Annotated in this window: 117 protein-coding genes, 1 other RNA gene, 1 pseudogene and 2 other annotated features (1 of these 121 running past the window's edge); of the genes and pseudogenes, 19 read left to right on the forward strand and 100 right to left on the reverse strand. The window is 39.5% G+C overall.

Annotated elements, in window-relative coordinates:
- Nucleotides 1-448: 448 nt before the first annotated feature.
- Entirely contained in the window at nucleotides 449-1,666 is a 1,218-nt protein-coding gene (locus ACI3K6_RS14450; protein ID WP_435555384.1) for an MFS transporter, read from the reverse strand.
- A 422-nt stretch (nucleotides 1,667-2,088) separates the two neighbouring features.
- Entirely contained in the window at nucleotides 2,089-2,697 is a 609-nt protein-coding gene (locus tag ACI3K6_RS14455) for a superoxide dismutase (protein ID WP_335481172.1), read from the reverse strand.
- 369 nt (nucleotides 2,698-3,066) lie between these two features.
- On the opposite strand from ACI3K6_RS14455, the gene ACI3K6_RS14460 reads away from it, so the two are divergent.
- From ACI3K6_RS14460 to ispG, 4 genes are all read left to right on the forward strand, one after another.
- Nucleotides 3,067-3,762: a Crp/Fnr family transcriptional regulator gene (locus ACI3K6_RS14460; RefSeq protein ID WP_335481170.1), complete on the forward strand. Its 696-nt coding sequence runs from the start codon at nucleotides 3,067-3,069 to the stop codon at nucleotides 3,760-3,762.
- A 97-nt stretch (nucleotides 3,763-3,859) separates the two neighbouring features.
- A complete protein-coding gene (locus tag ACI3K6_RS14465) occupies nucleotides 3,860-4,633 on the forward strand; it encodes a DUF1189 domain-containing protein (protein WP_435555386.1) in 774 nt (257 codons plus the stop codon).
- Between the two features lie 94 nt (nucleotides 4,634-4,727).
- On the forward strand, nucleotides 4,728-5,063 hold the full coding sequence (locus tag ACI3K6_RS14470; protein ID WP_335481166.1) for a hypothetical protein: 336 nt from the start codon (nucleotides 4,728-4,730) through the stop codon (nucleotides 5,061-5,063).
- 99 nt (nucleotides 5,064-5,162) lie between these two features.
- Nucleotides 5,163-6,275, forward strand: a complete 1,113-nt coding sequence (ispG, locus tag ACI3K6_RS14475; protein ID WP_335481164.1) for a flavodoxin-dependent (E)-4-hydroxy-3-methylbut-2-enyl-diphosphate synthase — start codon at nucleotides 5,163-5,165, stop codon at nucleotides 6,273-6,275.
- 52 nt (nucleotides 6,276-6,327) lie between these two features.
- On the opposite strand, the gene ACI3K6_RS14480 is transcribed toward ispG, so the two are convergent.
- On the reverse strand, nucleotides 6,328-6,657 hold the full coding sequence (locus ACI3K6_RS14480) for a hypothetical protein (protein WP_435555515.1): 330 nt from the start codon (nucleotides 6,655-6,657) through the stop codon (nucleotides 6,328-6,330).
- A 329-nt stretch (nucleotides 6,658-6,986) separates the two neighbouring features.
- Between ACI3K6_RS14480 and ACI3K6_RS14485 the strand changes: the two genes are divergently transcribed.
- On the forward strand, nucleotides 6,987-7,589 hold the full coding sequence (locus ACI3K6_RS14485; RefSeq protein ID WP_335481162.1) for a hypothetical protein: 603 nt from the start codon (nucleotides 6,987-6,989) through the stop codon (nucleotides 7,587-7,589).
- Nucleotides 7,590-7,872: 283 nt separating this feature from the next.
- Here ACI3K6_RS14485 and ACI3K6_RS14490 read toward each other — a convergent pair whose 3' ends face one another.
- The 3 genes from ACI3K6_RS14490 to ACI3K6_RS14500 are packed head-to-tail and all read right to left on the reverse strand — an operon-like array spanning nucleotide 7,873 to nucleotide 9,914.
- The gene (locus ACI3K6_RS14490; RefSeq protein WP_435555387.1) at nucleotides 7,873-8,286 is read right to left on the reverse strand and encodes a Fur family transcriptional regulator; all 414 of its coding nucleotides are present in this window, start codon (nucleotides 8,284-8,286) and stop codon (nucleotides 7,873-7,875) included.
- A gap of 12 nt (nucleotides 8,287-8,298) precedes the next feature.
- Entirely contained in the window at nucleotides 8,299-9,138 is an 840-nt protein-coding gene (locus tag ACI3K6_RS14495; RefSeq protein WP_435555388.1) for a metal ABC transporter permease, read from the reverse strand.
- Entirely contained in the window at nucleotides 9,135-9,914 is a 780-nt protein-coding gene (locus tag ACI3K6_RS14500) for a metal ABC transporter ATP-binding protein (RefSeq protein ID WP_335482537.1), read from the reverse strand. The genes ACI3K6_RS14495 and ACI3K6_RS14500 overlap by 4 nt, the downstream gene beginning before the upstream one ends.
- A gap of 159 nt (nucleotides 9,915-10,073) precedes the next feature.
- Here ACI3K6_RS14500 and ACI3K6_RS14505 point away from each other — a divergent pair, with 159 nt between their 5' ends.
- A complete protein-coding gene (locus tag ACI3K6_RS14505; protein ID WP_435555389.1) occupies nucleotides 10,074-10,331 on the forward strand; it encodes a DUF2624 domain-containing protein in 258 nt (85 codons plus the stop codon).
- Between the two features lie 35 nt (nucleotides 10,332-10,366).
- Here ACI3K6_RS14505 and ACI3K6_RS14510 read toward each other — a convergent pair whose 3' ends face one another.
- Both ACI3K6_RS14510 and ACI3K6_RS14515 read right to left on the reverse strand, forming a co-directional pair.
- Nucleotides 10,367-11,263 carry a deoxyribonuclease IV gene (locus ACI3K6_RS14510; protein ID WP_435555390.1) on the reverse strand — a complete coding sequence of 299 codons (897 nt, stop codon included), beginning with the start codon at nucleotides 11,261-11,263 and terminating at the stop codon, nucleotides 10,367-10,369.
- 22 nt (nucleotides 11,264-11,285) lie between these two features.
- Nucleotides 11,286-12,593 (reverse strand): DEAD/DEAH box helicase, encoded by a 1,308-nt coding sequence (locus ACI3K6_RS14515; RefSeq protein ID WP_435555391.1) that lies wholly within the window; start codon nucleotides 12,591-12,593, stop codon nucleotides 11,286-11,288.
- A 261-nt stretch (nucleotides 12,594-12,854) separates the two neighbouring features.
- On the opposite strand from ACI3K6_RS14515, the gene vrrA reads away from it, so the two are divergent.
- Nucleotides 12,855-13,574 (forward strand): VrrA/YqfQ family protein, encoded by a 720-nt coding sequence (gene vrrA, locus ACI3K6_RS14520; RefSeq protein ID WP_435555392.1) that lies wholly within the window; start codon nucleotides 12,855-12,857, stop codon nucleotides 13,572-13,574.
- 150 nt (nucleotides 13,575-13,724) lie between these two features.
- The gene (locus ACI3K6_RS14525; protein ID WP_435555393.1) at nucleotides 13,725-14,669 is read left to right on the forward strand and encodes a 4-hydroxy-3-methylbut-2-enyl diphosphate reductase; all 945 of its coding nucleotides are present in this window, start codon (nucleotides 13,725-13,727) and stop codon (nucleotides 14,667-14,669) included.
- A 25-nt stretch (nucleotides 14,670-14,694) separates the two neighbouring features.
- Here the strand turns inward: ACI3K6_RS14525 and ACI3K6_RS14530 are convergent, their stop codons facing one another.
- The 25 genes from ACI3K6_RS14530 to rpsU all read right to left on the reverse strand — a co-directional run bounded on the left by ACI3K6_RS14530 (nucleotide 14,695) and on the right by rpsU (nucleotide 37,155).
- Nucleotides 14,695-15,810: a Nif3-like dinuclear metal center hexameric protein gene (locus tag ACI3K6_RS14530; protein WP_435555394.1), complete on the reverse strand. Its 1,116-nt coding sequence runs from the start codon at nucleotides 15,808-15,810 to the stop codon at nucleotides 14,695-14,697.
- Entirely contained in the window at nucleotides 15,797-16,516 is a 720-nt protein-coding gene (locus ACI3K6_RS14535; RefSeq protein WP_435555395.1) for a tRNA (adenine(22)-N(1))-methyltransferase, read from the reverse strand. The genes ACI3K6_RS14530 and ACI3K6_RS14535 overlap by 14 nt, the downstream gene beginning before the upstream one ends.
- Nucleotides 16,517-16,597: 81 nt before the next feature.
- On the reverse strand, nucleotides 16,598-16,963 hold the full coding sequence (gene cccA, locus ACI3K6_RS14540) for a cytochrome c550 (protein WP_335478309.1): 366 nt from the start codon (nucleotides 16,961-16,963) through the stop codon (nucleotides 16,598-16,600).
- Between the two features lie 190 nt (nucleotides 16,964-17,153).
- On the reverse strand, nucleotides 17,154-18,293 hold the full coding sequence (locus ACI3K6_RS14545; RefSeq protein WP_435555396.1) for an acyl-CoA dehydrogenase family protein: 1,140 nt from the start codon (nucleotides 18,291-18,293) through the stop codon (nucleotides 17,154-17,156).
- Nucleotides 18,294-18,602: 309 nt separating this feature from the next.
- Nucleotides 18,603-19,745, reverse strand: coding sequence for an RNA polymerase sigma factor RpoD (gene rpoD / locus ACI3K6_RS14550; RefSeq protein ID WP_335478305.1), 1,143 nt, complete (start codon nucleotides 19,743-19,745; stop codon nucleotides 18,603-18,605).
- Nucleotides 19,746-19,786: 41 nt separating this feature from the next.
- On the reverse strand, nucleotides 19,787-21,595 hold the full coding sequence (dnaG, locus tag ACI3K6_RS14555) for a DNA primase (protein ID WP_435555397.1): 1,809 nt from the start codon (nucleotides 21,593-21,595) through the stop codon (nucleotides 19,787-19,789).
- A 44-nt stretch (nucleotides 21,596-21,639) separates the two neighbouring features.
- On the reverse strand, nucleotides 21,640-22,095 hold the full coding sequence (locus ACI3K6_RS14560; RefSeq protein WP_435555516.1) for a YaiI/YqxD family protein: 456 nt from the start codon (nucleotides 22,093-22,095) through the stop codon (nucleotides 21,640-21,642).
- 367 nt (nucleotides 22,096-22,462) lie between these two features.
- Nucleotides 22,463-23,272 carry a pyruvate, water dikinase regulatory protein gene (locus ACI3K6_RS14565; protein ID WP_335478301.1) on the reverse strand — a complete coding sequence of 270 codons (810 nt, stop codon included), beginning with the start codon at nucleotides 23,270-23,272 and terminating at the stop codon, nucleotides 22,463-22,465.
- Between the two features lie 28 nt (nucleotides 23,273-23,300).
- Nucleotides 23,301-23,933: a helix-turn-helix transcriptional regulator gene (locus tag ACI3K6_RS14570; protein ID WP_335478299.1), complete on the reverse strand. Its 633-nt coding sequence runs from the start codon at nucleotides 23,931-23,933 to the stop codon at nucleotides 23,301-23,303.
- Between the two features lie 156 nt (nucleotides 23,934-24,089).
- Complete coding sequence (locus tag ACI3K6_RS14575; RefSeq protein ID WP_335478297.1) at nucleotides 24,090-25,472, reverse strand: glycine--tRNA ligase; 1,383 nt, start codon at nucleotides 25,470-25,472, stop codon at nucleotides 24,090-24,092.
- Between the two features lie 78 nt (nucleotides 25,473-25,550).
- Nucleotides 25,551-25,724: a binding site (T-box leader), on the reverse strand.
- A 39-nt stretch (nucleotides 25,725-25,763) separates the two neighbouring features.
- Nucleotides 25,764-26,516, reverse strand: coding sequence for a DNA repair protein RecO (recO, locus tag ACI3K6_RS14580; RefSeq protein WP_335478295.1), 753 nt, complete (start codon nucleotides 26,514-26,516; stop codon nucleotides 25,764-25,766).
- 33 nt (nucleotides 26,517-26,549) lie between these two features.
- Nucleotides 26,550-26,693 (reverse strand): YqzL family protein, encoded by a 144-nt coding sequence (locus ACI3K6_RS14585; RefSeq protein WP_335478293.1) that lies wholly within the window; start codon nucleotides 26,691-26,693, stop codon nucleotides 26,550-26,552.
- A 154-nt stretch (nucleotides 26,694-26,847) separates the two neighbouring features.
- Nucleotides 26,848-27,771, reverse strand: coding sequence for a GTPase Era (era, locus tag ACI3K6_RS14590; protein WP_435555398.1), 924 nt, complete (start codon nucleotides 27,769-27,771; stop codon nucleotides 26,848-26,850).
- Entirely contained in the window at nucleotides 27,761-28,189 is a 429-nt protein-coding gene (locus ACI3K6_RS14595) for a cytidine deaminase (RefSeq protein WP_435555399.1), read from the reverse strand. Before ACI3K6_RS14595 ends, era begins: the two co-directional genes overlap by 11 nt.
- A gap of 436 nt (nucleotides 28,190-28,625) precedes the next feature.
- The gene (locus ACI3K6_RS14600) at nucleotides 28,626-29,003 is read right to left on the reverse strand and encodes a diacylglycerol kinase family protein (RefSeq protein ID WP_335478288.1); all 378 of its coding nucleotides are present in this window, start codon (nucleotides 29,001-29,003) and stop codon (nucleotides 28,626-28,628) included.
- Entirely contained in the window at nucleotides 28,981-29,448 is a 468-nt protein-coding gene (gene ybeY / locus ACI3K6_RS14605; protein WP_335478286.1) for an rRNA maturation RNase YbeY, read from the reverse strand. The genes ACI3K6_RS14600 and ybeY overlap by 23 nt, the downstream gene beginning before the upstream one ends.
- A complete protein-coding gene (locus tag ACI3K6_RS14610) occupies nucleotides 29,445-31,610 on the reverse strand; it encodes an HD family phosphohydrolase (protein ID WP_435555400.1) in 2,166 nt (721 codons plus the stop codon). The genes ybeY and ACI3K6_RS14610 overlap by 4 nt, the downstream gene beginning before the upstream one ends.
- A 150-nt stretch (nucleotides 31,611-31,760) precedes the next feature.
- Nucleotides 31,761-32,729 carry a PhoH family protein gene (locus tag ACI3K6_RS14615; RefSeq protein WP_435555401.1) on the reverse strand — a complete coding sequence of 323 codons (969 nt, stop codon included), beginning with the start codon at nucleotides 32,727-32,729 and terminating at the stop codon, nucleotides 31,761-31,763.
- Nucleotides 32,726-33,922, reverse strand: a complete 1,197-nt coding sequence (gene yqfD, locus ACI3K6_RS14620) for a sporulation protein YqfD (protein ID WP_335478282.1) — start codon at nucleotides 33,920-33,922, stop codon at nucleotides 32,726-32,728. The genes ACI3K6_RS14615 and yqfD overlap by 4 nt, the downstream gene beginning before the upstream one ends.
- Nucleotides 33,919-34,221 (reverse strand): sporulation protein YqfC, encoded by a 303-nt coding sequence (gene yqfC / locus ACI3K6_RS14625; RefSeq protein WP_435555402.1) that lies wholly within the window; start codon nucleotides 34,219-34,221, stop codon nucleotides 33,919-33,921. The genes yqfD and yqfC overlap by 4 nt, the downstream gene beginning before the upstream one ends.
- An 86-nt stretch (nucleotides 34,222-34,307) precedes the next feature.
- A complete protein-coding gene (locus tag ACI3K6_RS14630) occupies nucleotides 34,308-34,724 on the reverse strand; it encodes a hypothetical protein (RefSeq protein ID WP_335478278.1) in 417 nt (138 codons plus the stop codon).
- Nucleotides 34,725-34,744: 20 nt separating this feature from the next.
- The gene (gene floA, locus ACI3K6_RS14635) at nucleotides 34,745-35,740 is read right to left on the reverse strand and encodes a flotillin-like protein FloA (RefSeq protein ID WP_335478276.1); all 996 of its coding nucleotides are present in this window, start codon (nucleotides 35,738-35,740) and stop codon (nucleotides 34,745-34,747) included.
- A gap of 18 nt (nucleotides 35,741-35,758) precedes the next feature.
- Nucleotides 35,759-36,394, reverse strand: coding sequence for an NfeD family protein (locus ACI3K6_RS14640; RefSeq protein ID WP_335478274.1), 636 nt, complete (start codon nucleotides 36,392-36,394; stop codon nucleotides 35,759-35,761).
- 127 nt (nucleotides 36,395-36,521) lie between these two features.
- Nucleotides 36,522-36,968 (reverse strand): GatB/YqeY domain-containing protein, encoded by a 447-nt coding sequence (locus tag ACI3K6_RS14645; RefSeq protein WP_335478272.1) that lies wholly within the window; start codon nucleotides 36,966-36,968, stop codon nucleotides 36,522-36,524.
- 13 nt (nucleotides 36,969-36,981) lie between these two features.
- Nucleotides 36,982-37,155, reverse strand: coding sequence for a 30S ribosomal protein S21 (rpsU, locus tag ACI3K6_RS14650; RefSeq protein WP_003152957.1), 174 nt, complete (start codon nucleotides 37,153-37,155; stop codon nucleotides 36,982-36,984).
- A gap of 192 nt (nucleotides 37,156-37,347) precedes the next feature.
- On the opposite strand from rpsU, the gene ACI3K6_RS14655 reads away from it, so the two are divergent.
- Entirely contained in the window at nucleotides 37,348-38,292 is a 945-nt protein-coding gene (locus ACI3K6_RS14655; protein ID WP_335478270.1) for a Na/Pi symporter, read from the forward strand.
- A gap of 850 nt (nucleotides 38,293-39,142) precedes the next feature.
- On the opposite strand, the gene mtaB is transcribed toward ACI3K6_RS14655, so the two are convergent.
- The 12 genes from mtaB to gpr form a co-directional block, all read right to left on the reverse strand.
- Complete coding sequence (gene mtaB, locus ACI3K6_RS14660) at nucleotides 39,143-40,516, reverse strand: tRNA (N(6)-L-threonylcarbamoyladenosine(37)-C(2))-methylthiotransferase MtaB (protein WP_335480345.1); 1,374 nt, start codon at nucleotides 40,514-40,516, stop codon at nucleotides 39,143-39,145.
- Nucleotides 40,517-40,524: 8 nt separating this feature from the next.
- Complete coding sequence (locus ACI3K6_RS14665) at nucleotides 40,525-41,274, reverse strand: 16S rRNA (uracil(1498)-N(3))-methyltransferase (protein WP_435555403.1); 750 nt, start codon at nucleotides 41,272-41,274, stop codon at nucleotides 40,525-40,527.
- Between the two features lie 109 nt (nucleotides 41,275-41,383).
- Nucleotides 41,384-42,325, reverse strand: coding sequence for a 50S ribosomal protein L11 methyltransferase (prmA, locus tag ACI3K6_RS14670; protein ID WP_335480341.1), 942 nt, complete (start codon nucleotides 42,323-42,325; stop codon nucleotides 41,384-41,386).
- Between the two features lie 18 nt (nucleotides 42,326-42,343).
- Nucleotides 42,344-43,477, reverse strand: a complete 1,134-nt coding sequence (gene dnaJ, locus ACI3K6_RS14675) for a molecular chaperone DnaJ (protein ID WP_435555404.1) — start codon at nucleotides 43,475-43,477, stop codon at nucleotides 42,344-42,346.
- A gap of 125 nt (nucleotides 43,478-43,602) precedes the next feature.
- Nucleotides 43,603-45,441, reverse strand: coding sequence for a molecular chaperone DnaK (dnaK, locus tag ACI3K6_RS14680; RefSeq protein WP_435555405.1), 1,839 nt, complete (start codon nucleotides 45,439-45,441; stop codon nucleotides 43,603-43,605).
- 31 nt (nucleotides 45,442-45,472) lie between these two features.
- The gene (gene grpE / locus ACI3K6_RS14685) at nucleotides 45,473-46,063 is read right to left on the reverse strand and encodes a nucleotide exchange factor GrpE (protein WP_435555406.1); all 591 of its coding nucleotides are present in this window, start codon (nucleotides 46,061-46,063) and stop codon (nucleotides 45,473-45,475) included.
- A gap of 108 nt (nucleotides 46,064-46,171) precedes the next feature.
- Nucleotides 46,172-47,200, reverse strand: coding sequence for a heat-inducible transcriptional repressor HrcA (gene hrcA, locus ACI3K6_RS14690; RefSeq protein WP_435555407.1), 1,029 nt, complete (start codon nucleotides 47,198-47,200; stop codon nucleotides 46,172-46,174).
- 106 nt (nucleotides 47,201-47,306) lie between these two features.
- Nucleotides 47,307-48,452 carry a radical SAM family heme chaperone HemW gene (gene hemW / locus ACI3K6_RS14695; protein ID WP_435555408.1) on the reverse strand — a complete coding sequence of 382 codons (1,146 nt, stop codon included), beginning with the start codon at nucleotides 48,450-48,452 and terminating at the stop codon, nucleotides 47,307-47,309.
- A gap of 78 nt (nucleotides 48,453-48,530) precedes the next feature.
- Nucleotides 48,531-50,366, reverse strand: a complete 1,836-nt coding sequence (lepA, locus tag ACI3K6_RS14700) for a translation elongation factor 4 (RefSeq protein WP_435555409.1) — start codon at nucleotides 50,364-50,366, stop codon at nucleotides 48,531-48,533.
- Between the two features lie 116 nt (nucleotides 50,367-50,482).
- A complete protein-coding gene (locus ACI3K6_RS14705) occupies nucleotides 50,483-50,809 on the reverse strand; it encodes a DUF3679 domain-containing protein (protein ID WP_335480326.1) in 327 nt (108 codons plus the stop codon).
- Nucleotides 50,810-50,830: 21 nt separating this feature from the next.
- Nucleotides 50,831-52,030, reverse strand: a complete 1,200-nt coding sequence (gene spoIIP, locus ACI3K6_RS14710; RefSeq protein ID WP_435555410.1) for a stage II sporulation protein P — start codon at nucleotides 52,028-52,030, stop codon at nucleotides 50,831-50,833.
- 117 nt (nucleotides 52,031-52,147) lie between these two features.
- Complete coding sequence (gene gpr, locus ACI3K6_RS14715) at nucleotides 52,148-53,266, reverse strand: GPR endopeptidase (protein WP_435555411.1); 1,119 nt, start codon at nucleotides 53,264-53,266, stop codon at nucleotides 52,148-52,150.
- A gap of 208 nt (nucleotides 53,267-53,474) precedes the next feature.
- Here gpr and rpsT point away from each other — a divergent pair, with 208 nt between their 5' ends.
- Nucleotides 53,475-53,735, forward strand: a complete 261-nt coding sequence (rpsT, locus tag ACI3K6_RS14720; protein WP_335480320.1) for a 30S ribosomal protein S20 — start codon at nucleotides 53,475-53,477, stop codon at nucleotides 53,733-53,735.
- An 80-nt stretch (nucleotides 53,736-53,815) separates the two neighbouring features.
- On the opposite strand, the gene holA is transcribed toward rpsT, so the two are convergent.
- Nucleotides 53,816-54,832 (reverse strand): DNA polymerase III subunit delta, encoded by a 1,017-nt coding sequence (gene holA, locus ACI3K6_RS14725; protein ID WP_435555412.1) that lies wholly within the window; start codon nucleotides 54,830-54,832, stop codon nucleotides 53,816-53,818.
- A gap of 321 nt (nucleotides 54,833-55,153) precedes the next feature.
- Between holA and ACI3K6_RS14730 the strand changes: the two genes are divergently transcribed.
- The gene (locus tag ACI3K6_RS14730; RefSeq protein WP_335480316.1) at nucleotides 55,154-55,285 is read left to right on the forward strand and encodes a YqzM family protein; all 132 of its coding nucleotides are present in this window, start codon (nucleotides 55,154-55,156) and stop codon (nucleotides 55,283-55,285) included.
- 74 nt (nucleotides 55,286-55,359) lie between these two features.
- Here the strand turns inward: ACI3K6_RS14730 and ACI3K6_RS14735 are convergent, their stop codons facing one another.
- The 4 genes and pseudogenes from ACI3K6_RS14735 to ACI3K6_RS14750 form a co-directional block, all read right to left on the reverse strand.
- The gene (locus ACI3K6_RS14735) at nucleotides 55,360-55,590 is read right to left on the reverse strand and encodes a ComEC/Rec2 family competence protein (RefSeq protein WP_435555413.1); all 231 of its coding nucleotides are present in this window, start codon (nucleotides 55,588-55,590) and stop codon (nucleotides 55,360-55,362) included.
- Nucleotides 55,591-55,607: 17 nt separating this feature from the next.
- A complete protein-coding gene (locus tag ACI3K6_RS14740) occupies nucleotides 55,608-57,686 on the reverse strand; it encodes a DNA internalization-related competence protein ComEC/Rec2 (protein ID WP_435555414.1) in 2,079 nt (692 codons plus the stop codon).
- Between the two features lie 72 nt (nucleotides 57,687-57,758).
- Nucleotides 57,759-58,205, reverse strand: a pseudogene (locus ACI3K6_RS14745) (ComE operon protein 2); the annotation flags it as partial.
- A 72-nt stretch (nucleotides 58,206-58,277) separates the two neighbouring features.
- The gene (locus tag ACI3K6_RS14750; RefSeq protein WP_435555415.1) at nucleotides 58,278-58,919 is read right to left on the reverse strand and encodes a helix-hairpin-helix domain-containing protein; all 642 of its coding nucleotides are present in this window, start codon (nucleotides 58,917-58,919) and stop codon (nucleotides 58,278-58,280) included.
- Nucleotides 58,920-59,006: 87 nt separating this feature from the next.
- Here ACI3K6_RS14750 and comER point away from each other — a divergent pair, with 87 nt between their 5' ends.
- The gene (gene comER, locus ACI3K6_RS14755; protein ID WP_435555416.1) at nucleotides 59,007-59,831 is read left to right on the forward strand and encodes a late competence protein ComER; all 825 of its coding nucleotides are present in this window, start codon (nucleotides 59,007-59,009) and stop codon (nucleotides 59,829-59,831) included.
- Nucleotides 59,832-59,900: 69 nt separating this feature from the next.
- Here comER and ACI3K6_RS14760 read toward each other — a convergent pair whose 3' ends face one another.
- The 8 genes from ACI3K6_RS14760 to ACI3K6_RS14795 form a co-directional block, all read right to left on the reverse strand.
- The gene (locus ACI3K6_RS14760; RefSeq protein WP_435555417.1) at nucleotides 59,901-60,647 is read right to left on the reverse strand and encodes a class I SAM-dependent DNA methyltransferase; all 747 of its coding nucleotides are present in this window, start codon (nucleotides 60,645-60,647) and stop codon (nucleotides 59,901-59,903) included.
- Entirely contained in the window at nucleotides 60,644-61,000 is a 357-nt protein-coding gene (gene rsfS, locus ACI3K6_RS14765) for a ribosome silencing factor (RefSeq protein ID WP_335480304.1), read from the reverse strand. The genes ACI3K6_RS14760 and rsfS overlap by 4 nt, the downstream gene beginning before the upstream one ends.
- Nucleotides 61,001-61,089: 89 nt before the next feature.
- Nucleotides 61,090-61,656 (reverse strand): bis(5'-nucleosyl)-tetraphosphatase (symmetrical) YqeK, encoded by a 567-nt coding sequence (gene yqeK, locus ACI3K6_RS14770; RefSeq protein ID WP_435555418.1) that lies wholly within the window; start codon nucleotides 61,654-61,656, stop codon nucleotides 61,090-61,092.
- Nucleotides 61,646-62,215, reverse strand: a complete 570-nt coding sequence (locus ACI3K6_RS14775; protein ID WP_335480300.1) for a nicotinate-nucleotide adenylyltransferase — start codon at nucleotides 62,213-62,215, stop codon at nucleotides 61,646-61,648. Before ACI3K6_RS14775 ends, yqeK begins: the two co-directional genes overlap by 11 nt.
- A 17-nt stretch (nucleotides 62,216-62,232) precedes the next feature.
- Nucleotides 62,233-62,523 carry a ribosome assembly RNA-binding protein YhbY gene (gene yhbY, locus ACI3K6_RS14780; RefSeq protein ID WP_435555419.1) on the reverse strand — a complete coding sequence of 97 codons (291 nt, stop codon included), beginning with the start codon at nucleotides 62,521-62,523 and terminating at the stop codon, nucleotides 62,233-62,235.
- Nucleotides 62,517-63,356, reverse strand: a complete 840-nt coding sequence (gene aroE, locus ACI3K6_RS14785; RefSeq protein WP_435555420.1) for a shikimate dehydrogenase — start codon at nucleotides 63,354-63,356, stop codon at nucleotides 62,517-62,519. Before aroE ends, yhbY begins: the two co-directional genes overlap by 7 nt.
- A gap of 20 nt (nucleotides 63,357-63,376) precedes the next feature.
- Nucleotides 63,377-64,459 (reverse strand): ribosome biogenesis GTPase YqeH, encoded by a 1,083-nt coding sequence (gene yqeH, locus ACI3K6_RS14790; RefSeq protein ID WP_435555517.1) that lies wholly within the window; start codon nucleotides 64,457-64,459, stop codon nucleotides 63,377-63,379.
- A 27-nt stretch (nucleotides 64,460-64,486) separates the two neighbouring features.
- Nucleotides 64,487-65,002: a YqeG family HAD IIIA-type phosphatase gene (locus ACI3K6_RS14795; protein ID WP_435555421.1), complete on the reverse strand. Its 516-nt coding sequence runs from the start codon at nucleotides 65,000-65,002 to the stop codon at nucleotides 64,487-64,489.
- A 365-nt stretch (nucleotides 65,003-65,367) separates the two neighbouring features.
- On the opposite strand from ACI3K6_RS14795, the gene sda reads away from it, so the two are divergent.
- Complete coding sequence (sda, locus tag ACI3K6_RS14800; RefSeq protein ID WP_335480290.1) at nucleotides 65,368-65,508, forward strand: sporulation histidine kinase inhibitor Sda; 141 nt, start codon at nucleotides 65,368-65,370, stop codon at nucleotides 65,506-65,508.
- A 66-nt stretch (nucleotides 65,509-65,574) separates the two neighbouring features.
- Here sda and ACI3K6_RS14805 read toward each other — a convergent pair whose 3' ends face one another.
- Entirely contained in the window at nucleotides 65,575-66,360 is a 786-nt protein-coding gene (locus ACI3K6_RS14805) for a phosphatidylserine decarboxylase (protein WP_435555422.1), read from the reverse strand.
- A gap of 117 nt (nucleotides 66,361-66,477) precedes the next feature.
- Between ACI3K6_RS14805 and pssA the strand changes: the two genes are divergently transcribed.
- A complete protein-coding gene (gene pssA / locus ACI3K6_RS14810; protein ID WP_335480286.1) occupies nucleotides 66,478-67,017 on the forward strand; it encodes a CDP-diacylglycerol--serine O-phosphatidyltransferase in 540 nt (179 codons plus the stop codon).
- Between the two features lie 403 nt (nucleotides 67,018-67,420).
- Entirely contained in the window at nucleotides 67,421-68,137 is a 717-nt protein-coding gene (gene sigK, locus ACI3K6_RS14815; protein ID WP_335480284.1) for an RNA polymerase sporulation sigma factor SigK, read from the forward strand.
- Nucleotides 68,138-68,142: 5 nt separating this feature from the next.
- Here sigK and ACI3K6_RS14820 read toward each other — a convergent pair whose 3' ends face one another.
- Complete coding sequence (locus tag ACI3K6_RS14820) at nucleotides 68,143-69,120, reverse strand: F510_1955 family glycosylhydrolase (protein WP_435555423.1); 978 nt, start codon at nucleotides 69,118-69,120, stop codon at nucleotides 68,143-68,145.
- Nucleotides 69,121-69,304: 184 nt separating this feature from the next.
- Here ACI3K6_RS14820 and ACI3K6_RS14825 point away from each other — a divergent pair, with 184 nt between their 5' ends.
- Together ACI3K6_RS14825 and ACI3K6_RS14830 are read left to right on the forward strand one after the other, a co-directional pair.
- Complete coding sequence (locus ACI3K6_RS14825) at nucleotides 69,305-69,451, forward strand: hypothetical protein (protein WP_435555424.1); 147 nt, start codon at nucleotides 69,305-69,307, stop codon at nucleotides 69,449-69,451.
- A gap of 110 nt (nucleotides 69,452-69,561) precedes the next feature.
- Nucleotides 69,562-71,361: a M3 family oligoendopeptidase gene (locus ACI3K6_RS14830; protein ID WP_435555425.1), complete on the forward strand. Its 1,800-nt coding sequence runs from the start codon at nucleotides 69,562-69,564 to the stop codon at nucleotides 71,359-71,361.
- A gap of 452 nt (nucleotides 71,362-71,813) precedes the next feature.
- On the opposite strand, the gene ACI3K6_RS14835 is transcribed toward ACI3K6_RS14830, so the two are convergent.
- The 28 genes from ACI3K6_RS14835 to cymR form a co-directional block, all read right to left on the reverse strand.
- Complete coding sequence (locus tag ACI3K6_RS14835; RefSeq protein WP_335480274.1) at nucleotides 71,814-71,957, reverse strand: YrzI family small protein; 144 nt, start codon at nucleotides 71,955-71,957, stop codon at nucleotides 71,814-71,816.
- Nucleotides 71,958-71,989: 32 nt separating this feature from the next.
- The gene (locus tag ACI3K6_RS14840) at nucleotides 71,990-72,130 is read right to left on the reverse strand and encodes a YrzI family small protein (protein ID WP_435555426.1); all 141 of its coding nucleotides are present in this window, start codon (nucleotides 72,128-72,130) and stop codon (nucleotides 71,990-71,992) included.
- Nucleotides 72,131-72,165: 35 nt separating this feature from the next.
- Complete coding sequence (locus ACI3K6_RS14845; RefSeq protein ID WP_335480269.1) at nucleotides 72,166-72,306, reverse strand: YrzI family small protein; 141 nt, start codon at nucleotides 72,304-72,306, stop codon at nucleotides 72,166-72,168.
- A 433-nt stretch (nucleotides 72,307-72,739) separates the two neighbouring features.
- On the reverse strand, nucleotides 72,740-73,000 hold the full coding sequence (locus ACI3K6_RS14850; protein ID WP_435555427.1) for a YrhC family protein: 261 nt from the start codon (nucleotides 72,998-73,000) through the stop codon (nucleotides 72,740-72,742).
- A 132-nt stretch (nucleotides 73,001-73,132) separates the two neighbouring features.
- The gene (locus ACI3K6_RS14855; protein WP_435555428.1) at nucleotides 73,133-74,269 is read right to left on the reverse strand and encodes a bifunctional cystathionine gamma-lyase/homocysteine desulfhydrase; all 1,137 of its coding nucleotides are present in this window, start codon (nucleotides 74,267-74,269) and stop codon (nucleotides 73,133-73,135) included.
- Between the two features lie 2 nt (nucleotides 74,270-74,271).
- A complete protein-coding gene (locus ACI3K6_RS14860) occupies nucleotides 74,272-75,195 on the reverse strand; it encodes a PLP-dependent cysteine synthase family protein (protein ID WP_435555429.1) in 924 nt (307 codons plus the stop codon).
- A gap of 4 nt (nucleotides 75,196-75,199) precedes the next feature.
- Entirely contained in the window at nucleotides 75,200-75,907 is a 708-nt protein-coding gene (gene mtnN / locus ACI3K6_RS14865) for a 5'-methylthioadenosine/S-adenosylhomocysteine nucleosidase (protein WP_435555430.1), read from the reverse strand.
- Between the two features lie 224 nt (nucleotides 75,908-76,131).
- The gene (locus tag ACI3K6_RS14870; RefSeq protein ID WP_435555431.1) at nucleotides 76,132-76,800 is read right to left on the reverse strand and encodes a YrrS family protein; all 669 of its coding nucleotides are present in this window, start codon (nucleotides 76,798-76,800) and stop codon (nucleotides 76,132-76,134) included.
- A gap of 76 nt (nucleotides 76,801-76,876) precedes the next feature.
- Entirely contained in the window at nucleotides 76,877-78,637 is a 1,761-nt protein-coding gene (locus ACI3K6_RS14875; RefSeq protein WP_435555432.1) for a peptidoglycan D,D-transpeptidase FtsI family protein, read from the reverse strand.
- Between the two features lie 50 nt (nucleotides 78,638-78,687).
- On the reverse strand, nucleotides 78,688-79,164 hold the full coding sequence (gene greA, locus ACI3K6_RS14880) for a transcription elongation factor GreA (protein ID WP_335480249.1): 477 nt from the start codon (nucleotides 79,162-79,164) through the stop codon (nucleotides 78,688-78,690).
- 168 nt (nucleotides 79,165-79,332) lie between these two features.
- Complete coding sequence (gene udk, locus ACI3K6_RS14885) at nucleotides 79,333-79,968, reverse strand: uridine kinase (RefSeq protein WP_335480246.1); 636 nt, start codon at nucleotides 79,966-79,968, stop codon at nucleotides 79,333-79,335.
- 1 nt (nucleotide 79,969) lies between these two features.
- A complete protein-coding gene (locus tag ACI3K6_RS14890; protein ID WP_335480244.1) occupies nucleotides 79,970-81,244 on the reverse strand; it encodes a peptidase U32 family protein in 1,275 nt (424 codons plus the stop codon).
- A gap of 19 nt (nucleotides 81,245-81,263) precedes the next feature.
- Nucleotides 81,264-82,193: a peptidase U32 family protein gene (locus ACI3K6_RS14895; RefSeq protein ID WP_335480241.1), complete on the reverse strand. Its 930-nt coding sequence runs from the start codon at nucleotides 82,191-82,193 to the stop codon at nucleotides 81,264-81,266.
- On the reverse strand, nucleotides 82,190-82,843 hold the full coding sequence (locus ACI3K6_RS14900) for an O-methyltransferase (protein WP_435555518.1): 654 nt from the start codon (nucleotides 82,841-82,843) through the stop codon (nucleotides 82,190-82,192). The genes ACI3K6_RS14895 and ACI3K6_RS14900 overlap by 4 nt, the downstream gene beginning before the upstream one ends.
- 218 nt (nucleotides 82,844-83,061) lie before the next feature.
- Nucleotides 83,062-84,186, reverse strand: a complete 1,125-nt coding sequence (gene mltG / locus ACI3K6_RS14905; RefSeq protein WP_435555433.1) for an endolytic transglycosylase MltG — start codon at nucleotides 84,184-84,186, stop codon at nucleotides 83,062-83,064.
- Between the two features lie 186 nt (nucleotides 84,187-84,372).
- Entirely contained in the window at nucleotides 84,373-84,684 is a 312-nt protein-coding gene (locus ACI3K6_RS14910) for a DUF1292 domain-containing protein (RefSeq protein ID WP_335480236.1), read from the reverse strand.
- A 12-nt stretch (nucleotides 84,685-84,696) separates the two neighbouring features.
- Complete coding sequence (gene ruvX, locus ACI3K6_RS14915; protein WP_335480233.1) at nucleotides 84,697-85,113, reverse strand: Holliday junction resolvase RuvX; 417 nt, start codon at nucleotides 85,111-85,113, stop codon at nucleotides 84,697-84,699.
- Nucleotides 85,114-85,116: 3 nt separating this feature from the next.
- Entirely contained in the window at nucleotides 85,117-85,383 is a 267-nt protein-coding gene (locus ACI3K6_RS14920; RefSeq protein ID WP_335480230.1) for an IreB family regulatory phosphoprotein, read from the reverse strand.
- Nucleotides 85,384-85,440: 57 nt separating this feature from the next.
- On the reverse strand, nucleotides 85,441-88,074 hold the full coding sequence (alaS, locus tag ACI3K6_RS14925) for an alanine--tRNA ligase (RefSeq protein WP_435555434.1): 2,634 nt from the start codon (nucleotides 88,072-88,074) through the stop codon (nucleotides 85,441-85,443).
- Nucleotides 88,075-88,596: 522 nt separating this feature from the next.
- The gene (locus ACI3K6_RS14930) at nucleotides 88,597-89,673 is read right to left on the reverse strand and encodes an AI-2E family transporter (protein ID WP_335480224.1); all 1,077 of its coding nucleotides are present in this window, start codon (nucleotides 89,671-89,673) and stop codon (nucleotides 88,597-88,599) included.
- 81 nt (nucleotides 89,674-89,754) lie between these two features.
- Nucleotides 89,755-89,889, reverse strand: a complete 135-nt coding sequence (locus ACI3K6_RS14935; RefSeq protein ID WP_335480221.1) for a YrzQ family protein — start codon at nucleotides 89,887-89,889, stop codon at nucleotides 89,755-89,757.
- Between the two features lie 22 nt (nucleotides 89,890-89,911).
- Entirely contained in the window at nucleotides 89,912-90,103 is a 192-nt protein-coding gene (locus ACI3K6_RS14940) for a hypothetical protein (protein ID WP_335480218.1), read from the reverse strand.
- An 11-nt stretch (nucleotides 90,104-90,114) separates the two neighbouring features.
- Nucleotides 90,115-90,591, reverse strand: a complete 477-nt coding sequence (locus ACI3K6_RS14945; protein ID WP_435555435.1) for a PRC-barrel domain-containing protein — start codon at nucleotides 90,589-90,591, stop codon at nucleotides 90,115-90,117.
- Nucleotides 90,592-90,623: 32 nt separating this feature from the next.
- The gene (recD2, locus tag ACI3K6_RS14950) at nucleotides 90,624-93,038 is read right to left on the reverse strand and encodes an SF1B family DNA helicase RecD2 (protein ID WP_435555436.1); all 2,415 of its coding nucleotides are present in this window, start codon (nucleotides 93,036-93,038) and stop codon (nucleotides 90,624-90,626) included.
- Nucleotides 93,039-93,075: 37 nt separating this feature from the next.
- On the reverse strand, nucleotides 93,076-93,732 hold the full coding sequence (locus ACI3K6_RS14955) for a tetratricopeptide repeat protein (protein WP_335480210.1): 657 nt from the start codon (nucleotides 93,730-93,732) through the stop codon (nucleotides 93,076-93,078).
- Nucleotides 93,733-93,965: 233 nt separating this feature from the next.
- Complete coding sequence (gene mnmA, locus ACI3K6_RS14960; protein ID WP_435555437.1) at nucleotides 93,966-95,087, reverse strand: tRNA 2-thiouridine(34) synthase MnmA; 1,122 nt, start codon at nucleotides 95,085-95,087, stop codon at nucleotides 93,966-93,968.
- Between the two features lie 39 nt (nucleotides 95,088-95,126).
- The gene (locus tag ACI3K6_RS14965) at nucleotides 95,127-96,266 is read right to left on the reverse strand and encodes a cysteine desulfurase family protein (RefSeq protein WP_435555438.1); all 1,140 of its coding nucleotides are present in this window, start codon (nucleotides 96,264-96,266) and stop codon (nucleotides 95,127-95,129) included.
- A gap of 39 nt (nucleotides 96,267-96,305) precedes the next feature.
- Complete coding sequence (gene cymR, locus ACI3K6_RS14970) at nucleotides 96,306-96,728, reverse strand: cysteine metabolism transcriptional regulator CymR (RefSeq protein ID WP_335480198.1); 423 nt, start codon at nucleotides 96,726-96,728, stop codon at nucleotides 96,306-96,308.
- 144 nt (nucleotides 96,729-96,872) lie between these two features.
- On the opposite strand from cymR, the gene ACI3K6_RS14975 reads away from it, so the two are divergent.
- Nucleotides 96,873-98,141, forward strand: coding sequence for a replication-associated recombination protein A (locus ACI3K6_RS14975; RefSeq protein ID WP_335480195.1), 1,269 nt, complete (start codon nucleotides 96,873-96,875; stop codon nucleotides 98,139-98,141).
- Nucleotides 98,142-98,178: 37 nt separating this feature from the next.
- Here ACI3K6_RS14975 and ACI3K6_RS14980 read toward each other — a convergent pair whose 3' ends face one another.
- The 7 genes from ACI3K6_RS14980 to ACI3K6_RS15010 all read right to left on the reverse strand — a co-directional run bounded on the left by ACI3K6_RS14980 (nucleotide 98,179) and on the right by ACI3K6_RS15010 (nucleotide 106,049).
- On the reverse strand, nucleotides 98,179-99,129 hold the full coding sequence (locus tag ACI3K6_RS14980) for an ABC transporter permease (protein WP_335480192.1): 951 nt from the start codon (nucleotides 99,127-99,129) through the stop codon (nucleotides 98,179-98,181).
- Nucleotides 99,122-100,048 carry an ABC transporter ATP-binding protein gene (locus ACI3K6_RS14985; RefSeq protein WP_435555439.1) on the reverse strand — a complete coding sequence of 309 codons (927 nt, stop codon included), beginning with the start codon at nucleotides 100,046-100,048 and terminating at the stop codon, nucleotides 99,122-99,124. The genes ACI3K6_RS14980 and ACI3K6_RS14985 overlap by 8 nt, the downstream gene beginning before the upstream one ends.
- Before the next feature lie 543 nt (nucleotides 100,049-100,591).
- Nucleotides 100,592-101,359, reverse strand: coding sequence for a tRNA threonylcarbamoyladenosine dehydratase (locus ACI3K6_RS14990; protein ID WP_435555440.1), 768 nt, complete (start codon nucleotides 101,357-101,359; stop codon nucleotides 100,592-100,594).
- Between the two features lie 793 nt (nucleotides 101,360-102,152).
- Nucleotides 102,153-102,348: non-coding RNA, 6S RNA (gene ssrS, locus ACI3K6_RS14995), on the reverse strand.
- A 66-nt stretch (nucleotides 102,349-102,414) separates the two neighbouring features.
- Nucleotides 102,415-104,184, reverse strand: a complete 1,770-nt coding sequence (aspS, locus tag ACI3K6_RS15000; RefSeq protein WP_435555441.1) for an aspartate--tRNA ligase — start codon at nucleotides 104,182-104,184, stop codon at nucleotides 102,415-102,417.
- A gap of 14 nt (nucleotides 104,185-104,198) precedes the next feature.
- Nucleotides 104,199-105,470 (reverse strand): histidine--tRNA ligase, encoded by a 1,272-nt coding sequence (gene hisS / locus ACI3K6_RS15005; RefSeq protein ID WP_435555442.1) that lies wholly within the window; start codon nucleotides 105,468-105,470, stop codon nucleotides 104,199-104,201.
- Nucleotides 105,471-105,570: 100 nt separating this feature from the next.
- Nucleotides 105,571-105,814, reverse strand: a binding site (T-box leader).
- Between the two features lie 58 nt (nucleotides 105,815-105,872).
- The gene (locus ACI3K6_RS15010) at nucleotides 105,873-106,049 is read right to left on the reverse strand and encodes a hypothetical protein (protein ID WP_335474060.1); all 177 of its coding nucleotides are present in this window, start codon (nucleotides 106,047-106,049) and stop codon (nucleotides 105,873-105,875) included.
- A gap of 155 nt (nucleotides 106,050-106,204) precedes the next feature.
- Between ACI3K6_RS15010 and ACI3K6_RS15015 the strand changes: the two genes are divergently transcribed.
- Nucleotides 106,205-107,977, forward strand: coding sequence for an SH3 domain-containing protein (locus ACI3K6_RS15015; protein ID WP_435555443.1), 1,773 nt, complete (start codon nucleotides 106,205-106,207; stop codon nucleotides 107,975-107,977).
- A gap of 45 nt (nucleotides 107,978-108,022) precedes the next feature.
- Here ACI3K6_RS15015 and dtd read toward each other — a convergent pair whose 3' ends face one another.
- The 5 genes from dtd to secDF all read right to left on the reverse strand — a co-directional run.
- Entirely contained in the window at nucleotides 108,023-108,463 is a 441-nt protein-coding gene (dtd, locus tag ACI3K6_RS15020) for a D-aminoacyl-tRNA deacylase (protein ID WP_435555444.1), read from the reverse strand.
- 12 nt (nucleotides 108,464-108,475) lie between these two features.
- Nucleotides 108,476-110,671 carry a RelA/SpoT family protein gene (locus ACI3K6_RS15025; RefSeq protein WP_335474065.1) on the reverse strand — a complete coding sequence of 732 codons (2,196 nt, stop codon included), beginning with the start codon at nucleotides 110,669-110,671 and terminating at the stop codon, nucleotides 108,476-108,478.
- Nucleotides 110,672-110,900: 229 nt separating this feature from the next.
- Entirely contained in the window at nucleotides 110,901-111,413 is a 513-nt protein-coding gene (locus ACI3K6_RS15030) for an adenine phosphoribosyltransferase (protein WP_435555445.1), read from the reverse strand.
- Nucleotides 111,404-113,767 (reverse strand): single-stranded-DNA-specific exonuclease RecJ, encoded by a 2,364-nt coding sequence (gene recJ, locus ACI3K6_RS15035; RefSeq protein ID WP_435555446.1) that lies wholly within the window; start codon nucleotides 113,765-113,767, stop codon nucleotides 111,404-111,406. The genes ACI3K6_RS15030 and recJ overlap by 10 nt, the downstream gene beginning before the upstream one ends.
- Before the next feature lie 127 nt (nucleotides 113,768-113,894).
- Nucleotides 113,895-115,343, reverse strand: the 3' portion of a protein-coding gene (gene secDF, locus ACI3K6_RS15040) for a protein translocase subunit SecDF (RefSeq protein ID WP_435555447.1). 819 nt of this gene lie beyond the right edge of the window; only the last 1,449 of its 2,268 coding nucleotides appear in the window; the start codon falls outside the window, past its right edge; it ends in the stop codon at nucleotides 113,895-113,897.

Genomic DNA, 115,343 nt, shown 5'->3' on the forward strand with positions numbered 1-115,343 from the left:
TGCTTTTTTGACTCCTCCTTGTCCAAAGTTACTTTGACTTCGGACACCATCTTGCTTTTTTGACTCCTCCTTGTCCAAAGTTACTTTGACTTCGGACACAATCTTGCTTTTTTGACTCCTCCTTGTCCAAAGTTACCTCGACTTCGGACACCATCTTGCTTTTTTGACTCCTCCTTGTCCAAAGTTACTTCGACTTCGGACACAATCTTGCTTTTTTGACTCCTCCTTGTCCAAAGTTACTTCGGCTTCGGACACCATCTTGCTTTTTTGACTCCTCCTTGTCCAAAGTTACTTTGACTTCGGACACAATCTTGCTTTTCTTGCTCTTCCTTGTCCGAGGTTGAGACCCGTTCAATCAAACGTCACTACCGTATACTTTGTCTTAAGGGACTCTATTTACAATACTTGCAAAAATAATAAAAGGCGACGAGTTTTAATACTCATCACCTCAAGTAACAGGAAGTTGTACCCTTCTTATAAATAAATAGATTAACGTATGACCTGCTCCCAACAGTAGCAGTAAGATTGGAATGCTCTTTTCTTCATTAAATAAGGTTATGGCAGTAAGAAAGGCTAAAATTGAAACAATTCGACCAATATTTAAAAAGATTTCTCTCACCACAATATATTCAATACGCATTTCTGCTGCTTTCCAGCCCACTCCAATTACATCATAGGTTGTTGACATATAGGGGACCAGCAATAACGGGTAGGCAATCGCAATGATTCCTGCATAAATCAGCAATTTTGTATAGGTCACTTCCCACACGATCAAGATGACTGCGGCATACAGAAGTATTCCCCCGATAAGAATGGCTTTTTTTCGAAAACTTTTTTTAATCATTCTTGATGCAAAATAATAAGCAACAAATGAAATACCCGAATTCAACAGTCCAAACGTTCCTAATGCCATCTCGCTCCCTGTTGAAATATAGACGAATACGGAAATGACAAATAGGAAAGTCCCTTCTCTTAAGCCTTGAAAAAAGTGGGCATTCGTCACAAGACGCCAATTTTCATTTTGCTTTCGTTCTTCAAGAATTCGTCTGAAACAGTATTTTCCCTGTGCTGGCCTTGGTTTTAAAGAAAAACTCAAGAATACTGCCAACGCGAAAAGTCCAAGGGAGATACCAAACACAATCGTATAGCCGGCAAATTTTTCAAACCGGGTAATGATAATTCCCGCAGCAATTGGACCAATCATCCCTCCAAGAGAAGATAAAATACCCAAAAACCCATTAAAAAAATCTCGTGTTTCAGGTTCTGTAATTTCAAAGGTTAAAACATTATAGGCCAGCCAATAGAATCCGTAACCGATCCCTAAAAGTCCTCCTAGCAACAATAAATAGGTTGCTGCCTTGGATCCAGTCATTAACACCGTTAAATAAAACAAAGCCAAAAAAATGACACCGATTCGTAGGACAATAACCCGATCAATTTTCTTTGCCCATCTGCCGGCTAAAATAAAGGTTAACGGTTGAAGAATAACAATGGCGAGGTTATATAAAGCCAAATCTGAGTATTTCCCTGTCTGCTTCCACAAATAAATGTTAACAAACGTATTGGAAAGAGCGACACTCAGTGAATATAATCCTCCAATCATCAAAAGCAGTGTTAAATCCCTTGTAAGTTCTACATCCCCTAAAAGCTTAAATTTCTTTGGCATAAAAAAACTCCCCTTTTTCTTAAGAGGTAGTTTTTGTAAAACACACTGTTCTTATTCAAATACTTTTCAGAAAACGAAAAGGTGTGTCCTAAAAACACTCTTTAGGTCACACCCATTTTTTTGAAAGGGTCTTTATATTAGTCTGTTGCTTTCCGCTCCAGGCACTTCGCTTTCCGTGGGCGTTCCGGGGAGCCTCCTCGTCGCTGAAGCGACTGCGGGGTCTCCCCTGCCCCGTAATCCCATAGGACATTGATTTTCTCCCTAGAATTCGCCATCGCACGAAGGAAATGCGTTAGCATTTTCGAGGAGTCTACGTGCCTTCCGCTCCAATCAACTGAATGAAAAAAAGCAGTAACACTCGATTCAAAAAAAACTGACTAAAAAAGAGTCAACAAACACCCTTTTTAGTCAGTACTGATTAATTATTTTGCTTCGTTATAACGACGTGCTACTTCGTCCCAGTTTACTACGTTCCAGAATGCTCCGATGTAGTCAGGACGCTTGTTTTGATATTTTAGGTAGTAAGCATGCTCCCAAACATCAAGTCCAAGGATCGGTGTTTTGCCTTCCATTAAAGGAGAGTCTTGATTTGGAGTGCTAGTTACTTCTAATTCACCATTGTTCACGGATAACCATGCCCAGCCAGAACCAAAGCGTGTAGTAGCCGCTTTTGCAAACTCTTCTTTGAAGCTTTCGAAGCTGCCGAATTTATTGTTAATGGCATCAGCAAGCTCACCAGTTGGTGCACCGCCGCCATTTGGAGAAAGAATAGTCCAGAATAAAGAGTGGTTTGCATGTCCGCCACCATTGTTACGAACGGCAGTACGTGCAGATTCAGGAACAGCATCTAAGTTAGCGATTACTTCCTCTACAGATTTAGAAAGCAATTCTTCGTTTCCTGCTAACGCTGCGTTTAGGTTTGTAACATATGTGTTATGGTGTCTAGTATGGTGAATATTCATGGTTTGTTGGTCAATATGAGGTTCTAGTGCGTTTTCTGCATAAGGTAATTTCGGTAATTCGAATGCCATGATAAATTCCTCCTATGTAACAATTATTTTTTTACTTTAGTCTATACATAAATTCTAACAATTTTATGTACAAATAGCTAAAGTACTGCAATTAAAAGATACCAAAGATAGTAAGCTGTTTCAAATAAATTGCTCAAGCCACCTTACATAAAATACCCGATTTTATTACCTTTAAACCACTTGTTTTCATTTTGTTTCGGCGTCTTTTTTATTTTTCGAAAAATTGTCATGAATAACAAAAGAGCGTTCTGTCAACGATTTATGTCATACTCACTATCAAAACCTTCCATTTATTGTAAAACCTATATTGACATGGGGTATGTAATCTTTTTTAATCGAATTAGAAGGGTAATAAGGAGTGGCATATATATGCAGAAAAGCGGCTTTTCAATCTATCATTTAATACATCACTTTTTTCAAAAAACAGAACCTATACAAAAAATAAAAGCCGGTTCCGTTCTATTTCAAGAAAAAGACCCTGCGGAGTATATTTATTTATTACTTAAGGGCAGTATCGCATTAGGCCGTGTTCATTTGCGAGGGAAGGATTTTATTTTAAAAATCGTTCATAATCGTGAATTGATTGTGGAATACCAATTATTTAAAGCAAACCCTCGATATCAGTTTTACGCAAAAACCCTATCGGATTGCGAGATTATTCAAATTAAGCGGGAGGAATTTGAAAACTTTATCTCGACTGATCCCGAAGCCATGAGTGCCCTAGCTTCTTGGTTATCGACCGGATACCTAAAGGCACAAATGAAGTGTCAGGACCTAATAATGAATGGCAAAAAGGGTGGCCTATACTCAATCCTTATTCGATTGTGTAATTCTTATGGAATTATCACTGAGGAAGGAATTTTGATTGATTTGCCATTAACCCATCAGGAATTAGCTAATCTTACCTACGGGACGAGAGAGGTCATCCAACGAGCGCTAAAAGAATTACGGGAAAAAGACATTATTTCCTACGATAATCAAAAATTTACGATTAAAAATATTAATTATCTAAAGCATTCAGTCGATTGCCAAAATTGTTCATCTGAAATATGTGGATTAAATTAAGAGGTCTCCGTTTAGGAGGCTTTTTTCATAGTCTTTCTTGTAAAATACCTATTACAAAGGCTACAATAGAGGGTGAATCTATATGAAGGTGGTCATTATGAATATTTTTAAGCAACTTATTAAAAGTATCTATTCTCCTAAGGATATTGCCCTATTCCGTTTCCAGGGAATAGGAAAAACAATTTTATATGTATTCTTTTTAACCTTTATTTCTGTTTTACCCTCCATTGTTTACTTTAGTACAGCCTTATCATCGGGATTGGATTCTGCCAGATCGTTTGTTAACGATGAAACGCCGAATTTTTCGATTAAAAACGGCGTGCTTTCCGCAAAAACAAATGTGCCTATAACCATAAGGAAAGAGGATTTCACGTTTTTTCTTGATCCTACTGGCGCTGTAGATGAATCTGATGTAGCAGGTGAAGGAAACTCTTTCGCTCTATTAAAAGATCAATTTGTTGTATCCGCGGGCGGACAAAGCGAAACCTATCCATATTCGATGATGGAAGGTCTAGATATCACAAAAAAGGATTTGATTGATCTCATTGACTCCGTTGATGGGGTTAAAGGGATTATTATCCCAGTCATCTCTATTTTCATTTATTTATTCTCAAGTGCTGCCAGTTTCATTGAAGTTTCAGTACTGGCATTGGTCGGCTTACTAGTAAAGAATTTACTTGGAAGGAACCTGACATATCGTCACTTATGGAGAATTGCTGCTTATAGTGAAACCTTACCGACCATATTTTTCACTATTATGGCTGCTCTAAAAACCACAGTTCCAAACAGCTTTATGATCAATTGGTTGGTCATCATCATCGTTTTACTTTTAGCCATTAAAGAAGTTCCCGCACCTAAGAGAATTGATTAAGCATCCATTGGATGCTTTTTTTTTTGATTTTAGTTCTATTTAAAAATGGACAAGCATACGAATGTACAAACATTCCATTTTGGGGGCTTGTCCAATGAAGAAATTACTTGGTGTATTGTTAGCCATTTTAGTCATATATGTGATTTATTTTGATTTAACTGTTGGAACGCTCCCTTCTGCCACAACTACCCAAAAGACTGTGAATATCGAGACAAGTTCAGTTACAAAACCACAAACGAAAATTCCTTTCTTTGAGGAAAAAGTCAAACCTGGTGAAACCGTTATGTCCATTGTAGAGCACCAATTAGGAAAACCTCTCCCGGTATCCATCAATGACTTAATCGTGGATTTTCAAGCCTTAAACCCAGGTGAATCACCCGAAAAAATTAAAATCGGTGCTACCTATCATTTCCCTGATTACTCAGAATAAGGAAGAAACCTTATTCTTGTCAAAAACAGCAACGGACTGATACAATTATGTCGAATTGTTAATATTAGGTTGGAATCCACCTAAAGGAGCGAATCACACGTGAGTGAAATTATACATCGTACCAAAACCCGTCCAATTAAAGTTGGAAACTTAACCATTGGCGGCAATAATGAAATCATCATTCAAAGTATGACCACAACCAAAACACATGATGTTGAAGCAACCGTGGCAGAAATTAAACGGCTAGAAGAAGCAGGCTGCCAAATTGTCCGCGTCGCTTGTCCAGATGAGCGGGCTGCTAATGCCATCTCTGAAATAAAAAAAAGAATCAACATTCCGCTGGTTGTTGATATTCACTTTGATTATAAATTAGCTCTTAAAGCAATTGAAGGTGGAGCTGATAAAATTAGAATCAATCCAGGGAATATTGGAAAACGCGAAAAAGTGGAAGCTGTTGTAAAAGCAGCTAAAGAACGCGGGATCCCTATCCGAATTGGTGTCAACGCTGGCTCGCTTGAAAAGCGAATTCTTGATAAGTACGGCTACCCAACAGCGGATGGAATGGTTGAGAGTGCACTGCATCATATTAAAATTCTAGAGGATCTTGATTTTCACAACATTATCGTTTCCATGAAAGCCTCAGATGTAAATTTAGCCATTGAAGCATACGAAAAAGCGGCACAGGCCTTTGACTATCCGTTGCATTTGGGCATTACTGAATCTGGAACATTGTTCTCCGGCACTGTCAAAAGCGCCGCAGGATTAGGTGCTATTATTAGTAAAGGAATTGGAAACACGGTGCGTGTGTCATTGAGTGCCGATCCTGTTGAAGAAGTAAAAGTAGCACGTGAATTGTTAAAAGTGTTTGGACTCTCTTCGAATGCAGCCACCCTTATCTCATGCCCAACATGTGGCCGAATCGAGATTGATCTTATCAGTATTGCCAACGAAGTGGAAGAGTATATTCAAAATATAAAAGCGCCAATAAAAGTATCTGTATTAGGCTGTGCTGTTAATGGACCCGGTGAGGCACGTGAAGCCGATATTGGGATCGCAGGAGCACGCGGAGAAGGCTTGTTATTCAGGAAAGGTCAAATCGTCCGTAAAGTTCCTGAAGACCAAATGGTAGAAGAATTGAAAAAAGAAATCGACCAGGTTGCGGAAGAATATTTTAGAAAAAAAGCAGAAGAAGAACAGCTTGCCAATAAATAATAAACAGGAAGAAACCCGGTTATAATAACCGGGTTTTCCTTTTGCCCCTATATTAAAAGAACGGAAGAATGAATATACCGATGATAATCGATACAGCACCAATTCCAATTGCCCAGGCACCAAGTCCCTCTGCCCCTCTTCTTTTGACCACAAATCCTAAGATAATGCCGGCCGCACCAAAGAGGATCGGTAATACAAATAAAGAAAGAATGGAAAGAACTAAGGCAACGGTCCCAAGACCCGTCCCACCTGCAGCTTTTTCTGTTCTGTTTCCTTTTGCGTTCTGGTTGTTTTTGTCACGGATAATCGGAACGGGCGCAGCTATTTCGGCAGCTGTTTCTTCGCGATGAGCTGCTGAATTTATCGGAACAGACGCACCAATTTGCGCATCTGGATTCCTATTAACTGCTGCTCTTGTTGGAACTGCAACGCCAAGTTCAGCAGCCGTTTCTTCCTTATAGTTCGAGGATTGAGTCAGAGCTTCATTCACCTTCGTGTTTCGTTCATCTGCCATCAGAATCCCTCACTTTCTATTCTAGGAGCATTAATATTGTTTGCTGTCAGACGTTTTTTACTATGTCAATGTTTGTCTCTACTAGGTAATCATTTCAATTTCCGAAAAGATTTTCTTTAAAATAAATACTTTAATGCTGTTCTTTCTTTGGTAAAATAAATAAGAATGTAATCGGATGTTGAAAGTGAGCTAAAAACATGAAAAAAAGATTTGGCCTTGATATTGACGGTACAGTGACATGTCCAAAATCCATTTTACCGTTTATTAATAAAGCATTTAATATGAATATTGCTTATGAAGATGTGGATCAATACGATTTAATGCCCTTTGTTAAAGTCCCTGAACAAGTATTTTCTAAATGGTTCACTGATAATGAACCCACTATCTATCGGGAATCCCCCCCAGCTGAGGGAGTCTTGCCTATTTTAAATAAATGGAAAGATGATCATGAACTGTATTTTATCAGTGCACGGTCTCCCCATTTACTTCATGTAACCCGAAATTGGCTTGTCCAACATGGGATTACGTTTAACGGAATCGAGCTTATTGGTTCACACGATAAAATTGAAACAGTAAAAAAACAGAAAATTGATATCTTTTTTGAGGATAAACACGACAATGCTGTAATGATTCATGAAGAATGTCATATTCCCGTTATCTTATTTGATACACCATATAATCAAGATCCCATACCTAATGGAGTCATTCGGGTAAACAATTGGAACGAAGCTCAGAAATGGGTAAACAAATGGCTAACAGAAACATCTAATAAGGATGAGATCGTTTTCTCAGCCTATTAAAAAAAACAGCTTGCGCAAGCTGTTTTTTTTATTAAGGCTGTGTTAAAGAACAGTGTTAATTTTTTACACTCTGTTGATTGGAGCGGAAGGTGCGAAGACTCCTCGAAAATGCTAACACATTTCCTTCGTGCGTGGGCAAATTCTAGGAAGAAAATCAATGTCCTGTGGGAGTACGGTTCTGGAGAGACCCCGCAGGCGCAAGCGCCGAGGAGGCTTGCCGAAACGCCCACGGAAAGCGAAGCACCTGGAGCGGAAATCAACAGACAGGTTTAACGAGCCTTTATTAAAGAACACATTCAGGACAGCGCCCGTAGATTTCAAATTTATGTCCTGAGATATCATACCCCTTTAAATTTTCGGATAAGCCATCCATGGGACAAGTTTCAATTTCTTTTGTTTTTCCGCAGACCATGCAAATAAAATGATGATGGTGATGATGCCTCGAACAGGTAAAGCGGAAATGTTTTTCCCCCGAGAGTTCAGTCATTTCTAGAATCCCCATGTTGACAAACAATGCCAAATTTCGATAAATGGTGTCAAAGCTTAAACCAGGATAATCATCCTTTAGCTGATCCAACACGTCTTTTGCCGTTAAATATTTATCACTATCGGCAAACAAATGCAGCATATCCTCTCGTTTTCCGGTAAGTTTAAAACCACTTTCTTTCAAATATTGCAGGGCTTCTGCTACGTTCACTTGTCTCACCGCCTAGATTTCTTTTTTCATCATCATTTTTTTAGATAAAATCGTTAATATTAAAATAAGAACAGACAGCATTACAATCGTACCGCCGGGAGCCAAATCCAAATAGTAGGCTGTTGTTAACCCTCCCAGAACAGAAACTTCACCGAAAATCACTGAAAATAGAATTGTTTGCTTAAACCCTTTGGCAATCCTGATACTCGCCGCCACTGGCAGAGTCATTAGCGAAGAAACCAATAAAATTCCGACAATGCGCATGGAAGCGGCAATGACAAGTGCAACCATGATGATAAAAATAAAATGTACACTCTTGGCAGGAATGCCTGACGCTTTTGCGTATTCTTCATCAAACGATAAAATAAATAATTCCTTATATAATAAAACAATTAAGGTAACCACCAAAATGCCGATGATGAACACTACTAATAGGTCAGTACGACTAACAGCAGATACACTTCCAAATAAATAGCTGAATAAATCAACATTAAATCCTTTGGCCAAGGAAATAAAAATGACGCCTAACCCTATCCCGCTTGAGAGAATAATCGGAATAGCCAATTCCTGATAATGTTTATAAACACTTCTTAATTTTTCAATAAACAAGGAGCCCCCTACTGAAAACACCATCCCCATATAAAGTGGATTCAGCCAAGGAAGGCCGAAATTACGCTGCAGCAGTAAACTGGCGGCAATACCAGCGAGCGTAACATGGCTCAATGCATCAGCTATTAAAGAAAGTCTTCTTACTACAATAAACACACCTAATAATGGGGCAAGGAAACCAATCAGGATTCCGGTCAGGAATGCATTTTGCAGAAACTCATAATGTAGTATTCCCTGAATCATTTTAGTACGCCCCCATGCTCATGTTCATGGTGATGGGTAAGGAATTGCACATCATACCCATACGCCTTTGACATGTCCTCCATCCTCATTTGCTCAAATTCATGTGTGTCCCCATGAAAATACAAATGTTTATTCAAGCAGGCAACATGCGTTACCTTTTCTGTTACAGCTCCAATATCGTGTGTAACCAATAATAAGGTAATCCCTCTAAGTTTATTTAAATCGTTGAGCATCTCATAAAAAGCATTTACATTTTCAGCATCCACCCCTACTGTCGGCTCATCAAGAATGAGCAGTTTTGGATCACTGACTAAAGCTCTGGCGATAAATACCCTTTGTTGCTGTCCCCCTGACAGCTCTCCGATGTTTCGATTGCGAAAACCCTTCATTCCCACTGCTTCTAGAGCGGACAGGACTATTGGTGTATATTCCTTTTTGAAAGAGTGGAACATACCCAGTTTTTTCGTTAATCCACTGGCAACCACTTCAAAAACAGAAGCAGGAAACCCAGTATTAAAAGAATTAGCCTTTTGGGAAACATAACCAATATGCTCCCAATCCTTGAATTTACTGATTTCCTTACCAAAGAGATTAATTTCCCCTTTTTGTGCTTTTAACAAGCCTAAAATCAGTTTAAGTAGAGTGGACTTTCCGGATCCATTTGGCCCCACAATTGCCAGAAAAGATCCCTCCGGTACATTTAAGTTGATATTTTCAAGTACAGTTTCTTTCTCATACCGATAAGATAACTGTTTTATTTCGATAGCAGATGACATACGGCATTCTCACCTTTAATTTTAAGAATCATTCCGATTTAACTTTTAGTAGTATACAATACCCCTATTTGAATGTAAAGCACTAGGATTCAATTATATCTTTGTCCTTTGTAACACTCCCTTATGAAATTCATACATTAGCAATGGGGAGGGATTCTGGTGAAGATTTTCGAAAATATTATTAATCACAAAATTAATACCATCACTGCTGAGGAATTGATAAAATACGCCAACCAATTTAACATTACTGTAAATCGCCAGCAAGCCAAAAAAATCGCAGAATACTTAAGAGGTAAAAATATTAATATTTTTGATGATGGACAACGGGCAACACTCATTCGAGAAATTGCCAAAGCTGCCGGCCCGCAAATCGCCAGAGATGTAAATAAACTGTTTACTGAGCTGGTAAAGCAATAAAAACAAAAGCTGTGCACGGAGCACAGCTTTTGTTTTTATAATGACTGGGTAATTTTCTCCAGCAAGTTATCATCAAATTCTTGATTACGCAGCATCGCAATTTCGTGTTTATATGGTGCCTTTTTATTATTTTTGTCTTCACCCACAAATGGCGTTTCTAATATTTTAGGAACGTCCATCAATTGCGGATGGTGAACAACATAATTTAATGCTTTAAAACCGATATGTCCAAAACCTATATTTTCGTGACGGTCTTTTCTCGCTCCAGCCTCATTCTTACTGTCATTGATGTGCAGAACTTTTAAACGATCTAAACCGACAATTTTGTCAAACTCATTTAAAACTCCGTCAAAATCCCCAACAATATCATATCCCGCATCATGGGTATGACATGTATCAAAACAAACAGAAAGCTTTTCATTATGAGTGACACCTTCGATAATCATCGCGATTTCTTCAAATGATCGCCCGCACTCCGAACCCTTTCCTGCCATAGTTTCTAAGGCAATTTGAACTTTCTCATCACCTGTTAATACTTCATTTAAGCCTTCAATGATCTTTTTAATTCCAGCCTCTGCACCTGCACCAACATGAGCACCGGGATGCAAAACTATTTGTTTGGCACCGATTGCTTCTGTCCGTTCAATTTCAGAGGTAAGGAAGCGGACACCTAATTCAAATGTAGCCGGATTCTCCGTGTTTCCGATATTAATAATATATGGAGCATGAACCACAATCTCAGTGATTCCGTTTTCCTCCATATGCAGTCTCCCTGCCTCAATATTAAGATCTTCGATTTTCTTCCTTCTCGTATTTTGCGGAGCGCCAGTATAAATCATAAAGGTATTCGCACCGTATGAAACTGCCTCTTGGCTTGCTGCTAACAGCATACCTTTTCCGCTCATAGACACGTGTGATCCTATCTTTAACATTTGTTCCTCTCCTGCCTGTTGATTATTTCTTTTTTTGATTTAATCGTCGCTGACGCTTCTTGACCTTATCAATTTCTGTTTGCATTTTCTTTTTATAACCAGGCTTTACCTTTTTAGGTTTTTGTATAATGGATTTTACCATTTTATCTGTTTCATCTTCTTGTCTAACCCGGGTCTTTCTGCGATTGCGATCATCCAATTCTATAAATTCACCATTTTTTAAATCAACATTTTTAAATTGGATTCCCATTTTTTCAAGACGATTGAGTAGCACTTCATCTGACAAATCATAAATCGTCAGCGCCATTCCGTCATAACCGGCCCGTGCCGTTCTCCCAACCCTGTGAATATAAAAATCCAAATCTGATGGAAGCTCGTAGTTAATCACATGACTGACTCCTTCAATATCAATGCCCCGAGAAGCTAAATCGGTCGCCACAATATATTGAAACTCTAATTCCTGAATTTGTTTCATCATTTTTTTTCGTTCTCTAGGCGGTAAATCCCCATGAACGCGGCCAACCTTTAGCCCTTTTTCATTTAAAAAGTTGGCCACTTCTTCAGCCATTTTTTTCGTATTTGTAAAAACAATGGCCAAATAAGGATTGTAGGCGATTAAAGCATCGTGGACAAGCTCTTTCTTATTACGATGTCTGGAAGGCAACAGATAATGGACGAGGTTCTCTGCCGATTTCCGTTTTGGCTCAATCTCAATTACTTTCGGGTTTTCCATATATTTTTTTAAAAAAGGTCTTAGCTTCTCTGGAATCGTTGCAGAAAACACCAGCATTTGCAGGTTCTCAGGCATTCTGGAAGCCATTCGGTCAACATCTTCTATAAAGCCCATATCGAGCATCATATCGGCCTCATCCACGACAAGAATACTACCTGTATGAATAAATAGTGCCTGATCGTTGATTAAGTCATAAATTCTCCCAGGAGTTCCAACAACAATATGCGGCTGTATCTTTAATTTATCAATTGTTCTCTGCTTGTCGGTCCCTCCAACATACAATTTAGCCATTATAGATGGATTTTGTTCAGTAAACTTTACAATTTGCTGATAAATTTGCGTAGCCAACTCCCTGGTCGGAGCTGCAATGACAGCTTGGACTTCCTGACGTTCAGGACGAATTTTTTCAAGTATAGGCAAAACATAGGCTAACGTCTTCCCAGTTCCTGTCTGAGACTGACCAATGGCACTTTCTCCTTTTAAAACAAGCGGAATCATCTTTTCTTGGATTTCTGTTGGTTGGTGAAATCCTAATTTCTCAATTGTTTCATTTATAAAATCCTGAAATTCAAAACGATTAAAATGATTTTCTTTCATGTATTTACTCCTCATATTAAACAATAATAATTTTATTTTCTTACACTTTCTATTCCATCATGTAATTATAGTAGAGTTCCTGGCAAAGTTCCAGCATTACTCTTTATTATCATATTTTACTTAATATGAATTTTTAAACCATGTTTAAACAGTTTATGTGCAGAATACCTAAAACCAAATGGGGGTAAATGCATATTGTAAACCAAGAGGGTAACAGTGAAATGTTTGAAAAAAATTCTTAAAGGAGAGGAGGTCATAAACATGCAACCTAGACCAATGTTCCCGATACAGGGAGGAATGCCATTTGGCGGTGGAAGCCCAATGATGGGTGCTGGACAGAGCATGTTTGGAGGTGGAATGCCCACAATGGGACCAGGTGCCGGGGGATTATTTGGTGGCGGAAGATCCATGATGGGGTCAGCCCCCGGCATGTTTGGAGGAAGAGCTCCGATGATGGGCGGTCAAGGGAACCCATTCGGTGGAATGATGGGAGGTCAGCAACTAGGCAGAGGCGGTGGAGGACTACTCTCAAGACTACTTGGGAGAGGTAATCCAATGGGAGCGCCTGGCAGCGGTTTAATGGGCATGCAAGGAGCCGGCAGAGCAGCAGGTGGCGGATTACTTCAATCCTTATCTAATCCAAGCGGACTGTCTGGTATCCTTAATAACACCCAACAAGTATTAAAAACAGCACAAACCATCGGCCCTATGATTCAGCAATATGGACCAATTGTTAAAAACCTACCCGGTTTATGGAAGCTCTACCGAGGGCTGAAAAATGCACCAGATGACTCTGCAACTAATAGCAAGGAGTCAGCGGTGGAATCGTCAAGTACGAAAAAAACAACAACAAGAAAACGAACTGCACGAAAAAGCGGTAACAGAACTACTCAATCTGCTTTGACAACCTCAACTTCCCACACTTCAAAACCAAGACAGCAACCCCCAAAAGGATCGTCTGTACCAAAATTATATATTTAAGGGATGAATGCTGAAAATCAGCATTCTTTTTTATTTTCCTACCAATACCACACAATATCACAGGAAAAATGTATCTTTGTAATCTATCTAATAGTCTTATATAATAAATAAAGAATCTAGTAAACCATGCCGTATAGGAGGATCGTTTAAATGGAAATAATCAAAATTTCACCACGCGGCTATTGCTATGGTGTAGTCGACGCCATGGTAATCGCAAGAAATGCGGCTTTAGATAAAACATTACCACGTCCCATCTATATTTTAGGGATGATCGTTCACAATAAACATGTTACTGATGCATTTGAGGAAGAAGGAATCATTACTCTAGACGGAAAAAACCGTTTGGATATCTTAGAAAAGGTTGAAAAAGGTACGGTTATATTTACTGCGCACGGCATTTCTCCCGAAGTTAGAGAGATTGCCAAAAAGAAGGGACTTGTGGCCATTGATGCAACCTGCCCTGATGTAACGAGAACGCATGATTTAATTCATGAAAAAGCGGCAGAGGGATATCAAACCATCTATATTGGTAAAAAAGGACACCCTGAGCCAGAAGGAGCACTTGGTGTCGCACCAGGGATGGTTCATCTGGTGGAAACGCCTGCTGATGTTGAGGCGCTGAATCTTGATTATGACAAACTAATTGTGACCAACCAAACCACGATGAGTCAATGGGATGTAGCCGATACAATGGAAAAGGTTCAAGAAAAATATCCTCATGTCGAGGTTTATAATGAAATTTGCCATGCTACCCAAATACGCCAGGAAGCTGTAGCGGAACAGGCGAAACAAGCAGACGTTACGATTGTTGTCGGTGATCCAAAGAGTAACAACTCCAATCGATTAGCACAGGTATCCGAGGAAATTGCCGGAACAAAGGCCTATCGGATTGCTGATATTAGCGAGCTGGAAATTAACTGGATTAAAAATGCTAAAACAGTTGCTGTTACAGCTGGTGCTTCTACACCCACACCGATTACAAAGGAAGTTATTACATTCCTAGAAAAGTTCGATCCCAACAATGAAGCAACTTGGGAACGCCGAAAACATGTACCATTAAATAAAATTCTTCCGAAAGTAAAGAAAGAAGCATAAAACCGGTCCGAAGACCGGTTTTCTTTTATATATATTGAAACGGGTTGGTATTTTCTTCTGAAGGGAATATCTCAACGGCAAAACCAGCATCTGCACATAAATGCTGCAAAGTGCTTGTTAACCCTTTTTTCATAACTTTTTCCACATTATGTCCTGGGTCAATCATATTTAGGCCCTGCATCATTGCATCGTGAGCTGTGTGATAATAAATATCCCCTGTTATATACACATCAGCCCCCTTAAATTTGGCATGAGAGAAGTATTTATTTCCATCTCCACCTAATACAGCTACCTTTTTAACCTTATCATTCAAGTCTCCAACCACTCGAACCCGATCCACTTCAAGAGCCGTTTTTACAAATTCCGCAAATTCACCTAAAGTTGTTTCAGGTACAGTTCCTATTCTTCCCAATCCAAGTGATTCCCCTTTGTTGTCGAGGGAATAAATATCGTAGGCAACTTCTTCATACGGGTGGGCCTTGATCATGGCTGTGACTGTTTTCTTTACTAATGGTTCCGGCACGATTGTTTCAATGCGGATCTCATCGACTTCTTCAAAACTCCCTGCTTTTCCGATGTAAGGGTCGGTGTCTTCCCCTGGCACAAACCTGCCTGTTCCGTTGGCAGAAAAAGAACAATGACTGTAATTACCTATAAATCCTGCCCCTGCATCCCCAAGAGCCCTTCTAACGTCCTCCGCATGGCTCGTTGGTACAAAAACAACTAGCTTTTTTAGTTTAGTATCAAATGTTGGTACCAGCACCTCTGTATCTTTAAGTCCCAGTGCCTCCGCTAGCCAATCATTAACGCCCCCTTTTGCCACGTCAAGATTGGTATGGGCAGCATAAACCGCGATATCATGCTTTAATAATTTTTCAATCATTCTTCCTTGTGTCGTATCCGTAACAATATTTTTAAGCGGACGAAAAATGGGTGGATGATGAGCAATTATTAGCTGTACATTTTTTTCAATAGCCTCATCGATTACATTTTCCAAAACATCTAGAGTAATCATGACGCGATCTATTTTTTTATTTAAACGACCAATTTGCAGACCAATTTTATCGCCTTCCATAGCTAATTCCTTAGGAGAAAACCTTTCAAATAACTGAATGATTTCATGACCATTAGGAGTTTTCATATTTTAATGCCTCCTCAACCAAATTCATTTTCGCTAATATTTCATTCTTTTTGTCTTGAGTTTCTGGAGTTTGCGCGGCCTGATTCAACTGCTTGATAACCCGCTGCCAATTGCTTAATTCTGCCGACCATTTTTTTTGAAACGCATCGTTTTGATTTTCAAGTAAAATGGGGCCCATTAGGAGTTGTTGTTCAACATTATCACCATACGGCCTTTTTACATCGCCTTTTTCTCCGACGATGATTTCATATATTTTTCCATCTTCCTCGATAATTTCTTCTGCTTTAAGCTCCCACCCGTTTTCAATAAACCAGCTTCGAATAGAATGGGCACCTATATTTGGTTGTAAGATCAGTCTTTTTATAGAAGCAAGCTTATCTTTTCCATTTTCCAAAATGGATGTAATTAACGCTCCGCCCATACCTGCAATCGTAATACAATCCACATCCCCGGGTTGGATCACCTCTAGGCCGTCCCCCATCCTAACTGATATCTTTTCTGAGAGTCCTTCTGAAATAACGTTACGTTCAGCGGACTGAAAAGGACCTAGAGCTACTTCTCCAGCAACGGCAAAGGGGATTCCAACATTCTTCACCAGGTAACAAGGTAAATAAGCGTGATCTGAGCCGATATCTGCAACTCTATACTCCTGTGGCACATATTTTGCCACCACTGATAGACGGGCTGATAATTGATTTGTATTCAAAACCTACACCACTCTTTAATCAATTTGTATGTACTAATAATATAAAAGGTCCTTTACAGATGCAAAGGACCCATTAAAAAATTACTTAATTTTTGATACCCAATCTGCCATTTTATCGGCATTTTCTGCAGAAACCATGTTTGGCGGCATATTACCTCTACCTTTGGTAATGACTTCCTTAATTTGGTCTTTTGACAATTTAGAGCCAATGCCTTTAAGTGACGGACCAACTCCCCCTTGATACTGGTCGCCATGACAGCCAATACATGTAGATTTATAAATATCCTCCGGATTAGAAGCAGCAACCTCTGTCTTTTCGCCACCGTCTTTTCCATTATCCTTTGCAATTTCTTTCGAATCGCCAAGGCCTTTGAACGAAAGAACAAACATTAAAACGATTCCAAAAACCATGATCAAAACGAAAGGAATAACCGGATTTCGCTTCATACCATTACCTCCCTTATGTACGTATATCATTAAAACCTAAATAAAATACAAACACCTATTATTTTACTTGAAAAAACACAGAAGGAAAAGCCCTAATCATCCTTTTATCACTATAATCTTTTTATTAAAGGGAAGAGTCTACATGAAAGAAGAGGCAAAATGATAGCCTCTCCTTATTATTTCCCAATATTTAATTAACAATCAGCCGGGAGATCACCATCCGCTGGACTTCCGATGTTCCTTCTCCGATTTCCAATAGTTTAGCGTCTCGCATCATTCTTTCAACATGATACTCCTTCATATAGCCATACCCACCATGGATCTGTACAGCCTGGGAGGTTACTTCCATGCACATTTCTGAAGCATACAGTTTGCACATGGCTGCTTCTTTTGAAAACGGTCTACCTTGGTCCTTCAGCCATGCTGCTTTATAGACCATATTTCGGGCCAATTCAATCTTTAATGCCATATCCGCTAGTTTAAATTGAATAGCTTGAAAGGAAGAGAGGCTTTTGCCAAACTGTTTGCGTTCCTTTGAATAGGAGAGTGCCTTCTCAAAAGCACCTTGAGCAATCCCAACCGCCATAGCACCTATGCCGATTCTTCCCCCATCAAGTGTTACTAAAAATTGCTTAAATCCATTACCACGTACTCCCAAAAGATTTGCGGCCGGAACTGAAACACTTTCTAAGACAAGTTCAGTCGTATTCGAGGAATTCAATCCCATTTTTTCATAATTATCTATAATCGTAAAGCCAGGGGAACCGGTAGGGACAATGATAGCACTAATCTCTTTCTTTCCATCCACTTTTCCCGTAATAGCAGTTAGGGCTAAATGCTTGGCAAAACTAGCGTTGGTAATAAAACACTTATTTCCGTTAATCACGAATACCCCATTTTTTTCAGTTGCCGTCGTCATCGTTCCCCCTGCATCTGAACCAGCATTCGGCTCAGTGAGTCCAAATGCTCCCAAAGACTCACCTGTACATATGGGCGTAAGATATTTCTGCTTTTGTTCTTCTGTACCAAACAAATGTAGTGGAGCTCCACCTAATGAGATATGGGCAGAATATGTAATACCAGTGGACCCGCATACTCTGCTTAATTCCTCTACAACTATGGCAAAACTGACTGAATCTGCTCCACCTCCGCCATACTCTTCAGGAAATGGGAGCCCCATCATTCCCAAATCAGCTAACTTCTTAAAAATCTCTATTGGGAAATGTTTGGATTTGTCACGATCGACCGCACCCGGTGCAACTTCCTCCTCAGCGAACTCGTGAATGGTTCTCTTAATCATTAGTTGTTCAGTGGTTAAATCAAAATTCATTTGCATCTCCCCTTACGTAATCTTGAAGGCGCTTACACTTACCATTATAAGAGGATTTATATAAAATTCTCAACATTTTAAAAATTATAAATAATATTTCGTTTTGTAATATAGTAAACACATGATAAAAAATAGATTCTATTCGCTTTAAAGGAGTATTTGCCCTTTATTGAAAAAGTAATTTTATCCAAATCATTATAAAGTGCGTTTGCAAAGTGAGAGATAATTCAGTAAAATAAAAAGCAAGGTAGAAAGCCTTTTCAAATATCATAAAAAAAACTCGCCGAATTGGCGAGTTATATCAGTGTTCTATTCAAGAAAATCTTTTAATCGTTTACTACGGCTAGGATGGCGTAATTTGCGTAATGCTTTGGCTTCAATTTGGCGAATCCGTTCCCGGGTAACACCAAAAACTTTCCCAACCTCTTCTAAAGTCCGAGTACGTCCATCATCAAGTCCAAAGCGTAAACGAAGCACGTTTTCTTCTCGGTCAGTTAATGTATCAAGCACATCTTCAAGCTGCTCTTTCAATAACTCATAAGCGGCATGCTCTGAAGGGGATGTTGCATCCTGATCTTCAATAAAGTCACCAAGATGTGAATCATCTTCCTCACCAATTGGGGTTTCAAGAGAAACTGGTTCTTGAGCAATTTTCAAAATTTCTCTAACCTTATCAGGTGTTAGATCCATATCTTCAGCAATTTCTTCCGGTGTTGGTTCGCGCCCTAAATCCTGCAGCAATTGTCGCTGGACACGAATCAGTTTATTTATTGTTTCTACCATGTGAACCGGAATCCGTATTGTTCTTGCTTGGTCGGCAATGGCGCGGGTAATCGCCTGACGAATCCACCATGTCGCATAAGTACTAAATTTAAAACCTTTTCGGTAATCAAATTTTTCAACTGCCTTTATTAATCCCATATTTCCTTCTTGGATTAAGTCAAGAAACAGCATTCCGCGTCCAACATAACGCTTCGCAATACTTACCACGAGACGAAGATTGGCTTCTGCCAAACGTCGCTTTGCTTCCTCATCACCTTGCTCAATTCGGTGTGCTAATTCTATCTCATCTTCAGCGGATAGAAGGTCTACACGGCCGATTTCCTTTAGATACATACGCACTGGGTCATTAATCTTCACCCCAGGAGGAACACTTAGATCATTTAAATCAAATTCTTCCTCATCTTCTTTAGAAAGGGCTTTGATGCTTGGATCATCATCATCATCATCGTCATCATTATCTCCAACTAGTTCGATCCCCTGATCCCCGAGGAATTCATAAAATTCATCCATTTGATCAGATTCTAAATCAAAATTCGCCATTTTTTCGGCAATATCATCATAGGCAAGGACGCCGACTTTTTTACCCATTTCTGTTAATTGGTCTTTTACTTGTTCAAGAGTCAATTCATTCTCGACCTCGTTTGAACGGGCTGATTTTTCTGCAGCCATATGTCCCCCTCCTTCCAAAAATCAAAGACTCATCCACAAAATTAAAGCGATTTACGCAATTGATAAATTTCAATTCCAATAGCGGCAGCTTTACTGAAATCACTTTGTCGTTCTGCTTCCTTAAGCTCTGCTTCTTTTTCCTTTATTTTTAACAACTTTTTGTGATTCAACACCTGTTTGAGATAATCAGATAATTCCTGATCACTTAGTTCATCATTAATGGACATCATTTCAATGTTTGCAACCATTCTTCTAAGATTATCATCTTGGATATAGGATAAAAATGCACTTGAATCAGGTTGTAAATGTTCTTCATAAAATCCTAATAAATATGTCATAATAGCTTGATGTTCATCAACATTGAAAGTGCTGCCCTGTAATGAATCTTGAACCTTGTACGCAACATCCCTACTCTTAAGCATGTGGGCAATTAAACATCTTTCCGCCGTATGAAAAGCGGGCTTTAGATCAACGCTTTGCTTAGGAATGATAATAGGTTTGTTGTTGGAATGGACATTCCGATTATCTTTTCTTTTTTCAGCAAAATAAATTTGTTTTTGCTGATCCCGTAAAGCATCTAACGAGAGTGAAAACTCACCTGCAAGCTGCCTAAGATAATGATCCCTTTCCACAGCTTTTGTTAGCTTGCTTATTTCTTTAATTATTTGTTCGATATAGGACAGCCTATCTCCTTCATTTTGAAGATTTTTTCCTCTTCTAAAATAGAGAAACTTAAATGCCATCCAAGTTAAGCTGGCACCAATTACTTCATTACGAAATCGTTCTGAGCCATGTTGTTTAATATATTCGTCAGGATCCAAACCATCTGGCATGACGGCTACTTTTATTTGAAAGCCTGCTTCTAATAAATGGTTCCCTGCACGAAAGGCAGCCTCAATCCCTGCGTTATCGGAATCATAACAAATGGTTACGGACCCGGCACTCTGGCGTAAAAGAGCAATATGCTCATCTGTCAGAGCTGTTCCCATTGTAGCAATGCCATTTTCAACACCAGCGCGATCTGCTGCGATTACATCAGCAAATCCTTCGAATAACACAGCAGTTTGCAATTTCTTAATAGTTGGTTTAGCCTGATGGTAATTATATAGGATTTTGCTTTTATTAAAGATTGCAGTTTCAGGGCTATTTAAATATTTAGGTGTATCATCACCCATTGTCCTTCCTGAAAAGGCAATCGTATTCCCTTGTCTGTCAAAAATAGGAAACATAATTCGATCTCTAAAACGGTCAAAATAAGTTCCATCTTTTTCTCGTTTAATGATCAGCCCGGCCTTTTCCATCCACTCCGGAGAGAAGTCCCTTTTCGTTAAGAATTTATAAACAAAATCCCAGGAATTTAAGGAATAACCGATTTGAAATTTTTGAATCGATTCCTTTGTAAAACCTCTTCCTAACAAATACTCCAACGCATGTTGACCTTCATTTGTGTTTACCAATAAATGATGGTAAAATTTACGCAACAGCTCATGAGCATCATGGAAAGCTTGCAGCTCTTTGGAAATCTTTTTCTCATTTGGCATGGAAGCAAATTGAATGTCAAGGTCAATATTTACTTTTGAAGCAAGTTTGATTGCTGCTTCTTGAAATGAAATACCTTCAAGTTCCATTAAGAATGTAAAAACATTTCCGCCTGCCCCACAACCAAAGCAATGGAAAATTTGTTTATCAGGTGATACTGAAAATGATGGGCTATTTTCTCCATGGAAGGGGCAAAGTCCGAAGTAATTACGTCCTTGTTTTTTTAATTGAACAAAATCACCTATGACTTCTACAATATCTACAGTCTGACGAATTTGTTCAATTTTTTCTTCGGCAATCCGATTTGCCATGAAAAATACAACTCCATTTAGATTACATATTCGATATACAATAACTAAATTCCTGCAAATTTCGACAAAATTTTTGTTAACTCTGTCTGAAATCGTATACGGTCCTTAGTTTGAAAGGGTTTTGGACCTTTCCCATACATGCCCTTTTTCCTTGCTTTCGCATGCAAAAATCGTAAATCAAGGGCGGTTTGTATATCTTTTTCCTCAAAGAGAGACCCTCTTGGTGATATCACAGTTACACCTCGAGGTAACAATGTTGATGCAAGACCAATATCCTGAGTAATGACGATATCTCCACTCCCAGCCTGATTCATGATGTACAAATCAGCAGCTTCCTTTCCCGTGTCAACGTATTTCCAGCATCCGTATGTAGTGCTATTATCATTTATATGATGATCGTAGGAAGCGATGAAAAATACTTGAATAGAATGGGATGAAGCGATTTCGACAATCTCCTCTTTAACCGGGCAAGAATCTGCATCGACAAAAATTGTCGGAATGTCTTTTACATTTGTAATAATTCTACATCACTCCGCATATTCCTTCTTTGTCAATTAAATTTATTCAAAAACTCACAGACAAAAAAAGCACGCTACTGCATTAAGTTTAAAACCTTCCATATCAATTGAATTCTCAACTATATGTTTATACAGGCAAAATAGGTTTATGTCGAATATTTTTTCGAGGGTACCCTTGACATCTCACAATAAATAGTTTATTCGTTCACATCAAAGTCTAAACCTAAAAAGCTATATTTTTATCACAATTTTTTATTATAGTATATTCATTACCATTTTGCCATAACTTTTTTATATTTATTTTTCAGGCAAGGTCGAGAAAAAACACATAATCTCAACTGATTATGTGCTACAGTCTTCCTTTTTGAATATAATGTAGGATCACATTTGCTGTTTCTTCAACCGCTTTGTTAGTTACATCAATAATAGGACAATTGATTTTCTGAACAATTTTATCAAAGAAATCCAGTTCATCTTTAATGCGATTAATGTTGGCGTAGCTTGCCTTATCATTTAATCCTAAGGAAATGAGTCTTTCACGTCGGATATTATTCAATTTTTCCGGACTGATTTTTAAACCAAAACATTTTTCTCTCGGCACTTTATAGAGTTCCTCAGGCGGATCTACTTCCGGTACAAGTGGGACATTTGCCACTTTCAATCGTTTATGTGCCAAATATTGTGATAAAGGTGTTTTGGAAGTTCTAGAAACCCCGATTAATACGATATCAGCCTTTAATAAACCTCTTGGATCACGACCATCATCATACTTTACAGCAAACTCTATAGCTTCAACCTTCTTAAAATAATCTTCATCCAGCTTTCGAACGAGTCCTGGTTCGCAAAGGGGTTTCTTCCCGCTGAATACCTCAATCTGATCCATAATTGGCCCAATCAGATCTACAGCTCGAATGCCTTCCTGCTCTGCTCTTTCCATCATATATTTACGCATTTCTGGCTTTACAAGAGTAAAAGCAACCATTCCTTTATCCAGAGACACTAATGAAAGGACTTCATCTATATGCTCTTTATCCTCTGCGTATGGGAAGGTTTTTAATGTCATTCCTGAACCATTAAACTGGCTGATAGCTGCTTTGGTAACTAATTCAGCTGTTTCGCCTACTGAATCAGAAACAACATAAATAATTGGCGAACTCATTCTCAGTAATCACTCCTATTAGCTTTTGTCATTCATCACCTAGTGCAACAAAGGCTTTCGCAATATTGGTTTTGGTAATCCTTCCGATTACCTCATATCCATCATCGGTTTTTCGAACAATAGGCAAAGCATCAATTTGTTTTTCAATCAATTTTTTAGCAACATCTATTAATAAATCGTCCCGTTCACACATCGTGATATTGGGCATTCTTGTCATAATAATATTCACAGGAATTGTAGACAGTTCTTGCTTTCCAATGCTGGCCCTTAGTAGGTCTTTACGGGATAAGACTCCGGATAATCGTGAATTGTGGTCCACGACAAATAAAGTTCCGACATCTTCAAGAAACATCGTACAGATTGCATCGTAGGCGGAAACATTATCATTAACGACAACTGGAATTGACTGGTAGTCTTTGACGTAAATTTTCTGCAAATTTTCGGTTAGTAATTGCGCTCCTGATTTTCCAGTATAAAAATAACCGACCCTTGGTCTAGCATCTAAATAGCCAGCCATGGTCAGGATCGCCAAATCAGGTCTAAGGGTAGCTCTAGTTAAATTGAGCCTGTCCGCAATATGTTCACCTGTAATAGGTCCATTGTCCTTTACTATCTGTAAAATATGCTCCTGTCGCTTTGTAAGTTCTATTGTATTCACCACCCTTATGTTACGCCCTTTGAAGACTGATCCCTCTACAAGGCCATACTTTTATTAAAATATTATATACTAATTGTTTTTTTATTTGAAATGAAATTGCTGTGACGTCCTTCCTTTACTATATACCAAAAGGTGCGGAGGTCCGCACCCTAATAGTTTTTAGAAAGCCATCTTATCTTGTATAAATTTCTTTAGTTCAGCAATTGGAAGTCGGGTTTGTTCCATTGTATCGCGGTCACGAACGGTTACCATATGATCTTCTTGAGAGTCAAAATCATAGGTGATACAGAATGGTGTCCCAATTTCATCATGGCGGCGGTAACGTTTTCCGATTGAGCCTGCCTCATCATAATCCACATTGAAATGCTGAGCCAAATCAGCAAACACTTCTCTCGCACCATCTGAAAGTTTCTTAGACAACGGAAGTACTGCCGCTTTAAATGGTGCTAACGCAGGATGGAGATGCATAACAGTCCTGGAAGTTCCGTCTTCAAGCTGCTCCTCATCATATGCATCTATTAAAAAGGCTAACGTTACCCGGTCTGCACCCAATGACGGTTCGATACAATATGGGATATAGCGTTCATTTGTCTCCGGATCAATATAGTTAAAATCCTCACCAGAGAATTCCATATGTTGTTTTAAGTCGTAGTCGGTCCTAGAAGCTACGCCCCAAAGTTCTCCCCAACCAAATGGGAATTTGTACTCGAAGTCTGTTGTAGCGTTACTATAATGGGACAACTCATCATCGGAGTGATCACGCAGTCTTAAATTCTCTTTTTTCAATCCTAATGAATGAAGCCACTCTTCCGCATATTCCTTCCAAAAATCGAACCATTTCAGTTCTTCACCTGGCTTACAGAAAAACTCAAGCTCCATTTGTTCAAATTCTCTTGTACGGAAGGTAAAGTTACCCGGGGTAATTTCATTACGGAAACTTTTACCGATTTGCGCAATACCAAACGGAAGTTTTTTCCGCATCGTGCGCTGAACATTTTTAAAGTTTACGAATATGCCTTGTGCAGTTTCGGGACGTAAAAAGATTTCATTTGCACTAGTTTCTGTAACACCTTGAAATGTTTTAAACATTAGGTTAAATTGACGGATTCCCGTAAAATCATGACTGCCGCAATCCGGACAAGCAATATTGTGTTCTTTGATTAGTTCTTCCATTCTTGAAAATGGGAGACCATCTACGACCATTTCGATTCCTTTTTCGTCTAGAGCATTCTCAATTAATTTATCGGCGCGATGACGTGCCTTACAATTTTTACAATCAATCATTGGGTCATTAAAATTGCCGATATGGCCAGATGCTTCCCATGTTCTAGGGTTCATGAGGATGGCGGCATCCAAGCCTACGTTGTAAGGGGATTGCTGGACGAATTTCTTCCACCAAGCCTGTTTAATGTTGTTTTTAAATTCGACCCCTAATGGACCGTAATCCCATGTATTAGCGAGACCGCCGTATATTTCAGATCCTGGGAAAATAAAACCTCTGTGCTTAGCATGAGACACAATTTGTTCCATTGATACACTCATTTTCATAACTCCTTTATTGGTTTCTGTGGGTTGATTTGCGGAAAAATAAAAAACTCCCATCCCTATGCAAAAATTTTGCATAGGGACGAGAGTTACCCGCGGTTCCACCCTATTTGCTACCAATGGCAGCCTCTTTTACCTGTTCACTATTGCTCAGGAACGCCTTCCTTAGGACTCTATACCCCGGCTTCCACCATCCCGGGTTCGCTTTTATAGAATGGTCTAAGTACTACTTTCCATCACTGCAATTATTAATTTTAATGAAAATATTAACCAAAACCGGAATATTTGTCAACTCAGATTTTTAAATTGGGCCATCGAATCTAAAAATTTCTTGGTTTTAAGATGTAATCCAGAGTATTCCTCATAGTACGTGCTAATAACTTTTTTAAGTTCTTCCTTGGTCTCTTCCTTTACAGAAATATTACCCAACCTTGAAAGATCAAAATAATAAAATAGCCGTAATAATTTAACTGTTGAAGGTAGAAGTTTCATATGATAAGGATCCTTTTCCAAACAACGATGGCAAATAAATCCGCCTTCCCTGATGGAAAAAGAGAAATGTCCGTCAGTACTTCCACAAACGGCGCATTGGTTTAAAACAGGATATAACCCTAACAAATTCATCATTTTCATTTCATAAATATTCATCAGGATATCAGGATCATAGCCTTCATTCATGTAATTGAGTGTTTGATAAAGTAGTTCGAAATGGAAAGGATTGGCCTTTTTCTCCTCAGTACATTTATCCGTTAACTCAATCACATAGCTTGCATAGGCCGTTAAAAAGATATCCTCTCCGATATGGCGGAAGGAAGAAATAATTTCACCCTGTTGTAATCCGCCCAGGCCCGTTCCTCGTTGAATGAGGAAGTATCCATAGGTAAACATTTGAGAGATAGAGGAAAGTCGGCTATTTGGCTTCTTGGCCCCTCTGGCCATAACCCCAATCTTTCCCCACTCTCGCGTAAATAAAGTAACGATTTTATTGGTTTCACCATAATCAGTCGTTCTAATGACAATGCCTTCACATTTTTGAAGCATAAATGCCACCTTCCTGCGAGGCAAGAGACTTGCTTATGAAATAGGAAAATCGATTTGTGCTAGTTCATCATTCAGATTACCGGGTATTTCCTGATTTTCCTTCTCTAACTCTTTAAAGAGAAGATATGTGTCAATATTACCTGTTTGGGTAAATACTTTCCACGTAAAATCCAACATGAAAACCCCACCTTTCACTATTTAGACTAGCGTTTACAATCTCGAACCTTATATTTATCATAGCCTGCCTACGCAAAAATCATAATACGTAAATTTTGTTAATAAAGTTTACGCATATTCTAAAATATTAGTTAATACTTTATTAAAGTGACTTTTAGTATTCGTCCTCATTAAAACCATATTCTCTTAGTTGAGACATTTTATTACGCCAATCCTTTTGGACCTTAACCCATAATTCAAGGAACACTTTTGAACCTAAAAGGTTCTCTATGTCCACACGGGCACGCATCCCGATTTCCTTAAGCATACTGCCCTTTTTACCGATTATGATTCCTTTTTGGGAGTCACGTTCAACAATAATCGTTGCCATGATATGAATAACATCCTTACCTTCTTGCCGCTCTAATTTATCCATGACAACGGCTAAGGAATGTGGAATCTCTTCTCTAGTTAAATGTAGGGCTTTTTCCCGAATTAACTCCGTAATAATAAATCGTTCCGGATGGTCTGTAACTTGATCTGCCGGATAATATTGCGGTCCTTCAGGCAATATGATTTTAATTTGTTCAAGAAGACGGTCTACATTATTTCCTTGTAAAGCTGAAATCGGGATTACTTCTTGAAAATTATACTTTTCCCTATAAGCATCAATGATTGGCAATAATTCATCGGGATGAATTTGGTCAATTTTATTAATGACAAGAAAGACCGGGGTGTTAATGGATTGGAATTTTTCCAGAATGAATTCCTCTCCACGACCAAATCCTTCCTCGGCATTGACCATAAATAGAACGAGATCTACTTCTTTTAGTGTATTTTGAGCAACCTTCATCATAAAGTCGCCTAATTTATGTTTTGGTTTATGAATTCCCGGTGTATCGATAAAAACCATTTGGGCATCCGAGAGTGATAAGACGCCTTGTATTTTGTTGCGGGTTGTTTGCGGTTTATCACTCATGATGGCAACCTTTTGACCAATTACCCGATTTAAAAATGTTGATTTGCCAACATTCGGACGGCCAATAATGGAGATAAATCCTGACTTGTAACCCTTGTTATCGTTTACATTACTTAACATTTAGATCCTCCGGAGAAAAAGCACCAGGCAATAAATCTTCTACCGTTATTTCCTGAATATCACCTTTTAAATTTGTTAAAATCACTTTCATGTCTCTAGGACATAACTCAGAAATCACTTGTCGACATGCACCGCATGGTGAGCAAGGTCTTTCTGTATCGGCAACAACTGCCATCATTTTAAAATTACGGTCACCCCTAGAATATGCACTAAACAAGGCTGTTCGTTCTGCGCAGTTGCACATACTATAGGCCGCATTCTCAATATTGCAGCCATGGTACAATGTTCCGTCTGTTGTTAGAAGAGCTGCTCCTACCCCAAATTTTGAATAAGGAACATAGGCTTTTTCTCTAGCTTTTTTTGCTTCTTCAATTAGTTGCTCAATCGTCACTAGTCTTCTTCCTTTCCAGCAAAACATTTGCTGTTCCTTTATTTTACATCATTATTCGCTGAAAATCATTACCATTCAGATTAAAATATTAAAAAATTTTAAATTGTTGAAATATTCGTAAAAATACTTTAAAGGGACAGCTGTTCTGTGAAATTATTTTAACGAATTATTAACAGCTTTACAAACCCTTTATGACCATTTCACAATAAGTTTGCTTTTAAAAAAAGGCTATTAAACTTGTCAGTTAATTTCCGCTCTAGGTGCAAGCGGTTCTTGGGCGTTTTGGCGAGCCTCCTCGGCGCTTGAGCCTGCGGGGTCTCTCCAGAACCGTACTCCCACAGGACATTGATTTTCTTCCTAGAATTTCACCCACGCACGAAGGAAATGCGTTAGCATTTTCGAGGATCGCACCTTCCGCTCCAATCAACAGAGTGGAAAAAAATCAAACTGTTCTTAACACAGCCTAAAAAATATACGGTAAAAAAATAAATAATCCTACTACGATGGACAGGATTGCGAATAAGAATACCGCTCCGGCCGCCATATCCTTTGCCTGTTTGGCAAGGGGGTGAATCTCAGTTGTGGAGAGATCTACGACGCGTTCGATGGCGCTGTTTAACATTTCTAAAACCAGCATACCACCAATTGCAAACAGGACAAAAAGCCACTCCATCTTTGTAATGGAAAAATATATAGAAAGAAATAGGACTATAATCGCACTAACTAAGTGGAAACGCATATTTCTTTCTTGTTTAACAGCCGTTATGATCCCAGTAATCGCGTAGGAAAAAGAATGAACAATTGATTTTGATTTATGCTTACCGTTTAAGTCCATACTCATCTAAAATTTCCTTTTGCAGGGTAAACATTTCTTTTTCATCCTCTTCTGTCATGTGGTCATACCCTAAAAGGTGTAAAAACCCATGAATAGCCAAAAAACCGAGCTCCCTGGTAAATGAATGTCCGTATTCTTCTGCCTGTTCCCTGGCTCTAGGAATCGATATGATAATATCTCCCAAGATACGGGGTATGTCTGAACCTACCAACTCTACTTCCCCTTCTCCCAATTCTTCCATCGCAAAAGAAATGACATCCGTAGGAGCATTCTTATCACGATAATCACGGTTTATTTCCTGGATGGTTTCATTTGTTACAAAGGTAACGGAAACCTCACTATCTTCAACATTTTGCTTTTTTGCTGCAAAATGAATCAGCCTTTCGATATCAAGTATTTGTTCACTAGTTAATTCATTGGTTTCATCGGTTGAATCGATGATTAACGTCATGCTTGCTTCACAACCTTTTTCGTAAATTCAGGATATTCAATCCTAGAATGAAAAATACCCTTTAACGTCTCACACAATGTATGTGATACGGTTTCAATCTCTTTAAGTGTCAAATCACATTCATTTAATTGGCCATCCTGCAGTCGATCAGAGACAATTTTTCTAACAAGATCTTCAATTAATTCAGGAGTCGGGTTGTTTAACGAGCGGACAGCTGCCTCTACACTGTCTGCAATCCCCACAACAGCTGACTCTTTTGACTGAGCTTTGGGTCCTGGATATCGAAAATCTTCCTCCCTCACTTCAGCATTGTTTTGCATGGCTTTATGATAGAAGAACTTCAAAAGACTTGTCCCGTGATGCTGTTCGGCGATTTCAATGATTTCTTTCGGCATATGATCTTTTTTTAAGATAGCCGCACCATCCAGCACGTGTGCAATGATGATATTGGCACTTTTCTCAGGGGTCAGTCGGTCATGTGGATTTTCCCTGTGCAATTGATTTTCGATAAAGAAATTCGGGCGTCTCGTTTTCCCAATATCATGATAGTAACTACCCACCCTAGCAAGAAGTCCATTGGCACCGATCGCCTCACAGGCAGATTCTGCCAGATTTGCAACCATAACACTATGATGGTAAGTGCCGGGTGCCTCCATTAAGATTTTCCGCAACAGCGGATGATTAGGATTTGAAAGTTCAATCAATCTCATGGTAGAAAGAATACTAAAGCTTGCTTCAAAAAATGGCAGGAATCCAATAGTTAAAACAGCTGAACCAATTCCTGAAACAAGTGCCGCTATAAAAAAGTATCCGTATTCCACACTGGAGAATTGTCCATTTGGCAAAAACAATAAGGCCAAGATGGTCATTAGATTAATAAATGCCGCAAAAAGACCTGCCTGCAAAATTTTGGAACGGTGATTTTGGTTACTCAAAAAAAGAATACCGGCTAACGCACTGAACAGTATATAGATCCCTTCCGAAAAATTCAAGGTTCCAGTCACACCTTCGTTGAAAAGGATACTGCCACAAATCGAAAAAATGATCGACGAAAGAATCGCTAATTTTTCATCAATTAATATTTTTAGTAATAAACCCGCCATGGTTGCAGGGAACAGATAACCAATCCACGAATAGTTATAGACCTGAAGTAAACTCATAATCTTCATTAAGGCAATAGTCATGATAAAAATAATCCCAAATAACAGTAAGAAGGTTTGACGCTTTTCTGGCAACAATTTCATTTGATAGAAGTAGTAGTATAAGGCTGTTATGAAAATAACGATCAAAACTGCTAAACCAATAAATGGTTTATAAGCCTTTTCATTGTTTAACAAACCGACTAATTTTAATTGGCGAAATATTTCTTGGTTTATTAATTCGCCTTCTTCAACTATAATTTGCCCCTGAAGAATCTTTACAGGCTCGACACTCTCGGAAGCTTGCTGACGAAGCTCTTCAGTCGCTGCAGGATCATAAAATTCATTTTGGATGACGGCATATCTACCCAGTTCTATGGAAGCCGACCTTAAATTATCATTTAAAGTGGAGTAGCGCAATTCTTCCTCTACTCTCTTTTTGGCATTCTCGACCTCGTCAGAAGGGATTCTTTTTGTCATCACATTATTAATAGCAGTGACAGTCAAATCCTTTGCAATGGACAACTCATCTTTCCCTGACTGTACTAAGGCTGTAAAAACGAGATTAGATAGATCTTTGGTTACAGTTGATGTTAACTTGCCCTTCAGCATCGATACTTTGTCTTCTATACTGACCTCTGTGAGATGATCCGCTGAAGAGGCATCCTGCTTTTTGCCAGATTCTTTTACTTCATCATTAACTTCACTTGCTGCATTAAAAATCGAGGTAATTAAATCCACGCGATTTTGTGTGTATTCTTTTTTTAAGGTATAAACATCTTGTACCTGGTCAGCCGCTTCTTCCCGTTTCTTCTCGGTACTTTTCTTATCTTCTACTGTTCCTGGAGAACGTATGGTTTTTTCTGCAACAGAAAATAGGCTAATATCCATTTTTTCTGGCTTAACATTACTGAACAACCCTCCATACAGGGCAATTCCAAGTAATACAAAAAATAAAATACGAAAAAAGGTAATGTCAAGCAACTTTCTGACCCGAATGAAATTTTGCTGTAGTTTATCCACGATATCCCTCCAGCCACAGCACTATTAAGTATTTATAAAGAATGTTTTTGCTTATGTAAAATAATAACAGTTTTTCCACTAAGTTTCATCTTTATAAAAAGAGATTAAGCACAAAAAAGGGATCGACCACTTGGCGTCCCTTTACCCGAGCTAAGTTAGTTTCGGAGTTTTTTCGTAGGCATTAATAATTTTTGCAACTAATGGATGACGTACTACATCACTTTGCTCTAAATAAACAATAGATATACCGTTAACACCCTGCAGTATTTTTTCTGCTTCTACCAATCCGGACTTAGCACCCTTTGGCAAATCGATCTGCGTCTGGTCACCTGTAATGACCATTTTGGAACCAAAGCCTAGCCTAGTTAAAAACATTTTCATTTGTGCATGAGTAGTATTTTGAGCTTCATCCAAGATAACAAAGGCATCATCTAATGTTCGACCTCGCATATAGGCAAGAGGAGCAATTTCAATCGTACCTCTCTCCATTAGCCGTTGTGTATGCTCTGCCCCAAACACATCATGCAATGCATCATATAAAGGTCTAAGATAAGGGTCCACTTTCTCTTTTAAATCGCCAGGTAAGAATCCTAGACTTTCTCCCGCCTCAACCGCCGGACGAGTTAAAATAATTTTATTAACCTGACCATTTTTTAACGCATTTACTGCCATTACTACCGCAAGATAGGTTTTGCCTGTTCCAGCTGGACCAATTCCAAACACAAGGTCATTCTTTTTTATTGCAGTCACATAATGTCTTTGACCTAATGTTTTGATTCGAATGGTTTTTCCTTTAATATTCTTTCCAATCTCTTCTTCGTATAAATTGACAAAATAATCAAGCGTTCCACTTTTTGCCATTTGAATAGCATAGAGTACATCCCTTTGACTTATGGTAACACCCTTGCGAATAACGACCATCAATTTATCAAGAACCTGACCTGCTAGCGCTACATGGTCCGCATTCCCCGAAAGACTGACGGATTCGCCTCTAGTTATGATCGATACAGAAAGTTCCTGATCAAATATTTTTAAATTTTGGTCTGAATTTCCCAGTAAAACAATGGCTTCTGCCGGATTTTCAAGTTGTACACTAATAGTAGTTAATTTTTCTGTCATTCATGAGTCTCCTTGGAAATCGGTTGCCCGACCGCAATGTTTTCAATGATTTTAAAATGAATGTCCAGTATAACTTTACCATTTTTTTCTGATTCATGTAAAATTTTTTCATCTTTAATCTTAGCTTCTTCATCTAAGTGGCTTTTTATTTCTTTTTTCGCTAATTTTATGGCCATGGCTTGTGCTTCACTTCTCGTATACGAACGTACATATTCTTCCCGTTCCCTAATAGTTTTGTCCATAAACGAAATGGGAAGTTCCCATTTAAGAAAGTGAAGCCGATGAACATTTTTTTCCGTTACATAGTTGGAATACTCGGGTTTTCCAAATCCCCAAACCGGCACTTCCAAATTCCAAAATACCAGTGAATATTTCTGTTTTTCTTTTCCGCTATACACATTAAATTTCGTTTTATAAGGCAATTCCACGTGACTCTTATACCAAGTTTCCCCCCAAACTTCACCTTTTGCTGCAACTAATTCTGGCTGTAAACCTTCCTTTCCAATTTCACCAGACACTAACAATTGTCCTTGTTCGACGTGATCATTTATATCTACCATCTTTTGCCCCTGTTCAATATAGGTTCCAACGATTACAGCTTTCTTTTTTGCGATCAAATTCTGAGGAGACAGCGTTTCCGGACTTTTTGGCTGGTTTTTTTCAACTACCTGAAGATGATAGGTTGTCCCTTTTAACTCCACACCAACCCATGTTAGTGCACCAATATTATTGGTTAAATTTCTTTGAATGGCTTCTACATTATCGACAGAAAATTGAAATTTACCGATTTTCACACCCATCTTGTCCAATTCTTTTCGAATTTGATATTCAGTGGCAGGCTTTGCTCCTTTAATCTCGATCCCCCAAATGACATTGGACAGTAAAAAAATCATAAATAGAAAAAGACCAATTCCAATTAAAAACCCGCTATTTTTCAACATTCTTTTTAATAAAAATGGAGATCCGCTCCTTCTTAAAAAAGAAATTTTGCAGCCGCTTTTGCGGGCATAGTGGCGGATGCTTTTGGCTTCAGTAAGCCTTATTTTAAAAGTAATAGTTTCAGTCCCATGCCTCCTAACATGCCAAATATAAAGCCCATTCCTTGTTAGCACATTTAAAAAGCGTTCTAATCCCTTGCCTGTAACCTTAACTGTAACGATGCCAAATAAAAATTCAATCCACTGGTTCTTCATTCTGCTCCTCCTGGATTTTCACTTATATAAATGACTTGATCAATTTTCCCCTCAAGTAGAATTTCTTCAGGTAATATCGTTTTGATCACAAAAGAACTGCCTTTTATTAACAGCTGCCCTTGTTTTAACAGCAGCCGCAATTCTTTATCCGTAAATGCCAACAGCCCACGGTGATTTTCGATATATATATGGATTTGTCCAATCATGGTAATTCGGGGTAAATCCATCATGACATCTTGAGGTAGATCCATTTTTTTAGCCATCCAGCTGCGAACTTTACTGCCCCAGTTTTTTGCCATAAAAAAAGAACCCCCTTTCATCTCATATTTATGAAATGAAAAGAAGTTCTAGCACCATTTTTTCGATTTAAGACTTTGGTTATGTTTTACCTTCTCCCAGAAAAGTGCGGTTTTTTCGAGCGGGGTTCTCCGAGAATTTCTGACCAAATGATTCCGTTTAGTACAGTTTGAGAATCTGGTGAATCAATAGGAACAGGCTGTTCCTTCTTCTGTTCAGCCTTTTGAGTCATCCTCATTCGACCAATTGGCTTTTCAGGAGTTTTGATAGGAATCTTTGCATCTTCTAATTCTGCCTTTGTCTGAAAGTACTGTTCCTCTAATCTGGTTACAGGAGCATTATCCTGTTCAACTTGAGCGGTTTTAGGTGGTACTGATTCAAACAAAGTTCGGACATCCTCCATCCGTTTCGGAACAAAAGGCTTGCTTTTCTGAACCTGTTTGCTGTTTTTCCCAAAAATGGCGGAGAGAATCCCAATTACAATGAAAAGGATTAGTGTCTCCAACTTTCACCACTCCTTTTGTTTTACTGGTTATCCTTTTTATCGCCAGTCATTTTGCCTATCGATCCTCTCATATCTGTATCTGCTGAGATATTTTTAAGGTTTAAGTAATCCATTACGCCGATATTACCTGACTTTAAAGCTTCAGCCATTGCCAGAGGTACTGTCGCTTCTGCTTCCACAACCTTCGCTCTCATTTCCTGTACCCTGGCTTTCATTTCTTGTTCAGAAGCTACAGCCATAGCTCTTCGTTCTTCTGCCTTTGCCTGGGCAATTCTCTTATCAGCCTCTGCTTGTTCAGTTTGCAATTCTGCCCCAATGTTCTTACCGATATCCACATCGGCAATATCAATCGATAGGATCTCAAAAGCTGTCCCAGCATCTAGCCCTTTTGATAATACCGTTTGAGAAATAAGGTCAGGGTTTTCTAAAACAGTACTATGACTTTCCGATGAACCAATTGTTGAAACAACCCCTTCACCAACACGGGCTACAACGGTTTCTTCACCGGCCCCCCCTACGAGACGGTCTATATTAGCCCGCACGGTAATCCTTGCTTTTGCCTTTACCTCGATACCATTTTTAGCAACACCGGCTATAAACGGCGTTTCAATAACTTTAGGATTAACACTCATTTGCACAGCCTGTAATACATCACGGCCAGCTAGGTCAATTGCGGCACAACGTTCAAATGTTAATTCGATATTGGCACGATGCGCAGCAATAAGAGCATTAACCACACGATCTACGTTACCACCAGCAAGATAGTGACTTTCAAGCTGATTAGTGGTTACATTTAACCCGGCCTTATGAGCCTTGATCAGCGGATTGACAACACGTCCCGGAATAACTCTTCGCAGTCTCATTCCAACCAGAGTAAAAATACTGATTTTAACACCTGCTGCAAGGGCTGAAATCCATAGCATAACGGGTACAAACGATAATAAAATTCCTAAGAAGATTAATGCAATGACAACAATGGCAATGACAAAAATAGAACCTCCTGAAACTACATCCATGGTCTAAATGACCTCCTTTTATCTAACTTCCCTGACGACAATACGCGCGCCTTCAACTTTTATTACCTTTACTTTCATGTCCTTTTCAATAAAATCTCCTTCGGTAACGACATCAATTCGTTCATTACCCATAATAACCGTCCCAGATGGCCGCAAAATTGTTAGGGTAATCCCTTCCTTTCCTAGCAAGTCAGTACGGTTAATATTAGTGACATACCCGTCTTCCTTTCGGGCTGAATCTTCCAAGACCATTTTATTTAATAGAACAAGTTTTTTCCCAAGGACTCTAATCATTATAAAGAAAACCGCAATGGACACTGCTATTGCAATAATAATTGAAATCCCCATTTGTATGGTATTATCCCCTGCCAGAAACAGACTTAAAATTAACGCAATGACGCCAAGTGTCCCGGCAACTGCCCCCGGAAGGAAAAATTCCAAAAAGATTAGGACCATCCCCATGATAAATAATAAGAATGTACCGTATCCAGTCAAACCTGCCTGATAATGACCATAAAAGAATAGAACGAGCGCCAAAATCCCAATGATACCGGTAATTCCAAACTTTGGCGAAAACAACTGTAGGACCATACTGATTCCTGCCACAGATAAGAGCAAGGTTATTACGAGTGGGTTCGTTAATAATTCAGTCATCCGTACCCCCCCTTCTGTTTTATTTAACATAATGATTTACGTTAATATCTCTAAAAGGTTTCAATATATTCCTTAAAAAAATAAAAGATCACAGGCTTAAAAAACCTGTGATCTTAACGTCAGAATACTATGAAAGGTGTTGTTGTACAAATTTATTTACAAGTGCTCCATCTGCTTTACCCTTAACTTTAGGCATAATAGCAGACATCACTTTTCCCATTTCCGCTTTTGATTTTGCACCGACTTCAGCAATAGTTTCTTTTACTATTTCTGATAGTTCCTCTTCGGAAAGCTGTTTCGGCATATACAGTTCGACAATTGTCAATTCTGTACGCAATTTTTCAACCAAGTCTGGACGACCGGCTTTATCAAACTCATGGAGGGAGTCTTTGCGTTGTTTTAATTCGCGAGAAAGGATCGTTAACTCATCAGATTCGGATAGCTCTTTTACACCAAGCTTAATCGCCTCGTTTTGCATGGAAGCTTTAATCATCCGAATAACTGACAGTTTGTCTTTTTCCTTACTTTTCATCGCTTGTTTCATATCATTATTTAAACGCTCGAGAAGACTCATTTAATACACCCTCTTAAAACTTACGTTTTCTTGCTGCTTCAGACTTTTTCTTACGTTTTACACTTGGCTTTTCGTAGAATTCGCGCTTTCTTGCCTCTTGCAAAGTACCAGTTTTTGATACAGAACGTTTGAAGCGACGAAGAGCATCTTCAAGCGATTCGTTTTTACGAACGACGGTTTTAGACATCCTCTTTCCCTCCCTCCGAAACACAACACACTTACATCAATCCATGTACCATGCAATTATAATATAACCTTTAAACAAGGTCAACTGAAATTCGCAGTCTCTCGATTTTTTATACAAAATTGTTTGCCCGGGCTTAATTATGGCATGTCCCTATCCCTTAGACCATAGAATGAATGGAAAGGAGGTCTAGACATGCTATACATACTATTATTTATTCTTTGCATTTTATTATTTATTTTTGGAATGATGATTATTCGGTTTGGTTTATTTAATTTATCAGCCAAGAACCTTAAAACATGGCTGATCAAATTAACGAAAACACCATTTAAGGGTATGTTAACAGGTACCTTTATAACGGCGTTGTTACAAAGTAGCTCGGCGGTTATGGTTATTACCATAGGGTTAATTTCAGCCAAAATTATGACATTTCCTCAATCAATCGGCATTATTTTAGGAACCAATATTGGAACAACCTTTAAAACGGAGTTAATTACGTTTAATTTGGATACCATTCTGATGCCACTCGCTATCACAGGCGCATTTTTAATTTTGTTTCCCAATAAAAAGTCCAGAAGTATCGGTATGCTACTGTTGGGAATTGCCTCTGTTTTTACCGCAATGAAAGGGTTCGAAATGCTGGCTCAACCTTTAACCTCAATGGGATTTATTCATTCATTTATCCTATCGATTAATGACAATATATTATTAAGCTTAATAACCGGGGCAATTATTACGGCTATCATTCAATCGAGTACAGCCATGACTGGGATAACCATGGGCTTTTTGACCGCTGGACTGCTTCAGCTTGATGCAGGCATTGCTATTGTGTTAGGGGCAAATATCGGTACTTGTATTACAGCTGTGATTGCTTCGGTTGGAGGTGGTGCAGAATCTAGACTAGCAGCCTTTGCCCACGTCTGGCTAAATGTTTTTGGGGTTTTGGTATTTATTCCACTTATTCCTTTTTTAACGATGTATGCACCTCTTCTGGCAAGCAGAGTGGAAGTTCAATTAGCACATATCAGTGTCATCTTTAATGTAGTGTCTTCCTTGATGGTTTTGCCGTTTGCCAATAAGTTCGGCGAGATGATTTTATTCTTGCATGATCGTCGGCCGAGGAATCCAGTTGTGAAGTGAACCAGGGGTAAAATGGGTTGTAAGATAATAGAACGGGGACTCTTATTGTTTTTGTCTTTCATCTCTAGCATGAAGGACATTTAGATGCCGGGGGCCTACTAGGTTTGGTTTTCATCACCTGTATGAAGGACAGTTGGAACCTGGTGCCTACTCGTTTTGGTTTTCATCACCTACATGAAGGACAATTAGGTACCTGGTGCCTTCTCGTTTTGGTTTTCACTATCAGCATGAAGGACACTTGGGTGCCTGATGCCTACTCGTTTTGGTTTCATCACCTGCATGAAGGACACTTGGGGGCCGGGGGCCTTCTCGTTTTGGTTTTCATCACCTGCATGAAGGACACTTAGGTGCCGGGGGCCTTCTCGTTTTGGTTTTCATCACCTGCATGAAGGACAGTCGGAACCTGGTGCCTACTCGTTTTTGCTTTCACCATCAGCATGAAGAACACTTGTGGCCGGGGGCCTTCTCGTTTTGGTTTTCATCACCTGCATGAAGGACACTTAGGTGCCGGGGGCCTTCTCGTTTTGGTTTTCATCACCTGCATGAAGGACAATTGGGTGCCGGGAGCCTTCTCGTTTTGATTTTCATCACCTGCTTGAAGGACAGTTGGAACCTGGTGCCTACTCGTTTTTGCTTTCACCATCAGCATGAAGAACACTTGTGGCCGGGGGCCTTCTCGTTTTGGTTTTCATCACCTGCTTGAAGGACACTTGGGTGCCGGGGGCCTTCTCGTTTTGGTTTTCATCACCTGCATGAAGGACACTTGGAGCAGGGTATTTAACTCAATTGTCTTTCATCATATTGAATCCCCTTTACCCTAATCAAAAAAAGGACCAAACTGGTCCTTTTTTTACATAGCTGCTTCTTCTTTTGTAAATACTTCATCTTTTAGGAGTGCCGTATCCTCCACAACTCGGACAAATTGTCCTTCGTTGTATGGATAGCCGGCTTTTGTAATTTTCACTTTAACTATTTTTCCGATCATATCTTCGGTAGCTGGGACAACGACTCGTAGGTAATTGTCGGTATACCCCATATAAAGGCCAGAAGTCTCTCCTTCTTTATATTCCTCTTCCGGGATGACATCTAGGACTTCACCTTCGAATTGGGAAGCGTATTCCTTCGCTAATTGATCAGAAAGAGTAATTAAGCGGTGGACTCTATCGTTTTTAATTTCTTCATCGATCTGGTCTTCCATCCTTGCTGCAGGAGTACCTGTCCGCTTAGAATATGGGAACACATGCAACTCAGAGAATTTATGATCTTTTATAAAATTATAAGTCTCCATGAATTCCTCTTCTGTCTCACCAGGGAAGCCAACAATGACGTCAGACGTTACCGCTAGACCTGGAAGCACTTCTTTCAAGCGGTCCAATCTCTCTGCAAAAAATTCCATCGTGTATTTGCGGCGCATCCGCTTTAATACCGTATTTGAACCAGATTGGATGGGAATATGCAAATGACGGACAACAATATTGGATTGCTTGATTACTTCGATGACTTCATCGGTAATTTGGCTTGCTTCGATCGAAGAAATCCGCAGTCGTTCTAATCCTTTTACCTCTGCTTCCAAATCACGAAGCAACATGGCTAGATTATAGTCTTTCATATCCTCGCCATAGCCACCTGTATGAATTCCCGTTAATACAATTTCCTTATAACCGGCTTCTACAAGTTGTTGTGCCTGACGAATAACTTCCTGTGGATCACGTGATCTCATTAAGCCACGAGCCCAAGGAATGATACAGAAAGTACAGAAATTGTTGCATCCCTCTTGGATTTTAAGAGATGCACGCGTTCTATCTGTAAACGCTGGTACATCAAGTTCTTCATAAACACGGTTTTTCATAATATTGCCTACACCATTAATTGGCTGACGTTCTGCTTTGTATTGGTTAATATAATCAAGCATCTTAACCCGATCCTGTGTACCTACAACAATATCAACGCCAGGAATGGCCATAATTTCAGCCGGTGAAGTCTGGGCATAACATCCTGTTACACAGATCACTGCATCAGGATTTTTTCTTACAGCCCGTCTAATGACTTGGCGACTTTTTTTATCACCTGTATTTGTAACGGTACAGGTATTTACGACATATACATCTGAAATTGATTCAAAATCAACCCGGTCATAACCTTCTTGTTTAAACAATTGCCAAATGGCTTCTGTTTCATAATGGTTAACTTTGCATCCAAGTGTATGAAATGCAACTGTTGGCATTTGTGTTTTCACCTCAGTAATTCAAAATGATAGGAAACCGCCGCTAAAGCATATAAAGGCGCCGTTTCCGTTCTTAAAATACGCGGCCCTAAGCCGCACGGATGGAAATCATGATCTTTTAAAAGCTGTACCTCTTCACTTGCTAACCCGCCTTCAGGGCCAAATACAATCAGAAGGGATTCCCCTTTTTGCATTTTCCTTAGGATGCTTGAGAAGACTGAAACCTCACCATTTCGGCTTTCATCTTCGAAGGCAACTAATCTATAATCATAATTCTTGCTATGAATAAGCAATTCCTTAAAACTCATTTGATCAGAAACTTCTGGAATCCTATTACGATGAGACTGTTCAGCAGCTTCTTTGGCAATCTTTTGCCATCTTTCTATTTTCTTTGCTGCTTTTTTTTCATCCCATTTCACAACTGATCGTGCAGCCGAAAATGGAATAAACTTATGTGCCCCAAGCTCCGTTCCTTTTTGAATAATCCATTCAAGCTTGTCTCCTTTTGGCAGACCGCTTGCGATAGTGATCTTTATTGGGGGCTCAGAATTCTCTTCCTTCCATTGTACAACGTCTGCAACGACTCTTTCATCGGTAATTTCTGCAAGCCTGCATACAGCCTGCTTGCCGTCCGGATCAACACAAATAATCTGATCACCCATTTGCATGCGCATTACCTTGACAATATGATGCCTGTCATCCCCGCTTATCAAAAATTGATCCTCATTTGTTCGTTGATTAACAAAGTAGCGTTGCACACGACGCACCCTCTCTAAAAACATTTTACTCTTTATTTTACTAAATCAGCTAACAATTTAAAAGTTAATTAACGTAAAAAAAGGGGATTAAACACCCCTTTTCAGCAATTTATTTCTTCTTTGCAATCATTGCAACCCAATCTTCCATTAAGATCGTTTCAATGATTTCAAAACCGGCATCGATTAATGCTTCTTTTACCTGATCTTTCTTTGGCTGAATGATTCCTGAGGTAATAAATAAACCACCAGGCTTTAAGACACTTGCAGCTGAATCAGTAAATCTCAAAATGACCTCAGCTAAAATATTCGCAACAATCACATCTGAAGAGTTTTCTTCCACTCCATCAAGCAGGTTGTTTTGCGATACAGTGACAAGATTGTTGACTTTATTTAGCTTTATGTTTAGCTTTGCCTGCGTAACAGCTACTTCATCAAGATCATAAGCCCTCACATCTTCAGCTTCAAGCATTGCTGCAGCGATACTCAAAACCCCGGAACCAGTTCCGACATCAATCACGCGGTCACCTGGTTTTACCGACCGTTCCAATGCCTGAATACACATTACCGTTGTCGGATGTGTTCCAGTTCCAAAGGCCATGCCGGGATCCAATTCAATAATTAATTCATCCGTACTGACTGGATGATAAATTTCCCAAGTCGGGACAATCGTGAATCGCTCAGATATCTTAACCGGGTTATAATACTTTTTCCAGGCGGTTGCCCATTCTTCTTCATTCACTTCACTAATGGTAACTTTATTCAAACCCAAATCAATATCAAAAATAATCAGGTTATTGATAGATTCTTTAATCGCCTCAACCGTTTCGCCTAAAAAACTATTCACCGGCAAATAGGCTTTTACGATGACACCCTCTTCCGGATAATCATCTGGATTGAGTTGGTAGATTTCTCCGAATTGATCTTGTCTTTCCTTTGTTAACTCAAATGGGTCTTCAATGACTACGCCGCTCGCACCAGCCTCGTGCAAAATATTAGAAATCGGTTCGATCGCTTCATTGGTTGTGTGAATACTTATTTCAGACCATTTCATATCTGCCAACTCCAATCCTTATTCGCCTTTAAATGCTCGTTTTACTTTAGAGAAAAAGCTTTCTTCATGATCTCCGAGCGGAGCTGAACCACTAGCTTCAGCAAATTCACGGAGCAACTGTTTCTGTTTATCATTCAATTTTGTAGGAGTAATAATACGCACCAAAATATGTTGATCCCCCACTCCATAACCACGGACGTTTGGTACACCCTTGCCACGGAGGCGGAATTTAGTACCTGTTTGAGTTCCTGCAGGGACTTTAAGTTTAACCTTACCATGAATCGTTGGAACTTCAATTTCATCCCCCAATGTTGCTTGAACAAAGGTAATCGGCATTTCACAGTAAATGTCATCACCATCTCGTTCGAAGAATTCATGCTGACGAACATGGAAGACTACATAAAGATCTCCAGCAGGACCGCCATTAACACCTGCTTCACCCTGACCAGATAGGCGAAGCTGTTGACCATCATCAATACCTGCAGGAATTTTGACATGTATTTTTCTGCGTTTTTTTACTTTACCCATACCGCCACAGGTTGAACATTTTTGCTTAATTTCTTTCCCTGTTCCGTTACAGTGTTGGCAGGTTCTTCGATTCACAATACGGCCAAATGGAGTATTCTGTTCTACACTTACTTGACCTGATCCATTACAATGCTTACATGTTTCTGGATTTGTTCCTGGTTTTGCACCTGATCCATGACACGTTTCGCACGTTTCTTCACGCGGAATTTCAATATCCGTTTCTTTTCCAAAAGCAGCCTCTTCAAATGAAATAGTCATTGTATATTGAAGATCTGCCCCTTGTCTCGGGGCATTAGGGTCTCTTCTCCGTGAACCCCCGCCACCAAAAAACGTATTGAAAATGTCTTCAAAGCCGCCGAAGCCGCCACCAAAATCACCGCCACCGAAGCCACCAAAGCCCTGGTTCGGATCGGTATGCCCAAATTGATCGTATTGCGCCCTTTTTTGATCATCACTTAAAATTTCATAGGCTTCAGCAATTTCTTTAAACTTCTCAGCTGCATCCGCCTCTTTATTTATATCAGGATGATATTGTTTCGATAACTTTCGATAAGCTTTCTTTATTTCATCTTTTGAGGCGCCCTTGCTTACCCCCAGCACCTCATAGTAATCTCGTTTACTCATGATTACCACTCCCGAATTCATTCACATAAAGGTTATTGTAACACCTTAATTAAGGCAATTGCAATAAAAAAGCCAAAGCCCCGTGACTGACTTTGACTTTTTCATGACAAATAGGGTGACGCTTTTTATTTCTCGTCTTTAACCTCTTCAAAATCAGCATCAACGACATTGTCATTTTTGCCTGCTGAGGTTGCTCCGTCTTGTTGAGCTCCCTCTTGTGCTTGTGTCTGTTGAGCAGCTTGTTCATAAAGCTTTACGGATAAATCTTGAACAATCTGCTGGAGAGCATCTTTTTTCTCACGCATTTCAACTAAATCATTTTTCTCAATTGCTTGTTTTAAAGCATCTTTGGCATCATTTGCCTTTGCCACTTCAGCAGCGTCTACTTTGCCTTCTAGATCTTTTAATGTTTTTTCAGTAGTGAAAACAAGCTGGTCTGCTTCATTACGCAATTCTGCTTCGTCTTTCTTCTGCTTATCAGCATCCGCATTCATTTCTGCTTCGCGAACCATTTTTTGAATTTCTTCATCTGATAGACCCGTTGAAGATTTAATTGTAATTTGTTGTTCTTTATTTGTCCCAAGGTCTTTTGCACGAACATTTACGATTCCGTTTTTATCGATATCAAATGTAACCTCGATTTGCGGAATACCACGTGGAGCCGGAGGAATATCCGCTAATTGGAAACGACCTAATGTTTTGTTATTGGCTGCCATTGGACGCTCTCCTTGAAGAACGTGAATGTCAACTGCAGTTTGATTATCGGCAGCTGTAGAAAATACTTGCGATTTTGAAGTTGGGATTGTTGTATTCCGATCAATTAACTTTGTAAATACGCCACCCATTGTTTCAATTCCAAGTGATAATGGAGTAACGTCAAGTAAAACAACATCCTTTACATCTCCAGTGATAACACCGCCCTGGATGGCTGCTCCCATTGCCACGACTTCATCAGGGTTAACGCCGCGATGTGGCTCTTTACCTGTTGCTTTTTTAATCGCTTCTTGTACAGCTGGGATACGAGTTGAACCACCAACAAGAATGATTTTATCGATATCAGCAGCTGTTAAGCCCGCATCACTTAATGCTTGACGAGTTGGTCCCATTGTACGCTCTACAAGATGTGCCGTTAATTCATCGAATTTGGCTCTTGTCATAGAAACTTCAAGGTGCAACGGACCTGCAGCTCCTGCAGTGATAAACGGCAAGGAAATTTGAGTTGTTGTTACCCCTGATAAATCTTTTTTCGCCTTCTCAGCTGCATCTTTTAGACGCTGTAATGCCATTTTATCTTGTGACAGGTCAATACCGTTTTCTTTCTTAAATTGATCAACGAGGTAATCAATGATTACTTGGTCAAAATCGTCACCGCCAAGACGGTTGTCACCTGCAGTAGCTTTTACTTCGAATACACCATCGCCTAATTCAAGGATGGACACATCAAACGTACCGCCGCCAAGGTCATAAACTAAAATAGTTTGATCTTGATCTGTCTTATCTAGGCCATAAGCAAGGGCTGCTGCTGTTGGCTCGTTGATAATACGCTCCACTTCAAGACCGGCAATCTTCCCGGCATCTTTAGTCGCTTGACGCTCAGCATCATTAAAATATGCTGGTACTGTAATAACCGCTTTGGTTACAGGCTCTCCGAGATAATCTTCTGCATATGACTTCAAATATTGAAGAATGATAGCTGAAATTTCTTGCGGAGTATATTGTTTACCCTCAATTTCTTCTTTATATGTTGTCCCCATATGACGTTTAATGGACATAATTGTATTTGGATTTGTAATCGCCTGGCGTTTAGCAACTTCCCCAACTTGGCGTTCCCCATTTTTGAATGCAACAACAGATGGAGTTGTGCGGTTTCCTTCCGGATTTGGAATTACTTTAGGTTCTCCACCCTCAAGTACAGCCACACAGGAGTTTGTTGTACCGAGGTCAATACCGATAATTTTACTCATTACCATGTTCCTCCTTTAATTTTATGTAGACCTACAAATTCACTTTCACCATTGAAGGTCGGATCACTCGATCTTTTAATAGGTATCCTTTTTGGAATTCATCTATCACAACATTGGAGCCAAAGTTGGAATCTTCTCCCTGCATCACGGCATGATGCTGATGTGGATCAAATTCTTTACCAACGGCTTCAATTGGTTCGACGCCTTCTTTTTTTAGAGCATCTACTAAACTGCGATAAACCATTTCCATACCTTGAAGTAATGACTTCGTTTGTTCATTTTCTGCTTCCATTTGCATTGCTCTTTCAAAGTTATCTAGTGCCGGAAGTAAATCGGTTGCGAGTTTTTGCGCGCGATATTTTTCACTTGCTTCTTGCTCCAAGCGAGTACGACGGCGAAAGTTATCAAAATCAGCCTGTAGGCGTAAGTATCTATTATCAGCCGCTTCCAGCTGTTCTTTTAATAATTTAATTTCTTGAAGCTTTTCTTCCAAAGGATTGACTTCCACTTCTGGCTGGTTCTCTTCCGTCTCCACGGCACCTTCGGCAGTTGTATTCTCTTCTTGAAGGTTTTGCTTCTCTTCCATTTCTTCATTTACCATATTATTCGTTTCTTTTGTCAACTTGCTCACCTCCCTTAAAGGGTTATTCGTATATTATAAATCAATAACACATCCATGGTAATAGGGGTGAAATATTGATGATTTCACCCTTACTCAATATTACCAGTGCTATTTATTTTGATACAATTTGGTTAAAACTGTTGTTAGATCATGACTAAGAATACGAAGTAAACCGATCACCCGTGAATATTCCATTCTTGTAGGACCAAGGATAGCAATAGTTCCAAGCTTTTCCTCTCCAGCCGAGTACGTGGCTGTGATCAGGCTGCATTCTTCCATTGCGCTATTTTGATTTTCACTGCCGATTTTCACATGAATTCCTTTTGAGTGTTTTCTCAAATTCGCAATCCATTCTTCCTGGTCCATGATGTTCAATAAGTTGCGAACCTTGGTTATATCGTGAAATTCCGGGAGACTTAACATATTTGTTTTACCACCAAAGAAAAGCTTTTCAGATACCGGCATTTTTAAAAGCTGCCCAAGGGTATGCATCATCAAATCATAATTATGAATATGCTGCCTTAACATCATTGCCACTTCTTTGTAAATCTTATCATTTAAGTCCTCTAACGGCACTCCGGTCAATCGCTCATTTAAAATATTTACTGTCTTTTCAAAATCACCTGCATGAACAGAGGAAGGCAGGGAAAAGGTTTTATTTTCTACATGACCAGTATCGGTTACAAAGATGGCAACTGCCGTTTCTTGGTTTAAAGGGATGATTTGAATTTTTTTCAGCTTATTGACACTTGTTGCCGGACCGAGAACAATGGATGTATAGTTCGTTAACTCTGATAGAATCCTTGCAGATTTTTGAATGATATTTTCGAATTCAAAAATTCGCTCTGCAAAAATGGATTGAATTACGTTTACATCTTGCCTTGTTAAAGCCTGAGGCGTAAGCAAATGGTCGACATAGTATCGATACCCTTTTTCAGATGGAACCCTACCTGAAGAAGTGTGAGGCTTTTCGATAAAACCCATTTCTTCTAGGTCAGCCATTTCATTTCGAATGGTCGCAGAACTAAACGAAATTTCATCTTTTTTCGACAAACTCCTAGAGCCGACAGGTTGTGCAGATCGAATAAAGTCATCAACAATAACCTGAAGGATTAACAATTGACGATCTGTTAACAACATACATCACCTCTGTTAGCACTCATTAATGACGAGTGCTAATTATATTAATAAATTATCAAAAAGGGGCAATGGTGTCAATCAAAAAGAACGGAATAACAGGCGTTCAATTCAAGACTACACCTAGAAATGATTGGAAGACCTCATTCCCTAATAAACGGCCCTTATTGGTTAAATAAATCTCATCTTCGGTCACTTTTATCCACTGTTTTTCGACTAAGTCTGCCAATTCTTTTTTAAAAAGTACTCGAGGATCCCGGTCAAATTTCTCCATAAAATGTTGAATGGAAACCCCCTTCGCCTTCCGTAAGCCCAAAAACATCTCTTCCTCCATTTGTTCGCCAGTCGAAACCTTATGAGTCTCAAATACAGGTAATTGACTATTTAATAGGGTATCCATATATTTTTTTATCGGACCAATATTTGACCGCCTTACCTCTCCAAGATAACTATGAGCCCCCGCACCGAACCCAAAATAATTTTCGTTATTCCAATAGGTTAGATTATGTTTACTTTCATAGCCTTTCTTTGAAAAATTACTGATTTCATATTGGTGGTATCCGTGCTTTTCCATTTCCTCCATCAACATTTCATACATTTGCGCTTCAGTATCTTCTCCTGGGGTTAGCAACTTCCCTTTTTTCATTAAATTATAAAAAACGGTCTTCGGTTCAATGATTAGAGAATAAGCAGAATAATGCGGCAGATCTAGTGAAAACGCGGCTGTTAAAGAATCTTTAAAATCCTGGGAAGTTTGTGTCGGAAGACTGAAAATGAGATCTATACTAATATTCTCAAAACCGACTTGTTTTGCTTTTTCAATCGTTTGATAAACATCTTTGGCACGATGAATTCGGCCGATTTTTTGCAGCAATTCATCATTAAACGTTTGCACACCAAGACTAATGCGATTTACGCCCGCTTCCTTTAATATTTGTAACTTCTGGGCAGACAAATCACCTGGATTGGCTTCAAAGGTAAATTCTAACGATTCTGATCTAGGCAAGTTCCGGAGGATACTATCACATAACTGTTCTAACTGCTGTTCATTTAAGGACGTCGGTGTCCCTCCACCTACAAAGATGGTGTCTAGGTGATTTGTCGGGTACTTACGTAAGGTTAACTGCATCTCCCTTTCCAAAGTCTTAAGATACTCCTCTACAGGCTGCCCTTTTAAAAAGACTTTGTTAAAATCACAATAATGGCAGATCTGTTCACAAAAGGGGATATGAAGATATGCTGATTTAATCATGTTCCACACCTACTGTCTTATTAACAAAAGGAGGCAGGCACCACCTTAAAAGGTTTGTCCTTACCTCCTTGTCAGATATTATTTTTTTGAATTGCTATCATCCATTTTTAAGACGGCCATAAACGCTTCTTGCGGAACCTCAACAGAACCGACCTGTTTCATCCGCTTTTTCCCTTCTTTTTGTTTTTCAAGAAGCTTACGTTTACGAGAAATATCTCCGCCGTAACATTTTGCCAATACGTTTTTCCGCATGGCTTTAATCGATGAACGAGCCACAATCTTTGTTCCAATAGCAGCCTGTACAGGTACTTCGAATTGCTGCCTTGGAATTAGTTCCTTCAGTTTTTCAACAATGACCTTACCACGTTCATAAGCAAAATCTTTATGGACAATAAAACTGAGGGCATCGACTGTTTCACCATTTAATAATATATCCATTTTAACCAGTTTGGATGGTTTATAACCAATTAGTTCGTAATCAAATGATGCATAGCCTCTGGTGCTTGACTTCAATTGATCAAAGAAATCGTAAACAATTTCTGCCAGTGGTATTTCATAGATAATGCTGACTCGATTTTCATCCAGATATTGCATATCAATAAAAATGCCCCGTTTTAGCTGACAAAGCTCCATGATAGCTCCAACATAATCATTCGGTGACATCATGGTGGCTTTTACATATGGCTCTTCAACCCGATCAATTTTCTGTGGATCCGGCATATTGGATGGGTTATCAACCTTGATTTGTGTACCGTCTGTCATGTGTACATGATAAATAACGCTTGGTGCAGTGGTAATCAAATCAATTTTAAATTCCCGTTCAATTCTTTCCTGGATAATTTCCATATGGAGAAGTCCTAAGAAACCGCAACGGAAGCCAAAACCTAAAGCTTGAGACGTTTCCGGCTCAAATTGCAGAGCGGAATCATTTAACTGAAGCTTTTCGAGTGCTTCTCTCAGATCATTAAACTTCGCCGTATCAATCGGATACAAGCCGCAGTAAACCATTGGATTTAACTTTCGATAACCAGGAAGCGGCTCGGTTGCACCATTTTTTGCATTGGTGATGGTATCCCCTACACGGGTATCTCCGACATTTTTAATGGAAGCTGTTAAAAATCCTACATCACCTACAGATAACTCGTCGCGAAGCACCGCTTTTGGTGTGAAAACACCAACCTCATTGACTTCAAATTCTGCTCCAGTAGCCATCATTTTGATTTTGTCACCGACTTTTACCGTGCCTTCTACTACACGAATATAGGCGACCACACCCCGATAGGCATCATAGAGTGAATCAAAGATTAAGGCCTTTAATGGAGCCTCAGGATCTCCGGGCGGTGCTGGTACTTTTTCAACGATTTGTTCCAAGATTTCTTCAATCCCGATACCTGCTTTTGCAGAAGCAAGAACTGCTTCTGTGGCATCTAAGCCAATGACATCCTCGATTTCATTGCGCACGCGTTCTGGATCTGCACTTGGTAAGTCAATTTTATTGATGACAGGTAAAATCTCCAGGTCATTATCCAAAGCCAAATAGACATTCGCCAATGTCTGTGCCTCAATTCCTTGCGCAGCGTCTACTACCAGTATAGCTCCTTCACAAGCAGCAAGGCTCCGGGAAACTTCATACGTGAAATCGACGTGTCCTGGAGTATCAATTAAATGGAAGATATATTCTTCTCCATCTTTGGCTTTATATTTTAATTGAACTGCATTCAGCTTAATGGTAATACCGCGTTCACGTTCAAGATCCATTGAATCTAATAGCTGGTCCTTCATTTCCCGAGAGGAAAGGGCGTTTGTTTTTTCTAATATGCGATCTGCCAGCGTGGATTTCCCGTGGTCAATATGCGCAATAATCGAGAAATTTCTTATTTTAGATTGTCTTTCGAGTCTTTTTTCTTTATTCATGTCGTTCACTCCTACTTCTCTCGCGCCTGTACACTATTTTTGATTATATCAGTAGGAAAAATAAGATTCAATTAGAAAAGTGGAAGCGCGCCCCCCTTGAGGCACGCTGGTTCCATTTATTCAGCTATTTTTTCAATTAGTTTTCCCGATGCATTTGTCAAACCTTCCGACATTTTTTTTCCCATGGATGAAAAGAAATTAAAAGCATTGAGTTCCTCCAGCCGTTTCTTTTTGGCGGATAAGTCATGACTAGAGATATTATTACCTAAAAAGGTGGCACTAAAATCTTTATCTTTTTCATTTATGGAAACTGCATTTCCTAGATTCGGATCATTGTACCCTTTCATTTTATGAATTCCATTATTGGCGAGTTCCATACCAGTTAATACAGAGATAAACATGAGCGCTACGACCAGAATGCTTTTAACCATAAACATTTTCATTTGGAAACGCCCCCTTCACTTCTATTGTTTATCCGTAGGCTGATTGCTGTGCTGATTGACCTTCTCCGCCTGCCAGAAATATTCACTAAACACGTCGGCAAGTGCATCTGCGGAGCGATTTAATTCATCAAAGTTGTTATCTACACCGCCAAATTCGATCAGGATGGCATTGTCAGAAAGGTTTTGGTTGTATATGCTATTTGATCCAGGTTCATTTTTAATAATAATCCCTCTGCTAAGGCCTTTATATTTTTTCTCTAACAGGTTATGGAGTTCGGTAGCAAATTTAGCATTCTTTTCATAGTTTGGATTTTTTCCACCAATTATAAACGCTAGTTTTGCATATGATTTGCCATTAATTGAAACGGTTGTTTTGTCCTTACGCTGAGAATCCCGATGTATATCGATAAAATAGTGCAAATCGCGGTTTGAAGCCATTGCCGCTTGTACAACGGTTCTAGATTCGTCATAAGATCGCCAGAATTTCCATCCCTTTTTATTTAAATTAGCATTTATATCTGTTTTGTCTACAAACGTTCCAATTCCTCTATTTTCAAGACTTGATTTTAAGTGTTCACCGACCTTTGTCACATTGATTTGTGAATGGTAGGCATTATCTGAATCAGTAACGCCTTTCAGATATGGTAAATAGGATTCGCGGTTGTGCGTAAAATAAAGATAAACCACTTTTCGATTTCCTGTTGTTTGTCCCGGTGGTGAGGAAGAATTTCCATTTGATGGTTCTTCAATCGAATCTACATTTTGTAAAGCCGCTTCCTGTTCTGCTTTCATGATTTCAACCGGTGGAGATGACTCTATCGGCATATTTGTATAATTTGTTCCTTCCCCCGCTACAAGAATTTTTCCATCAAATTGAAAAAAGCCTGGCAGTTCTCTGCCGAGAAGACTGCGCGGATCATCCAAATTTATATTACTAGACAGTTTAAATACTAAGTTAGTAAGCGTAGGTACTTCAAAATTATGCTTCACTGTTAAAAATTGATGGTTTTCCCAGCCCATTAATTGATAGAGAAGTTCCCCGTTTATATTGGTGGCTGCCTGATTGACTGAGGACGATGATAGTCTGTATTGAGGTTTCAGCGAGGTTAAGATGCCGCTGATAGAGAAAATAAATGCCATAAACAATAGTAGGGATGCTGCAACTTTAAGTACGCTGGTTCCTTTAAGTAATATAAAGGTACCAGTTGATTTGTCTCTCATGGTTCCACCTCTCAATTTTGTTTCTAGTAATTCATATGAAATTACTAGAATAGGTAGAACCACATATTTTGATTTTTTAAGAGGGAATCATGTCGAAACCCTGATCCCCCCAATTTTTTACCTTGTATAAAAACCTGTGTTGTCTTGATTGACGGAACTGTGAAAGGATGCATTTAAGCCGTTGGCGATTAGATTGGCCATATCTTCGATAAATACATCGACTTCTTTGGGGGTTACCATCAGATTATGCCCTAGCGGTGACAATACCTCCTGAATCAATTTTCTTTTTTCATCATCAGGGAGTGTGCCAACGATTCCAAGAAAGGTTTTGCGGTGTTTTTCTTCTGGTAAGTCCTCATCGGTAAGCTTGCGGCGTTCTCCGAAAGTCATACCAGCCGGTGCTAGAGCTCTTGACGGACGATTTCCTTCACGCATTTCTTTTCCGAAATGCTTTAGAATAAAATCAATTGTGTCACTAGTAATGGATACAGCATCTACGACGGTCGGAACACCGATAGCAAAAACTGGAACCCCTAGCGTTTCCTTACTTAATTCCTTGCGTTTATTTCCTACTCCTGAACCTGGATGGATCCCGGTATCAGAGATCTGAATGGTAGAATTTACCCGTTCAATAGAACGTGATGCCAGTGCATCGATCGCGACGACGAAGTCCGGCTTTGTTTTTTCCACGACTCCGAAAATGATGTCACTTGTTTCAATTCCTGTTAGTCCCATGACACCAGGTGCTAGGGCACTGACAGGCCGGTATCCTTCCTCTACATTTTCCGGCTGGAGTTGAAAAAGGTGACGAGTGACCAAAAGATTTTCACATACCATTGGGCCAAGTGCATCTGGAGTCACATTCCAATTTCCTAACCCCACGACAAGACATGAATCTGTCTTTTTAATTCCTGAGCCTTCAATAAAGCGAGCAAATTCCTTGGCGAATATTTCTTGAACCTTTTGTTGAACCTCCGTGTTCTGTTCTCGGATCCCCTGGACTTCAAGCGTTAAGTAACGTCCTGCCTTTTTGCCAAGCGTCTCTTCACCTTGCTTCGTAACTTCCACCAATGATATATTTATGTCATCTACATTTTTTTCTTTGATGATGACACCTTCTATTTGCGAAAGATTTTCTTCTTGTTCTACTGATTGCTGTGCGAGCACCATTTCTCTTGCTTCTATCGCTAAATCTGTTCTAACCGAGTATTTGCTTAAATCAATGGATTCGCCCAATATATTCACTCCTATCAAAATTCTCTCTCTTAAATAGAAACTATTTCCTATTTTTCCCCCTTTCCAGTAAAACATGCAGATGAATATCCTTAATTCTGTATTGCAATATAGCTTGTCGTTTGATAAAATATCTCTTGTTGCAATTAAAATGTAATTGAATGTTAAGTCGAGTTCATATAGTCTCGATTCTTTGTAGGAGGTGAAAGTAATGCCTAACATTAAATCTGCTATTAAGCGTGTTAAAACTAGCGAAGCTCGTAATGCACAAAATACAATGGCTAAATCAGCAATGCGTACTTCTGTAAAGAAAGTAGAAGCTGCTGTTACAGTAAACGACACTGCTGCTGCTAAAGAAGCTTTAGTAACTGCTGCAAGTAATTTGGACAAAGCTGCTGCAAAAGGTCTTATCCACAAGAACGCTGCTGCGCGCAAAAAGTCCCGTCTAATGAAGAAGATTAACGCTCTTTAATTAAAAAATGTTTCAGCATGGATGGTTGAACATTAATAAAAAAACGATTCCCATCAGGAATCGTTTTTTATTTTATTCTGTTATGATTTTAGTTTAAATAACAGCATTTCAATTAACAATGATTTGTTCATTCCACCTGTTTTCATTTGATAATCGGCTTCAGCAAGCCCATCTATTAGCTTGGTTAATTCTTCATCTGTAAATCCTGAAGCCTGTCCGAGAGCAAGCTTTACCCGAAACGGATGGGTTTTCAAATAGCCTGCTATTTGCTGCTGACCATATCCTCTTCTAGAGAGCTCCTTTACTTGATAAATTAACCTGAACTGGCTTGATAGTAGAGCAAGAATTTTGATCGGCTCTTCGTTTTGTTTTAGTAAATCGAAATAAATTCTTAGTGCCTCGTCAAGCTTTCTCTGCACGACTTTTTCAACCAATGTGAAGATATTTTGCTCCAAAGATCTTGCCACCAATTTTTCCACTAAATTCACATTTATAACTTTTGTGTCTGCTGCGTAAAGAGAAAGCTTTTCGATTTCGCTTGATAACATAAACATATTTGTTCCAGCAAGTGCCAGCAATTGTTCAATTGCCTCATGATCTATCTCAATTCCGTAAATTTTAGCCCTACTGCCAATCCAGTTCTTTAATTCATGTTCATTCATTTTTTTCGCTTCAATGATCTCTGCATTTCTTTTCAGCTCTTTTGTTATTTTCTTACGTTCATCGAGCTTTTCATAAGGAGCAGAAATCACTAAAACAGTGTATGGAGCTGGTTCCTTTATATATGCTTCCAGTCTCGAGAGATTATGGTCAACCTTTTCTCTTGTTTTTTCCGCCGTTAAAAATACAGGATTTTGTAAAAATATAACCTTTTTTTCCCCTAGGAAAGGAAATGTTTCGGCATCCTCTACAGCAATCTCAACGGGAGTTTCCTCCAAGTCATAGACTGAAAAATTAAAGTCTCTTTCCTCTTCCGTTAAAATCTTCCCTAACAATAATTGTTTTGTTTCATTTATTAAAAAGGATTCAGTCCCATATAATAAATAAATGGGAGCCATCTCCCCCTGCTTGATTTTCCGCCAACTTTCTAATACCATAATCCAGCGCTCCCCTAAATTTCACTATATACTATCGTAATGAAGCTTGGACTATTTGACAAGTGGAAAATCCAGAAGGACAATCCTCCAGCAACATGTAAAAGGGAATTGGCATCTTCGTGGATTACCAATTCCCGATCTATAATGAACGCCCATCATATTAGCCCCAGGATCTAATATTCAGGCGGAGTCAACTTTGTAAGCTTATTGTAGCCGTTTGTTCGTCAAACTATTTTGACAACACTTGTCAGAACAGGAAAAGCATCTGGATTTTTTCTGATTTATCGCTTATACTAAATGGTGAAATAGGAGGGGTGGACTGTGAACGAATTCGAAAAAAATCCGCAAAACAAGCGTAATGATGCGATTGATTCTGGGGTAGGATTTGGTGTTTCATTCGGTTTTTTTGCCACAATGTTTATTATTGCTACAGTCATTAAACTCATCGGTTAATGAGTGGTTACATATGGAGAAAAGGAAGAGGCTGCTAAGAGTGCAGTCTCTTTTTTACTTGCTGATGCTTTATACTATGGAAGGAAGGGTAAAAAGGTTCCTTTTTCTTGATAAAACCGATAGGCTATCGCCCCTTGTTGATCTGTGCGAAAAATCTTAGTATTCCTTTTGTTTAATCGATCCAGCACCTCTTGGTTGGGATGTCCAAAACGGTTTCTCTCTCCGACTGAGATGAGGGCCACTTTCGGTTTTACTCTATCAATAAAAGTACCACTGCTGGATGTTTTACTGCCATGATGCCCCACTTTAAGAACATCTATTTTTAACTTGGATACTTTGTGATGATACGTTCTTCTCCTTCTTGATCCAAGTCACCTCCAAAAAACCAACTTAGACCACCTATTTTTGCAAAAATGGCTATTGAACCTCTGTTTCGTTCACCAGTAAACTTCTGTTCAGGTGAAAGAACATAGTATTGAGTACCTTTCTTATTCCAATGCATTCCTTCATATACTTTCACCACCGGAATATTTTTCTCGGCAGCGAGTCTCATTACAATAATTTCTGATTCTGATGGCTCTGATACATCAGGAAGCAGGATTTCCTTTACCTTGATTTCCTCCAAAACTGCAAATGCTCCACCCATATGATCCATATCCCCATGTGACAAAATTAATTTATCAATTGTAGTAATACCTTGTCCTTTTAAATACGGTACAACAACATCCCTGCCTACCTCAAATGGCTTTGTTCGCTTCCGCCATGCTTCTTCATTAAATTGAATGGTTCCTCCAGTATCGATTAAATAAGTACCCTGCCGATGAGGCAACTGAATAAGGATGCTGTCCCCTTGTCCAACATCGATCATTGTCACCTGCCCTACTGGTTGTATCCAATTCCAGAAATATTGAAAGGAGAGCAGGGTAATTGATAAAGTAAACAGAAATAATATTTTTTTTTGAATTTTGCTACATTCCCATATATAAAAAATAAGGAGGATCGTGAAGAAATAACAGAACAAAAGGATGGGATTAGGTCTTCCGGGGATAAAGGATGTAAACGAGAAATTTGCCAAATGACTAATGAATTTATTTGACATATTGATTAGATTCGAAAACATGTGAATCAGAAGATCTGGAGGTTTTCCGAAAAGAATTTGTACAAAAAATAAGAAATAAAGACCCGGAAGATAAAGAAAGGAGAATAACGGGATATACAACAAATTTGCCGCAATGCCCATAAACGAAATTTCAAAATAATGGTAAAACAAAAAAGGAAGTGCTGCGAGTTGAGCAATAATCGATGTAACAATCATTTGAGCAAGATAATTCTGATATGCTCTTAGGAGGTACTGTGAGGATAAAATGATGCTAAAACTGACGGAGAAAGAAAGCTGGAAACCAACATCAAAGATTATATATGAGTCGACAAAGATGTAAAAAAGAAAAGCAATGCTGATGGCATCAATCGCTAAGATTTTTGGCCTAATTTTCCATTTTGTTGCGGCAAGTACAAGAAATATCATTAATACTGCACGAATTACTGAGGGAGATCCACCTGTTATAATGACGTAAACCGGCAACAGAAATAATAAAAAATGCACCATGAACTCCCTTGTTAGCCCTATCCGGATCCCAAAATAAAAAAACATACCAACCAATAAAGAAACATGCAAACCTGATATCGCCAACAGATGGACAATTCCCGTTTTTTGATAATCACTCTGTAATTCCGCGTCAAACAGACTTCTGTCTCCAAAAATTAATGCAGCTGACAATGAGGCCACCTCAGGAGGTAAACTTGTCTCAAGGAATCGTATCCCCTCATAACGAAGTTCTTTTATTTTCTTCAAAGGGTCAGTCCCAACCACAGTACAATGTGAAAATGGATTTTTGGGGCTCTCGACAATCCAAAACACCCCTTTTGAAGCCAAGTACCCTCGATAATTAAAGCCATTTGGATTTTTAACGATCCGAGGCTTACTAATAGTGCCTGACACAGAACAGATTCCTCTATAGAATGAGGAGGATTTTAAAGTGCTTTTTTCTGTTTCCGAATTGATTTGGTAGCGAATGAGGATTTTTTCATTGTAGCGTTGTTCTTCTGCTTGGATTTGCAGAAGGTCACCGTCAATTTTAGGGTCTTGGATAAATTGGACAAGGAATGATGTGGTGGATTCCGGAATATGAGTTTGATTTTTTGCTGCTGCATATTCTCCAGTTATAGAAAAAATCACTGCAACTAATAAGATGAGGAGGAGCTGTGGCTTATTAAATTGTTTCCATTTCAATAGCCATAACCAATAGAGCAGAAAGCAGAGAAAAAAGGGGAAGAATTGTACGAGTGTACTTAGCAACCCTAATAATGCAGAAATAGCTAAATACAGATATTTTCCATTCATGATTTTTCTCCAAATCATTAATTTGACGCCGGCCTCTATAAACCGGCGTTTATGGTTTTATTGCATTACTTTTCTAAAATCAATCACAGGGTTAGACAATTCTACTTTTTCAACCTTTACATTTGCTTGTTCAAATAACTCAACAGCATATGGGTGATTTTTGTAATCAGTAGCATAATAAACCGTTTTAATACCCGCTTGGATAAGCGACTTACAGCATTGAAGACACGGAAAATGGGTAACATAAATTTCCGCACCATCGGTCGGAACACCGAATTTTGCACATTGCAGTAAAGCGTTCATTTCAGCGTGAATCGTCCGTACGCAATGATGATCAATTACATAACAACCTTTATCAATACAATGATCTCCTCCTGCAATCGACCCATTATAACCTCCTGCAATAATCCGCTTATCCCTGACAATGGTTGCACCTACAGTTAAACGGGTACAAGTACTTCTTAAGGCTAGCAAATGACTTTGCGCCATGAAATATTGATCCCAAGAAATACGATTCACATTCTCCACTCCCTGCAAAATTCTTGTTTGTTTAAGTGTAATAGTGCTTGTCCATTTGGTCAATAATTGAATTTATCGAACTACAATTAGATCTTTTAATTTTTCAAATGTTTTATCGCCAATTCCACTAATATTTTTTAAATCTTCGACTGCTTTATATGGCCCATTAGATTCACGGTATTCAATAATGGCAGCTGCTTTTGCCGGTCCGATTCCGGGAAGATTTTGCAGTTCTGTCTCGGTCGCTTTATTTAGATTTATTTTTGCTTGATTTTGCCCAGAAGTGCCAACCGCGTTTGTCCCGGATGTTGAACCAGGTGCAAAATCACCCTCTTTTCCCTTTTGAGGAATATAAATGACCATTTCATCCTCAACATGCTCAGCAAAATTCACTTGGCTTTCATCAGCCGTTTCGGTCATCCCGCCTGCTCGGGTAATAATATCAATGACCCTCTCCCCAACATTTGCCCGATATACTCCTGGCTCTTTAATCTGCCCCTTTATATCGACCATCATCACTTTAACTTCTACGCTTTGTTTCTCGCTTTGCTTATCATCTAATTGGGGCTGATTCTTTTCCTCCAAAATAAGGTCTTGGGTGGATATGGACTGAGTTTGACTTTCATGTTGATAATAGAGATAAGAACCGCCCCCTAATACAAAAAATAAAGCCATAACTGCATAAAGTTTATGCTCAATTAGCCAGTTCTTCATGGATGAACCATCCTTTCAAAGTCATATTTTATGAATCGATTTCATAAGGTTATAAAAGAAACACGGAAACGAAGGAGGGTCGTATTAATGGATATTGGTATTATCGGCACCGGTAATATGGGGAGGATATTAGTAGAGGCTTTTTTGGACAGTGAGGCCGTATCCCCTTCTTCTATGATCATAACAAACAGGACGAGAGCCAAAGCAATCTTGCTTAGAGATAAATATAAAAATATCAGGGTTGGGGCGAATGCAGTTGAAGTTGCAGCACAATCCGATTTAATTTTTATTTGTGTAAAGCCGTTAGAGGTATTTAAAGTAATTGATGAAATAAACCCGCATCTAACAGAGGACAAATGTTTGATTTCTATTACAAGTCCAATCAGTACCAATCAAATTGAGAGTAAGGTATCCTGCTCCGTTGTCCGGATTATCCCAAGCATTACAAACCGTGCTCTTTCAGGCGTATCATTGGTAACGTACGGTGACCTTTGCAGCGATTATTGGAGGATAGAAGTTGAAAAATTAATGATGAAAATATCAGAGCCGGTTCCCATTAACGAGAACATCACCAGAGTTGCATCCGATATTGTCAGCTGTGGGCCTGCTTTTTTTAGTTATCTACTTCAAGCTTTTATAAATGCCGCAGTGAAAGAAACAGAGATCGAAGAGAAAGTAGCAAGATTACTAGCAAGTGAAATGATTATCGGATTTGGGGAATTAATCAAACAAGAGCATTATACCTTGCAATCGTTGCAAGAAAAGGTCTGTGTAAAAGGCGGGATTACCGGAGAAGGTATTAAGGTATTGGAAAACGAGTTAGGTGAGGTGTTTGAACATTTATTTCAAGCAACTCATGGAAAGTTTAAAGAGGAGTTAGAAAAGGTGGAAATCGTATTCTCTAAACTATAATTCGTGAACATCATGTAAATTCCTGCTTTTCTATTCAAATTAAGCCATCTTTTTCAAAAAAAGATGGCTTTAATTTTTCATGGCAACAAAAAAGACACGCTCCGAATTATTTTGCGGTGGTTGCTCTTTAAAATCTGCATTGATTTCAAGAAGTTTAAAACCGGACTCAACTAACCAGGAGGAATATTGCTCTACAGGATAGGTTCGTTGGATGTGGAGTTCGTCATAACGATCATATTTACCGCTTTTTTCATCTAAAACGAAAAAGCTTAGCTCATGTTCCACACTATTCGAGCCTTCACCCGGGAAACTATTCCAAATATAGGAAATTTCATCTTCATTTATAGCAAAAGTTTGATTAACAAACACTTCTGAAACTTTATAGATGGAATGGACATCAAAAATCAATAGGCCACCGACCTTTAATGCTCGGTGTGCATGGTATAAGGTGGCTTTAATCTCCTCTTCCGTTTCGAGATAGTTTAAAGAATCACAAAAAATTCCTATGATGTCCGTGTTCTCGACACCCTCCATCGCCGCCATATTTTGCTGATAAAAAGGGATTTGCAGACCGGCTTCTGCTGCTTTCATTTGTGCAACAGCGAGCATATCTTCGGATAAATCAATTCCGGTTACTTGGAAGCCTTCTTTTGCAAAACGAACGGAAAGTTCCCCGGTTCCGCAGGCTAAATCCAGCATTCTGTTTCCTTGGATTCCGTATTTTAACATTTTGTTTTTTACATACTGAACCCAATCATCATACGGTGCATCCCTCATTAATTCATCATACAAATAGGCAAAATGTTCGTAGCTCATGAATTCAACTCACTGAGAATATCCATTTTTGGAGCGTCGCCCCATAAACGTTCCAAATTGTAGTAGCTTCTTTCATCACGATGGAATACATGTGCTACAACATCCCCAAGATCAATGAGGACCCATCTTGCTTCATCAAAGCCTTCCATTCTTTTGACATCATATCCCTTTTCCATTGCTTTTTCTCTGATTTCTCGTGCAATCGCCTGTACTTGTTTATCCGAATTTCCGTGACAAATAACAAAGTAATCAGCAATTAAAGAGATCCCTTTCATATCAAGAGCGATAATCTCTTCCGCTCTCTTATCATCTGCCGCTTTTACAGTAAGTTTCAATAATTGTTGATTATCCATTTAATCAATCCTTCCATTTTTGAAGTAACTCTTTTAAACGTGGCTGTTAATTAGCACTCCCATCAACAGATGAAAATTCACATCATTCCTTAACCAATTGACCCTTTAACTAAATCGTTATAAGTAAAAAACGTTTCCGGATAGACCGTTTGATTTTTTTTCATTAAGAAAAAAATCGTGTTTTGGACTGCCTTTATTAAGGCTTGGTTTAGATTATTTTGGGCCATTTCCCTCACTTCATCAACACCTGGAAAATGCCGGCCGGGTTCAATATAGTCCGCCAAATATACAATCTTTTCGAGCAAGGTCATTCCCGGTCTACCCGAGGTATGATATCGAATAGCATCAAGTATTTCACGATCCGTAAGCCCGGCTTCTATTTTTGTAAGATAAGCTCCTACAGGGGCATGCCACAGCTCAGCATTATATTCAAGTAAATCCTGCGGATATCCTTGTGACACTATAATCTCTCTCATTTCCTCTTTTGGGCGGAATTTCGCGTAATCATGAAAAATGGCTGCCAGTTCTGCTTTTTTTACATCGGCACCATATTGGTTGGCAAGGCTAATTGCCGTTTCCATTACCCCCAATGTATGTTGATACCGGTGCTCCGTTAATTGAACTTTTACAAGTTTTAAGGCTTCTTCACGTTCCATATAACTGTTTCTCCTCAATATATTGAATAACCGCATCAGGTAACAGATAACGAACCGTTTTCCCATTTTCAAGCCGTTCTCTGATCATGCTAGAAGATACATCCATTGCTGGCACATCAACGTATAGAACGGGATAGTCTGAATGGTGATTATACGCTGGTCGTTTTACGCCAACGAATTGAACCAACTTTACCAAATCCTCTACTTTATACCATTTCGGGAGGTACTCAATCATGTCAGCACCTATAATAAAGAAAAACTGGTAGTCCGGATATTTAGTGGAAAGCAAACTCATTGTATCAAAAGTATAGGACGGACCTTCCCTCTCTAGTTCAATCGATTGAATCTTGAAATCTGGATGAGTTTGCGTGGCCAGCTCAAGCATCTTCAAGCGGTGTTCATTACTAACAAAACCCGATTTTTTTTTATGTGGAGGCTCCTGGTTTGGCATGAACCAGATTTCATCAAGATGGAGTGAGCCCAAAACTTCATTGGCAATCAATAAATGTCCATTGTGTGGTGGGTCAAACGTTCCACCTAAAATTCCAATCTTCCTCATGCCAGACCTCCAAATCATTACGGCAGAATAATTTGTTTATGTTCTACTGACTCCTTATATAACACAATCGTATTCCCAATAATTTGCACTAATTCAGCATTCGAACCATCGGCCAATTGCTCCGCAACTACTGTCTTATCCTCATCACAGTTCTGCAACACACTCACTTTTAACAGCTCTCTTGCTTCAAGTGCATCAGTAATTTGTTTCACCATATTTTCATTTACTCCACCTTTTCCCACTTGAAAAATTGGATCCAGATGGTGAGCCTTTGAACGTAAAAATCTTTTTTGTTTACCTGTTAACATGTACTGCCTCCTAGTTGTTTTAACACCATATTTCTCATTCTTTTTACATCAGGAAAGATGCCAGTCCATTTTTCAAATGCTAAAGCACCCTGATATACGAACATTTCAATCCCATTTTGTATACGTGCTCCCTTATGCTCCGCTTCTTGTAAAAACTTCGTCTGCAGTGGATTATAAATGATATCACAAACCAATGCTTGATGTTTAATCACAGAAAGATCGAGTGGGCACTCCATCGTTTTAGGCGCCATACCAATCATGGTTGTTTGGACAATTAAGTCGTATTTCTCCATGTTTTTTCCAGCATCTTCGAGGGAGAGAGCAATGGATGAAGATTGATAAGGACAATCATCAATTAGGCTTTCTGCCTTGCTTACTGTCCTATTGGCAATATCAATCTCGACAGCACGTTCCTTGGCGAGGGTAAAATAGATCGCTCTTGCGGCCCCTCCGGCACCTATCACAAGAATGTTTTTTCCTTCAATAGAAGGAAGCTCATTCATTAACCCTTGTAAAAATCCCGGCCCGTCGGTATTATAGCCTATCAATTTGCCATCCTCATTAACCACTGTGTTAACTGCCCCAATATCGGCTGCTAATTCGTCAACACCGTCTAGGAAAGGAATAATGCCGCTTTTATGTGGAACCGTCACGTTAAATCCGCCAATACCAATTGCTTTTAGCCCTCTTACAGCATCCTCAAGCTGTTCAGCTTTAACTAGGAATGGCATATAATGGCCATCGATTTGATAGTAGGAAAATAAATCATTATGCATAACCGGTGACATGGAATGTCCAATTGGATCTCCTATAACGGCATATAATTTTTTCACTTTTCTCCTCACCTAACTTTTTATATAAGCGATTTGCGGATTAGCGCTTGAACACCTTTCGGAACAAACGCATTCACTTTCACTCCGGGTTCATTAACAGTCACCCAGCCAAGCCCGGAAAATACAACATCTGTTTTGGCTTCCTTTATAGTAAATTCATGTTTTACTAACTCGGGAAATGTTTTTAAATGTTCCTTCCCTGGAGGAGTCAGCATTTCCCCAACATGCTTTTCATAAAGTTCATCTGCATTTTCAGTTTTGGTTCGGTGAATGTTCAAGTCATTAGAAACATAACAAACAAATGAGTTCCTTCCGCCGCTAACAAAGTCAAAACGTGCCAACCCGCCAAAAAATAGGGTTTGTCCTTCATTTAATTGAAACACCTTTGGTTTAATTTCCTTTTTAGGCGTAATCAATTTCAATTCATTTTTATCAACAAAGTGTGCCATTTGATGATGATTAATGATTCCCGGTGTATCAGTGAGAGCTTTTCCATCATCAAGTGGGATTTTTATAATATCCAGTGTTGTTCCCGGAAAATGCGAGGTGGTTATCACATCTCCTTCCCCGGTGACTTCTTTGATAATACGGTTAATAAATGTTGATTTCCCGACATTGGTGCATCCTACGATATAAACGTCTTTACCATCTCTGTATTCGTCAATCGCTGCTGCTGTTTCTTGAATCGACCACCCTTTTCCGGCACTTACCAGAAATACTCCTTCAGGTCTTAACCCAAGTTCTTTTGCTTCCTGCTTCATCCAATTAACCAATTTATGATGTTTTACAGACTTCGGTAGCAAATCCACTTTGTTACCGACAAGCAGGACTTTATTTTTACCAACAAAGCGATGTAATCCTGGCAGCCAACTTCCATTAAAATCAAAGATATCAACAATCATAACAATTAAGGCATCTTGACTGCCAATTTCATTCAAAATCTTTAAAAAATCATCGTCTGTCAAATTTACGTCCTGAACTTCATTATAATGCTTTAATCGAAAGCATCTTTGGCAAATAATTGCTTCTTTCTCCAAGGCGGATGCCGGTGCGTAGCCCAGTTGTTCAGGGTCTTCGGACTGAACTTTTACACCGCAGCCCATACATACATATTGATGTTCACTCAAACTTTAATCCTCCCATTGCAGCATCCCTTTTTTGCGGAACCAATTTAAGATGCGCCGTTCCACAAAACGGTTAAATTTGGTAGCCAAGCCATCTGTTTGTGCGACTGGTACCACTAAAATTGTATGAAAACCGCCACGATTTCCTCCAAGCACATCTGTTAGCAACTGATCACCAATGACCACTGCTTCGTCTTTGTTTAGCTCCATTTGTGACAATGCCTTATTAAAGGCTGGAATCATTGGCTTTTTTGCTCTAAAAATAAATGGAATTTGAAGGGGATCAGCGAATGCCTTAACTCTTTCTTCATTATTATTAGAAACAATCGTAATCAGTATATTATTTTTTTTCATTTCCTCAAACCATTCAATTAAACGGGGCGTTGCGCTTGGTCGATCCCATTCCACAAGAGTATTATCTAAATCGGTGATAATACCTTTTACCCCGCGCGCCTTTAATTGATCAGGTTTTATCTCAAAAATGCTCTTAACATGTTCATTAGGCAAGAATTGTTTTAACACTGAGTCAGCACCTCATTAACTTCGAAATCATTCATGTACCATCATAACTAATTTTTATCATTGATTCAAAAGAAAAGGGAAATATGGCTTTTTTTTATTGTAGAAAAAAATATTTTTCGACAAAACCCAACCTTTTCAGCAATTGTGGATAAAGTTATTAACATTATACCCAAGGAATCAAGTACCTTTTCATTCTTTATAAACAATGTACTCACAAGTTATCCACTTGTTCTTGTGGATATATAAGGTCATTGTCCTTCAGGAATAAATTTGGTAGATTTAGGGTACACCAACTGAACATACCATTTTATGTCAGAACTATTAATCACAGAACTATTTTTATTCAAATCGGAGGTGGATCTGACATGCGTAAACTGTCAGATGAATTATTGATTGAATCTTATTTTAAAGCCAGGGAACTAAAGTTGTGTCCTGAATTTATTCATCTTATTGAATCGGAAATTCGCCGCCGTTCCTTATCCATTAATATCAAAAAGTCTTCCTAATCATATTATTGCCCAAGATGGGCTTTTCTTTTTGTTAAAAAGAAATCGGCGCTGCCCACGCGCCGGTTAACTTTTTCTTAGGATTCCTAATCTTTCTCCCACTTTGATTTCCGTCGGGATATTAATTTGTGAATCAAGCTTAAATGAATCTTTCTCAAATAGTAGAACGACTGTGGAACCAAAACTAAAATAAGCCATTTCCTTCCCTTTTTCCAATTCAGACCCTTCATGAGTTGTTTCAATTGAGTTTACGAACATCGCCCCGACCTTTACAAGGGTAACATGCCCAAATGACGTTTTTACCTCAGTGATAACTCGATAATTTTTGGCGAGTGTTCGAACCCCATATTTTAAGCCCCATTTATTAACGGGGTATGACTTTTTCCCCAAAGTCCATTGATTTATAACCGTACCATCCACCGGGCTATGGATACGATGGTAATGACTTGGACTTAAATATAAAATCATATATGTACCATTCAAATATTTCTGTAATACCTCTCGATCTCCTAGCATCTCATCAATGGAGTAGATTTTCCCCTTTACAAGTATATCACTTGTTTCTGTTATCGGTCCGACGTCTTCAATAACCGCATCGACTGGACTGACGACGGAATTAGCATCCGAATCAATATTTCTCGCATCGCTTTTTAATTTTCGAATAAACAGATCATGCAGTGTCGGAAATTCATGTAATGGTTGAAGCATTTCAGTCTGATTAATATGGTAAGCTCTAGCGAAAATTGGCACCATAAATCGACTCACTGATGAACGGGAAAACTTTTTTAAAATAACAGATGTCGATTTCCCATTTGTCAGTTCAATTAACAGTCGGTAAAAAGGTTGTAACATTAGATGACCCCCAAATAGTGTAAAAATACTCTTTACGAATAGACATAAAACCCTTAAAATTAAATATTATAAAATAAAATGAGATTTCCTTCCAGTTTGAAAGGAGTGGTGTGGAGAATGTTTTTGCTTGATGTGCTTGATCAGACTATAAAGAAGTTAAAGTCGCAAACAGCCAATGTCATTACTTTGGCCAATTTAGCATTAGGTGGTTTTGCGATTATCTTCGGACTTCATGGCAATTTACGATTAAGTTTGCTCCTTATTTTTGTTGCAGCATTAGCTGATCGTTTTGATGGAATGATTGCCCGTAAATTTAATATTGAATCAGAACTAGGGAAACAATTAGATTCCATGAGTGATATTATATCATTCGGGGTCGCACCTGCACTATTACTATATCAAGGTATTTTACATGAATTTGGCGGACCGGGTTCATTTTTCACTGTTTTCTATATTGGCTGCGGTGCCTTTAGACTGGCACGATTTAATATTACAGAAAGCAATGGGTACTTTACCGGCTTACCGATTACTGCTGCAGGAGTCATCGCGACACTGAGCTTTTTGACGATCCCCTATGCTCCACCCGAGTTATTTTTATTTATTATGATCATATTATCCTTCCTTATGGTCAGTACCTTTAAACTAAAAAAAGTGTGATCTTACATCTTACAAGACTTGCTTAAGCCTCAGGGCGGGCAAGTCTTTTCACTTTGAAGGTATAAAAGGTCTGGCTTTGAAAATTGTCTAGCTCCAGCGCCCTAGCGGCTAGTGTCCTTCGCTCTCCGCCCTACGATAAGTCAACATCGAATCACCTCCAGCTCTTCGTGTTTCCTTTATCTCAGTTGGAGAGACTCCACAAGGAATGCTTCGGGAGCATTGCATCGCACGAAGGAAAAGCGTTAGCTCTTTCAAGGAGGCCATACGCCGCTGACCAGGGCGCTTGCGCTTTTCTAATATCTTAGCACTAATTTGAAATAAAAATTTCTGGACAGACACAATTTCCTGTTTTCTTCATAGGAATTAGTAATAGGCTAAAGTCCAATAACGGGGGTGGATATGGATGTCTGGAATCTTGACAGCTCTTGGATATTTAGTAAAGGAATTTTTATTTCTGGTATCCTATGTAAAAAACAATGCTTTCCCGCAACCCCTATCCGCTGCAGATGAAAGGAAATACCTGCGCTTAATGGCAGAGGGGGATTCACATGCACGCAATTTGTTAATTGAGCATAATCTAAGACTTGTCGCGCATATTGTCAAAAAGTTTGAAAATACCGGCGAGGATTCCGAGGATTTAATCTCAATTGGAACCATTGGGTTGATCAAGGCGATTGAAAGTTACTCAGAAGGAAAAGGAACCAAACTAGCCACATATGCCGCTCGGTGTATTGAAAACGAAATACTTATGCATTTACGAGCTCTTAAAAAAACAAAAAAGGATGTTTCCTTGCATGATCCCATCGGGCAAGATAAAGAAGGAAATGAGATATCTTTGATTGATGTATTAAAATCAGAATCAGAAGATGTCATTGACACGATCCAGTTAAATATGGAATTGGAGAAAATCAGAAAATACATTGAGGTGCTCGATGATCGGGAAAAAGAGGTCATTGTTGGGCGATTTGGGCTGGATTTGCAAAAAGAAAAAACACAGCGTGAAATTGCCAAAGAACTCGGAATCTCTCGAAGCTATGTATCACGAATTGAAAAACGGGCATTAATGAAAATGTTTCACGAATTTTATCGAGCTGAAAAGGAACGGAAAAAGAAGAATTGAGCCGATTATTTCGGCTCTTCTTTTTTACCACCTTTTATTAACATTTCCCAATTAATTCCGCCGTCATTTGACGCATAAAGATCATTTTTATAAGTAGTAAATGCGATTTGATTATGGTTTTGGGGATTAACTGCTAAATAGGTAATCGGATTTTCATAATCTAGGGATGGAAAGTTTAATTCAGCTTGTTTGCCAGTTGCGGGATTCATCAACTTCAGCATAATTTTGTTATTTTCCACGCTTGAAAAAAGAATAGTATCACCTGTAAAGGTAAGGGCTGTGACCATATTTGGATCGGTTATTAATTTCATTGTATGGCCGTTATCGGTCGAATAATAGATTCCTGACCGTGTAGCCATAGCTATTACATTCGCTTTTTCAGGATGAACCGCAAGCATCCCCATTGAATCAGCACTAAAGCCATTAAACTCACATTGGTTCCACGTTTTCCCCTTATCTAGCGAATAATTAACCCCGGGACGTAAACCATTCTTCGACTGGTCACTGATGACATAAATCCCGTTACCTTCGTAGCTTGCAGCCATAAATACAAAATTAATTTTTCCATAGAGAGCTAATTTTTCTAACGATTGTCCCTGGTTTTTACTTTCAATTATACCAAGCGGGTCCTTCAAATCAGTCCCCTTTTGAGGCTGCCCACTGGCTATGAATCCGTCCTTAATAGCCTGAAATCCAAAATATCTATGATTGTTTACCGTGGTTTCTAACCAACTGTGATCTTTATACATTTTTAGCCCTTTATTGGTAGCTACATAGAGTGCGCTGTCATTGCCCGGATAGCCAATCCCATAAAAACGGCTAATATTAAAGGATTGCGCATTTACAATGGCGAATTTCCCTTGTACATCTACTGTCTTTTTCCCGGTGTTTTTAGGTGTTGACTCCGTATTTGAACAGCCTGCGGCCAAAATAACCAGTAGAGTAATAAATATGAACATAACTTTTCTTTGAGCCTTCAACATGATTTCCCCCTGGAATTACATATTAAACTTAAAATATGGAGAATGCGATCGTTTCCATCCACTTATACCGTAGAATCCTTTCGATTGTCAAATGATAAAGTTTATATGCTCCGCAATAACCTAATACGTTAGGCTGATGATGACATAGAATAATAATAAGAAGAAGAGAAAGGAGGATTTCTACATGCCTTATGGTTATGCGTACGGTTATCCTGCTCCTTACTCTGCATATCCCGGCAGAAGCGGCGGTGTATGGTTTGCAGTTCTAATCGTTTTATTTATCCTTTTACTTATTTTTGGCGCCTGGTGGTGGTATACCAGCTTTTATTAAAAGAAGTAAGCTTGTGCATTCTGCATAAGCTATTTTTGTGGCTCTAAAAATAGATATTTCGAAAGAGGAAACATATAATGAAATGGTAAAGATATAAAGGGGGTACATATATGACAACTGATACCTATTCAGAGGTGTGGAATCTGGACGTATTTTTTCCTGGGGGAAGCCGTTCGGCTGAATTTCAAGAACATTTACGGCAAACAGAAGAGTTGATTAAGAAATTCGAAGCAAACGTCAACAGCTGGCGACCGGCCAATTCGCTTGAAGACGTCAACTATTTACAGAAATTGATCACTGATATAGAGAATTCTGCCCAGAAATTGGAACAAGCTCGATCCTTTATTGACTGTTTACTTGCCCAAAATACAGGGGATAAACAATCTTATTCCCTTGATTCAAAAATAACTAGCCTTAATGCTAGCTTCCAAGCCGCGCTGGGCTCACTGGATATTTTGCTGACTTCAATTGATGAAGAGGTTTGGCACAAAATAGTCGATACAGAAGCTTTAAACGAGCTTGCGTTTGTGTTAACGGAAAGTCGAGAACAAGCGAAAGAAAAGCTATCTAAAGAAGAAGAGGCTTTAATCAACGCCTTGGAAGTGGATGGGTACCATAGCTGGGGACAGTTGTATGACCTCATTGTCAGCCAAATTAAAGTAGCGGTTAAAGAAGACGGGGACAAGAAATTATTATCAGTCGGTCAAGCCCATAACAAGTTTTCCTCCACCGACCGCCGAGTGCGTGCAACGGTTTTTAAAAATTGGGAAGAGGCATGGGGAGATCAAGCTGAATTCTTAGCAAAAACCTTAAACCATCTTTCAGGATTTCGGTTAAGCGTATACGAAAAAAGAGGCTGGGAAGATGTCTTAAAGGAACCACTCAGCATAAACCGCATGGAAAAGAAAACACTTGAAACAATGTGGACCGTTATTACTGAAAACAAGCAGAAGCTCGTTCAATACCTTGAGAGAAAAGCTAAACTATTAGGAATTGAAAAACTCAGCTGGTTTGATTTGGAGGCGCCGTATGGCAATAATGATTCAAAGGTCTCCTATCAAGAAGGTGCTGACTTCATTGAGCGGAATTTCGCTCATTTCGGTGATAAAATGGCTGCATTCGCGAAACAAGCCTTTGAAGAGCAATGGATTGAAGCAGAAGACCGCCATGGAAAAGCACCCGGTGGTTTTTGTACGTATTTACCTGAAAGCAAACAATCTCGCATATTCATGACTTATTCCGGCACCCCGTCAAATGTATCGACATTAGCGCACGAACTTGGTCATGGCTTCCATTCCTATGCGATGAGAGAGCTCCCTTACCTTAATTGTAACTATGCAATGAATGTCGCTGAAACGGCCTCAACATTTGCCGAAATGATTGTAGCCGATGCTTCCGTAAAAAATGCCAAGAACGAAGAAGAAAAATTAGCCCTGTTGGATGATAAAATTCAACGTACAGTTGCACTGTTAATGAATATCCATGCACGATTTATTTTTGAAACACGTTTTTATGAGGAAAGAAAGCATGGAACGGTTTCCACTGATCGATTAAATGAAATCATGCTTGGGGCCCAAAAAGAAGCATATTGTCATGCCTTGGAAGAATACCATCCGTTATTCTGGGCATCTAAATTGCACTTTTTTATAACAGACGTTCCGTTTTATAACTTCCCATATACCTTTGGATATTTATTCTCACTAGGAATTTACGCGCAGGCATTAGAAGAGGGGAAAGGCTATGAAGAAAAGTACATTGCCCTCTTGAAGGATACTGGGTCTATGACAGTGGAAAGTCTCGCAAAGAAGCATCTTCAGGTTGATTTAACGGAAAAGGATTTCTGGGAGAAAGCTGTTCACATTTGTATAGAGGATATTAATGAATTCCTACATTTGACTGAAAATAAATAAAACACCAAAAAGCATCGGCCATTTGTACGACCGATGCTTTTTCTTATTCTTCCGCACTTAATTCCGCTGTAATAACTAAACCAATCGCCCCAGTAATTACTAATGCCATTACCATTAATAACATGTTCTCCACCCCTTTTGAAGATGCTGGATTATTTACTTTTAATTTATCATATTTTCACAGTATCAATCTTAGGGATATATGAACAATTTGTTAACGAAACATGGTAACTCTTTGCAATAAATTCATTTAGGATATTATATTATTTCTTTTTCAAACTTTTGAAAATAAGTGACAATAATAAACAATGCAACGGCATTCTTTTACCTCCTACGTTCGTATTTCCGCTAGGTGGTATCTTTCATACCCCAAATGCTGTCTCCTCGGCCTTTTAATTTATAAAACATAAGTAAAACCACCTTTCTTTTCTCAATTAAAAATCATTTTGTTATTACATATAACGGTAGAGTGTTGAATATTGACGATCTTTGTTTTCTTCATATAGCTTTTCTACCATCTCTTGGTGCAAAGCCTCTTCAAGGCTTTTTTGCCGTCTTGCGATCGTAATAGTTAAAAACAAAATATTTAGGGTCATGTTGTCTCACTTCCTTTTTATTCCCCTTAAAATTAGATAAATGGACGAACAGTCATTTGACGATCCTTATGTTCTTCATAAAGCTTATCGACCATTTCCAGACGAATGGCTTCGTTTAGGTCAACAGTTCGTTTTTTAATGGTAATGCTGAAAAATAAAATATTTAGTGTCATGATTATTCACTTCCTCTTTTTAGTCACCTTTAAGATTAGACAAATTGACGCATAGTCATTTGACGATCCTTGTGTTCTTCATAAAGCTTTTCAACCATTTCTTGATGAATGGCATCATCCAGGTTAACTGCTTGTTTTTTAATTGTAATACTGAAAAATAAAATATTCAGAGTCATGGGTTCCCACCTCCTAAAAGATTGTTGTTGTCTCACAACAATTTCTAATTTATGCCAACCATATCCTGATTGCTCTTAAAAAGGGCACAAAAAGGCCGCAAGAAGTCACTTCCTTGCGGCCGGTCTTTTTTAGGCACAAAAATACCGCAAGGCGTCATTCTCCCTGCGGCATGGATATGTATAAGCACTTAATAAAAATTAAGCAATCCATTCCAATCTGGTCGAATGCATGATATTCACATATAAAGTTGTAGCACTTGCGTATGGGTTAGTATTCAATAACATCATCTTCTTCGACCTCCTTTTGGAATTTTTTACTTACTACGGCAATTATATCCACTCATACAGTATTTGTAAACCACTTTATGGAATTTCTTTTAAATTAGATTAAAAGCCCACAAAAAAAGCGCTCCCTATGAAAAAAGGAGAACGCTTATTTTTTCGATAAATAATCTTGGCCTTCTTCTGATTTTAGCAGTTTTAAGTAGCACTGCTTGGAAAGTGTGAAAAATAAAATGGACGCCGCCATAAAAGACGTTGAACCAATCATCAACACATCCCTGTCCATTTCCGTCTTAGCATCAGATGGTATAATCAATCCAAAATAAAAGAAGATACCGAATACTAACAGTACTATGCCGAATCGTTTAAAATCCACCATACGTTCATAAAGTGACTTCACCTTTTGTTTCATCCTCATCACCTGCTTCTCTTAAACTACAACCCTACTGTACCACAGAACTGTTTATCATTCTTTATGTAAATATTAGTAAAAAGGTGACAGGCACCAAGTGAAAAAATCACATGGTGCCTGTCACCTTTACTGCTATGATCCAAGTGCTTCCGTTAGGTCTTCTATCAGATCTTCAACATCTTCAATTCCAACTGAGATACGGACAAGGCCGTCGGTAATTCCGAGTTCAGCTCTCCGTTCTGCCGGAATAGATGCATGAGTCATTCTGGCAGGAACAGAGATAAGGCTCTCAACCGCTCCTAGACTTTCAGCCAAAGTAAAGTATTTTACTTTGCTCAGGAGTTGGTCAGCGTTTTCTCCGCTGCCAACGTCGAAAGAAATCATTCCGCCAAAGCCGCGTGCCTGTTTTTTAGCTATATCATGTCCCGGGTGTGTTTCCAGCCCAGGATAATAGACCTTTTTCACTTTTGGATGATGTTGCAAAAATTCAACAATTGCTTTTGTATTAGCTTCTGTTTCTTCCATACGAACACCCAAAGTTTTGATTCCTCTAATTAGCAGCCAGGAATCCTGAGGACCCAACACACCACCGGTGGAATTCTGTACAAAATGCAAATCTTTAGCCAACTGGTCACTATTTACGACAACCAAGCCTGCAACCACGTCACTGTGACCGCCAATATATTTGGTTGCACTGTGCAACACAATGTCTGTGCCCAGCTCTAACGGATTTTGCCAATATGGGGTTGAGAATGTATTATCAACAATTGTTAATAATCCATGCTCTTTTGCCAATTTAGATGCTGCTGCAATATCAGTTACTTTTAATAGGGGATTCGTTGGTGTTTCTATATAAATAGCTTTCGTATTTGGCCTAATTGCCTGTTTAATATTTTCCAAATCGCTTGTATCCACGAACGTTGATTCAATGCCCATTCGGTTTAGTACCTTGGTTACAACGCGGAAGGTTCCTCCATAGACATCATCTGTTAAGACAACATGATCCCCGCTATTAAACAGCATAATAACCGCTGTTATAGCTGCCATCCCTGAACCGAAGGCAAACCCTGCTGTTCCGCCTTCAATGTCTTTAATGAGCTCTTCTAGCGCATGTCTCGTTGGGTTTCCGGTTCTGGAATATTCAAAGCCTTTATGCCCTCCGACTCCTTCCTGCCTATACGTACTAACTTGATATATAGGAAAGGAAACTGCACCTGTTGCTGGGTCCTCGCTGATTCCACCATGGATTAATCTTGTTTTTCGTTTCAAAGCTAAATTCCTCCTTCAAAAATCTTCTTGCTTAAGTAGCGCTCGCTGCCATCAGGGAAAATCACAACAATATTCGTACCAGGACTTGCCTTTTCTGCCTCCAATAATGCTGCATGAAAAGCGGCACCAGAAGAACTGCCTACTAGAAGCCCCTCTTTAGCCGCTAATTCTTTGACAAGCTGAAAGGCTGCCTCATCTGTGATGCTATGAATCGCATCAAAGTAAGACGTATCCATAAACGTCGGCAAAAATTCCATCCCAATCCCTTCTGTTTTATGCGGACCTGGCTCCCCGCCATTCAATATCGAGCCCTGCGGCTCCACAATCACAGTCTTTATTTTGAAATCTTTTTCCTTTAAGTATCGTGCCGTACCCATAAAGGTTCCCCCGGAACCAGCTCCGGCAACGAAGATATCGATCCTTCCCTCAAGTTGCTCCCAAAGCTCCGGACCAAGAGTTTTATAATAAGTTGCGGGATTAGCTGGATTAGCAAACTGCTGCGGACAAAAAGAGCCAGGAATTTCCTGAAGGAGTTCCTCCGCTTTCGCAATGGCTCCCTTCATTCCCTTTTCTGTTGGGGTATTGATAATCGTGGCTCCTAAAGCTTTCATAATCGCCTGTTTTTCTGTACTGAACTTTTCTGGTACACAAAAAATTACTTTCAGACCTTTATTAATGGCAGCCAGCGCCACCCCAATCCCCGTGTTTCCTGCCGTCGGCTCAATGATCGTCCCACCTTCACGAAGCTTTCCACTGGAAAAAGCATCCTGGAGCAGCTCCATTCCCAACCTGTCCTTTACACTTCCTCCAGGGTTCATGAATTCAAGTTTCGCAAACATGCGAACACCATCAGGCAAAGAAAATTGTGTGATTTCAACTATTGGTGTATGCCCAATTAATTCATGGACGTTTTTATAAACCTTCATGTTTTCACTCCTGTGAGCTTTTTAAAGCTGCCACCATTTTCATGACCAACGTGGCAGAATTTGTTGCCGCTTTATCAATAAACTGATCAAAGGAGATTTCCGATTGCTTACCGGCAATATCTGATAATGAACGAATTATGACAAATGGAACACCAAAACGATGAGCCACCTGCGCCACCGCAGCGGCCTCCATTTCAACAGCCTGCAGGTCCGTAAATTTTGATTGAATAAATGAAACTCGCTCAGCATTTTCCATAAAGGAATCTCCTGTTACAATTAATCCTCTGACAATTTGAAAACTATTTAATTCATTTGCAGCCTCTTCAGCAATGGTAATCAGCTTCTCATCAGCTGTAAACGCAGCAGGAAGCTGTGGCACCTGACCGTATTCATATCCAAAGGCTGTTACATCCACATCATGATGGCGCACCTCTGTTGAAATAACTGCATCTCCGACATTCAATTCAGGGTTTAATCCACCTGCTGAACCTGTATTAATTACGTAATCAGGTTTATATTTTTCAAGTAAAATGGTCGTAGACATTGCGGCATTCACTTTACCAATGCCGGAACGAAGCAAAATAACCTCCGCGCCTTTCATCGTTCCAAAAGTGAATTCACAGCCGGCAACCGTTTCCTGTGTTTGCCCTTCAATATGGTCTCTTAATAAAGTCACTTCTTCTTCCATTGCACCAATAATGGCAATTTTCATGGTTTTACCTCTTTCTAATGGTCTCTACATTGTTTAATGTACCTCGGATTTTGGTAACGTATCCGCGAACACTATTTTACCATCTTTAGAAAGAATGTTAAGTAAATAACTGTGTTTTTTTAAAAATTATTCCCATATGTATACTATGATTTAAAATTAAATGTGTTTACTAGCCTAAAAGCAAAAAAAATAGAAAGACCCTTTTATAGGGCCCTTCTTAATGCTTATCTTTCTAATTCAGCTAATTCTTCCACTTTTGTTGGCATCCAGCCTTCACCATCTACCCATTTAATAAACACACGATATTTTTGCTGTTTATCCTTGGAATACACAGTGCCAACTGAAGCATTGGATGTTGATTTATCCCTTCCTAGCCAATAAACACTCATATTGCTTTGGTCTATTCCAGTTGCATATGATAGTGCACTAATCATTTCCTGCCAATCTGCGGATGTTGTATCGTATACAGGAGAATGTTCACCTGTTTGGGATGTACCAACTGGCTTCCAGGACGGGTTTTCAATCGTTTTAATCACATTGGCAGTACTACCTCCATCGGTACTAACAGCCTGTGAATCATCGGCAGTTCCTGTTGTCGTATCCTGATCCTCTTGATCATCTTTGACTTTTTCTGAATCGTTAGAAGAATTCTTTTCTTTTGTAGTGGTTGGAACTTTATTCGAATCTTTTTTAGTTGTCCTTTCCTTTTGCACAGTCTTTGAAGTCTCATGATTTGTTGATGATGCATGATCATTATCAGAAACAAAAATATTATATGCAACAATCATAATTAACACTAAAACTAATACAATTAAGCCATTTAGAATATAGTTTGTTTTTTTCCTTTTTGCCCGATAATCTGATCGTGAATTTTGATTCGCTTCATTTTTCATGTAAAACTCTCCTCCTAAAAACTAGGCTGTGAATATTCTAACATGAAATGTTGTGAACTTGAAGAAATATTCCCTATTAAAAATTCCCTATTTCCTTTTCATGAAGCATTTTCACCATATCAGCGAACAAAGAATTAACCCCACCCTCATCCTCTATAACGTCTAGATTGAAACATACTAAGGCATATTTCGGTGATTGAAATGGAAAATAGCCGGCAAACCATTTATTATGTAGTTGTTTTCCATCCAGATATTTTCCTGTTTCAGCTGTGCCTGACTTACCAGCTACTTCATCTGGCAAATCTTTAAACCATCTTCCTGTACCATTTGGATTTGTTACCACTTCTCGGAGGAGTTTCTGAAGTTTCATTGCTGTATACGGTGAAATTGAATCGCCTGATAACTCTTTTTTCGGAAAAGGTACCATTGTGGTTCCGTTTTTAAATTCAATCTTGGACACTGCCCGCACCATTTCCTTTTTCCCACCTCTGGCAATGGTGGCCATCATATTGGCTACTGCTAACGGAGTAGAACGGACTTCGTGCTGACCAATTCCGGACATGGCAACAAAATTAGCATCTTTCCTTGCTTCCTCTGACAGGAAAACCCTGCCTTTATCCTCATCAGGGAATTGTTTAAAGTCACTGGTATGATAAATATCACCATTCCACCCCACGGCACCGGTTAACGATAATCGTTCGGCATAAGTTTCGAGCATCTGTGGATTCATTTTTTGAAGTTCTCTAGCCAGTTCTCCGAATGTTTGATTACAGCTTCTTGCAAAGCTGTCGGAAAAAGTAAGCATCCCGTAATTGTATTTGTGTTCCGGTTTCCCGTTAATTTTTTTACTGCAGTCAAACATTCTCCCCGGGCTGTCGAGATTTTGATCAATTGCTGCTGCAGCGACAACTGTTTTAAACACAGAGCCGATGATTTGTTGATTTACTATTTGATTGGTCATACCGATCCCATTATATGGATTTTTTTTATTAATCAGAGGACGTGAAACAAGTGCTTCAATACTGTTATCCTCGATATTTAGAAGAACTAATCCACCCTTTTTTATTCCATACTTTTCAACCAATTCCTCTGCTTTTTCCTGTATAGTTTTATCAATTGTAGTTCGTACATTTACCGGATAAAACGGGTTGGCCGGGTCAATATATTTCACATTGATTCCAAAGAGAGGTGCTCCTCCGCCATCAACATGGTAAACAAGCTTTGATTTTCCTTCGGGCAACAGGAACTCATCAAAGCTTTCTTCGAGCCCGGTTACACCAATTAGTGTTTTCTCAGAAAGCTCTTTGTCAGGATAACGTTTGACCAATTCCTTGGGATTTTCTCCTGTTAATCCGATTAACTGTTCAGCAGGTATACTTGCCCGTTCAAACTTTTGCTCAACGGCAAATACACCGGGAATTTTGAGTGCATTGATTTTCTCCATTTGTGAAGCAGTCAATTCTATTGGTTCAGGTTCGCCGTAGGCAAATGGCTTCTTCGATGATCCTAATGCTGCTTGTATGGAGCTTTGGGAGACCCCCATTATTTCTGCTACCTTAGCCGCATTCCAATTCATTTTTTTTAAAAAAGGAAATAAGACAAGGACTCGTTCCTTTTTGTAAGTAAGCATTTCTCCATTAACGCCAAGGAAATTCCCTCTCCCGTTATCAATAACAATTTCTTGGGTTCGTTGATTAACACTCTCTTCCAGTAAATTGACGTTATGCTTGGAAAAGGCTTCCGTTTCAAATAATTGAATCTGCATTAATCTTGCTAAAAGTAGCATAAAGCCCAAAATACAAATGAACAACCAAGCAATAGCACGTTTTTTCCACATAAAAAAACACCTCGTCAAAAGTGTTGACGAGGTTTGCTTTTTTCAAACAATTATTTAATACTTACGATCTTAACTGTCATTTCTCCGCCAGGTGTTTGCACCGAGACGGTATCGCCTACTTTTTTACCAATTAGGCTTTTTGCAATTGGTGAATCGTTTGAAATTTTGCCTTCAAACGGATCAGCTTCTGCACTTCCCACGATAGAATAGGTCTCTTCATCGCCATCTGGAAGCTCAACAAAAGTGACAGAACTACCAAGTGATACTGAATCACTGGCCATTTCACTTTCCGCAATAATTTTGGCATTACGAATCATATTTTCTAAGGTAGTTATTCTACCTTCAACAAAGGCTTGTTCTTCTTTTGCAGAATCATACTCAGAGTTTTCTGATAAATCACCGAAGCTACGGGCGATTTTTATTCTTTCCACCACTTCTTTACGTTTAACCGTTTTCAAATACTCAAGCTCTTGCTCAAGCTTTTCTTTTCCAGCTTGTGTCATTGGAAATACTTTTTCAGTTGCCAAAATCCTCACTCCTTCTAGTCTTCACAAAACCCCATAGAATTGTGTATGTCCATTATGTAAAGTTTATGCCAATTAATGCATAAGACATAGTAGCGCGTCCTAAATGGGTCAGGGCGCGCAACTACCTATCCATCCTCACATGAATCAGGATTATCTTTTGCTATTGTTTCATAAAATTGATTTTTGTTCAAGAATTGTTTGTATTTTCGTTACCATTAAATCAATTGCCACATAGTTTTGTCCGCCTTCTGGGATAATCACATCGGCATAACGCTTTGTCGGTTCAATAAATTGGTTGTGCATAGGACGGACCACATTTATATATTGCTCAATAACCGAATCAAAAGTACGACCACGCTCTTGGATATCACGGGTTAACCGGCGGATAATCCGTAAATCAGCGTCTGTATCCACAAATAATTTAATATCCATTAAATCGCGGAGGCGCTCATCTTCTAAAACCAAAATGCCTTCTAGAATAATGACATCCTTTGGTTCAACTGGAATAACCTCTTCTGAACGGGTATGGATCGTATAATCATAGACTGGCTTATCGATTGGCTCATAACGCAATAGCTTCTTAATATGTTCAATCAGCAAATCATTATCAAATGCCAGCGGATGATCATAATTTGTTTTCAAACGTTCTTCAAACGGCAAATCACTTTGGTCCTTATAATAATAATCCTGCTCAATAATTAATATAGAATGACCTTTAAAACTCTCATAGATGGCTTTTGTCACACTTGTTTTTCCGGAGCCAGAGCCGCCGGTAACACCAATAACAACTGGTTTGCGCATCAAGTTAGTTCTCCTTTCGCATCATGTTGTTAGGGTAAACCGGTTTTTCCATTTTAAATTGTACAATTTGAAGCGGATGTCTTGCAGCGTCCAGTTCATTCCCTTTTTCATCCCAAATTTTATCAATAACATGAGTGAAGTTTTGAATTTCTGGTCCAAAGAATTCCACTTCATCCCCCGGTTTAAAATGATTACGCTGCTGCAATGTAACCATTTGTGTATCAGGATTATAATTCAATACAAGCCCGACAAATTCAAACGTTGTCTTTTTGCTATGATTACCAAACATTTGCTCTTTATACCCTGGAACCCCTTCAAAAAATGCTGGAGCTGTTTCACGGTTTGCGCATTTGTCCAATTCCTCTAGCCACTCTTTCTTAATGACAAAGTTATCGGGATCCGCACAATAAGCATCAATGATCTTACGATACACACTGACAACCGTAGCAATATAGTGAATCGATTTCATCCTGCCTTCAATTTTTAAACTGTCTATCCCCAACTCAATCATTTTAGGAATGGACTGTATAAGGTTTAGATCTTTTGGACTCATTGCAAATGGTGATTCATTCTCATTGAATAAAGCTACCTCTTGATTATCACTGCCTTCTAATTGATATAGGTCGTAGTCCCATCGGCAGGATTGACAGCAACCACCGCGGTTTGAATCTCTCGCAGTCATATGATTGCTTAACGTACAGCGGCCAGAATAGGCAATACACATCGCCCCATGAATAAAGGTTTCAATTTCAATATCAACCTTTTCTTTCATTTCTCTTATTTCCTCAGCACTGGTTTCTCGAGCTAGAACTACCCGTTCAAGACCTTCTTCCTTCCAAAATTGAACGGCTTTCCAGTTAGAAAGGGATTGTTGCGTACTTAAATGAATTTCAATTTCCGGAGCAATTCGGCGACAGGTCTCGATGATGAGCGGGTCAGCAACAATAATCCCTGCAACACCGGCCTCTTTTAGACCGTAAAGGTATTCTTCTAACCCTGAAATATTTTCATTATGGGCATAAATATTCGTGGTGACATAGATTTTGGCGCCGTATTTCTTCGCAAATTCTACGCCTTCCTTCATTTCTTCTTGTGAAAAATTATCTGCATTGGAACGAAGTCCATATTCTTGACCGCCAATAAATACAGCATCGGCACCATACTGGACAGCAATTTTTAATTTTTCAAGATTTCCTGCAGGTGCAAGGAGTTCGGGCTTCTTCACTATGACACGTTTACCGTCAATGATTTCGGAGATTTTATCTTTTACAATACTCATACATGAACCCCTCCCTTTTTTAATAAACGGTTTCCTTGAAAAAGAAACCTGTATCTAATGAACGGTTTACGGGCTGAATTTCCTCGATTCTTTCAAGCAGTTCGTCCTTTTGTTCTTCGTATAGATCCGGGGCTTCAAAGAATAAATCGATTGCTTTCCGATAGGCCTTTGTTACTTCAAGAATATATTCCGGGCTTTTTAGTATGCCATCGATTTTAAAAGAGTCAACACCAGCCTCAAGCATATCCTGAAGCTCGTCAATAATGCACATATCATTAGGACTCATGATATGAGTACCATTTTCATCTTCGAAAATAGGATATTTATTCCCTCGTTCTTTGTCATGTAGGAACATGTTTTTTTGTTGTTTACGATTTTCAATCTCCATCGCTTTTCCCTGATATTCAAAATAATTGCCTAATAGGGAACGTTTCGATTGAAACATACAACTCATTCCGTGAACCTGAACTTCAATTTCAACTTCGGCATTTTCTTTCACTTCAACAATGGAATCCATATTAATTTCACGGGCCAGCACGGCTCTCTTAGCCCCTTTTCTGCCCCAATAGTTGCAGGTATACCAGTTTGTACCTGTTGTTTCGGTACTCCAATGCAACTTCATTTCTGGAGCCGCTTCTCGGGCTGCCATTAACACAGCGGGATCACCGAAAATAATACCATCAGCATTTGCATCCGCAACAAAACGTATATAATCGTCAAGTTCCTCAATTTTTTCATTATGGAAAATGGCGTTCATTGCAACATATACAATCTTGCCTTTAGAATGTGCCAGTTCAATTGCCTGCTTCACTTCTTCTCTGCTAAATTCACCTGCCAAGCGCAGTCCGTATCGCTGTTCACCAATAACAAATGCGTCCGCTCCGGCCTCTGCCAAAGGCAAAATGTCGTCAACAGAGATGGGTGTAACTAATAGCTCTGGTTTCTTCATTTTTGCTCACCTCTTCTTTTGCTAATCGCGACCCCATCCCCCACTGGAAGAATCACTGAGTGATAGTCGGGATGACTCATTAACCAACGGTTAAACTCATTAATTTTTTTTACAAGGTTTCGCGTACGCTTGGATTCAATTTCCGGCTCAGCTACTAAACCTTTAAATAGAACGTTATCGGTGATGATTAATCCGTCCGATGTAAGATATTTGGAATAGATTTCAAAGAATTTTTTATATTGCCCTTTTGCCGCATCAATAAAAATGGCATCAAAAGGAGCATGGGGTTTCACTTGATCTTCAAGCTCCAAGGCATCACCTTGAATAAGGTTGATTTGGTCATTGTGAGTCGAGCGACTGATAAATTCTTTAGCAACTATCATTCTTTCCTCATCACGTTCAAGGGTTACGATTTGGCCATCCTTTGGAAGAACCTCAGCCATTCTTAAGGCAGAGTAACCGATTGCTGTGCCTACTTCTAAAACCTTCTTAGAACGATGGATTCGGAGCAGTTGTAGCATGGTTTCAATTCCGGCAAGCTCCATGATTGGAACATTATGCTGGTTTGCATATTGCTCCATTTCAAGAAACAAAGGATCCCGCTCGTTTATTAGGCCTTCTATATAAGAATGCAGCTTCTCATTTAACAAGCTGCCCTCACCTCTTTTTCCTTTAAAAGCATTCTTGCCAAATAAATGCTCTTTAGACATAAAAAATAGCGTTCACAGAAAATGACGCACAATTCTCCATTGAATTGGAGATACTGCTCATAAGTTACCGTGAGTGACGCTATGGTTTCCTTATTAAACACTTGAACCATTTTAACATAAATTAAGAGGGAATGCTATTGATTCCCTCTTTGTCTATATTATTTTTTATTGGAAATATATTTTGCCTTTGCCAGATTATGCTCTTCCAGTGTTTTTGAAAAAATTATGTCACCTGTGTCTGTTGCCAAGAAATAAAAATAATCTGTATCCGCTGGTTTAAGTACTGCTTCAATTGATGATTTGCCAGCATTGGAAATTGGTCCCGGAGGCAAACCAGTATTTTGATAGGTGTTATAAGGTGATTCAACTTCTAAATCCTTATACACCACTTTTTCCTTATGTCTACCCTGGGCATATAATACAGTAGGGTCTGTCTGTAGCGGCATTCCTTTTTTTATTCGATTATAAAAGACGCTAGCAATCTTTTTACGATCCGTTTTGGCAGTTGCTTCCTCTTCTACTAACGATGCCATTGTCAACATTTGGTGGACTGATTGTTTTTTCTTGTCCATATCATCGGTATAATCGGCTAATACCTCGCGAGTTTTATCGAGCATGGCGTAAACCATTTCATCAACGGATGGATTTGGTTTAAAGAAAGAATAAGTTGCCGGGAACAGGTACCCTTCCAAAGGATATTTGACAGAAGGATTCAAGATTTCATTAGTAAAGATGTCCGGATATTTGGTCATAATCGTTTGGATAAATTCTCTGTTATTTAATTTATTCATAATATCTGCCGGATTTTGTTTCGTAGCATTCGCCATTATGGCGGCAATATCCGTTAGTTGTTTTCCTTCAGGAATGGTCATTTTGAGACTAGGTTTAGCTTGAACCTTTCCCGTTTTTAACCTGCTGACAATTTCAGGGACATCCATTGAGGGGCTTAACTGGTATTCACCAGCCATGAAGCCTCCCTCATTTTTAAATTTAACATAGTACTTAAATACTTTTGCGTCTTTAATGATGCCTTTCTCCTTTAACGTTTCACCTATACCAGTCACGGAAGACCCGATTGGAATTTCTACCTTTTTCTGAGTCTTGCTGTCTGCATCAACAGGCTTTAAAGCCGATTGGATATATAGGTAACCTCCACCGCCAATTAAAATGATTAGTATGAGAAATAATAGCGAAATCATAAATACAATTTTTCTAACAACTCTTGCTTCATTTTGGCGATCAAGCATTTTTTTGCGAATTATGTCTTTTTTATCAGTGGTCATATAGTTCCCCCTTCTCTTTTATTTCAAAACATCCTATGTAATGAACATATTATTCTATAAAATCATTGCATCCTGAAATTTTAGACATCGTAATTATTTCAACATAGGAAAAGATAAATGTCAATTTATGTTTAATTTTGGCAAAAAAAAAAAGAACCAGCTGTATTGAGCTGATTCTTTTGAAACTTATTCTTCGCCTTCCTCATCTTGAGTAAAGGTGTTATATACTTCTTCAATTACATCCCATTCTTCATCAGTCAGAACTGGTGCTAATTCACCGATTCCTCCATCCTCTGTAGGAATGTAAGAATAGGCGTGAACCACAACCTCTTCGTCATCTTCCTCTACATCCCCAACCGGATAACAAAGTACATAGGATTTTTCAAATTCGTCGGAATCAAAAGTAAACAGAATTTCAAATAATTCTTCATTACCCTCTTCGTCTACTAGTGTTATAAAGCTTTCTTCTTCATGCATATGTTCATGCTCGTGTGCCATTTTATCACCTCATTATTTTATACTGTCCAAGTATCCTTGAAGGATCATGACAGCCGCCATTTTATCAATGACTTTTTTTCGTTTTTTTCGACTTACATCTGCTTCCAGGAGGACGCGTTCCGCGGCCATGGTGGTCAGACGCTCGTCCCACAATACGGCAGGAACTGAAAATCTTTGTTCAATTTCATCTGCATATTGTTTGCTTGCTTCGCCCCTTGGGCCAATGGTTCCATTCATATTCTTCGGGAGGCCAATCACTACTTTACTCACTTGGTATTCATGAATTAATTGACCCACTTCCTCAAATCCAAACTGTTTCTTCTCCTCATTAATGTGAAGAGTCTTAAGTCCTTGTGCTGTCCAGCCCAGTTCATCACTTAGGGCGACACCAACTGTTTTAGATCCAACATCTAAACCCAATATTCGCATTCATTACCCCTCACGCCGCTGTTTAAGATACGATTTCACTAACTCCTCAATAATCTCATCTCGTTCAAGCTTGCGGATAATATTACGGGCATCTCGATGCCGCGGGATATATGCAGGATCCCCAGATAATAAGTAACCGACAATTTGATTAATGGGATTATAACCTTTTTCTTTCAAGGCTTCATATACCTGAAATAGCACATCATTCACATCATGCTCAAAAGGCTCTTCGGGAAAATTAAATCTCATAGTTTTGTCAAATGAGCTCATTTTCGTGCACCTCGACTTGTAATAGTTACTAATATTTTACACTACTTTGTCCTATTATCAAACCGATTTTACCCATTCGCTAACATATTGCAAAGCAGAATCCAGTTTCTCCGGATCTTTTCCGCCTGCTTGGGCCATATCTGGGCGACCGCCTCCGCCTCCGCCACAGCGACCGGCAACCTCTTTGATCAACTTGCCTGCATGGTAGCCTTTGTCAATCAAATCTTTGGTTACAGCAGCGATTAAATTCACTTTATCATCATTGGCGCTGCCTAAAACAATAATGGCGGATCCCAATTTTTGCTTTAAGTCATCTGCCATATTACGCAGATTATTTATATCTGCTGCTTGAACGTTTGCAGCCAATACGGTTACACCATCAATTTCAACCGCTTTTGACACAAGGTTACCTGCTTCAATATTGCCAAGTTTGGCAGCGAGTGACTCATTTTCTCTTTGCAGCTGTTTCATTTCACCCAGCACGTTTTCAATCCGGTTTACCACTTCTTTAGGACTAACTTTCAGCTTCTCAGCAGCTTCTTTTAATAAACCAACTTGATCATTTAAAACCTTGTAAGCAGATTCTCCGGTAACAGCTTCAATCCGTCTTGTTCCGGCACCTATGCCTCCCTCTGAGACAATTTTAAATAATCCTATGACAGAAGTATTTGGTACGTGGCAACCGCCACACAACTCTAGACTGTAATCCCCAACTTTTACGACACGGACAATATCACCGTATTTTTCGCCGAAGAGAGCCATCGCACCCATTGATTTAGCCTCTGCAATCGGTTTTAAACTAATATCCACTTCGATATTGCTCCAAATCTTTTCGTTCACCATTTTTTCAACTTGCTCAAGCTCTTCCGGTTTAATTTGACCAAAGTGAGAGAAGTCAAAACGTAAACGATCAGGTTCTACTAAGGAGCCTGCTTGGTTGACGTGCTCTCCAAGTACATCCTTTAACGCACGATGCAACAAGTGAGTGGCGGTGTGGTTTTTAATAATTTTCGCACGGTTACTGTCATCAACAGTTGCTTTTACCTGTTGATTTATTTTCAATATACCTGATTTTACTTCAACTTTATGAAGGTTTTGTCCATTTGGAGCTTTTTGGACATCCTTCACATAAGCAGAAACACCTTCGCCTTCGATTACTCCGTGGTCGGCAACTTGTCCGCCGCTCTCGGCATAAAATGGAGTAGAATTCAGGATGACTTGAACCTCTTCACCTGTTTTAGCCTCGTCAGCAAGTTCACCATTTTTGATAATGGCTAAAATGGTAGAATCTGTATGCAGTTCATTATAGCCCACAAATCGGCTCTCCACAGTAAGGTCCCTGAGAGCCCCGCCTTGGACATGCATGGAATTTTCATCATGACGTGCAGCACGAGCGCGTTCTCTTTGACCTTCCATTTCCACCTCAAAGCCTGCGTGGTCTACTTTCATACCTTCTTCTTCTGCATATTCTTCCGTTAATTCAACAGGGAAGCCATATGTGTCATAAAGACGGAATATATCTTCACCGCTTATGGTATCGCTACCTTTTTCTTTTTCCTTTTTAATGACACTAGCTAAAATCGCCAAGCCTTCATGAAGTGTTTCATGGAAGCGTTCCTCTTCCGTTTTGATAACCTTCTGGATAAATTCAGTTTTATTCTTTACTTCAGGATAGAAATCATGCATGATCTCCCCAACAACAGGGACCAGTTCATACATAAACGGGCGCTGAATATTAATTTGTTTTGCATAACGGACTGCTCGACGAAGCAAACGACGCAATACATAGCCGCGCCCTTCATTGGACGGAAGAGCCCCGTCCCCAATCGCAAAGGCCACTGTACGGATGTGGTCAGCAATCACTTTGAATGAAATATCCGTTTCCTTGTCAGCACCGTATTTCACTCCGGAAATTTCTTCGGTTGCCCGGATAATAGGCATAAATAGATCGGTATCGAAGTTGGTTGGAACATTTTGAACAACGGAAGCCATCCGCTCTAAGCCCATCCCGGTATCAATATTTTTCTTTGGAAGCGGCGTATATGTACCGTCAGGATTATGGTTAAATTGGGAAAACACTAGGTTCCATACTTCTAAATATCGCTCATTTTCCCCGCCTGGATACAGTTCTGGATCACTCAGATCATTACCATATTCTGGGCCACGATCATAGAAAATCTCTGTATTGGGACCGCTCGGACCTTCACCGATATCCCAGAAGTTACCTTCAAGTCTAATGATACGTTCTTCTGGAATCCCAATTATCTTATTCCAAAAGTCATACGCTTCGTTGTCCTCTGGATGAACGGTAACAGATAGCTTTTCTTTTTCAAAGCCAATCCATTTTTCATCAGTTAAGAATTCCCACGCCCATTCGATTGCCTCTTTTTTGAAATATTCACCAATGGAAAAATTGCCGAGCATCTCAAAAAAAGTATGGTGGCGTGCGGTTTTTCCGACATTTTCAATATCGTTTGTCCGAATGGACTTTTGCGCATTTGTAATTCGTGGATTTTCCGGAACGACACGTCCATCGAAGTACTTTTTTAATGTTGCAACTCCACTGTTAATCCACAATAAGGATGGATCATCATGTGGGACAAGCGATGCACTTGGTTCAACAGCATGTCCTTTTTCCTTAAAGAATTCTAGAAACATGGCGCGAATTTGTGAGCCTGTTAGTTGTTTCATTATAATAGACCTCCTATAATTTTTAAGCGCTGTTAAATTTGTATGTTGATTTCCGCTCTAGGCACTTCGCTTTCCGTGGGCGTTTCGGCGAGCCTCCTCGGCGCTTGCGCCTGCGGGAGTCTCTCCAGAACCGTACTCCCACAGGAGTCTTCGTGCCTTCCGCTCCAATCAACAGGGTTCTTTAACAAGGCCAATTTTTAAAAAAGCATATAAAAAAGCCCTTCATCCCAAAACAGGGACGAGGGCTATTGCTCGCGGTACCACCCTGATTATGAATACGAAAAGCCAGTATCCATCTCTCATTAATCCTTTAACGCAGGAACACGGCAGGGATTAGCTGCACTCCGGATTAGCTTTCTGTCATCCTTCATCTAGAGCCCCTTTCAGCCTGTGGAAGCTCCTCTCTTTACGCAATTTAGCGCTACAGATGGTCTATAACATACTTGATCCTTCTTCATGTTATATCAATATTGATTCTCTATGACGAATTATATCCATCAGAAAAATCTTTGTCAATGATATCTAAGGGGATTCATTCGTTTTAACGTCAATAAAGTGATTTTTTGCATGGATCAATCCGACTTTCACGACAGCTAGAACCGGAACCGCCAAAATCAATCCAAGGATGCCGCCAACTTCCCCCCCCGCCGTCAACGCCACCATGATTAACAGTGGGTGCATATGCAGGCTTTTGCCGACAATAAACGGAGATAATATATTTCCTTCTAAAAATTGCAGTCCAAACACAATGACCAACGTGATGAGCACCAGCTTTACCGAGGTGGTCGCGGCAATGATGACAGCAGGAACCGCCCCAATAATCGGTCCAAAATAAGGGATGACATTTGTTAATCCACATATCAGCCCCAATAGTAACGGATATTTCAAATGAAAGATCCAAAACAGCAAGGAGGATATACTCCCAATAATAAGACAGACAAGTAGTTGTCCCCTTATGTAGCTCCCAAGCGATTTATCCACATCTCTTAAAAATAAAGTACCCCGTCTACGCCAATTTTTAGGGGTCATATACCAAACTGCCCGTTTTAGAAGGGGATAATCCTTTAACATATAAAACGCAATAAAAGGGATGATCATTAACATTAATGCTGAATTTAAAATATTCACTAGGGTATTCACAATGATGGTTAAAAGCGAATCAAGTTTGGTTTCAAAAGCATCTATGCCAGCGTCAATTTTGGTTTGCAAACCATCCGGCCACTCTCTAGTATGGGACTCTAACCTATGAACCCAGCCGCGATATTGTTCGGCAAATACAGGTGCACTTTCCGACAAATCCTTTATTTGATCTATAATGGCCGGAATTCCTTTGTAAAGAGCAAACCCGATTCCGCCAAAAAAAAGGAAATAAATGAATAAAATGGCCAGTCCCCGATGTAATCCCTTTTCATGTAATTTTTCAACGATTGGATGAAGCAAATATGTAATAAATCCTGCAATGACAAACGGAAGTGCGATGATTGCTACGACACGAACCATCGGCATCCAGACAAAGCTGATTTTGAGAAACACATACATCGCAATGAGTAAAAGGAGTATAAAACCGATTCGATAAAACCATTTCATTCGAATATCCATACTTTGCCTCCTTGATGTTATTCTTAGAGACAAAGGCCAGAAATATGCATAAAACCCCCTCCAATATAGAGGGGGCCGAATTTAAAAAATCACTCGTTTAACCTTACGTGACATTTTTTTCATTTGCCTTCCGGACATTACATTGTTTCTTTGTGCTAGATTATAGGCAGCCATTCCTGCGCCAAAAGCAATCACCGACGTCATCATCTTGTTCATGCGTTTCACCTCTTCTTATAATTTAAAGAGTGTAACGACGCAGATCTTCTTCAAACAAGTCATCCAAGGAACTAAGAGTTCCATCTTCCTCGACCTGATGTGTATTGATAAGGCCTTTGGAGACAGAAAGTTCAATAAAACAGTTCCAGCAATAATATTGGTTGATACCAATTTTACCAATATCCTTGCTCTGGCAATTGGGACACTTTAACATGGAAAGACACCTCACGTTTGATTAACGTCTACGATGATGGCATCCTTCCCGATCGTTAAGGGCTTTTCGGAATGAATCATTTTTTTTCCTTCCATTATATCTGAAAAGAAACCATCCGTAATTTCGTACCCTACGATTGTGCCCAATTCTTCCTGGAAATATACATCTTTTAACAATCCAAGCGATTCCCCGCTCTTGGACAGCAGCATCATCCCATCAAGAGATTGCTGAAAGCTCAAGGCGTTTTCCGAACTGTTTTTGGCCTTGGTGAGCAGACTCGGGTCCTTAACCATCACCCCATCCCAGCCAAAGGATGCCACTTTTTGAATATCCAAAAAGCAGTTTTGTTTGAAGAAAGCGCCTTTTTTTATAATAAGACCTTTCACGATGCCAGCATCTGAAATACAAAGGTCACAAACCTCACCGATTTTTGTGCCATGTTGAAGTTCAAAAACAGGCTGTCCCTTTAATAAGGAAAATGTTCGCAAAGAGTACCCACCTCCTTCGAACATCCTTAGTTTTAGTTTTTTAACATAAAATCATAAGGTGAAACGTTTTCCATTCCGATCATGGGGTCAACTAACATCATTTTTTCTTCATAAGACATTTTTTCGATCAAATCTTCCTCTAAAGGCTGAATGTTTATTTTACCAGGGATGGCTTCTTGCAGCTTTTCAAATAAAGTAGTGAGACGGGACATTTCATCTGCACGTTCCACTCCCATTTTTAACGCTTCCTCTTCCCCGCATAAAATAAGGGATTGTTTACTTCTGGTTATAGCAGTATAAATTAAGTTCCTTTGTAGCATCCGATAATAGCTTCTTGTGATCGGCAAAATCACAATTGGGAACTCGCTTCCTTGTGATTTATGGACAGAACAGCAATAGGCATGGGTAATTTGAGTTAAATCCTGCCGGGTATACTCGACCTCATTCCCCTCAAAAGAAATATAAATCATATCCTGTTTTTCGGTATTTTCTTTGGCATAAATAATTGAGATTATTTCTCCAATATCTCCATTAAACACATTGTTTTCTGGCTGATTGACTAACTGCAGCACTTTGTCGCCAATCCTATATTTGACTTCACCAAATGCTATTTCTTTTCGTTTTCCATCCGGATTGGGGTTGAAAATCTCCTGAAGCAAGACATTTAAACGGTCAATCCCGGCAGGACCTCTGTACATAGGAGCCAGGACCTGGATATCCTTGGCCGTATATCCCTTATTTTTGGCATTTAAAGCCACTTTTTCAACCACTTCGGCAATTTGCGAGGTTGAGCATTTGATAAAAGAACGGTCAGCTTGTTTGGCCGTTATATCTGCAGGCAAATGTCCCTTTTTTATTTCATGAGCCAGTTCAATGATAGAGGAGCCTTCTGCCTGACGGTAAATATCTGTTAATCTGACAGTTGGAATCCGCTCAGAACGCAGCAAATCTTTTAAAACTTGGCCAGGACCGACGGATGGAAGCTGATCTTCGTCTCCAACCATGATTACCTGAATCCCGTCTGGGAGAGCTTTAAACAGTTTGTTGGCAAGCCAAATATCAAGCATCGAAGTCTCATCGATAATTAAAATTTTTCCCTCAAGGGGACTCTCTTCACCTTTATCAAATCCTTCCGATCCATTAAAACCAAGCAGACGATGAATCGTTACAGCCGGCAGTCCGGTAGATTCACTCATCCTTTTGGCAGCACGACCAGTTGGAGCCGCTAATAAGAATGGAAATGGTTCATCTTTTTTAAAATAATCCTTTAGCTCCAGCGAACAGCCATGCAACTCGGCATAAAGCTCAACAATCCCCTTGATTACCGTTGTTTTTCCTGTTCCTGGTCCGCCCGTTAACATTAACATCGGCGACATCAACGCGGTTTGAATCGCTTCCTTTTGGGAAGGAGCATACTGTACACCCAGCCGTTCTTCTAAAGCACCTAAAGCCAGTAAAAACTCTGATTCAGGAAACTGATCCTTGTACTCAGTTTGTTCGAGAATCCGTTTAATACTAGTCACGAGGCCTTTTTCTGCAAAATATAAAGACGGTAAATATACTCGCTGTTCCTCACCGATTATTTTATTCTCTTCCTCGAGCTTTATAATTTCATTGGAGATATCGCTATATTCAATTTGATCCCGCTTATTTTCTTCAAGGAGCTTTTTAACCTGTTCCAGTAAACCCCGAACCGGCATAAAAACATGACCCGTTTGCATGCATTCATATTCCAACGTGTATAGGCAGCCGGCCTTAATACGATCCGGATGATTTCCGGTGATACCTAACTGATGCCCTAACTCATCTGCGCGGCCAAAACCAATCCCCTCAATATCCTCCACTAGCTGGTAGGGATTCTTTTGGATAATCGTAAGAGTCTCTTCTTTATAGGCTTGATAAATCCTCATCGATAATTGCGGGCCGAAGCCGTATTGATTAAGAGCAATCATTACCTGTTCTAACCCTTGATACTCCATCAGCGTATCATAAAGCATTTTTGCCTTTTCAGGAGGGAGCTTCGGAACCGAATCAAGCAGGGACGGCTGATTGAGGATTTTGGAAATCGCATTTTCCCCTAAGGTTTCTACGATATTCTCAGCTGTTCTTTTCCCGATCCCTTTGAACATTTCACCGGATAAATAGGCGATGATCCCCTGTTTTGTTTGCGGCATGTCCTTTCGAAAATGGTTAGCAATATATTGTGTACCAAACCGTGGATGCTCCTTAAATTCTCCGTAAAAAATATACGTTTCCTGCTCATGGATTTTAGGAAAATAACCAGTGATAACCGCTTCCTTGTCACTGTATTCATGATTGGTTTCGTCCACGCGAATTCTTAACACAGTATATAGATTTTGTTCATTGTGAAAAATCGTAACGATTGGCCGGCCTTTAACAAACTTTCCCTGTTCAGAAAATAAATCAAGGGTTTCTTGGTTTTCCATTCGCCGAGCTCCCTCCTTTCTACAGGTTTGTGATTTCTTATGCTTTTAGTTTTTCAATTAATGTGGTTGCTTGTAAAGCCATCAAATGTTCCGGATCTAATCGCAGCCCTTTTTCCAGCATTTCTAAAGCTTTGCCTTCGTTTCCTTTAAAGGCAGAACTTAGACCAAGGAAATAACAAGCATTGGCATAGTTTTCATCAATCATCAAACATTCTTCAAATTGAGCAATGGCTTCTTCTATGTATTCATTTTGCAACAGACACATTCCGAATTCAAAGCGGGCTTCCAAATCGTCTCCGTTTAATTCGACACTACGTTGTAAAAACGGTATAGCCAGCTTTTGTTGACCTAGCTTCATTAAAGACATACCTAGTAGAAAGAAATTATCGCTTGATTCCAAGCCTTTTTTCATGGCAGATTCAAACATATCCTTTGCTTGTGAAAATTGTCCGTTGCTGTAATAAAGATTTCCAGCACTATAGTAAGCCGCTGCTGCGTTTTCATCTATTTCAATTGCTTTTTGAAAAAATTGAAGTGCTTTGTCATTGTCTCCCAAAGCGGATAATACATTTCCAAAATTGATATAAGCAATTGGATCTTGACCATTCTCATTAATGGCTTCATAAAAGGCTTTAGCTGCCTCTTCCAGATTGCCTTCCTGCATATATTTAACACCTAATTGGTTTTTGTCCATTTCATTCAACTCCGTTCTATAGGGAAGTATAACACATTGGGTAGAAAATTGGTTCTTTGGATTAAGGGATGGAGGATACCGCGAGATTTTTTGATATTCCCGCCAGTTTTTACAATATTCCCGCGAATTTCTAAACTAATTCCGCCAGTTTTTGCGATATTTCCGCGTGTTTTCATGATTTTCCCGCGAATCCTCAAAAAACCCCGATTCTACTAATAGAATCAGGGCTTTTATTAACCAACATAAGTGATACGCTCACCATTTTTATACACTTCATCAATTGTACCGCCGCCGAGGCATTCGTCATCAAGATAAAAAACAGCAGCTTGTCCAGGGGTCACCGCACGAATGGGTTCATGGAACAATACTTTAACGCGATTATCTTCCAAAAGCTGAACCGTTACTTTGTGATCTTCCTGACGATAGCGGAATTTTGCCGTACACTCAAATTCAGCTGGCTTTTCCCGCTTAGATACCCAGCTTATATTTGTGGCAATAATCGAATCGGAATAGAGCTTTTCATTGTGAAAGCCTTGTCCGACATAAAGGACATTTCGTTTTAAATCTTTTCCGATGGCAAACCACGGCTCACCGGACCCACCGATCCCTAAGCCATGACGCTGACCAATCGTATGATACATCAGCCCTTCATGACGGCCTTTAACCTCACCGTCGAATGTTTCCATATTACCAGGTTGGGCCGGCAAATACTGCCCCAGAAATTCTTTAAAATTTCGTTCCCCGATAAAACAAATTCCGGTACTGTCTTTTTTAGTAGCAGTCGCAAGATTAGCTTCCTTGGCAATTTCCCGGACTCGTGACTTTTCAAGATTGCCGATTGGGAACATTACCTTGCTAATTTGGTCTTGGGACAATTGATTTAAAAAATAGGTTTGGTCCTTATTTTCATCAAGGCCACGGAGCATTTTATATTCCCCGTCACGAAACTCTACCCTTGCGTAATGGCCGGTAGCGAGGTAATCTGCCCCTAAATTCATCGCGTGGTCCAAAAAGGCCTTAAACTTAATTTCTTTGTTGCACATCACGTCTGGATTCGGTGTTCTGCCAGCCTTATATTCTTCTAGGAAATAGGTAAATACCTTGTCCCAATATTGTTTTTCAAAATTAACAGCATAATATGGAATGCCGATTTGATTACAGACTCGAATGACATCATTATAGTCTTCTGTCGCCGTACAAACACCGTTTTCATCGGTGTCATCCCAGTTTTTCATGAATATGCCGATGACGTCATACCCCTGTTGCTTTAGTAATAGGGCCGCTACCGACGAGTCCACGCCTCCAGACATCCCAACAACGACACGGGTATTTTTCGGATCTTTGATTTCCACCATATTTCACCTCTCTTGTTGTAACTTTTTTTAAACCATTTATTATTTCAGGCGTGAAACAACCTTGGCTGTTTCTTCAGCCGCCCTGATGATTTCTTCCTCTGTTGTGGTAAAACCAAAGCTAAAGCGGATTGAATTCACTAGTCTTTCGGATTGCTTTCCAAACATCGCGACCAGAACATGGGATGGCTCAATAGAACCAGCCGTACATGCTGAACCGCTTGACACAGCAATTCCCGCTAAATCCAGATTGACAAGCATGGCTTCCACGTTTGTACCGGGAAAGCTTAAGTTTAATACATGAGGCAGCGAATATTCAAGAGATCCGTTTATGGAAAAATCAACATGTGCATCGCATAGTCTTTGCACCAAAATTTCTTTATAGTTTCTGAAACTTTCCCGTTTAGCAGCTCTTTCTTCCTCAGCAATCTTGACTGCCTCGGCAAATCCGGCAATGGAAGCAACATTTTCCGTTCCAGCTCGACGTTTCCGTTCTTGCTCACCACCAAAAACACGGGGGGATATTTTTACATTAGAACGCACATAAAGAAAACCGGTCCCTTTAGGTCCATTAATTTTGTGTGCCGAAACCGAAAGTAAATCAATGAAGCATTCATTAACATCAATATTTTCCAGTCCGTAAGCCTGCACCGCATCTGTATGGAATTTTGCCTGATGATCTTTCAGCAATTCGCCAATTTCTTTTATAGGCTGAAGCGTTCCTACCTCGTTATTTCCATACATAATAGAAACGAGAATCGTATCATCCCGTAACGCTGATTTAAGGACATCAAGGGAAATACATCCTGATTCGTCCACCGGTAAATAGGTAACTTCAAAACCAAGCTTCTCCAGCTTTTGGCACGCATGTAAAACAGCATGATGTTCAATCTGAGTGGTAATAATATGTCTACCATTGCTCTGATAGGTTTCAGCCGTCCCAAAAAGTGCCATATTATCAGCCTCAGTGCCTCCGCTTGTAAAAATAATCTCGTTTTCCTTGGCACCAATGCTCTCTGCCATGACTTCCCGCGCTAAATCAATCTGGTGACGTGCTTCCCTTCCAAATGAATGAATGCTTGAGGGATTGCCAAAAGTTGCATTCATGACATCCAGCATTTTATCAATCACTCTAGGTTGCATGGGAGATGTGGCTGCATGATCGAGATAAATCCTTTCCATTGTAACACCTTCAATCAAAATAATTCTCTAGTATCTCCATTAAATATAAAACATATAACCTTCGTCAGGTTCACTGTCATTACTGTGGCTCGCCAAATCTTCAAGGGTAGTATTGTCCAATACATCTTTGATGGCATCGCGAATCCGAATCCATAACTCCCGTTTGGCCGGTTCTTCATCTTCGATTCCTTCTACAGGTGTGATTGGCCCCTCTAAAATCCGAATAACATCCCCTGCGGTAATTTTAGAAGGAATATCTGATAAAATATAACCGCCATAGGCACCTCTGATGCTCTTTACTAAACCGGCATTACGCAAAGGAGCTATTAATTGTTCCAAATAATGTTCTGATAACTCATTTGCTTGTGCAATAGCTTTCAAGGAAGTTGGGCCTTCGCCGTATTTCTTAGCGAGTTCAATCATAATTGTAAGGCCGTAGCGACCCTTAGTCGAAATTTTCATATATATTTACACCTCTGTTCAAATTTCACATTTAATAACTTGAGAATAATAGGCATTAGCAATTATATCATATTCTTCTTTGTTATGCTTTTTGAAGTCGGAAATGGTATTGTATGATAAGAATAATCTTTTGGGGAGATCAATATGGTGGAAAAACCGTTAGCATTTCGGATGAGACCGCGGACGATTGAAGAAATCGTCGGGCAGCAGCATCTAGTCGGGGAAGGCAAAATCATTGCCAGAATGGTCAAAGCAAAACAGCTATCGTCGATGATCCTTTATGGTCCGCCTGGAATCGGCAAAACCTCGATAGCCAGTGCCATTGCCGGGAGCACGAAATACGCCTTTCGTACCCTGAATGCTGTAACTAATAATAAAAAAGACATGGAAATAGTTGCTGCTGAGGCAAAAATGTCCGGGAAAGTGATTTTGCTGCTTGATGAGGTTCACCGTTTGGATAAGGCCAAACAAGATTTCTTATTGCCCTATCTGGAAAATGGAATGATTGTCCTAATTGGTGCGACCACAAGTAATCCCTATCATGCCATTAACCCGGCGATCCGCAGTCGCTGTCAAATTTTCGAATTAAAACCGTTATCACCCGACGAAGTAAAACAAGCCTTAATTCGAGCTCTTGAAGATGAAGAACGGGGCTTAGGGAATTATAAAATTGACATTTCTGAAGAAGCTTTGATGCATTTTGCTCAAGGGTCAGGCGGAGACGTCAGAAGTTCGTTAAATGGCTTGGAACTTGCTGTCCGCTCAACGGATCAAGATGAAAATGGCATTATTCATATTAATGTGGAAACCGCAGAAGAATGCCTGCAAAAGAAAAGCATTGCGGCTGATAAAGACGGTGATGCCCATTATGATGTTGTTTCCGCTTTTCAAAAATCAATCCGCGGCAGTGATGTCAATGCGGCCCTCCATTACTTAGGCCGATTGGTTGAAGCAGGAGACTTGCCAAGCATTAGCCGACGGCTGATTGTAATTGCTTATGAAGACATTGGACTCGCTAATCCACAGGCAGGAGCAAGAACCTTGGCTGCCATCGAAACAGCCGAGCGAATTGGATTCCCTGAGGCCAGAATTCCGCTAGCGAACGCGGTCATCGAACTGTGCCTGTCACCGAAGTCAAATTCAGCCATCATGGCTATTGATGCCGCCTTAAGTGACATCCAAAAAGGAATCACTGGTGAAGTACCGGATCATTTAAAGGACGCCCATTATAAAGGAGCTAAGGAACTTGGTCGGGGCATTGACTATAAATACCCGCACGACTATGAAAATGGCTGGGTCCCCCAGCAATACCTGCCTGACAAAATCAAACACAAACAATACTACCAGCCTAAACGAACAGGCAAATTCGAACAAGCAATGGCCACAGTCTTTGAAAAACTGAATCGAAAATAGAAACAGGCACCACAATGATGGGTGCCTGTCACCTTTATTATGCAGCTACATCTCTCTTCTTAAAAACAAAGAACGCGAGGAACTGAAAAACAGCAAAGTATAAAATCAGCATAATGATTGAGAAGGTTAAGGTCATACCGTTTACTAGTGGCGTGCCTTCAAAGTACTGCATCAAGTCTGTGTTAGCAAAAAGCAGGTACTTTGCCCATGAGAATTTAATGGCTAATAAGGCGGTGAATTGAGCCCCGGTAAACAGTAAAAATAACGATAAACCAATTGCCAATGAACTGTTGCGGAATACTGAAGAAATCATAAAGGCCATCGTGACTAGCATCAGCATTTCAATCGAACTTAAGCCATAATAGATTAATAGATGAACTACCATATTTTGTTCTGTAACATGACCATTATAATAGTTCAAATAAGGAGTCACTTTATCCGGCATTCCGAATAGAATAGCCCCTAAAGCTGTTGAGAATACAAATAGAATGGCAATCATGAACAGTGCAAATACGAGCACAGTTAAATATTTGGAGGTTAGTATTTTCGTTCGATTAATGGGCCTGATCAATAAGAGCTTAATCGTCCCCCAGTTAAACTCACTCGAGACAATTCCCGCCGACACGATGATAATAAATAAACCTGCTAAAGTTATTAGTTCTGAAGCGTCTTTTACAAATGACCAAACGTTATATTCCTGACTTGGTGCTAAATGATGCTGAATCCGATAGTCATTGATGGCAATGGTCTTTTTATAATATTGCTTCTCCATTTCCGAATGGCTTTGTTCCATCTGTTTTTTCAAGGCATTATTTTCTTCGCGCAGTGTTTGTTCCCATTTTGGATTGGCTGCCGCATCTTTTCCATTTTCCTGATATTTGAAAAAGGCACCGACAACAGCTGTACTAAGAATTAAGATTGCGATCATGACATAAGTTCCAGGACGTCTAAACACTTTCATCCATTCATTCTTTATTAAATTAAGCATGGATCATCGCCTCCTTTTCACCGGTTACTTCCAGGAAGCGGTCCTCTAGGGTTTTTGCCGTTTCCTTAATGCCATATACTTGTATATTTTCTTCCACAAAAGCTTTAACGAGATTTGGTATTTCCTCTTTAGACAATTCTACTGTAATTCCATTTTTTGAACGTTGAACACGAATATCAGGATAACAGGATTTGAATACGGTAATGGCCTTATCACTTGGAACTACTTCAATCTCGTAAACAGCTCCTTCTCCCTGAACAAACTCTTTTACCTGCTGCACATCAATTAATCGGCCATCTTGAATAATTCCAATCCGGTCACACATCATTTCCATTTCCGATAGCAAGTGACTGGAGACAATGACAGCCATGTTCTTTTCTCTCGCTAGCTGGCGGACATAGTCACGTATTTCTCTAATTCCTGCAGGATCCAATCCGTTAGTTGGTTCATCAAGAATCAGCACCTGAGGGTCATGTAACAGACATTGGGCCAATCCCAATCTCTGCCTCATTCCAAGTGAATAAGTTTTTACCTTATCATGAATGCGGTTAGTCAGGCCGACTAGCCCTACTACCTCGGCAATTTTTTCTTTGGTGATGCCTTTTGACATTCTAGCAAAATGAACAAGATTTTGATAACCCGTCAGAAATTTATACATTTCCGGATTTTCAACGATCGCTCCAATATGGCGGACCGCATCTTCAAAATCATTTTTTATACTAGAGCCTCCAATCATAATATCGCCGGAGGTAATCCCCATTAAGCCAACAATCATCCTAATGGTTGTTGTTTTACCGGCACCATTTGGACCTAAAAAACCAAAGACTTCCCCTTTATTTACTTGAAAGCTAATATCATCAATGATTTTTTTGCCCTTGATGCTTTTTGTGACATTTTTTAACTCAACAATGGTTTCCAACATTCTCCACCTCTTTTTTCTTTCCTCCAATAGTGTAACTGATTATGAAAAAATTTTCCTGTACTATTAGGTCTTCACAAAATTATTATAGCTTGCTGACGCTCCATTTTAATAACGGCTGTAGGTCGAAAAACTTCTAGGTCTAGGGTCTTAGAAACTAAAGAATAAATGGTTACAAAATAATATTTTTATATTTAATTATAATAATTATAAATAAGTATTGATTTTTGTTTAATAAATGTTATCATTTACTTAACGGCTTACATGACAAATAATGAGGTGAAATGAATGAATAAGATTTGTCCAACATGCAATACACCCATTAAAATCCTTAAACATAGTTTGAAGTGTAATTGTGGAATTAAATTAAAAACAATAAAAACGATTGTATAGAAAAATCCTCGGGTACAATTCTGAGGATTTTTTTGGGTGTTAGCACTTCTATGATACTTCTCTCCGGTATTTCTAGCCCTGCCCGCCCTTGAGCCTCCCTTTGATAATAAAAAAAACCCTCAATCCAATGGATTTAAGGGTTCAGCCTATTTACTTTTCATCCTTAACGCGTTTAATTTTTATATCCTTTAATAATTCCCGTACTACATAACTTGCCATGATTAATCCGCAGGCAGATGGAACAAAGGCATTTGATGACGGTGGCATTTTCGCTTTGCGAATTTCGGCCTTATCGTTTCCTACTACCTTTCGTACATCTTCCCGAATTACAATTGGGCTCTCATCAGAGAAAACAACCGGAAGCCCTTTTTTAATTCCTTCTTTACGGAGTTTTGTTCGAATTACCTTCGCAATCGGGTCCGTGTGGGTTTTTGATATATCCGCTATTTGGAACCGGGTTGGGTCCATTTTATTGGCCGCACCCATGCTCGAAATAATTGGGATACCCCGTCTAAAACATTCTTTTGCCAAATGAATTTTGTACATAATCGTATCAGAGGCATCTACTACAAAATCTAAATTATAGCTAAATATTTCTTCATAGGTATCCTCTGTATAAAACATCTTAAGGGCGATGACTTCACAATCGGGGTTAATATCCTTAATGCGTTCTTCCATAATCTCTACCTTAGGTCTGCCCACAGTAGATAGCAAAGCTATAAGCTGACGATTCACATTAGTAATATCAACATCGTCTTTATCGATTAGCACAAGACGCCCAACCCCTGATCTTGCCAAGGCTTCAGCGGCAAAGGATCCAACCCCGCCAATGCCAAGCACGGCGACCGTACTATTTTTCATAATGTCCAGTCCTTCTGTTCCTATCGCAAGCTCATTTCGAGAAAATTGATGCAACATGACGTTCACTCCAAATTTTTAATTCATTTCATTAGTTTTATCATTTCACCCTAAAAAATATAACATACTCGTCTTTAAAAACAAGTATTTTTATAGGAATTATGCATATAAGATTAAATTAATAATCCTTCACCATAACTTTTCGTGTCTTTGTTGTACGACAGAGGTTTGTCTTTCATGAAAAACATTCCTTTTGGTACCGGATCGTGGTTTGTCTTTCATACATCCGATGAACGACATTTCTCTATTTGTTGGAACGGACTTTGTCTTTCATACTCTTAATGAAAGACATTCCTCTTTCTGCAGGATCGTAGTTTGTCTTTCATACACCCGATGAACGACATTTCTCTATTTGTTGGAACGGACTTTGTCTTTCATCCCCTCAATGAAAGACATTCCTCTTTGTCCAGGATCGTAGTTTGTCTTTCATACACCCGATGAACGACATTCCTCTTTCTGCAGGATCGTAGTTTGTCTTTCACACACCCTATGAACGACATTTCTCTATTTGTCGGATCGGATTTTGTCTTTCATCCCCTTGATGAAAGACATTCCTCTTTGTCCAGGATCGTAGTTTGTCTTTCATACACCCGATGAACGACATTTCTCTATTTGTCAGATTGGATTTTGTCCTTCATACCCTTAATAAACGACATTCCTCTTGAGATTGAATCAAGTACGTAGTCTCACAAAAAGCTTACTAAAACAACAAAAAAAACGCATTAGAAATTCAAATAAGAATTCCGATGCGTTTAGGTTTTGAACCATCAATAAAGAGGTTATGAATAAAGTGAAGAGTCCCAAATATGCCGTCGCTTTAGATCCTTTGTTTTGATCCCGCGCTCAGCAGGTGGGTGTCCTGTTCCTAAAATTGTAAGTCCTCCTGCTCGTAAAAGAGAGAGGCATTTACGCATTGAGAAAACCCGGGCTCCCGTTAAAATAACGTTCGGTCAAAACTTCAGGTATGACAACGTACATCTCAGGACTCTTCTTGATTGACTTAATAATAGCACATTTTTAGGCAGCCTTCAAGGTTACCTAAGCCATAATTACTGTTATTTATTAACATTTAGTGACAAGTATAATTCATCCAGCTGGGCCTTTGAAACCTCACCTGGAGCATTGGTTAACAAGCAACTTGCGCTTGCTGTTTTTGGAAAGGCAATGGTGTCACGAAGGTTGGTACTTCCAGCCAACAGCATGACCAAACGGTCCAAACCAAGGGCAATCCCGCCGTGTGGAGGTGTACCGTAATCAAAGGCGTTCAATAAGAATCCGAACTGTTCTTGTGCCTCTTCTTGCTTAAATCCAAGAGCTTTAAACATTTTTTCCTGAATGTCACGTTCGAATATCCGCAATGAACCGCCGCCAAGCTCATAACCGTTCAGAACAATATCATATGCTTGTGCGCGCACTCTAGATGGATCTGTATCCAAGTATTCCAAATCCTCACGAACTGGCATAGTGAATGGATGGTGTGCCGCAAAATAGCGTCCAAGGTCTTCATCATATTCTAACAATGGCCAGTCAACAATCCAGAGGAAATTAAATTTACTCTGATCAATTAACTCTAACTCTTTGCCAAGCTTAAGTCGCAATGCTCCTAAAGCATCTGCCACGACTTTCTTTTTATCCGCAACGAATAACAGCAAATCACCCTCAGTCGCTTCGAGAGTGGCCATAATTGCTTGAGCATCCTCTTCAGCAAAGAATTTAGCGATCGGCCCATTTAACCCGTCTGCAGTAACTTTTAACCATGCCAGGCCTTTAGCCCCGTATACAGCAACAAATTCGGTCAAAGCATCAATATCTTTACGTGAGTACTTATCAGCCGCACCTTTAACATTGATGGCCTTTACTTGTCCACCGCTATTTACAGCTGAAGAAAATACCTTGAAGCCGGAGTCTTTCACGATTTCAGATACATCCACAAGTTCTAAACCGAAACGGGTATCCGGCTTATCGGAACCATAACGGCTCATCGCTTCAGCATAGGTCATCCGCGGGAATGGAACTGTTACTTCAATACCCTTCACTGCCTTCATCAGCTGGGACATCATTTTTTCCATCATGGTCAAAATATCATCTTGACTCAAAAAGCTAGTTTCGATATCGACTTGGGTAAATTCAGGCTGACGGTCAGCTCGAAGGTCTTCGTCACGGAAACAGCGAGCAATCTGGTAATATCGTTCAACTCCACCTACCATTAGCAGCTGCTTAAATAACTGCGGTGATTGTGGCAAAGCATAGAACTCACCAGGATGAACACGGCTTGGCACCAAATAATCACGGGCACCTTCTGGAGTGCTCAATGTTAGGATTGGAGTTTCTATATCTAAAAACCCTTCAGAATCGAGAAAATCTCTGATTTGCTTCGTTACTTGATGACGCATTTTTAAAGTTTCAAAAATAACGGGACGACGAAAATCCAAATAACGATACTTTAAGCGAATATCTTCTGAAGCATCCGTCTTATCTGAAATCATAAACGGAGGCGTCTTAGATTCATTGATGATGGTAACTTGTTCAGCTTGAACTTCTATTTTTCCGGTTTTGATGTTTTCATTTACAGTTCCTTGCTCACGGGCAACCACTGTTCCAACCACATCTAGTACATACTCATTACGGATTTTTTCTGCGGTTTCCAAAGCCTCTTTAGAAACATCCGGATTAAATACCACTTGAACAATCCCTGAACGATCCCGCAAATCAATAAATATTAAGCCTCCAAGGTCACGACGCTTTTGCACCCAACCTTTTAGGGTCACTTTTTCCCCTACTGCCGATTCTGGTACATCACCACAAAAATACGATCTCCCAAACATAACCGATATCCTCCTTATAAAACTGCTTCTCGCAAATATTGAACAAAAGAATCAAGCTCCACTTCTTCTTGTTCACCTGTTTGCATATTTTTCACGCTGATTTTATTGTTTTTCAGTTCGTCATCGCCTAATACTGCCACAAATTTGGCCTTTAACCGATCCGCTGCTTTAAATTGTGCCTTAATTTTTCGATTTATATAATCCCGTTCTGCTGACAGACCCGCAAGGCGCAGCTCTTGTAGAAGTCCGACGGTATAATCTTTGGCATTGTCACCTAGTGCAGCCAAGTAGCAATCAATTCCTGTGTTAACGTCTAACTGAATGCCTTCAGCCTGCAATGCAGCGATAAATCGTTCAATACTTAAAGCAAAGCCGATTCCAGGTGTTTCCGGACCGCCAATCTCTTCTACCAAACCGTTATAGCGTCCGCCGCCACAAAGAGTAGTAATGGCACCAAAACCTTCAGCATTACTCATAATTTCAAAGGCTGTGTGATTATAATAATCTAAACCGCGAACCAGGTTTGGATCAACTTCAAATTCAATCCCAAGCTGTGTCAAATAGGTTTGAACTTTGTCAAAGTATGCCTTAGATTCGCCATTAAGGTATTCAATGATGGCAGGAGCTGTTTTCATTAATTCATGTTCACGGTCCTGTTTACAATCAAGAATGCGCAGTGGATTTTTTTCAAGACGATTCTGACAATCCGAACAAAATTCACCAATTCTTGGCTTAAAGTGACTGACTAATGCCTCTCGGTGAGCAATTCTGCTCTCCTTGTCCCCAAGACTGTTAATGATTAACTTCAGTTTGCTGAGGCCCATTGATTTATATAAGTTCATCGCTAATGAGATCACTTCTGCATCGATCGCCGGGTCACTGCTGCCTAAGGCTTCAACACCGAATTGAACGAACTGGCGGAAGCGACCTGCCTGTGGACGTTCATAACGGAACATTTGCCCTAAATAGTACAGCTTAACGGGTTGGCCAGGAAGTCCAAACATTTTTTTCTCTACAAATGCTCTGACCGTAGAAGCTGTTCCTTCAGGTCTTAATGTTAGACTACGTCCCCCTCGGTCTTCAAAGGTATACATTTCTTTTTGTACGATATCAGTAGTATCGCCGACTCCCCTTGAGAAAAGCTCTGTATATTCAAAAATTGGAGTTCTGATTTCTTGATATTGGTATTTCTCGCAAAGCTCTCTGGCTGTTTTTTCAATGAGCTGCCAAAGCTCAACCTCTCCCGGTAATATGTCCTGAGTACCTCTTGGTATGTTGATTGACATAATGGAGAACCTCCTTTTATCTTAAAGATTTCTTTATGTAAACTTATGGATTGCGGACTTTTTCCAAAAATACAAAAAAACTCCCATCCCTTGTATAGAAACAAGGGACGAGAGTTATATTCCCGCGGTGCCACCCTAGTTGAACGACATAAAAAAGCACGCCGTTCCGCTTAAACAGTTAACGCCTGTTCACGTTCATCTCCTACTAAAGTCAGTACTTTTTCAGAGGGAAACCTAAGGAGTGTTCATTCATTAAGATTCATGCAGAAATGCTTTCAGCCCGGGGCATTCCCTCTCTTTTCCATGGAATTGCCTTAACTACTGTGCTCCATCATTGGTTATATTCAAGTATGCATATTATTTAATATAATACGGAGCATCGCCATTAATGTCAAGTGTGATTTATGACCTTTCCAGATGTTTTTTTAATTTTTTGACATCCCTCATCGTTAGTCCAAATTCAGAGGCTAATTCAATGGGGGCGGCATGCTGTTCCTTTTGGATAAAATCATGAAAGTCCATCCCAAAAATTCTGCCATCCATTGATTGAATGTTCATTCCTTTTTCACTGGAACGCATATGAATCACTCCTATTTTTGATCGATACCAATAGCTTTTCCAAATATAAGAGAAATAATCTTTTTTTAATAGATTTGTTGGTCCTTTTTAACAATTTAGGAATGAATTTCAGTAGATTTTACGCTAAAATATTATAGTGTAAAAGGAGGGGAAGAATGTCAAAGAGATCAAGGGTATTGCTATTATGTTTCATTCTTTTATTAGGAGCCTTCCTACCGCCAGGAAAAGGTAGTGCATCTAGTGGGACGGTTACAATTGCTAGTGATTTCGTTAACATCCGAAGTGGACCTGGGTTAAGCTATTCCTTAGTTCAAAAGGCCAAACGGGGAGATAAGTATCAAATTATTAAAGAGCAGGATGATTGGATTCAGATTCAGCTGTCGTTCGGCAAAACGGGTTGGGTGGCAAACTGGCTAGTCAATAAGGACAATCAAAATACAGCTCCGACATCCACAACAACATCGACTGGTATGACGGCCAAATCTATCTCTGATCAGCTTAGGGTTCGATCCGGTCCTGGGACAAGCTTCCGGGTAATAGGATATCTAAATACAGGACAAGTTGTCCCTGTTATTACCCAAAATGAAAACTGGGTGAAAGTTTCCTCCACATTTGGCGAAGGCTGGGTCTCGAAAGACTTTGTTACTGTAACCTCAGGGCAATCGAGTAATCCTTCTTCAGGAAGCTCTGGAAGCATCGGCAGCGGTGTCGTAAATGGCGATATTATCAATGTTCGGAAGGAACCAACCACTTCAAGCACCATACTAGGAAAATTAACAAAAGGAACAAAAGTAACGATTTATTCTAGAAAAAATAATTGGCTTGACGCAAAATACTCCAATTTGCGTGGCTGGGTCAGTGCAGATTTTATTACAACAGGAGCAAATACTACAGGTAGCACCCCACAGCAGGGATCAACCAACATAAATGGAAAGGTGACCGCTACTAGTTTAAATGTCCGCTCAGGCGCTTCCCAAAATACAGCCATTGTTGGAACCGTTACCCAGGGGCAAGTCTTTGTCATCTTAGCTGAAAGCAATAGTTGGGCTAAAATTGAATATAAAAAAGGCAGCTATGGTTGGGTGGCCAGCTGGTATTTAGAAAAAACAACAGGAACTACCTCCAGTGGATCCACGAATTCTGGACAAACCAGCAGTCAACAAACGGTAACCATTTTAACAGATGGAACCAATATAAGAAAGACTCCAACAACAGGATCAGACGTTGTATTACGTGCAAATAAAGGCGACAAGTTCCCGGTCAAAAGTGTCCAAAATGATTGGTATGAAATTACATTGAATAATGGATCAACCGGGTATGTTGCAGGATGGATTGTATACATAAACGGGCAGGCTCCTGCCATCGGCAGACCGAGTGCAGAAGGTTATATTAAAGGAAAAACAATTGTCATCGATCCCGGGCATGGCGGCGAAGACAGCGGTACATTGGGAGCAACAGGTACCTTGGAGAAAAAGCTTACACTGCGAACAGCACAGCTTCTTTACGATAAGCTTAAAGCAGCAGGAGCAAATGTTTATTTAACTCGCAGCAATGATACTTTTATCTCGCTTTCCTCACGTGTGAGCGTGGCCCAGTATAGAAATGCCGATGCCTTTATCAGTCTGCACTATGACAGCAGTATTGACCGAAGCGCAAAAGGAACAACCGGTTATTATTATCATTCCTACCAGAAACAATTGGCTGAAACGGTCTTTTCTTATACGGCCAGTCAGACAAGATTAAATAACCGTGGGGTTCGGTTTGGAGATTTCCATGTGATTCGGGAGAACAGCCAAAAAGCCACACTCATTGAGCTTGGTTACTTAAGCAACCCCCAAGAGGAAATTACGCTAAACTCCAGTGCGTTCCAAGAGAATGCAGCTACCGGGTTGTATAATGGATTATCAAGGTATTTTAAAAATAATTAAAAAAAAGAAGCATTCCATCTGATCGGAGTGCTTCTTTCATGTTCATTATTTACTTTCCACAATTAACGTAACCGGACCGTCGTTGGTTAAGGAGACGTCCATCATGGCTCCAAATTCCCCTGTTGCCACTGTGATCCCTTTTTCACGAAGAAGGCGATTAAAGGTTTCATAAATCGTAATGGCATATTCTGGACGTGCAGCCTCGACGAAGCTTGGTCTTCTTCCTTTGCGGCAATCTCCATAAAGAGTAAACTGAGAAACGGAAAGAATTTCGCCGCCGACATCTACTAGGGATAAATTCATTTTTTCCTCAGCATCTTCAAATATTCTAAGATTAGCAATTTTATCAGCCATGTAAGCTGCATCTTCTTCCTTATCATCGTGGGTTACTCCGACAAGCAATACCAGTCCTTTGGAGATTTCCCCCACCACTTCTCCATTTACGGTTACCTTTGCAGATTTACTGCGTTGTACTACTACTCTCATACTTAGAACTCCTTAATTCATCAATCGGCGTACTGAATAAACATCAGGAATTTGCTTGATCCGGTCAACAACTTTTTGTAAATGACTCACATTGTGAATGGCAATGGTCATGACGATGGAAGCCATTTTATTTCGGTCCGTTTTCCCCGTTACAGCTGAAATCGTTGTTTTCGTTTCATTAACAGCTTGAAGAACTTCATTCAAAAGACCTCTGCGATCAAAGCCGCTTATTTCGATATCAACGTTATATTCCTTACGGTCATTTAAGGAAGATTCCCACTCGACTGGGATTAATCTTGATTGCGCATCATTGGTATCAATATTGGTACAGTCGGAACGATGGACAGATACGCCTCGCCCTTTTGTTATATAGCCGACAATTTCATCACCCGGAACTGGATTACAGCATCGGGATAAGCGAATTAATAAATTATCAATTCCTTGTACACGTACCCCGGATTCCCGTTTTTTAGAGTTCGGAAACGCCTTTAAATCCGTGATAGCTTTGGTAATGTTGGCTGACTGCTCTTGGTCGCGTTTTTTGCGCCATTTTTCTGTTAAACGATTGGCAACCTGCAAAGCGGTTACCCCATTGTATCCTACCGCTGCGAACATATCTTCTTCGTTGGTGAAATTGAATTTTTCCGCTACCTTTTTCAGGTTTTCAAGCGTTAGTATTTCTTTAACGTCAAATTCCATATTGCGGATTTCTTTTTCAACCATCTCTCTGCCTTTTTCGATATTTTCATCCCGGCGCTGCTTTTTAAAGAAAGCACGGATTTTATTTTTAGCCTGAGAGGTTTGGGCAAGTTTCAGCCAGTCTTGACTAGGACCATAGGAATGTTTGGATGTTAGAATTTCAATAATATCGCCAGTTTTAAGTCTATAATCCAAGGTTACCATTTTTCCGTTCACTTTTGCCCCGATCGTCTTATTGCCTATTTCCGAGTGAATACGGTAGGCAAAATCGATCGGAACGGATCCGGAAGGTAATTCAATGACATCGCCTTTTGGTGTAAATACAAACACCATATCTGAGAATAAATCAATCTTTAATGATTCCATAAACTCTTCTGCATTGGCTGTATCATTTTGGAATTCAAGGATTTCTCTGAACCAGGTCAGCTTTTGATCGAAAGTTGACTCATCACTGATCGTTTTTCCTTCTTTATAAGCCCAGTGCGCTGCAATACCGAACTCAGCAATGTTATGCATTTCAAAAGTACGGATCTGTACTTCCAGAGGATCGCCTTTTGGTCCAATTACAGTGGTATGGAGTGACTGATACATATTCGGCTTAGGCATTGCAATATAATCCTTAAAGCGGCCAGGCATTGGCTTCCAGCAAGTATGAATAATCCCCAAAACGGCATAACAATCTTTAATACTGTTTACAACAATTCGAACAGCCAACAAATCATAAATTTCACTGAATTGTTTATTTTGCAAGGCCATTTTTCGATAAATGCTGTAAATATGTTTAGGACGACCGGATATTTCTGCCTTGATTGAAACTTCTCCCATTCTTCCCTTTACTTCTTCAATAACATCGTCAAGATACTGCTCACGCTCAGCACGCTTCTTTTTCATTAAATTGACAATTCGGTAATATTGCTGAGGATTCAAGTATCTTAAGGCTGTATCCTCCAACTCCCACTTGATTTTTGAAATCCCGAGGCGGTGAGCTAAAGGGGCAAAAATTTCAAGTGTTTCATTGGCAATCCGACGCTGCTTCTCCACTGGAAGATGTTTAAGAGTCCTCATATTATGCAGGCGATCGGCAAGCTTTATTAAAATTACACGGATGTCCTGAGCCATGGCAACAAACATTTTCCGATGGTTCTCTGCTTGCTGTTCTTCGTGCGATTTATATTTAATTTTCCCTAATTTTGTAACACCATCGACAAGCATGGCCACTTCTTCGTTAAAAGCAGCCGCAATATCCTTTAAAGATATATTCGTATCCTCTACAACATCATGAAGAAAACCGGCTGCCACCGTTGCTGGATCCATCTGGAGGTCTGCCAGGATACCGGCAACCTGAATCGGATGGATGATATACGGTTCGCCCGATTTTCGATATTGTTCACGATGAGCATGTTTAGCAAACTCATAGGCTCGCTTTACCAATTCCACATGCTCAGCATTTAAATATATTTTCGTCTTGTCGATGACTTGGTCGGCTGTTAACACTTGATCATTTGCCATGAAATCACCTTTATTTTCATTACATTTTATGAAGCCATTCTATTAAAAAAATAAACTTATGTTACTTTATAAAATTGTTACTAAATTAAAATGATTGTTACTATTATCGAAAAAAAAAAGCAAGATGTAAAGAGATTTAGACTTATTTCCACAAATTATGAGAAAAAAAGCAAATTTTTGATGATTAACAAAGAGAGCACTCTTTTCTTGAGTGCCCTGGAATGATTGACTAATACTTCATTAATGTTAAGACATCATAGCCGTCTAACTTGCTACGACCATCCAAGTAAGATAATTCAATAATAAAAGCAATACCTGCAACGACACCACCAAGCTGTTCCACTAATTTAATAGTGGCGTCAATGGTTCCGCCTGTAGCTAATAAATCATCGGTAATTAAAACACGCTGACCCGGTTTGATCGCATCTTGGTGGATGGTTAAGACATCTTGGCCGTATTCCAGTCCATAGCCCACTTTGATGGTTTCACGAGGTAGCTTTCCTTCTTTCCGTACTGGAGCAAAGCCAAGTCCTAATGAATAAGCGACCGGACATCCGATAATAAATCCGCGAGCTTCTGGCCCAACGATTATATCGATTTGTTTATCCTTCGCATAGGATACAATTTGGTCAGTGGCATATCTATATGCATCCCCATTATTCATTAATGGAGTTATATCTTTAAATACTATTCCTTCTTTTGGGTAATCCGGTACGATAGCTACAAATTGCGTTAAATCCATTGTTTAATTGCCTCCTCAAGATCAGCGGACTCCATCAAAATTTGATCAAACCAATTCTTTAATTCGTGGAAGGATGAATACAATAGGTCCTGTTCAAGCTGGTATTGTTTCATTTTGGTTTGATATGTGATTGAATCCGTTAAATCACGCTTCATTGGTTGATTGTTTAAAGTAATAAATCCATTATTTATTGTAACAAAATCCAGTTCATAAAACACCTTTGCTAAAAAAGAGATTGTTTCCTGCGACCAGCCCCGATGTTTTGCAATATCTTCACCATATCGTTTCAAGTCAATGGACCCTTTTTTCAAAAGCAATCCGTAAAACCATTTAAAATGCTCCCTGGTTGGTACGGTACTGAAAAAATCACTGGATTCCTTATAAAAATAAGCATAAATTCTGGCTGGTTGTTTTCCTTGTAATAAATGAATGACGATTTCTTTAGAACATGGGAAATCTGCCAGAACTATATTCGCCTTATCAACGTCAAGATCCCTTGCTTCATCAGGATGTTGAATAAGAATGGCACCATCTTGTAAATTGGCATTTATTTTATCATAATTGCCTTTATTAAAAAAAATAATCTTTCTATTATGGGACGGGACCACATTTATAATACTATTCAACCTCTTTTGTCCCCGAAAATCAAATAGCTGCCAAGATTGAACGGAAAGATCTTGGATAAATATTTGAGGTTTACGGATATTATTCCATTCATTGATGGATAATTCCCCGATTAATGAAACCTTCGAGACAGGAGAAATTTCTTCCACTAACGGCCCCAAACCAAAACCAATTCCATCAAGACTTGATCCATTTTCTTTCACCATTAACTTCAAGTGGTTCTGGTCACTGCCAATTTTTTTAATGGAAGTAATATCCACATTTTTAATTAACACCTTTGGCTTGGCATTATCCATCCCAAAAGGGGCAAGAAGATTCATTTCTTCCAGTGAGGATAAATCGATGTCCTCCAGATTCACTTCCTCGTCCAAATAAGTGATGGGGACGAAATCCTCTTCTGTCAAAAGGTCATCCGCCAAATTATTTAAACGATCGCGAAGCTCCGCAACATCTTCAAGTTTTAGTGTCATCCCCGCTGCCATTGGGTGTCCCCCGAAATGGGGCAACAATTCACGACAGGTCGATAAATTATGGAAAAGATCAAATCCTGCAATACTACGCGCTGAGCCTTTGGCCAGACCCTTTTCTCGGTCATAGCTTAAGACAATGGTTGGCCGATAATACTTTTCAACCAATCTTGATGCAACGATCCCAATAACACCAGCATTCCAGCCCTCTTTTCCAATAACTAATACTTTATTGAAATCAAGAGGAAAATGGGTTTCCACCTCAGAGATGGCCTCTTCCGTAATGGTATTCACGATAGACTGCCTTTCCTTGTTATGCGCCTCCATTTCCTCTGCAAGCATGACTGCTTCATCCGGATCTTCTGAGAGAATTAACTGTACGGCCAAATCAGCATCAGCCAATCGGCCAACTGCATTAATCCTTGGCGCAAGCGAAAAGCCAACTGTTTCTTCATTAATGGAAGCAAGATTTACACCAGCTGATTTAAATAAAGCTTTTATACCCATATTGTTTGTTAATTTCAGTTTTTCGAGTCCCTTTTTGGCTATCAAGCGATTTTCACCTTTAAGCGGAACTAAATCGGCAATGGTGCCAATCACAGCAATCTCAAGCAAATGCTCCGGTACGCTGCCATATAAGGCATGAGCCAATTTAAAAGCTACTCCCACACCGGCAAGATCACGGAATGGATAAACACTGTCAGGCAACTTGGGATGGATGATTGCAAGTGCTTCTGGTAATTCAGGGCCTGGTTCATGATGGTCGGTAACAATTAAATCTAGACCCAGTTCTTTGGCAATTCCCGCTTCATGAATGGCGGCAATCCCCGTATCTACTGTTATGATCAGTTTAATTCCTTGCTCTGCAGCATGGCGAAAAGCAGGTTCATTTGGTCCGTATCCTTCTGTAAAACGGTTAGGAATATAAAAGTCAACATTTGCCCCTAGATCTCGGAGAGTGATCATTAATACCGAGGTACTGCTGACCCCATCGGCATCATAGTCCCCAAAGATTAAGATAGGCTCCTGTGTTTCAATTGCTTCACGAATTCGTTTAACTGCCACGTCCATTCCTTTCATTAAAAAAGGATCGTGGAACTCATCTTTTCCAAATAAAAAATACCGCGCAGAATCAACGGTATCTAATCCACGATTGACGAGCAGTGACGCGACAAGAGGTGTGATTTTCAACTCTTTTTGCAGCTTTTCAACTAATGTTTGATCAGAATCTCGAACAACCCATCTTGTTTTCGACTGTAGCATCTTTTATGTGTCACCTCTCAGACTTCTTATTATACAGGAGCTAAGACATGCTTTCAATCATAGATATGTTAAATACTTTTGAACAAAGAAAAGCGGAAGCACTTTTCAATGCACTTCCGCTGACTTTTTATACTTGTGGTTGGTCGCTATATTTTTTCTTTTCTTTAACGGTTTTAATAACGCCTTTCTTTTTAAGCTCTTTACACTTAAATACATACCATAAAGAACCTGCAATAAAGACGGAGGAATAAACACCCACGATTAATCCAACAAACAAGGCGATAGAGAAGTTACGAATAGATGGGCTTCCAAAAACCATCAAGCAAATAACCGTAATGAGAACTGTTAAAACCGTGTTAAACGAACGAGTTAACGTTTGGCGAATACTTACGTTGACGACATCCGCTATATCCTGAACCGTTTTCAGGCGTTTTTTCTTTTGCATATTTTCACGAACTCTATCGAAAGTAACAATCGTATCGTGATTTGAATATCCGATAATCGTTAAGATCGCAGCAATAAAGTTCAAATCAACTTCAAGTCTTGTAATACTAAATATGGCAATCATAAAGAAGGCATCGTGAAGGATTGCAGCAACGGCAGCGATAGCCATGTATGCTTCAAATCGAAGGGAAACATAAAGGATAATCCCGATTGAAGCAAACAATACTGCGAAAAATGCATTTTTCGCAAGTTCCTTTCCGACAGTTGGAGAAACAGTGCTGACGTTTGGCTCATAACCAAATTTCTTTTTGAAGTCCGATTTCAATTCAGCAATTTCTTTTTGGGAAAGTACACCAATCATTCTGACTGCACCAATTTGCTTTTTATCACCTGAGATGACAATATCATCAGGTGTTAAATGCTGCTCAGTAAAAGCATCTTTTACTTTTGAAGTAGTCAAAGGTGTTTTTGACTGAACCTCTACCCGGGTTCCACTTGAAAAATCAATACCCAAATTCATGCGGAAAATGGTGATGATTACAATCCCTACAACAAGTAAAACTCCCGAAAGCAAAAAAATCTTATTCCTGACTTTAACAAAATCAAATCTATCAAATCTGGTAGGGAGGTTGATTGTATCAACATTCTCATTAATAGATCTAATTTGAGACTGACGTACTGAAAACCAGCCATGTTTATTTTTTAATAATCCACTGTGGACCCAAAGTCCTAACAAGAACCTTGCTCCGTAAACATTGGTGAGGAAGCTCATAAGAACACTCACAATCAACATCGTTGCAAATCCTTTTACAGAGCTGTTCCCATAGAAAAATAGCACACCAGCAGTTAGGATGGTAGTTAAGTTGGCATCAAATATGGCTGTAAAAGCATGTTGTTCGCCAGCTTGGAAGGCAGATTTAATGCTTTTCCCCACTTTAAGTTCTTCTCTAATCCGCTCATAAGTGATAATATTGGCATCTACAGCCATTCCGACCCCGAGTATAATCGCTGCAATTCCCGGCAAGGTGAGAACTCCATTCATCCAGTCAAATATTAATAAGACAAGAAAAATATAAATGGATAATGTGATGGTAGAAATAAAGCCTGGAAAACGGTAATAAAAAATCATAAA

Origin of the sequence: Neobacillus solisequens (assembly GCF_051233465.1) — a bacterium.
GTDB lineage: Bacteria > Bacillota > Bacilli > Bacillales > Cytobacillaceae > Neobacillus.

Bases quoted from the DNA above. Each gene is read 5' to 3' on its own strand.
- ACI3K6_RS14860 (WP_435555429.1), bottom strand. From the start codon at position 75,195: ATGAAGGTTTATAAAAACGTCCATGAATTAATTGGGCATACACCAATA.
- ACI3K6_RS14495 (WP_435555388.1), bottom strand. From the start codon at position 9,138: ATGATTCAGGGAATACTACATTATGAGTTTCTGCAAAATGCATTCCTG.
- ACI3K6_RS14835 (WP_335480274.1), bottom strand. From the start codon at position 71,957: ATGACCCTAAATATTTTGTTTTTAACTATTACGATCGCAAGACGGCAA.
- ACI3K6_RS14890 (WP_335480244.1), bottom strand. From the start codon at position 81,244: ATGAGTATTGTAAAAGATAAAATCTCCGAAATCATTGACGGTAAACGT.
- recO (WP_335478295.1), bottom strand. From the start codon at position 26,516: ATGCTTCAAAAATGTGAAGGCATTGTCATTAGAACGACTGATTATGGT.
- yhbY (WP_435555419.1), bottom strand. From the start codon at position 62,523: ATGTTAACAGGTAAACAAAAAAGATTTTTACGTTCAAAGGCTCACCAT.
- yqfC (WP_435555402.1), bottom strand. From the start codon at position 34,221: ATGGCAAAAAACTGGGGCAGTAAAGTTCGCAGCTGGATGGCTAAAAAA.
- ACI3K6_RS14615 (WP_435555401.1), bottom strand. From the start codon at position 32,729: ATGACAGAAAAATTAACTACTATTAGTGTACAACTTGAAAATCCGGCA.
- rsfS (WP_335480304.1), bottom strand. From the start codon at position 61,000: ATGGATAATCAACAATTATTGAAACTTACTGTAAAAGCGGCAGATGAT.
- ACI3K6_RS14740 (WP_435555414.1), bottom strand. From the start codon at position 57,686: ATGAATGGAAAATATCTGTATTTAGCTATTTCTGCATTATTAGGGTTG.
- ACI3K6_RS14525 (WP_435555393.1), top strand. From the start codon at position 13,725: ATGGAAATAATCAAAATTTCACCACGCGGCTATTGCTATGGTGTAGTC.
- ACI3K6_RS14595 (WP_435555399.1), bottom strand. From the start codon at position 28,189: ATGTTTTGCTGGAAAGGAAGAAGACTAGTGACGATTGAGCAACTAATT.
- ACI3K6_RS14955 (WP_335480210.1), bottom strand. From the start codon at position 93,732: ATGGACAAAAACCAATTAGGTGTTAAATATATGCAGGAAGGCAATCTG.
- ACI3K6_RS14845 (WP_335480269.1), bottom strand. From the start codon at position 72,306: ATGACTCTGAATATTTTATTTTTCAGTATTACAATTAAAAAACAAGCA.
- ACI3K6_RS14805 (WP_435555422.1), bottom strand. From the start codon at position 66,360: ATGTTACAACCTTTTTACCGACTGTTAATTGAACTGACAAATGGGAAA.
- dnaG (WP_435555397.1), bottom strand. From the start codon at position 21,595: ATGGCAAATCGGATTGCCGAAGAAAAAATTGAACAAATTCGTCAGACT.
- ACI3K6_RS14645 (WP_335478272.1), bottom strand. From the start codon at position 36,968: ATGAGTCTTCTCGAGCGTTTAAATAATGATATGAAACAAGCGATGAAA.
- ACI3K6_RS14565 (WP_335478301.1), bottom strand. From the start codon at position 23,272: ATGAGTTCGCCAATTATTTATGTTGTTTCTGATTCAGTAGGCGAAACA.
- sigK (WP_335480284.1), top strand. From the start codon at position 67,421: ATGTCTGGAATCTTGACAGCTCTTGGATATTTAGTAAAGGAATTTTTA.
- ACI3K6_RS14655 (WP_335478270.1), top strand. From the start codon at position 37,348: ATGCTATACATACTATTATTTATTCTTTGCATTTTATTATTTATTTTT.
- dnaK (WP_435555405.1), bottom strand. From the start codon at position 45,441: ATGAGTAAAATTATCGGTATTGACCTCGGTACAACAAACTCCTGTGTG.
- ACI3K6_RS14460 (WP_335481170.1), top strand. From the start codon at position 3,067: ATGCAGAAAAGCGGCTTTTCAATCTATCATTTAATACATCACTTTTTT.
- ACI3K6_RS14965 (WP_435555438.1), bottom strand. From the start codon at position 96,266: ATGGAAAGGATTTATCTCGATCATGCAGCCACATCTCCCATGCAACCT.
- ACI3K6_RS14980 (WP_335480192.1), bottom strand. From the start codon at position 99,129: ATGCTTAATTTAATAAAGAATGAATGGATGAAAGTGTTTAGACGTCCT.
- hemW (WP_435555408.1), bottom strand. From the start codon at position 48,452: ATGATTAAATCAGCATATCTTCATATCCCCTTTTGTGAACAGATCTGC.
- ACI3K6_RS14500 (WP_335482537.1), bottom strand. From the start codon at position 9,914: ATGTCATCTGCTATCGAAATAAAACAGTTATCTTATCGGTATGAGAAA.
- ACI3K6_RS14485 (WP_335481162.1), top strand. From the start codon at position 6,987: ATGAAAAAAAGATTTGGCCTTGATATTGACGGTACAGTGACATGTCCA.
- alaS (WP_435555434.1), bottom strand. From the start codon at position 88,074: ATGAAACAACTAACAGGCTCACAAATTCGCGCCATGTTTCTAGAATTC.
- ACI3K6_RS14545 (WP_435555396.1), bottom strand. From the start codon at position 18,293: ATGAATTTTGATTTAACCACTGAACAACTAATGATTAAGAGAACCATT.
- dnaJ (WP_435555404.1), bottom strand. From the start codon at position 43,477: ATGAGTAAACGAGATTACTATGAGGTGCTGGGGGTAAGCAAGGGCGCC.
- rpoD (WP_335478305.1), bottom strand. From the start codon at position 19,745: ATGGCTGCAGAAAAATCAGCCCGTTCAAACGAGGTCGAGAATGAATTG.
- mnmA (WP_435555437.1), bottom strand. From the start codon at position 95,087: ATGGTGGAAATCAAAGATCCGAAAAATACCCGTGTCGTTGTTGGGATG.
- ACI3K6_RS14705 (WP_335480326.1), bottom strand. From the start codon at position 50,809: ATGAAAATGTTTATGGTTAAAAGCATTCTGGTCGTAGCGCTCATGTTT.
- yqfD (WP_335478282.1), bottom strand. From the start codon at position 33,922: ATGAAGAACCAGTGGATTGAATTTTTATTTGGCATCGTTACAGTTAAG.
- ACI3K6_RS14990 (WP_435555440.1), bottom strand. From the start codon at position 101,359: ATGTTGCATCAATTTTCTCGAAATGAGCTTGCGATAGGAACAGAAGGA.
- ACI3K6_RS14760 (WP_435555417.1), bottom strand. From the start codon at position 60,647: ATGAGCTACGAACATTTTGCCTATTTGTATGATGAATTAATGAGGGAT.
- ACI3K6_RS14775 (WP_335480300.1), bottom strand. From the start codon at position 62,215: ATGAGGAAGATTGGAATTTTAGGTGGAACGTTTGACCCACCACACAAT.
- ACI3K6_RS14910 (WP_335480236.1), bottom strand. From the start codon at position 84,684: ATGGCACACGAGCATGAACATATGCATGAAGAAGAAAGCTTTATAACA.
- ACI3K6_RS14940 (WP_335480218.1), bottom strand. From the start codon at position 90,103: ATGTTAAAGTGTCCCAATTGCCAGAGCAAGGATATTGGTAAAATTGGT.
- hisS (WP_435555442.1), bottom strand. From the start codon at position 105,470: ATGTCAATCAACATACCAAGAGGTACTCAGGACATATTACCGGGAGAG.
- ACI3K6_RS14465 (WP_435555386.1), top strand. From the start codon at position 3,860: ATGAATATTTTTAAGCAACTTATTAAAAGTATCTATTCTCCTAAGGAT.
- ACI3K6_RS14470 (WP_335481166.1), top strand. From the start codon at position 4,728: ATGAAGAAATTACTTGGTGTATTGTTAGCCATTTTAGTCATATATGTG.
- ACI3K6_RS15010 (WP_335474060.1), bottom strand. From the start codon at position 106,049: ATGCGTTCCAGTGAAAAAGGAATGAACATTCAATCAATGGATGGCAGA.
- recD2 (WP_435555436.1), bottom strand. From the start codon at position 93,038: ATGGAAAACCAAGAAACCCTTGATTTATTTTCTGAACAGGGAAAGTTT.
- ACI3K6_RS14585 (WP_335478293.1), bottom strand. From the start codon at position 26,693: ATGTTGGATTTTACGTGGAAAGTATTTACCCAAACAGGTAATATTGAC.
- recJ (WP_435555446.1), bottom strand. From the start codon at position 113,767: ATGCTACAGTCGAAAACAAGATGGGTTGTTCGAGATTCTGATCAAACA.
- ACI3K6_RS14850 (WP_435555427.1), bottom strand. From the start codon at position 73,000: ATGAAACAAAAGGTGAAGTCACTTTATGAACGTATGGTGGATTTTAAA.
- ACI3K6_RS14575 (WP_335478297.1), bottom strand. From the start codon at position 25,472: ATGAGTGTATCAATGGAACAAATTGTGTCTCATGCTAAGCACAGAGGT.
- ACI3K6_RS14750 (WP_435555415.1), bottom strand. From the start codon at position 58,919: ATGAAGAACTGGCTAATTGAGCATAAACTTTATGCAGTTATGGCTTTA.
- cccA (WP_335478309.1), bottom strand. From the start codon at position 16,963: ATGAAGCGAAATCCGGTTATTCCTTTCGTTTTGATCATGGTTTTTGGA.
- ACI3K6_RS14975 (WP_335480195.1), top strand. From the start codon at position 96,873: ATGGTGGAAAAACCGTTAGCATTTCGGATGAGACCGCGGACGATTGAA.
- floA (WP_335478276.1), bottom strand. From the start codon at position 35,740: ATGGATGTAGTTTCAGGAGGTTCTATTTTTGTCATTGCCATTGTTGTC.
- ACI3K6_RS15025 (WP_335474065.1), bottom strand. From the start codon at position 110,671: ATGGCAAATGATCAAGTGTTAACAGCCGACCAAGTCATCGACAAGACG.
- mtaB (WP_335480345.1), bottom strand. From the start codon at position 40,516: ATGCCAACAGTTGCATTTCATACACTTGGATGCAAAGTTAACCATTAT.
- yqeK (WP_435555418.1), bottom strand. From the start codon at position 61,656: ATGGAACGTGAAGAAGCCTTAAAACTTGTAAAAGTTCAATTAACGGAG.
- ybeY (WP_335478286.1), bottom strand. From the start codon at position 29,448: ATGACGTTAATCATCGATTCAACCGATGAAACCAATGAATTAACTAGT.
- ACI3K6_RS14640 (WP_335478274.1), bottom strand. From the start codon at position 36,394: ATGACTGAATTATTAACGAACCCACTCGTAATAACCTTGCTCTTATCT.
- ACI3K6_RS14455 (WP_335481172.1), bottom strand. From the start codon at position 2,697: ATGGCATTCGAATTACCGAAATTACCTTATGCAGAAAACGCACTAGAA.
- mtnN (WP_435555430.1), bottom strand. From the start codon at position 75,907: ATGAAAATTGCCATTATTGGTGCAATGGAAGAAGAAGTGACTTTATTA.
- ACI3K6_RS14930 (WP_335480224.1), bottom strand. From the start codon at position 89,673: ATGGATATTCGAATGAAATGGTTTTATCGAATCGGTTTTATACTCCTT.
- prmA (WP_335480341.1), bottom strand. From the start codon at position 42,325: ATGAAATGGTCTGAAATAAGTATTCACACAACCAATGAAGCGATCGAA.
- holA (WP_435555412.1), bottom strand. From the start codon at position 54,832: ATGGTATTAGAAAGTTGGCGGAAAATCAAGCAGGGGGAGATGGCTCCC.
- sda (WP_335480290.1), top strand. From the start codon at position 65,368: ATGCGTAAACTGTCAGATGAATTATTGATTGAATCTTATTTTAAAGCC.
- ACI3K6_RS15015 (WP_435555443.1), top strand. From the start codon at position 106,205: ATGTCAAAGAGATCAAGGGTATTGCTATTATGTTTCATTCTTTTATTA.
- ACI3K6_RS14600 (WP_335478288.1), bottom strand. From the start codon at position 29,003: ATGAGTATGGACTTAAACGGTAAGCATAAATCAAAATCAATTGTTCAT.
- ACI3K6_RS14450 (WP_435555384.1), bottom strand. From the start codon at position 1,666: ATGCCAAAGAAATTTAAGCTTTTAGGGGATGTAGAACTTACAAGGGAT.
- rpsU (WP_003152957.1), bottom strand. From the start codon at position 37,155: ATGTCTAAAACCGTCGTTCGTAAAAACGAATCGCTTGAAGATGCTCTT.
- ACI3K6_RS14920 (WP_335480230.1), bottom strand. From the start codon at position 85,383: ATGAGCTCATTTGACAAAACTATGAGATTTAATTTTCCCGAAGAGCCT.
- ACI3K6_RS14840 (WP_435555426.1), bottom strand. From the start codon at position 72,130: ATGACACTAAATATTTTATTTTTCAGCATTACCATTAAAAAACGAACT.
- ACI3K6_RS14825 (WP_435555424.1), top strand. From the start codon at position 69,305: ATGCCTTATGGTTATGCGTACGGTTATCCTGCTCCTTACTCTGCATAT.
- lepA (WP_435555409.1), bottom strand. From the start codon at position 50,366: ATGAATAAAGAAAAAAGACTCGAAAGACAATCTAAAATAAGAAATTTC.
- spoIIP (WP_435555410.1), bottom strand. From the start codon at position 52,030: ATGAGAGACAAATCAACTGGTACCTTTATATTACTTAAAGGAACCAGC.
- comER (WP_435555416.1), top strand. From the start codon at position 59,007: ATGGATATTGGTATTATCGGCACCGGTAATATGGGGAGGATATTAGTA.
- era (WP_435555398.1), bottom strand. From the start codon at position 27,771: ATGTTAAGTAATGTAAACGATAACAAGGGTTACAAGTCAGGATTTATC.
- ACI3K6_RS14870 (WP_435555431.1), bottom strand. From the start codon at position 76,800: ATGAAAAATGAAGCGAATCAAAATTCACGATCAGATTATCGGGCAAAA.
- ACI3K6_RS14530 (WP_435555394.1), bottom strand. From the start codon at position 15,810: ATGAAAACTCCTAATGGTCATGAAATCATTCAGTTATTTGAAAGGTTT.
- ACI3K6_RS14510 (WP_435555390.1), bottom strand. From the start codon at position 11,263: ATGTTAAAGATAGGATCACACGTGTCTATGAGCGGAAAAGGTATGCTG.
- cymR (WP_335480198.1), bottom strand. From the start codon at position 96,728: ATGAAAATTTCGACTAAGGGTCGCTACGGCCTTACAATTATGATTGAA.
- yqeH (WP_435555517.1), bottom strand. From the start codon at position 64,459: ATGGGCTGCGGTGTAAAAGTTCAGTCCGAAGACCCTGAACAACTGGGC.
- ACI3K6_RS14895 (WP_335480241.1), bottom strand. From the start codon at position 82,193: ATGAAGAAACCAGAGCTATTAGTTACACCCATCTCTGTTGACGACATT.
- pssA (WP_335480286.1), top strand. From the start codon at position 66,478: ATGTTTTTGCTTGATGTGCTTGATCAGACTATAAAGAAGTTAAAGTCG.
- ACI3K6_RS14830 (WP_435555425.1), top strand. From the start codon at position 69,562: ATGACAACTGATACCTATTCAGAGGTGTGGAATCTGGACGTATTTTTT.
- ACI3K6_RS15030 (WP_435555445.1), bottom strand. From the start codon at position 111,413: ATGGATTTAACGCAATTTGTAGCTATCGTACCGGATTACCCAAAAGAA.
- rpsT (WP_335480320.1), top strand. From the start codon at position 53,475: ATGCCTAACATTAAATCTGCTATTAAGCGTGTTAAAACTAGCGAAGCT.
- aspS (WP_435555441.1), bottom strand. From the start codon at position 104,184: ATGTTTGGGAGATCGTATTTTTGTGGTGATGTACCAGAATCGGCAGTA.
- ACI3K6_RS14875 (WP_435555432.1), bottom strand. From the start codon at position 78,637: ATGTGGAAAAAACGTGCTATTGCTTGGTTGTTCATTTGTATTTTGGGC.
- mltG (WP_435555433.1), bottom strand. From the start codon at position 84,186: ATGACCACTGATAAAAAAGACATAATTCGCAAAAAAATGCTTGATCGC.
- ACI3K6_RS14935 (WP_335480221.1), bottom strand. From the start codon at position 89,889: ATGAACAAGATGATGACGTCGGTGATTGCTTTTGGCGCAGGAATGGCT.
- vrrA (WP_435555392.1), top strand. From the start codon at position 12,855: ATGCAACCTAGACCAATGTTCCCGATACAGGGAGGAATGCCATTTGGC.
- ACI3K6_RS14820 (WP_435555423.1), bottom strand. From the start codon at position 69,120: ATGTTGAAGGCTCAAAGAAAAGTTATGTTCATATTTATTACTCTACTG.
- ACI3K6_RS14515 (WP_435555391.1), bottom strand. From the start codon at position 12,593: ATGAAAGAAAATCATTTTAATCGTTTTGAATTTCAGGATTTTATAAAT.
- dtd (WP_435555444.1), bottom strand. From the start codon at position 108,463: ATGAGAGTAGTAGTACAACGCAGTAAATCTGCAAAGGTAACCGTAAAT.
- ruvX (WP_335480233.1), bottom strand. From the start codon at position 85,113: ATGCGAATATTGGGTTTAGATGTTGGATCTAAAACAGTTGGTGTCGCC.